Annotated in this window: 93 protein-coding genes (1 of these 93 running past the window's edge); 57 read left to right on the top strand and 36 right to left on the bottom strand. The window is 53.6% G+C overall.

The features are described from left to right. The 3 genes from HCZ99_RS06125 to HCZ99_RS06115 form a co-directional block, all read right to left on the bottom strand. A protein-coding gene (locus HCZ99_RS06125) for a sigma-54-dependent transcriptional regulator (protein WP_167446086.1) crosses the window boundary here: on the bottom strand, window positions 1–440 show its 5' end (the start). The gene continues 1039 nt to the left of window position 1, outside the view; only the first 440 of its 1479 coding nucleotides appear in the window; it begins with the start codon at window positions 438–440; its stop codon lies off the left edge, out of view. Window positions 441–449: 9 nt separating this feature from the next. After that, the gene (locus HCZ99_RS20875; RefSeq protein ID WP_167446085.1) at window positions 450–1913 is read right to left on the bottom strand and encodes an ATP-binding protein; all 1464 of its coding nucleotides are present in this window, start codon (window positions 1911–1913) and stop codon (window positions 450–452) included. Between the two features lie 110 nt (window positions 1914–2023). Continuing rightward, window positions 2024–3187: a hypothetical protein gene (locus tag HCZ99_RS06115; RefSeq protein ID WP_167446084.1), complete on the bottom strand. Its 1164-nt coding sequence runs from the start codon at window positions 3185–3187 to the stop codon at window positions 2024–2026. Window positions 3188–3419: 232 nt separating this feature from the next. Here HCZ99_RS06115 and HCZ99_RS06110 point away from each other — a divergent pair, with 232 nt between their 5' ends. The 3 genes from HCZ99_RS06110 (at window position 3420) to HCZ99_RS06100 (ending at window position 7694) form a co-directional block, all read left to right on the top strand. Next, window positions 3420–3935 (top strand): sigma-70 family RNA polymerase sigma factor, encoded by a 516-nt coding sequence (locus tag HCZ99_RS06110; RefSeq protein WP_254869486.1) that lies wholly within the window; start codon window positions 3420–3422, stop codon window positions 3933–3935. Then, window positions 3932–5083 carry a FecR family protein gene (locus HCZ99_RS06105; protein ID WP_167446083.1) on the top strand — a complete coding sequence of 384 codons (1152 nt, stop codon included), beginning with the start codon at window positions 3932–3934 and terminating at the stop codon, window positions 5081–5083. The genes HCZ99_RS06110 and HCZ99_RS06105 overlap by 4 nt, the downstream gene beginning before the upstream one ends. Window positions 5084–5276: 193 nt before the next feature. Beyond that, complete coding sequence (locus HCZ99_RS06100; protein WP_167446082.1) at window positions 5277–7694, top strand: TonB-dependent siderophore receptor; 2418 nt, start codon at window positions 5277–5279, stop codon at window positions 7692–7694. 271 nt (window positions 7695–7965) lie between these two features. On the opposite strand, the gene HCZ99_RS06095 is transcribed toward HCZ99_RS06100, so the two are convergent. Continuing rightward, window positions 7966–8625: a TetR/AcrR family transcriptional regulator gene (locus HCZ99_RS06095; protein ID WP_167446081.1), complete on the bottom strand. Its 660-nt coding sequence runs from the start codon at window positions 8623–8625 to the stop codon at window positions 7966–7968. A gap of 138 nt (window positions 8626–8763) precedes the next feature. On the opposite strand from HCZ99_RS06095, the gene HCZ99_RS06090 reads away from it, so the two are divergent. Continuing rightward, complete coding sequence (locus HCZ99_RS06090) at window positions 8764–9963, top strand: efflux RND transporter periplasmic adaptor subunit (RefSeq protein WP_167446080.1); 1200 nt, start codon at window positions 8764–8766, stop codon at window positions 9961–9963. A gap of 20 nt (window positions 9964–9983) precedes the next feature. Beyond that, window positions 9984–13166, top strand: coding sequence for an efflux RND transporter permease subunit (locus HCZ99_RS06085; protein ID WP_167446079.1), 3183 nt, complete (start codon window positions 9984–9986; stop codon window positions 13164–13166). A gap of 235 nt (window positions 13167–13401) precedes the next feature. Here HCZ99_RS06085 and HCZ99_RS06080 read toward each other — a convergent pair whose 3' ends face one another. Beyond that, entirely contained in the window at window positions 13402–15000 is a 1599-nt protein-coding gene (locus HCZ99_RS06080; protein ID WP_167446078.1) for an FGGY-family carbohydrate kinase, read from the bottom strand. Window positions 15001–15258: 258 nt separating this feature from the next. Between HCZ99_RS06080 and HCZ99_RS06075 the strand changes: the two genes are divergently transcribed. Beyond that, a complete protein-coding gene (locus HCZ99_RS06075) occupies window positions 15259–15969 on the top strand; it encodes an HAD family hydrolase (RefSeq protein ID WP_167446077.1) in 711 nt (236 codons plus the stop codon). A gap of 129 nt (window positions 15970–16098) precedes the next feature. On the opposite strand, the gene HCZ99_RS06070 is transcribed toward HCZ99_RS06075, so the two are convergent. Then, the gene (locus tag HCZ99_RS06070; RefSeq protein WP_167446076.1) at window positions 16099–16842 is read right to left on the bottom strand and encodes a FadR/GntR family transcriptional regulator; all 744 of its coding nucleotides are present in this window, start codon (window positions 16840–16842) and stop codon (window positions 16099–16101) included. Window positions 16843–17004: 162 nt separating this feature from the next. On the opposite strand from HCZ99_RS06070, the gene HCZ99_RS06065 reads away from it, so the two are divergent. The 3 genes from HCZ99_RS06065 to HCZ99_RS06055 all read left to right on the top strand — a co-directional run bounded on the left by HCZ99_RS06065 (window position 17005) and on the right by HCZ99_RS06055 (window position 19934). After that, window positions 17005–18027 carry an aldose 1-epimerase gene (locus tag HCZ99_RS06065; RefSeq protein WP_167446075.1) on the top strand — a complete coding sequence of 341 codons (1023 nt, stop codon included), beginning with the start codon at window positions 17005–17007 and terminating at the stop codon, window positions 18025–18027. Window positions 18028–18128: 101 nt separating this feature from the next. Next, the gene (locus HCZ99_RS06060; RefSeq protein WP_167446074.1) at window positions 18129–18845 is read left to right on the top strand and encodes a FadR/GntR family transcriptional regulator; all 717 of its coding nucleotides are present in this window, start codon (window positions 18129–18131) and stop codon (window positions 18843–18845) included. A 186-nt stretch (window positions 18846–19031) separates the two neighbouring features. Then, a complete protein-coding gene (locus HCZ99_RS06055; protein ID WP_254869485.1) occupies window positions 19032–19934 on the top strand; it encodes an SMP-30/gluconolactonase/LRE family protein in 903 nt (300 codons plus the stop codon). A 125-nt stretch (window positions 19935–20059) separates the two neighbouring features. Here the strand turns inward: HCZ99_RS06055 and HCZ99_RS06050 are convergent, their stop codons facing one another. Continuing rightward, a complete protein-coding gene (locus HCZ99_RS06050; RefSeq protein ID WP_167446073.1) occupies window positions 20060–20824 on the bottom strand; it encodes a 2-keto-4-pentenoate hydratase in 765 nt (254 codons plus the stop codon). 267 nt (window positions 20825–21091) lie between these two features. Here HCZ99_RS06050 and kdgD point away from each other — a divergent pair, with 267 nt between their 5' ends. The 5 genes from kdgD to HCZ99_RS06025 all read left to right on the top strand — a co-directional run bounded on the left by kdgD (window position 21092) and on the right by HCZ99_RS06025 (window position 26009). Next, the gene (gene kdgD / locus HCZ99_RS06045) at window positions 21092–22042 is read left to right on the top strand and encodes a 5-dehydro-4-deoxyglucarate dehydratase (RefSeq protein ID WP_254869484.1); all 951 of its coding nucleotides are present in this window, start codon (window positions 21092–21094) and stop codon (window positions 22040–22042) included. 206 nt (window positions 22043–22248) lie between these two features. Next, window positions 22249–23241 carry a TRAP transporter substrate-binding protein gene (locus HCZ99_RS06040; protein ID WP_167446072.1) on the top strand — a complete coding sequence of 331 codons (993 nt, stop codon included), beginning with the start codon at window positions 22249–22251 and terminating at the stop codon, window positions 23239–23241. 104 nt (window positions 23242–23345) lie between these two features. Beyond that, entirely contained in the window at window positions 23346–23891 is a 546-nt protein-coding gene (locus tag HCZ99_RS06035; protein ID WP_167446071.1) for a TRAP transporter small permease, read from the top strand. Continuing rightward, on the top strand, window positions 23891–25180 hold the full coding sequence (locus HCZ99_RS06030) for a TRAP transporter large permease (protein ID WP_167446070.1): 1290 nt from the start codon (window positions 23891–23893) through the stop codon (window positions 25178–25180). The genes HCZ99_RS06035 and HCZ99_RS06030 overlap by 1 nt, the downstream gene beginning before the upstream one ends. A 34-nt stretch (window positions 25181–25214) precedes the next feature. Next, window positions 25215–26009 (top strand): NAD-dependent epimerase/dehydratase family protein, encoded by a 795-nt coding sequence (locus tag HCZ99_RS06025; protein WP_167446069.1) that lies wholly within the window; start codon window positions 25215–25217, stop codon window positions 26007–26009. A gap of 80 nt (window positions 26010–26089) precedes the next feature. Here HCZ99_RS06025 and fhuB read toward each other — a convergent pair whose 3' ends face one another. Genes fhuB through HCZ99_RS06005 form a run of 4 tightly spaced genes read right to left on the bottom strand, consistent with a single transcriptional unit; the run spans window position 26090 to window position 30780 of the window. Further along, complete coding sequence (gene fhuB, locus HCZ99_RS06020) at window positions 26090–28111, bottom strand: Fe(3+)-hydroxamate ABC transporter permease FhuB (RefSeq protein WP_167446068.1); 2022 nt, start codon at window positions 28109–28111, stop codon at window positions 26090–26092. Further along, a complete protein-coding gene (locus HCZ99_RS06015; protein WP_254869483.1) occupies window positions 28108–29049 on the bottom strand; it encodes an ABC transporter substrate-binding protein in 942 nt (313 codons plus the stop codon). The genes fhuB and HCZ99_RS06015 overlap by 4 nt, the downstream gene beginning before the upstream one ends. Window positions 29050–29052: 3 nt before the next feature. Then, complete coding sequence (locus HCZ99_RS06010; protein ID WP_167446067.1) at window positions 29053–29994, bottom strand: iron-siderophore ABC transporter substrate-binding protein; 942 nt, start codon at window positions 29992–29994, stop codon at window positions 29053–29055. A gap of 9 nt (window positions 29995–30003) precedes the next feature. After that, entirely contained in the window at window positions 30004–30780 is a 777-nt protein-coding gene (locus HCZ99_RS06005; RefSeq protein ID WP_167446066.1) for an ABC transporter ATP-binding protein, read from the bottom strand. A gap of 296 nt (window positions 30781–31076) precedes the next feature. Between HCZ99_RS06005 and HCZ99_RS06000 the strand changes: the two genes are divergently transcribed. Then, window positions 31077–31979 carry an SMP-30/gluconolactonase/LRE family protein gene (locus tag HCZ99_RS06000; protein WP_167446065.1) on the top strand — a complete coding sequence of 301 codons (903 nt, stop codon included), beginning with the start codon at window positions 31077–31079 and terminating at the stop codon, window positions 31977–31979. A 75-nt stretch (window positions 31980–32054) separates the two neighbouring features. On the opposite strand, the gene HCZ99_RS05995 is transcribed toward HCZ99_RS06000, so the two are convergent. Continuing rightward, on the bottom strand, window positions 32055–33278 hold the full coding sequence (locus tag HCZ99_RS05995; RefSeq protein WP_167446064.1) for an ROK family transcriptional regulator: 1224 nt from the start codon (window positions 33276–33278) through the stop codon (window positions 32055–32057). A 118-nt stretch (window positions 33279–33396) separates the two neighbouring features. Here HCZ99_RS05995 and HCZ99_RS05990 point away from each other — a divergent pair, with 118 nt between their 5' ends. The 7 genes from HCZ99_RS05990 (at window position 33397) to HCZ99_RS05960 (ending at window position 47258) form a co-directional block, all read left to right on the top strand. After that, on the top strand, window positions 33397–34638 hold the full coding sequence (locus HCZ99_RS05990; RefSeq protein ID WP_175581425.1) for an extracellular solute-binding protein: 1242 nt from the start codon (window positions 33397–33399) through the stop codon (window positions 34636–34638). A 165-nt stretch (window positions 34639–34803) separates the two neighbouring features. Then, window positions 34804–35688 carry a carbohydrate ABC transporter permease gene (locus HCZ99_RS05985; protein ID WP_167446063.1) on the top strand — a complete coding sequence of 295 codons (885 nt, stop codon included), beginning with the start codon at window positions 34804–34806 and terminating at the stop codon, window positions 35686–35688. A gap of 2 nt (window positions 35689–35690) precedes the next feature. Further along, on the top strand, window positions 35691–36539 hold the full coding sequence (locus tag HCZ99_RS05980; RefSeq protein ID WP_167446062.1) for a carbohydrate ABC transporter permease: 849 nt from the start codon (window positions 35691–35693) through the stop codon (window positions 36537–36539). Further along, window positions 36536–37600, top strand: a complete 1065-nt coding sequence (locus HCZ99_RS05975) for a carbohydrate kinase family protein (protein ID WP_167446061.1) — start codon at window positions 36536–36538, stop codon at window positions 37598–37600. Before HCZ99_RS05980 ends, HCZ99_RS05975 begins: the two co-directional genes overlap by 4 nt. 1 nt (window position 37601) lies before the next feature. Next, complete coding sequence (locus HCZ99_RS05970) at window positions 37602–38693, top strand: ABC transporter ATP-binding protein (protein WP_167446060.1); 1092 nt, start codon at window positions 37602–37604, stop codon at window positions 38691–38693. A gap of 105 nt (window positions 38694–38798) precedes the next feature. Then, a complete protein-coding gene (locus tag HCZ99_RS05965) occupies window positions 38799–40364 on the top strand; it encodes a YbaY family lipoprotein (RefSeq protein ID WP_167446059.1) in 1566 nt (521 codons plus the stop codon). Window positions 40365–40679: 315 nt separating this feature from the next. Then, window positions 40680–47258 carry a tandem-95 repeat protein gene (locus HCZ99_RS05960; protein WP_167446058.1) on the top strand — a complete coding sequence of 2193 codons (6579 nt, stop codon included), beginning with the start codon at window positions 40680–40682 and terminating at the stop codon, window positions 47256–47258. Window positions 47259–47334: 76 nt separating this feature from the next. On the opposite strand, the gene HCZ99_RS05955 is transcribed toward HCZ99_RS05960, so the two are convergent. Continuing rightward, window positions 47335–47841, bottom strand: coding sequence for a GNAT family N-acetyltransferase (locus HCZ99_RS05955; protein WP_167446057.1), 507 nt, complete (start codon window positions 47839–47841; stop codon window positions 47335–47337). Window positions 47842–47865: 24 nt separating this feature from the next. Beyond that, a complete protein-coding gene (locus tag HCZ99_RS05950; RefSeq protein WP_167446056.1) occupies window positions 47866–48999 on the bottom strand; it encodes a type III PLP-dependent enzyme in 1134 nt (377 codons plus the stop codon). Window positions 49000–49576: 577 nt separating this feature from the next. Between HCZ99_RS05950 and HCZ99_RS05945 the strand changes: the two genes are divergently transcribed. Next, the gene (locus tag HCZ99_RS05945) at window positions 49577–50842 is read left to right on the top strand and encodes an SLC13 family permease (RefSeq protein ID WP_167446055.1); all 1266 of its coding nucleotides are present in this window, start codon (window positions 49577–49579) and stop codon (window positions 50840–50842) included. Window positions 50843–50861: 19 nt separating this feature from the next. Next, window positions 50862–51275, top strand: coding sequence for a DUF3830 family protein (locus HCZ99_RS05940; RefSeq protein WP_167446054.1), 414 nt, complete (start codon window positions 50862–50864; stop codon window positions 51273–51275). 96 nt (window positions 51276–51371) lie between these two features. On the opposite strand, the gene HCZ99_RS05935 is transcribed toward HCZ99_RS05940, so the two are convergent. Both HCZ99_RS05935 and HCZ99_RS05930 read right to left on the bottom strand, forming a co-directional pair. Further along, window positions 51372–52091 carry a response regulator transcription factor gene (locus HCZ99_RS05935; protein ID WP_167446053.1) on the bottom strand — a complete coding sequence of 240 codons (720 nt, stop codon included), beginning with the start codon at window positions 52089–52091 and terminating at the stop codon, window positions 51372–51374. Beyond that, a complete protein-coding gene (locus HCZ99_RS05930; protein ID WP_167446052.1) occupies window positions 52072–53277 on the bottom strand; it encodes a GAF domain-containing sensor histidine kinase in 1206 nt (401 codons plus the stop codon). The genes HCZ99_RS05935 and HCZ99_RS05930 overlap by 20 nt, the downstream gene beginning before the upstream one ends. 221 nt (window positions 53278–53498) lie before the next feature. On the opposite strand from HCZ99_RS05930, the gene HCZ99_RS05925 reads away from it, so the two are divergent. The 6 genes from HCZ99_RS05925 (at window position 53499) to HCZ99_RS05900 (ending at window position 59619) form a co-directional block, all read left to right on the top strand. Further along, window positions 53499–54512, top strand: coding sequence for an ABC transporter substrate-binding protein (locus HCZ99_RS05925; RefSeq protein WP_167446051.1), 1014 nt, complete (start codon window positions 53499–53501; stop codon window positions 54510–54512). A gap of 12 nt (window positions 54513–54524) precedes the next feature. Further along, on the top strand, window positions 54525–56003 hold the full coding sequence (locus HCZ99_RS05920; RefSeq protein WP_167446050.1) for a sugar ABC transporter ATP-binding protein: 1479 nt from the start codon (window positions 54525–54527) through the stop codon (window positions 56001–56003). After that, window positions 56000–56926, top strand: a complete 927-nt coding sequence (locus HCZ99_RS05915; protein ID WP_167446049.1) for an ABC transporter permease — start codon at window positions 56000–56002, stop codon at window positions 56924–56926. Before HCZ99_RS05920 ends, HCZ99_RS05915 begins: the two co-directional genes overlap by 4 nt. Next, entirely contained in the window at window positions 56923–57924 is a 1002-nt protein-coding gene (locus tag HCZ99_RS05910) for an ABC transporter permease (protein WP_217701463.1), read from the top strand. The genes HCZ99_RS05915 and HCZ99_RS05910 overlap by 4 nt, the downstream gene beginning before the upstream one ends. Continuing rightward, window positions 57921–58826 carry an SMP-30/gluconolactonase/LRE family protein gene (locus tag HCZ99_RS05905; protein ID WP_167446048.1) on the top strand — a complete coding sequence of 302 codons (906 nt, stop codon included), beginning with the start codon at window positions 57921–57923 and terminating at the stop codon, window positions 58824–58826. Before HCZ99_RS05910 ends, HCZ99_RS05905 begins: the two co-directional genes overlap by 4 nt. 199 nt (window positions 58827–59025) lie before the next feature. After that, the gene (locus tag HCZ99_RS05900) at window positions 59026–59619 is read left to right on the top strand and encodes a DedA family protein (RefSeq protein WP_167446047.1); all 594 of its coding nucleotides are present in this window, start codon (window positions 59026–59028) and stop codon (window positions 59617–59619) included. Between the two features lie 91 nt (window positions 59620–59710). On the opposite strand, the gene HCZ99_RS05895 is transcribed toward HCZ99_RS05900, so the two are convergent. Together HCZ99_RS05895 and HCZ99_RS05890 are read right to left on the bottom strand one after the other, a co-directional pair. Next, the gene (locus tag HCZ99_RS05895) at window positions 59711–61357 is read right to left on the bottom strand and encodes a U32 family peptidase C-terminal domain-containing protein (protein WP_167446046.1); all 1647 of its coding nucleotides are present in this window, start codon (window positions 61355–61357) and stop codon (window positions 59711–59713) included. Window positions 61358–61551: 194 nt separating this feature from the next. After that, complete coding sequence (locus HCZ99_RS05890) at window positions 61552–62334, bottom strand: DeoR/GlpR family DNA-binding transcription regulator (RefSeq protein ID WP_167446045.1); 783 nt, start codon at window positions 62332–62334, stop codon at window positions 61552–61554. An 88-nt stretch (window positions 62335–62422) separates the two neighbouring features. Between HCZ99_RS05890 and HCZ99_RS05885 the strand changes: the two genes are divergently transcribed. The 5 genes from HCZ99_RS05885 (at window position 62423) to HCZ99_RS05865 (ending at window position 67056) form a co-directional block, all read left to right on the top strand. After that, a complete protein-coding gene (locus HCZ99_RS05885; protein ID WP_254869482.1) occupies window positions 62423–63067 on the top strand; it encodes a TIGR00725 family protein in 645 nt (214 codons plus the stop codon). 171 nt (window positions 63068–63238) lie between these two features. Beyond that, on the top strand, window positions 63239–64024 hold the full coding sequence (locus HCZ99_RS05880) for an ABC transporter permease (protein WP_167446044.1): 786 nt from the start codon (window positions 63239–63241) through the stop codon (window positions 64022–64024). Next, window positions 64024–65067, top strand: coding sequence for an ABC transporter ATP-binding protein (locus HCZ99_RS05875; protein ID WP_167446043.1), 1044 nt, complete (start codon window positions 64024–64026; stop codon window positions 65065–65067). Before HCZ99_RS05880 ends, HCZ99_RS05875 begins: the two co-directional genes overlap by 1 nt. 19 nt (window positions 65068–65086) lie before the next feature. Next, complete coding sequence (locus tag HCZ99_RS05870) at window positions 65087–66157, top strand: extracellular solute-binding protein (RefSeq protein WP_167446042.1); 1071 nt, start codon at window positions 65087–65089, stop codon at window positions 66155–66157. Window positions 66158–66204: 47 nt separating this feature from the next. Then, entirely contained in the window at window positions 66205–67056 is an 852-nt protein-coding gene (locus HCZ99_RS05865; RefSeq protein ID WP_167446041.1) for an ABC transporter permease, read from the top strand. 111 nt (window positions 67057–67167) lie between these two features. On the opposite strand, the gene HCZ99_RS05860 is transcribed toward HCZ99_RS05865, so the two are convergent. After that, window positions 67168–68688: an alanine/glycine:cation symporter family protein gene (locus HCZ99_RS05860; RefSeq protein WP_175581424.1), complete on the bottom strand. Its 1521-nt coding sequence runs from the start codon at window positions 68686–68688 to the stop codon at window positions 67168–67170. 35 nt (window positions 68689–68723) lie between these two features. Next, on the bottom strand, window positions 68724–69158 hold the full coding sequence (locus HCZ99_RS05855; protein WP_167446040.1) for a universal stress protein: 435 nt from the start codon (window positions 69156–69158) through the stop codon (window positions 68724–68726). 817 nt (window positions 69159–69975) lie between these two features. Here HCZ99_RS05855 and HCZ99_RS05850 point away from each other — a divergent pair. Genes HCZ99_RS05850 through HCZ99_RS05840 form a run of 3 tightly spaced genes read left to right on the top strand, consistent with a single transcriptional unit; the run spans window position 69976 to window position 73954 of the window. Next, the gene (locus tag HCZ99_RS05850; protein ID WP_167446039.1) at window positions 69976–71340 is read left to right on the top strand and encodes an NAD(P)-dependent oxidoreductase; all 1365 of its coding nucleotides are present in this window, start codon (window positions 69976–69978) and stop codon (window positions 71338–71340) included. Window positions 71341–71363: 23 nt separating this feature from the next. Next, a complete protein-coding gene (gene preA / locus HCZ99_RS05845) occupies window positions 71364–72641 on the top strand; it encodes an NAD-dependent dihydropyrimidine dehydrogenase subunit PreA (RefSeq protein ID WP_167446038.1) in 1278 nt (425 codons plus the stop codon). Window positions 72642–72676: 35 nt separating this feature from the next. Continuing rightward, on the top strand, window positions 72677–73954 hold the full coding sequence (locus tag HCZ99_RS05840; protein ID WP_167446037.1) for a Zn-dependent hydrolase: 1278 nt from the start codon (window positions 72677–72679) through the stop codon (window positions 73952–73954). An 86-nt stretch (window positions 73955–74040) separates the two neighbouring features. On the opposite strand, the gene HCZ99_RS05835 is transcribed toward HCZ99_RS05840, so the two are convergent. The 3 genes from HCZ99_RS05835 to HCZ99_RS05825 all read right to left on the bottom strand — a co-directional run bounded on the left by HCZ99_RS05835 (window position 74041) and on the right by HCZ99_RS05825 (window position 77452). Further along, window positions 74041–75555: an alkaline phosphatase D family protein gene (locus HCZ99_RS05835; RefSeq protein WP_254869543.1), complete on the bottom strand. Its 1515-nt coding sequence runs from the start codon at window positions 75553–75555 to the stop codon at window positions 74041–74043. 129 nt (window positions 75556–75684) lie between these two features. Next, on the bottom strand, window positions 75685–76557 hold the full coding sequence (locus tag HCZ99_RS05830) for a substrate-binding periplasmic protein (protein ID WP_167446035.1): 873 nt from the start codon (window positions 76555–76557) through the stop codon (window positions 75685–75687). 217 nt (window positions 76558–76774) lie between these two features. Further along, a complete protein-coding gene (locus HCZ99_RS05825) occupies window positions 76775–77452 on the bottom strand; it encodes a TetR/AcrR family transcriptional regulator (RefSeq protein ID WP_167446034.1) in 678 nt (225 codons plus the stop codon). Between the two features lie 475 nt (window positions 77453–77927). Between HCZ99_RS05825 and HCZ99_RS05820 the strand changes: the two genes are divergently transcribed. The 7 genes from HCZ99_RS05820 to hydA all read left to right on the top strand — a co-directional run bounded on the left by HCZ99_RS05820 (window position 77928) and on the right by hydA (window position 86175). Then, on the top strand, window positions 77928–79259 hold the full coding sequence (locus tag HCZ99_RS05820; protein ID WP_167446033.1) for an aspartate aminotransferase family protein: 1332 nt from the start codon (window positions 77928–77930) through the stop codon (window positions 79257–79259). A 291-nt stretch (window positions 79260–79550) separates the two neighbouring features. Next, a complete protein-coding gene (locus HCZ99_RS05815) occupies window positions 79551–80387 on the top strand; it encodes a nitrilase-related carbon-nitrogen hydrolase (protein WP_254869481.1) in 837 nt (278 codons plus the stop codon). Window positions 80388–80610: 223 nt separating this feature from the next. Next, window positions 80611–81438, top strand: coding sequence for an ABC transporter ATP-binding protein (locus HCZ99_RS05810; protein ID WP_439654650.1), 828 nt, complete (start codon window positions 80611–80613; stop codon window positions 81436–81438). After that, a complete protein-coding gene (locus tag HCZ99_RS05805) occupies window positions 81428–82360 on the top strand; it encodes an ABC transporter permease (protein WP_167446031.1) in 933 nt (310 codons plus the stop codon). Before HCZ99_RS05810 ends, HCZ99_RS05805 begins: the two co-directional genes overlap by 11 nt. Beyond that, window positions 82357–83514 carry an ABC transporter permease gene (locus tag HCZ99_RS05800; protein ID WP_167446030.1) on the top strand — a complete coding sequence of 386 codons (1158 nt, stop codon included), beginning with the start codon at window positions 82357–82359 and terminating at the stop codon, window positions 83512–83514. The genes HCZ99_RS05805 and HCZ99_RS05800 overlap by 4 nt, the downstream gene beginning before the upstream one ends. Before the next feature lie 62 nt (window positions 83515–83576). After that, window positions 83577–84563 (top strand): ABC transporter substrate-binding protein, encoded by a 987-nt coding sequence (locus HCZ99_RS05795; RefSeq protein WP_167446029.1) that lies wholly within the window; start codon window positions 83577–83579, stop codon window positions 84561–84563. A 160-nt stretch (window positions 84564–84723) separates the two neighbouring features. Further along, entirely contained in the window at window positions 84724–86175 is a 1452-nt protein-coding gene (gene hydA, locus HCZ99_RS05790; protein WP_167446028.1) for a dihydropyrimidinase, read from the top strand. A 114-nt stretch (window positions 86176–86289) separates the two neighbouring features. Here the strand turns inward: hydA and HCZ99_RS05785 are convergent, their stop codons facing one another. Both HCZ99_RS05785 and HCZ99_RS05780 read right to left on the bottom strand, forming a co-directional pair. Further along, window positions 86290–86502 carry a tautomerase family protein gene (locus HCZ99_RS05785; protein ID WP_167446027.1) on the bottom strand — a complete coding sequence of 71 codons (213 nt, stop codon included), beginning with the start codon at window positions 86500–86502 and terminating at the stop codon, window positions 86290–86292. A gap of 123 nt (window positions 86503–86625) precedes the next feature. Then, window positions 86626–87366: an SDR family oxidoreductase gene (locus tag HCZ99_RS05780; protein WP_167446026.1), complete on the bottom strand. Its 741-nt coding sequence runs from the start codon at window positions 87364–87366 to the stop codon at window positions 86626–86628. Between the two features lie 129 nt (window positions 87367–87495). Here HCZ99_RS05780 and HCZ99_RS05775 point away from each other — a divergent pair, with 129 nt between their 5' ends. After that, the gene (locus HCZ99_RS05775) at window positions 87496–88398 is read left to right on the top strand and encodes a LysR family transcriptional regulator (protein WP_167446025.1); all 903 of its coding nucleotides are present in this window, start codon (window positions 87496–87498) and stop codon (window positions 88396–88398) included. 71 nt (window positions 88399–88469) lie between these two features. Here HCZ99_RS05775 and sugE read toward each other — a convergent pair whose 3' ends face one another. Continuing rightward, window positions 88470–88790, bottom strand: coding sequence for a quaternary ammonium compound efflux SMR transporter SugE (sugE, locus tag HCZ99_RS05770; protein WP_167446024.1), 321 nt, complete (start codon window positions 88788–88790; stop codon window positions 88470–88472). 194 nt (window positions 88791–88984) lie between these two features. On the opposite strand from sugE, the gene mobA reads away from it, so the two are divergent. From mobA to HCZ99_RS05755, 3 genes are all read left to right on the top strand, one after another. Continuing rightward, the gene (gene mobA / locus HCZ99_RS05765) at window positions 88985–89659 is read left to right on the top strand and encodes a molybdenum cofactor guanylyltransferase (RefSeq protein WP_167446023.1); all 675 of its coding nucleotides are present in this window, start codon (window positions 88985–88987) and stop codon (window positions 89657–89659) included. A 219-nt stretch (window positions 89660–89878) separates the two neighbouring features. Further along, window positions 89879–90805, top strand: coding sequence for an SPFH domain-containing protein (locus HCZ99_RS05760; protein ID WP_167446022.1), 927 nt, complete (start codon window positions 89879–89881; stop codon window positions 90803–90805). Window positions 90806–90826: 21 nt separating this feature from the next. Next, complete coding sequence (locus HCZ99_RS05755; protein WP_167446021.1) at window positions 90827–91297, top strand: NfeD family protein; 471 nt, start codon at window positions 90827–90829, stop codon at window positions 91295–91297. A 58-nt stretch (window positions 91298–91355) separates the two neighbouring features. Here HCZ99_RS05755 and HCZ99_RS05750 read toward each other — a convergent pair whose 3' ends face one another. From HCZ99_RS05750 to glpD, 8 genes are all read right to left on the bottom strand, one after another. Then, complete coding sequence (locus HCZ99_RS05750; protein ID WP_167446020.1) at window positions 91356–92207, bottom strand: sel1 repeat family protein; 852 nt, start codon at window positions 92205–92207, stop codon at window positions 91356–91358. Between the two features lie 110 nt (window positions 92208–92317). Further along, the gene (locus HCZ99_RS05745; RefSeq protein ID WP_167446019.1) at window positions 92318–94072 is read right to left on the bottom strand and encodes an ABC transporter substrate-binding protein; all 1755 of its coding nucleotides are present in this window, start codon (window positions 94070–94072) and stop codon (window positions 92318–92320) included. A gap of 134 nt (window positions 94073–94206) precedes the next feature. Further along, window positions 94207–94479, bottom strand: a complete 273-nt coding sequence (locus tag HCZ99_RS05740) for a DUF2160 domain-containing protein (RefSeq protein ID WP_167446018.1) — start codon at window positions 94477–94479, stop codon at window positions 94207–94209. 24 nt (window positions 94480–94503) lie between these two features. Beyond that, a complete protein-coding gene (locus tag HCZ99_RS05735; RefSeq protein ID WP_167446017.1) occupies window positions 94504–95307 on the bottom strand; it encodes a carbohydrate ABC transporter permease in 804 nt (267 codons plus the stop codon). A 1-nt stretch (window position 95308) separates the two neighbouring features. Next, the gene (locus HCZ99_RS05730) at window positions 95309–96181 is read right to left on the bottom strand and encodes a carbohydrate ABC transporter permease (protein ID WP_167446016.1); all 873 of its coding nucleotides are present in this window, start codon (window positions 96179–96181) and stop codon (window positions 95309–95311) included. A gap of 13 nt (window positions 96182–96194) precedes the next feature. Beyond that, window positions 96195–97289 carry an ABC transporter ATP-binding protein gene (locus tag HCZ99_RS05725; RefSeq protein ID WP_167446015.1) on the bottom strand — a complete coding sequence of 365 codons (1095 nt, stop codon included), beginning with the start codon at window positions 97287–97289 and terminating at the stop codon, window positions 96195–96197. A 15-nt stretch (window positions 97290–97304) separates the two neighbouring features. Next, complete coding sequence (locus HCZ99_RS05720; protein WP_167446014.1) at window positions 97305–98405, bottom strand: ABC transporter ATP-binding protein; 1101 nt, start codon at window positions 98403–98405, stop codon at window positions 97305–97307. After that, the gene (gene glpD, locus HCZ99_RS05715; protein WP_167446013.1) at window positions 98402–99952 is read right to left on the bottom strand and encodes a glycerol-3-phosphate dehydrogenase; all 1551 of its coding nucleotides are present in this window, start codon (window positions 99950–99952) and stop codon (window positions 98402–98404) included. The genes HCZ99_RS05720 and glpD overlap by 4 nt, the downstream gene beginning before the upstream one ends. A 541-nt stretch (window positions 99953–100493) precedes the next feature. Between glpD and HCZ99_RS05710 the strand changes: the two genes are divergently transcribed. Next, window positions 100494–101954 (top strand): NAD-dependent succinate-semialdehyde dehydrogenase, encoded by a 1461-nt coding sequence (locus tag HCZ99_RS05710; protein WP_167446012.1) that lies wholly within the window; start codon window positions 100494–100496, stop codon window positions 101952–101954. 126 nt (window positions 101955–102080) lie between these two features. Here the strand turns inward: HCZ99_RS05710 and HCZ99_RS05705 are convergent, their stop codons facing one another. Then, the gene (locus HCZ99_RS05705; protein ID WP_167446011.1) at window positions 102081–102617 is read right to left on the bottom strand and encodes a hypothetical protein; all 537 of its coding nucleotides are present in this window, start codon (window positions 102615–102617) and stop codon (window positions 102081–102083) included. A gap of 301 nt (window positions 102618–102918) precedes the next feature. On the opposite strand from HCZ99_RS05705, the gene glpK reads away from it, so the two are divergent. Beyond that, window positions 102919–104415 (top strand): glycerol kinase GlpK, encoded by a 1497-nt coding sequence (gene glpK, locus HCZ99_RS05700; RefSeq protein ID WP_167446010.1) that lies wholly within the window; start codon window positions 102919–102921, stop codon window positions 104413–104415. 176 nt (window positions 104416–104591) lie between these two features. After that, complete coding sequence (locus HCZ99_RS05695; protein WP_167446009.1) at window positions 104592–105533, top strand: AEC family transporter; 942 nt, start codon at window positions 104592–104594, stop codon at window positions 105531–105533. Between the two features lie 48 nt (window positions 105534–105581). On the opposite strand, the gene HCZ99_RS05690 is transcribed toward HCZ99_RS05695, so the two are convergent. Further along, window positions 105582–107702: a bi-domain-containing oxidoreductase gene (locus HCZ99_RS05690; protein ID WP_167446008.1), complete on the bottom strand. Its 2121-nt coding sequence runs from the start codon at window positions 107700–107702 to the stop codon at window positions 105582–105584. A 137-nt stretch (window positions 107703–107839) separates the two neighbouring features. Between HCZ99_RS05690 and HCZ99_RS05685 the strand changes: the two genes are divergently transcribed. The 5 genes from HCZ99_RS05685 (at window position 107840) to HCZ99_RS05665 (ending at window position 114786) form a co-directional block, all read left to right on the top strand. Then, window positions 107840–110272, top strand: a complete 2433-nt coding sequence (locus tag HCZ99_RS05685) for a glycosyltransferase (protein WP_167446007.1) — start codon at window positions 107840–107842, stop codon at window positions 110270–110272. A 237-nt stretch (window positions 110273–110509) separates the two neighbouring features. Further along, window positions 110510–111406: a dihydrodipicolinate synthase family protein gene (locus HCZ99_RS05680; protein ID WP_167446006.1), complete on the top strand. Its 897-nt coding sequence runs from the start codon at window positions 110510–110512 to the stop codon at window positions 111404–111406. A 191-nt stretch (window positions 111407–111597) separates the two neighbouring features. Next, window positions 111598–112881 carry an NAD(P)/FAD-dependent oxidoreductase gene (locus tag HCZ99_RS05675; RefSeq protein WP_167446005.1) on the top strand — a complete coding sequence of 428 codons (1284 nt, stop codon included), beginning with the start codon at window positions 111598–111600 and terminating at the stop codon, window positions 112879–112881. A 12-nt stretch (window positions 112882–112893) separates the two neighbouring features. Beyond that, complete coding sequence (locus HCZ99_RS05670; RefSeq protein WP_167446004.1) at window positions 112894–113895, top strand: 4-hydroxyproline epimerase; 1002 nt, start codon at window positions 112894–112896, stop codon at window positions 113893–113895. Between the two features lie 222 nt (window positions 113896–114117). After that, window positions 114118–114786, top strand: coding sequence for a GntR family transcriptional regulator (locus HCZ99_RS05665; RefSeq protein WP_167446003.1), 669 nt, complete (start codon window positions 114118–114120; stop codon window positions 114784–114786). The last annotated feature ends 557 nt before the right edge of the window (window positions 114787–115343 follow it).

Genomic DNA, 115343 nt, shown 5'->3' with positions numbered 1-115343 from the left:
CTGCCAAGGTAGCTATCGGGGTGATATTTACGGGCTTGGGAATTGGTGGTGTCTTCAATACGCTGGCTGGCCTTGGCCCCGCGACTGGCCGCGGCAATGGTCAGATCAAGTTTATGGTAATCAAGCGGCTTGGCCAGAAAATCAAGCGCGCCCAGTTCCAATGCCCGCTTCACATCATGTTTGGTGCCATAGCCCGACAGGAAAATCCATTCCGACTTGCAGTCGGCTTGCCGTGCTTCGGCCAGGAAATCCAAGCCATTGCCATCAGGCAGATTCATATCGGACAACACAATGGCCGGGCGATGCCCTATTTCAAGGATCAAACGGCGCGCATCGGCCAAGTTGGGCGATAAGGTAACTTGCCATCCTTCGCGTTCGAACCGGCGTTTAAGCTCGCTGCCCAAAAGTCTTTCATCTTCAATGATGGTCATTGAACGCATCGGTCGATCCTATTTGTTTGCCGGGGTGTGTGCCGGAATTATCACTTTGGTCAGTGCGCCGCCCTGTTGTGCGCGATCAATATAAATCTCGCCGCCAATTGCCTCAACCATGCGCTGAACAACCGAAAGCCCAAGCCCCGTGCCGCTGGGCTTATAGGTTCTAAACGGGCGAATGCCGCTTTCAAGTAATGCATCGGGGTATCCCGGGCCGGTATCGGTCACGATCAGGGTGACCGTATCGTCCGTGGTCGTTACCGTGACAGTGATCGTGGCGTCCTGATCTGCGATGGCCTCGGCCGAGTTTTTCAGAAGGTTTAGCAAAATTTGGCGTGTGGTATCGCGCGGTAATGACACAGTCGCGTCATGGATGTCTGAGGTCAGCGTAATGCTGTCGGGCAATCGATAGGCAAATAACCGCAAAATATCGCCAAACAACCGCTGGGTAGAGGTTTCAACCGGCACTTCATGATCGTGCGGGGCATGTGCCAACAGCGAGTTCAAAAGCCGGGTAACGCGATCAAGTTCCTCGGTAATCAGGGTGACGCGTTCTTGTTGCTCGGGATCGGAAAGTTCGACTTCCATATTATGCAGGGCGGCGGATATGCCCGAAATCGGATTGCGCAATTCGTGGGCGAGGCGGGCGGAAAATTCGCCAATCGCCGCCAGCTTTGCGCCATTTTCCAATTCCGCCTGTTGACGCAGCAAGGTTTCAGACGCGGTGCGAATTTGGCCTTCAAGATTGTCGGTGTGGTTTTGGGCCTCGGCCGCCAGATCGTTTAGGCGGCGCACCATTTCGTTATAGTGGGTGTAAAAAAGCGCGAAGGGATCGTTTTGCGGGGGGCTTTTGACCTCGGTAAACTGGGATGTGCCGACATTGTTCAAAAGTGCCGACAGGCGTTTTATCGACTGGAAAGACCGCTTGTTGATCCAGAACATCAAAATGATAAAGGCAAACGGGGTGATAACCAGCGCACTGGCCGCCACGGTGAATTCAGTTTGGGCTGAATTGCGGGCGTCTTTGATCGCGGCATGTTGCAGCCCACTTTCAAGTGCGACCACCTGGCGGGTCAAGGACAGGGCCTGCACCAGATCAATACGCGGCTGGGCCATGGGGGCTGTTAGGTATTGCTGGGCCAGTGCGACTTTCTTGGGGGTTGTCGGATCAAGGTTGCCGCCGTCTTGGATAACTTCATTAAGGGTATCGCGGACCTTGGCAATGGCCGGATCATCGGGCGAGATATCATGATCAAATGTGCTGGCCAGTATCTTGGTAATCGCAAGATCGGCTTGTTGCAGCATGTATATCTGATGGCCGGTTTCTTCGAGCGGGTGCAGGCTGTTGGCCGACCGCCACGCCGTATAGGCCAGAAATCCAAGCGAAAGGATCAGGACAATTGTTGCCAGCAATACCGAAAGCCGTAAGGGCTGCAACAGTGTTTTGCTGGCAGCAAATGGCGGCGTTGATCTTCCCACGGGTGGTGTCTTCCTTTTTTAACGGAGCAAAAGGCATCCAATCACCACGGCGGTGGACGCGATATATAGATCACGGGCAGACCCGCGCGCCTTAAAACCGCAGAAACGTTTTAACGGCCATCTGCTGTTTGAAATAAGGTCAGCCCATTGATAATCAACCGCCCATCGGCAAGTAATTCACCATCATATTCGGTCGTGCCTTGTGGGCCGGGACGCCCGGTTGCCAAACCGTTCACCGCATAGGGCACAAGTGCGCCAAGCAATGTTGGGCTTTCGGGGGTGCCCAGCAACGCAACCAGCTTATCCTGACCCAGCAATTTGAAATCAAAATCACCGGTAAAGCCATAACGGGCTGCCGTTTGCGCATAAAACTCGCCCGATCCAAGGGCTTCTAAGCCCCGTGCCTGGACATAAAACTCATCTACTTTGATCGGTGCGCCGTTTTGTTCGGCCTTTAGCCACAAGGCATCGCCGATCTGGCGGCGGGCAACGCGCGGTGCGGTCCCGGTCAGCATATCAATGATGCCTTTTTCAACGATCGGTTTGGCCTCGCTCCAGGGCAGGCCGTCGCTATGGCTTTTGACCCGTACGGTGCGCGGCTGGATCAAACTTGGCAGCCACAATCCATCATGGGCGTAATCAAGATGGGTTCCGCCGTTTTCGCCGGGATAAAGGGTGAGGTTGGCTGCCTTGGTGGCGCCGCGCTTTTCGCGGTTTGGGCCGGTCCATTCGGCATCTTGCCACGCAACGCGCGCCATTTCGGGCAACCATTGCAGAACAAGCCCGTTGATCAGCCAATGTTTGCGTGTGATCGGTTCATCCCCGATCAGAAAGTCGGCCGATGCATCAACGGTGACGGGCGCATTTTGGGCAATATCCCAACGGATATATCCACCGGCATTGCGCATCGTCAGATCGCGCTGATCGGATGTTGCCTCAGCCAGAACTTTGCCATGTTCTGGCAGCTTGATATCCAGATCGACCTGATTGGCCTGATCGGTATCGCGCACGGTGACGTTTACCCCATCAAGGGCAAGCGAACGCGGGGTGGCATAGCCGCTTAGATGCAGCGACACATTGTCATAAGTCAGGTCAACAGCCCCGTCCGGGGCGGCCTTGGCGCGGATCAGTTCGGCGGTCGCACCACTTTGCATCAGGATCGCATCAATGACGTTTCGCGCTTTTTCAGGGGTGATTGCCTGTGCGCCATTGCTCAGGCCAAAAACGACCAACGCACAATATCCAAGACCCATAAAACCGCGGCGCATCTGCATAAAGTACCCCTTAAACCTTTAATGATGACCGGCGTGGGCCATGTGACCCAAACCGTGCAGTTTTGACTATGCATCTTAATTTTGGTGAAGTTTAGGCAGTCAATATATGTAGGAATGCAAAGCTGTTGCGCAGGCGTTTTTAAAAGATATTGATAATCAGTCTTAACTTCGGTAAGCCTTTGCAGGCTGTCATGGTCGACAGTGCGTGTCTTGTCCAAAAGGAAGCTGCGGCTTGCCCGGAAATTCATCCTCTTTAACCTTGTTCATGCGCCAGCGCTCGGCACTTGTTAGCTATGCCAGCAGCATCATCGGCAACCGTGTTCAGGCCGAAGATCTGGTGCAAGAGGCATGGTTGCGCTTTGACGCGGCCTCGAACGGGCGCTTTTTAGACGACGCGACGGGGTATCTTTATCGGGTGGTGCGCAATCTGGCTCTTGATAGCAAACGCCGCGCCCAACGCGAAGGTGCGGTCAGCGGCGGGTTGGATTATGACGTTGCCATGGAAACATCGGCGTCGGACATCGCCGATCCGGAAACCGTGATCCTGTATAAAGATGACTATGCCAAGGTCATGCAGGCCATGGGCGAACTCCCTGAACGCACCCGAATTGCCTGCGAAATGCATCGCTTTGGCGGGGCAAAGTTGCGCGAAATTGCCGACTTTCTTGATATTTCTGTTCCCTTGGCCCACAAACTGGTCGCAGAAGGCATAGATCATTGCCGTCAACGGGTTGGGGGATGGCCATGACATCACAGATAAAAGATCCTGTCATGAAACAGGCCGCAGCGGACGCAACCGATTGGCTGATCCGACTGCAAGAAGACCCCGACAATGCCGATCTGAAAGTCCAGTTTGACGCTTGGTACGCGGGCAATAACACCAACCGCGATGCATGGCGTGCGACGCAAAAGGCATCTGCCTTGATGGCGCAGGTTGCGCCGTCCGCACACACAGCGACGGGCACGGCCGACTGGCAAGCGTTTCTGCGCGACCGTCGTGCACAGGAAAATTCCCCCGAACCCCATCAGGTTCCCGCGCATGAGGTTGCCAATGATTTGGCGGACACACCGAGTGACGGCGCGGATGGCAACGTTGTTGCCGCTGATGCGCGATTTGCCGAGCGTCGTGGTGATTTGCGATCACGTAACCGCGCCCGTCGGGCGAATGGTTCATGGCGGGCAATTGGGCTTGGCGCGTTTGCGGTTGCGGCCAGCCTTGTGGTTGCGATTGTCGGGCCCGAAATCAGCACGCGCCTTCGGGCCGATTACGTTACCGACACCGGCCAGATGACCACCATCACCTTGGCCGATAACAGCCAGGTTACGCTTGCGCCGGAAACTGCACTTCGTGTGACTTATGAGGCGGATGTGCGCGCCATTTCGCTTTTGACGGGCGAAGCCTTTTTTGAAGTGACCCCCGATGCCAGCCGCCCGTTTACCGTGGCGGCGCGCAACGTCAATGTCACTGTTCTTGGCACAGGGTTTGATGTTTCTGACGGGGCAGGGCAAACCCGGGTTGCCGTCGCGCATGGCTTGGTCCGGGTCGATAATGCAGATCATCTGACCACCCATTCCGAACGGCTTGAACCGGGGCAGAATGTGCGGGTTGATGACGCCGGGCAGGTGGTGCGCGGCACCGTGCCCACCGATCAGATCGCGTCGTGGCGTACCCGTCAATTGATCGCACAGGATCAGCCATTGGGCGATGTTGTTGATCGGTTGCGTCGGTATTTTAACGGGACTATCCTGATTACCGATGATGCCTTGGCAAAGCGGTCCGTGACCGGCGTATATCGCCTAAGTGATCCCGTCCCGGCCTTGCGCGCAATTGCCAAGGCGCAAAATGCCGTCGTGCGTGAAATCACCCCGTGGGTTTTGGTGGTCTCGCCATCCTGACCGGTTTTGGTTGGTGCATTTAATCCGACCTCAAAAATGTCCGTTTTCCGCGAATTTTTCAGAAAGTTCTGATTTTTCGAAAGTTTTTTTGAAAAACAGCGCTGCCCCATCGTTTTGTCTTCTATGCGCCACTGAGAAGCATTTGCATTCTCAAGTCGGTTCGGGCATATGACGTCAAACGGAGAACAGCCAGATGAAAATTGGGGAAGCAACAGCGATACGCCATCGGGGCCGCGCGGCAATGATTGCAAGCGCGCTTATGATGACGACGGCTTTGGTGCCGATCATGGGGGCGGGGGCCGCATGGGCACAGCAAACAAGCGATGCCAGCATTTTGGCGAAACACGCCTTTGATATCCCCGCACAGCCTTTAACCAGTGCGCTTGCGCAATTTGGTCTTCAGTCGGGATTGCAGGTAACGGTCGATGGTGCGCTTGCGCGCGGTTTGACCGGGCAGGCGGTGTCGGGGGCGTTGCCCTCTGACCGGGCGTTGGATCAGTTGTTGCGCGGTACGGGCCTGACCTATTCCGTTGCCGGGGATGACACCGTGGTGATCACGGCCCTTAACACCGGCAATGTGGATGCCACCACCACCGTTCTTGATCCGGTCCGGGTGGAGGCCAATGCGGGCGGCTATAGCGGGCCAAATGATGCCATCACCAACAGTTTCGTTGCCGGACGCACAACAACCGCGTCGAAAACCGATACGCCGATCTTGGATGATCCGACGTCTGTATCGGTGATCACCCAAAAGGAAATGGAAACGCGCAACGTTCAGGATATCTCACAGGCGGTGGGATATACATCGGGTGTAACTGTTTCGGAATATGGTTCGGACAACCGGTATGAATATGTCCGTATTCGTGGTTTTGGATCGCAATCGCTTGGCATGTACCGCGATGGTTTGCCGTCGCGCATTTATAACTTCGTTGGTGCGCGTCAGGAACCTTATGGCGTGCAGCAGATTGATGTGCTTAAGGGATCAACATCCAGCCTGTTTGGCTTAAATGGTCCGGGCGGGTTGGTTAACATGACGACCAAACGGCCCCAAGATGACTTCCACGCCGAAGTTTTCACAACCTTTGGCGAAGATCACCTGACCACCGGGACGGATTTTGGCGGCCCGATTGATGCCGATGGTAAATGGTCCTATCGCCTGACCGGGCTTTGGCAAGATGCGGAGCAAGAACAGGATTATTCGCAAGATGACCGCGTCTATATCGCGCCGGCTTTTACCTATAAGCCCAAAGACGGCACGGAACTAACGATCCTGACCAGTTATAACAATCGCGAAAGTGGCCTTGGCTATGGTTTCCCCATCGGGATTGAAACCAGCCGCAATGCCTTTTTCGGGGAGCCTGATTTTAACAATTACGACACCGAACAAACCGAAATCGGCTATCAGTTTTCCCACGATCTTTCCGATGCGCTGACCTTTCGCCAGAACGCACGCTATACCAAGCTGAACCTTGATTACGAGGCCATCTCGCTTGCTAACACAGCCCCGCTTGGCGACCGCACCGCCTTTGCTGTGTATGGGGAACAAGACCGGCTTAGCCTTGATAACCAACTGCAATATGACACCGCGTGGGAACAGTTTGACAGCAAAACGCTGGTCGGGGTTGATTTTAACCGTGACAAGAACCGCGAAAGGCGCTTTGACGGCAGCGCATCGCCGATTAATCCCTACAATCCGTCTTATTGCGGACGGTCTTGTATTGATCTGAATTTTACGTCTGACACGGAAATCACCCAGACAGCGTATGGTTTGTATGCGCAAGAACAGCTGACGATTGCCAATGACTGGATCGCGACCTTTGGCGGGCGGTATGATTATGTGCAGACCGATACGGATACGCTTTCAAGCAACACGCTTGACGAACGCGATGATCAGGAATTCACATCCCGTCTTGGCCTGACTTATAAAGTCACCGATGAAATGTCGGTCTACGGGAATTATTCCGAATCCTTCCAGCCGATCAATACCAGCTCGTCGATTACGCCGGGCGGCAGCAAGCCGCAAACGGGCACCCAATACGAAGTCGGGTTTAAATATCAGCCGACCAATATTGATGCGCTGTTTACCGCTGCTTTGTTTGACCTGACACAGGAAAACGTTTCGCAATATGACGGGGCGACCAATACGTATGTTCAGGTTGGGCGCATCAATACGCAGGGGCTTGAGCTGGAGGGTAAGATGTCACTAGGGGATCGTACCAACCTGACCGTTGCCTATAGCTATCTTGATGCCGAAATCGAAGATGATGCGATCCGATCAAATATCGGCAACCGTCCGGAACTTATTCCTGAACATACCGCATCGGCCTGGGTCGATTACACGATCCCGGAACATGGTGTGTTTGGTGATTTGACGTTGGGGGCTGGCGCGCGCTTTGTCGGGGCACGCTATAATAACAACGCAAATGGTGATTTGCTGGGATCGCATACCGTGTTTGATGCGGCGGTGAATTATGCCGTGACGGAAAACGTCAGTTTGGCGGTCAATGCGACCAACCTGTTTGACCGGGAATATGTCGCGTCCAACTCGTTCGGCAGCCGTTTCTATGGCGATGGCCGGACCGTTTTGGCAACCGTGAAATACACTTGGTAAGCGGCCTGACGTTAAAGGCCTAGCCGCAGACGTGCCAAAAGCCCGCGACAAATTTGCAAACATGAAAACGGGCGTCCCACATGGGCGACCGTTTTTGTGTTCGAGGTCACTTGGCGACACATAACGTCCGTCGTGGCGTCGTTGTCGGAATGCCTTGAAAAAAGGTGTGTTTGTTCGGAAAGGGCAGAATAACTGACAGGATGCTGTCAGGAGGGGCGCATTAGGATGCCCCCCATGCGTTCAACGAAGAAATTACGCGGTAACGGCGGTGTTAGTCCGTCGTGTTGCGGTAATTGTGGCTTGCGACACCACATAAGAAAACATCGACGGCGCGCAAAACGCGTTTTTCGATTTCCGCGTCACTATGTAACGTCGGGGGAACAACTTTAAGGACCTGCTTTTGCCAGTCACCAATGATCATGGAATGGAACAATTCGGCATGATGGTCCGGATCATCAATCACCAGATTGCCAAGATCGCGTTGACGTTTGAGGTAGTTGGTCAGGCGTGATCGGGTGGCATCTGGCCCCATATGCATGAAACTCTCAACCAAGGGTATAAAATGGTGACCTTCGGAAAATAGAATTTGCGTGAAGCGAACGGCTTCCTCGGTTAATATCTTTTTGGAGAGCCTGATGCCAAATTCGGTCAATGCCTCGCGCGGGGGGAGGTCGGATTCCAGCGAAATATGAAGTTCGGCGCAGAATTCAGTGCACCGTTCTTCCATGCTCGCCGCGAGCAAGCCATCTTTTCCGCCAAACGCGTCGTACAATGTGGTTCGGGAGCCACCGGAACGAGAAATAACGTCGTTAAGCGTAACGCCAGAGAATCCTTTTTCAAGCAGGAGTTCCCATGCCGCATCCATCATGGCGCGGCGGCGGGCAGAGCCCCTTGAGGTCTGAGTTTCGTGCTTTTCCAACGTTTCTTTCATCGTTTCCAAATCGTTTTTTATTGTCTCTTGATCGTGCAGCGCACAATGTGTACTGTACCGTACAGTATCTAGAAATGCAATGGCAAAGCACCAAGTGAGCTTTGTTGCCAGGACTTAGAAGGAATAAGCAATTTGTCCATGCGATCTTGTTTAAAATTTGCTGGCGTCGCAGCCCTTGCCATTATGGTAGCAGCCTGCAGCGAGCAAAGTGATGGCGACAAACAGCAAGCGGGTGCCCAGCAGCAGTCGCAAGCGACGCCGGTCAATGTTGTCACCGTTAACGCACAAAGCGTCGGGCTGATCGAAGAAATGCCCGGGCGTACTGTTGCGTTCCGTAAGGCGGATATCCGCCCGCAGGTCGATGGCATCATTAAGGAACGCAACTTTACCGAAGGCGCGTTTGTCGAAGCTGGTCAGCAGCTTTATATGATTGATCAGGATGTCTATCTGGCCAAAGTTGATGCCGCACAGGCAGAACTTTCGCGTCAGCGTGCCAACCTTGATCAGGCGGTAAAAAACCGCAAACGCTATGACCCGCTGGTAAAATCCCAGGCGGTCAGCCGTCAGACCTATGACGATGCCGTGTCGCAAGAAGCACAAGGCAAGGCCGCTGTTGCGTCCGCCCGTGCAGAGCTTGAACAGGCGCGTATCAATCTTGCCTACACAACTGTCACCGCCCCGATTTCCGGTCAGATCAGTTCATCTGATTATTCCGAAGGGGCGCTGGTCACAGCCAATCAAGCCGACAAGTTGACCACCATTACCCAGCTTGATCCGATTTATGTCGATGTGACTCAGGCCGGTGGCCGTTTGCTTGAACTCAAACACGCTGTGAAAACCGGTCGTGTACAGGGCATAGATGCCGATAACATCGAAGTTTCCCTGATCATTGACGCAACCGGCGAAGAATACCCCCACAAAGGGAAGCTGGAATTTTCCGACGTGACGGTGAATGAAACCACGGGCACCGTGCGGTTGCGCGCATCCTTCCCGAACCCGGATGGTACCTTGTTGCCGGGCATGTTTGTCCGCGGACAGGTCCGTCAGGGCCGTTTGGATAGTGCCTTTATGGTCCCGCAAAAAGCCGTGATGCGCCGCCCGGACGGGTCAGCATATGTGTTTGTTGCAGCGGACGGCAAAGTCGTTTCCAAGGATGTCGAGATCGAACGGTCCAAGGGCCAAGACTGGCTGGTTTCTGATGGGTTGAGCGATGGCGATCAAGTGATCGTCAGCAATATCCAAAAGATTGCCCCGGATGCGGATGTCGCGCCGGAACCGGTCGAAGAAGCGAACGCCGATAAGGCCAAAGCTGACACCGCCGAAAAAGCCGCCGAATAGGCCCAACAGGAACGTATTCAATGGCAAAATTCTTTATTGACCGCCCCGTATTCGCTTGGGTTATTGCCCTTGTGATTATGTTGGCGGGGGGACTTTCACTTTGGCAGTTGCCGGTGGAACAGTACCCGTCTATCGCGCCGCCATCTGTTGAGATTTCGGCAAACTATCCGGGTGCCTCGGCCGAGACAGTCGAAAACACGGTCACGCAGGTGATCGAGCAGCAGATGAACGGTATCGATTATCTGCGCTATATGTCTTCTAACTCGTCGGCCAATGGTCAGGCGTCGATCACGCTGACGTTTGAGCCCGAAGCCAATGCCGATATCGCGCAGGTTCAGGTTCAGAACAAACTGCAAGCGGCCATGTCGTCCTTGCCTGCCGAAGTGCAGCAGCAAGGTGTGACCGTGACCAAATCATCGGGGTCGTTCCTGATGGTGGTTGGTTTCGTGTCTGGCGATGGTTCGCTGACGGCAGAAGATCTGTCTGACTTCGTGGTGTCGTCGGTCGAAGATCCGCTGGCACGTGTGAATGGTGTTGGGTCGGTTCAGGTGTTTGGTGCGCAGCACGCAATGCGCATCTGGCTCGATCCGAACAAGATGGTTTCTTATAACCTGACGGTTTCCGATGTCAGTTCAGCGATCCAGGCACAGAATACCGAAGTCACCGCCGGTCAGATCGGTGGGGCACCATCGGTTCCGGGGCAACAGATCAACGCAACGATTACCGCACAAAGCAAACTTCAGACCGTTGATGAATTCTCCAACATTCTGCTGAAGGTCAATACCGATGGCTCGCAGGTGCGTCTTGGCGACGTGGCCCGCATTGAAATCGGTGGCGAAAGCTATTCTGTGGTCGCACGTTACAACGCGCAGGCCGCAACCGGTATTGGTATCAACCTTGCAACCGGTGCCAACGCGCTTGATACGGCAGAAGCTGTTAAGAACCGTTTGGCAGAACTTCAGCCGTTCTTCCCGGACGGTGTGGAAATTGTCTATCCGTATGACACCACGCCATTCGTCGAAGTTTCGATCACCGAAGTGGTTCACACCTTGTTTGAGGCCATTGTCCTCGTGTTCTTGGTGATGTTCCTGTTCCTGCAGAACTGGCGTGCAACCCTGATCCCGACGATCGCGGTGCCGGTGGTTCTTTTGGGGACGTTTGGCATTCTTGCTGCCTTTGGTTACTCGATTAACACCCTGACCATGTTCGCCATGGTTTTGGCCATCGGCCTTTTGGTTGATGATGCCATCGTTGTGGTCGAAAACGTCGAACGTGTGATGGAAGAAGACGGTCTTCCACCCCGCGAAGCAACCCGCAAATCCATGGGCCAAATTACCGGTGCCTTGATCGGTATTGCCTTGGTTCTGTCGGCGGTGTTTGTGCCGATGGCGTTCTTTGCCGGGTCTACGGGCGCGATTTATCGCCAATTCTCGATCACGATTGTGTCTGCGATGGCGCTTTCGGTTCTGGTGGCGATCGTGCTGACCCCGGCGTTGTGTGCCACCATGCTCAAGCCAACCCATACCGACCCGCTTAAAAAGAAGGGTCCGTTTGGCTGGTTTAACCGTGGCTTTGAACGCACCAACAAGTTCTATCAGGGCAGTGTTGACCATGTTGTGCATCGCAAATGGCGTTACCTGTTTGTCTATGTGATCATGGTGGGTGCCTTGGCGGCACTGATGTTCCGCCTGCCGGGCTCGTTCCTGCCAGAAGAAGATCAGGGCATCATGTTCTCGATGGTGCAGCTGCCTGCTGGCGCGTCACAGGAGCGCACGGTTAAGGTTCTGAAGAAGTTGGAAAAACACTTCATGGAGGCCGAAAAGGAAAATGTGGATGGTATCTTTACCGTCGCAGGTTTCTCCTTTGCCGGGAGCGGTCAGAACGCTGGTCTTGCCTTTGTGAACATGAAGGATTGGTCGGAACGTACGCGTCCTGATCAGACCGTCAGTGCGGTGATTGGGCGTGCCTATGGTGCGTTTGCCAAAATCCGCGAAGCAATGGTGTATGCCTTTGCCCCGCCAGCCATTGTTGAACTTGGCACGGCAAACGGCTTTGACTTGCAGCTTGTGGATCGCGGTGGCATTGGCCATGACGCATTGGTTGCCGCACGTAACCAGCTTCTGGGTATGGCCGCACAAGATCCGCGTGTTGTCGGTGTTCGTCCGAATGGCTTGAATGACACCCCGCAGTTCAAAATTGACATCGACCAGGAAAAGGCAAGTGCGCTTGGCGTTAGACTGGCAGATGTGAACCAAACCTTGGCTGCGGCGTGGGGGTCAAGCTACGTCAACGACTTCATCGAAAACGGCCGTATCAAAAAGGTCTATATGCAGTCAGATGCGGAATACCGCATGATGCCGAGCGACCTTAATTTCTGGTACGTCCGCAACACCCAAGGCGAAATGGTGCCGATCTCGGCCTTTACCAAAACCGATTGGACGTTTGGATCGCCGCGACTGGAACGCTTTAACGGGTTGTCGTCGCTGAACATTCAAGGGTCAAACGCCGAGGGCGTTGCATCCGGTGATGCGATGGCCGCGATGGAAGAAATGGTAAGCAAACTTCCAGACGGCATTGGTCTTGAATGGCAGGGTCTGTCTTACGAGGAACGTGAAGCCGGTGAACAGGGGCCAGCGCTTTATACGCTGTCCATGATTGTCGTCTTCTTGTGTCTGGCAGCGTTGTATGAAAGCTGGGCGATCCCGATTTCGGTGATGATGGTCGTGCCGCTGGGGGTTCTTGGTGCGGTGATTGCCGCCCATTTGCGGGGCCTTCCAGATGACGTCTATTTCCAGGTCGCGATCCTGACCACGATTGGTCTGTCAGCCAAGAACGCCATCCTGATTGTCGAGTTCGCTCGCGAACTTTACGACCAAGGCATGGGGCTTCTTGAGGCAACCATCGAGGCCGCCCGTCAACGTCTGCGTCCAATTGTCATGACGTCGATGGCCTTCACCCTTGGTGTTGTGCCGTTGGCAATCAGTAGCGGTGCTGGTGCAGCTGCACGTGTAGCTGTTGGTACCGGGGTGATTGGCGGGATGATCGCTGCAACCTTCCTTGCGATCTTCTTCGTGCCGTTGTTCTTTGCGTTGATCGTTGGGACCTTTGCCAAAAGCCGTTCAAAACGCGGTGATGTCAAAGCAGCCCACGAACACCCAGATGATCAGTCAAATGGTCAGGCGAAAGAACAGCCCAGCGAATGATAAAACAAACAAAGCCGGTCCGAAACCGGACCGGCTTTGATCGGCATCGTGCTCGTGACGGTGCAGATATTTAAATCTGCATGATCCCCCGACCCCGCCGTTGCGCGTGCGTAGAAAGGGCCGATGCGTTTGCATCGGCCCTTTTGTTTTGACCTTATCGCTATGTGTCGTCAAGCAGCTTTTGGCAGCGCGCAGGCGATCCGTATCGTGTTTTACGGCACAAAACCGCGTTTTTTTAAGGTTTGCTGACGGCGTCAAGGGCCTTGCGATGGGCGTGCATCATATGGAACACGGCATATCGACGGTCGTGATCTGCCTTGGCCGAGGTGTCTGGCGCATGCGATGTTTCCTTGCCAGCCATTTTGCGTGCGGCATTGGCAAGCCCGCCAGATCCGTTTGATGCATCAAGTGCACCCGCGGCCAGCATGGCCGATCCCAACAAAACAGGTTCTTCGCAATCAGACATCACAACCGTGCATCCGGTGATATCGGCATATAGTTTGACCAAAACCGCACTGGCGGTATGGCCGCCACTTAGATGAATGTGGGTGATGTCATATCCGGTATCGTTCAGGGCATCGATAATGTGGCGCGTGCCATAGGCAATCGCACAGGCCGTTGCCCAATACAGCTTCAAAAAGCTTTCTTCGCTTTGATCCAGTGTCAGACCCGAAATCACGCCAAGGGCCTCGGGATCGGCCAACGGGGATCGGTTGCCATGAAAATCAGGCAGCACATGCAGGCGCGGGGCCAGATCGGCTTTTTCCTGCATCATCGGCAGCAGTTTTTCACCGGCCAGTTTATGCGCATCCCGGCCCATCCCATGGGAAAACGGGTGCATGGCAACCACGTGATCAAGCAACGCCCCAGTTGCCGACTGACCCCCTTCGTTAAGCCAAAGTCCCGGGGCAATCGCGCCAAAATACGGACCCCAAACACCTTTGATAAAGCGCGGTTCAGATGACAGCGCCATGTGGCAGGTGGATGTGCCAGCAATCATCGCAAAATGCTGATCAAGGTTGCCATCAAGATATTCGCCCAAGGTGCCAAGCGCACCGGCATGGGCATCAATCAACCCAGCCCCCACCACACAATCGGTGGTCAGGCCAAGGTCAGCGGCCCCTTGTTCTGAAAGGGTGCCGATCAGATCGCCAACGGCGAGTGCCTTGGCATCAATTCCGGTTTTGGCGTTGAAATCTTCCAGTCCGATTTGCGACAGGAAATCACGATCCCACGGGTCATCTTGATGGGCAAGGTGGGTCCATTTACAGGTCAGCGAGCAGCAGGATCGTGCTGTATTGCCCGTCGCGCGGAAGGACAGGAAATCGGCCAGATCATAGGCCGCCCCCATCTTGTTCCAATGGTCCGGATGGTGGCGCTTCAACCACATTAATTTCGGTACTTCCATTTCCGGTGACATGGTGCCGCCGATATATTTCAGAACCTGCGCGCCGGTGGCGGTGCATTCCTCGGCTTCGCGTACGGCCCGGTGATCCATCCAGACAATCACATCCCAATTATCATCACCATCCGGTGTGACGCCCAGTGGCCGATTGTCCTGATCACGGATGACAAGCGAACAGGTGGCATCAAACCCGATGGCGGCAACTTGATCGGCGGGGGTACCTGATTGCGCCAAGGCATCACGCACCGATTGGCAAACCGATTGCCAGATGTTTTCGGAATCTTGTTCGACGAAATCGGGTTTGGGCCGGTTCATGGCAATCGGGTGGGCGGCACTGCCAAGCAGCGCGCCATTGGCGTCAAACACGCCCGCGCGCGCACTTCCGGTGCCGACATCCACGCCGATGAAAAAGGTGTTCTTGGGGCTCATGATTGTTTCTTCCTCCACTTTCGCCAACTGGTCTGGATCATGTCTGATCGCCGGGTGGTCTTTTAATTGGTGTTCTGGATGCTAAATTGATCAAAAGTTCACTGAATGGTCAAATACTCATTCTGATTGACGCTTAATCATCATATTCGATACGGTGATTTCCAGACCTTCACGTCATCAAGCCAGGTTCAACATGGCCATCCACAAAGCGCAGGAAATGCTGCTGGAACTGCCGTAGGAAATGATCGAGAAACTGTTTTGCCAGATACCATCCAAAAGCTGTTTGAAACCTGTGATATCGTCCTTTTCGACTGTGACGGCGTTCTTGTAAACAGCGAACCAATTTCGCTTGCGACGCTGGTTGATGTGCTGGACCATTTTGGCGCACCGCTAACATTGTCTGAGGTCGCGGCACGCTTTACCGGCCGATCAAGTGCCGCACCGATCGATCACATCCGTACGGTAACGGGCAGGGATGTGCGCGATCAATTCAAAGCTTACTACAATAATTTGCTGTTTGCGCGTTATGACCGCGAATTGACCAAGATTGATGGTCTCGATGGTGACAATGGCGTGTTGGCCGCCCTTCAAAAACGCGGCATTGCCTTTTGCATTTCATCAAGCAGTTCGCTTGATCGGCTGCAAAAGACCATGGAGGTCACCGGGCTTGGCCCGTGGTTCGCGGGGCGGATTTACAGTGCCGATTTCGTCGCCAATGGCAAACCGGCACCCGACCTGTTTTTATATGCCGCCGATCAGATGGGATACGCCCCAAAACAGGCCATTGTGATCGAGGATTCCGTTGCCGGCGTCACCGCCGCGGTGGCCGCGGGGATGAAATGCATCGGCTTTGTCGGCGGTGCCCATTACGACGGTGATCAAGACGGTGCGGCGGCGCGTTTGTACGACGCCGGGGCTGATCATGTGATAACGGATATGGCGGTGCTTTCGGCAGCGCTAAGCCTTTAACGGGGCAGGCGGCAGGCGGCTTAATTGCAACCGTAACCTAGACTCCGAACAGCCGCGGTTTATGCCCCTAACAACTTTCGCGATGCGCACAGCCCTTAGGTGAGGTGCCCACCAAAGGGGGCACAGAACTTAGCGTTCCGTCAGAAGTTTCTGATAGCGGGTTTGGCTTTTGCTCAGATGCGTGCGCATGGCTTTGCGTGCGCTGTCTTCATCGCGCGCGGCAATCGCATCATAGATACCCCGATGTTCGCCAAGGATCATTTGCAGATAGTTTTTTTGATCTTCGACTTCGGGCGGGCGGCGGCGCAATTGCGCACGCGGGATGGTTTTATCGCCAAGATGCTGCAAAAACTCGGCATAGCGGCGGTTGTTGGTGGCGGCTGCGATGGCACTATGAAATTCAAAATCGGCCAGTTCGGTCGCATCCCCACGTGTGGCGGCATCTTCCATCTTTTGCATGGCTTCATAGATTTTTGCCTGCTGGGCGGCGGAGCTTCGCGTGCAGGCAAGGCCGGCGGCCTCAATCTCGACCGCCATGCGCAGTTCAAGAACTTCCAAAACATCCGATATTTGCGCGTAATCGACGGCAAAGATCGATGCATCGCTATTGCGGGGCTCGGGCGACAGGACAAAAACACCAGCCCCTTGGCGCGGTTCAAGCAATCCATCGGCTTTCAGGGCGGCGATGGCCTCGCGGATGACCGTGCGGCTTACGCCAAATGTTTGGGTCAGGACCGGCTCGGTTGGCAATTTGCTGCCCGGTTCGCGCTGCCCGCTTTCGATTTCCTGGCGCAGGCTGGCGATGACCTTTTCGGTCAGCGAAACTTTGCGTGGTGTGTTTTTGGCCGCGGTTGACGCATTGGTCTTGTTCATGTTGCCTGTCCGGTAAATCCGGTATGATAAGTACCCGATATAAGGTGACTGCCCGACGATCGTCTTTATGACATGTGATCAGCGTTAGCATCTTGAAATAATCGAACGCCCATGGTGATGTAAAGTCATCATACGATTTTAAACAGAATAAAGGCATCTATCATGCCCAAAAAGGACGCGGCAGAATATCGTTGGAACAGTGGACCATTCCAGATCGGGATCGTTGCCAATGGTGGGGCGATATCGCGGATTGATTGGCTGCGCCCCGATGGCACTGGCACGATCAACCTTTTGCGTCCCGTGACTGCACAGGCCCTTGCGTCCGGCAATCCGTCGTCTTTGGGCTGCTTCCCGATGGTGCCGTTTGCCAATCGGTTGGCATTTGCGCAGTTTGAATTTGATGGCCGTCTTGTCAATGTCCCGGCCAATCGTCCGCCCAGCCCGCATGCGATCCATGGCTTTGGCCGGGGGGCGGTTTGGAAAATCGAACGGCCAACCGATGATACATTGCGCATCAACCACACCCACGATGATCCCGATACCGGGTTTTCCTATGCCGCGTGGCAGGAATTCAAAGTCACCCAGGACGATGTCACGATTGAAATCGGTGTGCAGCATATGGGCCGCGACCCGATGCCCTATGGGATTGGGCTTCATCCTTGGTTCCCGGCAACGCCGGATACATCGGTTTCGTTTGTTGCCAGTGATTGTTTTGCGACGGATGCGGATATGTTGCCGACCGCCCATACCGTTATTGACCTTGGTCGCGATTTTGCCGATGGCAAGCTGATCCGCCATCATCGCGGTCTTGATGTGCATTATGCCGGGTGGCAGGGCGAAGCAGACATGATTTGGGGCGATGCCGGGTATGGCTTGCATATGTCGGCAAGTGACAGCTTAGCGAACCTTCAGTTCTATATCCCTGAAGACGGTCAAACATTTTGTGTTGAGCCGGTTTCCCATGTCCCGAATGTGCATAATCACCCGGAGTTCAAGGATTTCGGTGACCTGACCGTGCTAGATCAAAATGACATCCTGACGGGCAGCATGACCTTAACCCCGCGCTTGATTGAACCGACCAATCAGGGCCTTGTTGCGCATGATGATATTGACGATGTGAATGGTGCGGAGGCCGAGGACGATATCTTGCGCGCGGACAAGCGCGATAGGTTATTGGTCGATTGATCTGGTAATCTGCGTGCAGCACCCTTTACCCGATTGTCATTTGCCGATAAAACTTACAAGTGGCATTTACAAGATAACAAGTTCAAAGGGTGGTGCGCGCCATGACCGGGTTTCAGCTGAAGCTTCAAAAACGCGAAAAACTGGCGGATCAGCTTTATGGTCAGATCCTAGAGCAGATTGTGTCCGGAAAGCTTGGCGAAGGGACAAAGCTGCCCTCGGAAAATGAGATTTGCGCATCCTTTGGCGTGTCGCGCCCTGTTGTCCGTGAAGCATTGCGCAAACTGCAATCGGATGGCTTGGTCTATGCCCGCCAAGGGGTGGGATCGTTTGTAAAACGCCGCCCCCCACAAGGGCTGATTGAGTTTGGCGGTGTCAGTGATGTTGCCGGGCTTTTGCGTTGCTTTGAAGCCCGCATCGCGATTGAAGGTGCGACGGCGCGCATGGCCGCCAATCGCGCCAGCCTGCGGCACCATCGCGATATCCAGAACGCGTTGAAAATGCTTGAAGACGGCATCGCGGCGGGCGATATCGCCGATAAGGCCGATCTGGATTTTCACATGGCGATTGCGCGTGCCAGCGGTAATGAAATCTTTGTCACCATCCTGACATCGCTGCATGACGTCATGAGCAAAAGCATGATCGTCGCCCTAAACATTACCCGCAGTGGATCGGCCGGGCGCGGGCAGAAAGTACTGACCGAACATCGCCAGATTTATGATGCGATTGTCAGCGGCGATGCCGACAGTGCGGAACTTCTGATGCGCTATCACCTGCATCAAGCCCGCCAGCGCGTCACCGACCACGCCCGCGATATGTAATCGGCGGATTGGGGGCCGAAATTCACCCGTGATGGCCCCAGATTGCCGCGCGGCAGATGGCTATTTCCGGTATGGTTCGGGGCCGACATCCGACCGTAAAAATTGTTAATTATGTTGACAAGTTTCGGCCACACCGGCAAACCGAAGAATAATCAAAGTGATATGATGAATTTTCGGAGGCAATAAATGTCGGATATGTCGGGCGGGCTCTATGAGCCGAAAGTTCTGCTAGATGAGACCTTCACACTGGGCGAATGCCCAAACTGGGATGCCCAGAATAACCGGCTTTATTGGACCGATATCCTCAATTGTCAGCTTCATGCGCTGGATGTTGCAACGGGTGCACGCAAAACATGGACGTTTGACAGCGAACTGGGGTGTTTTGGCCTGACCGATCAGGGACGCCTGATTGTCGCGCTTCGCAAAGACATCATCTATTTCGATCCCAATACGGATGCCCGGACCAAAATCGCCACGATTGATGATGGCATTAACAGCCGCACCAACGATGGCAAAATCGGCCCGGATGGTGCGTTCTGGGTCGGGACGATGGATGATGATGCCGATAAGCAACCTATCGCGTCGTTGTATCGCATCACCGCCGATGGCAAAATCGACGAGAAAGTCACAGGGTTTAAGATTTCCAACGGTTTGGCATGGTCCCCCGATGGTCGCAAAATGTACCATTCTGATTCCCGTGGCCCGTGGGTCAATCGGTGGGACTTTGATGTCGCAACCGGGGCAGTTTCCAATTGCCAACGCTACCTTGATCTGGATGATCGGTTGGGGCGGCCAGATGGTGGCGCGGTCGATGTTGAAGGCTGCTATTGGTCTGCGGGCGTGTCGGCGGGCAACCTGAACCGCTTTGCCCCGGATGGAAAGTTGCTGCTGTCGATCCCGATGCCCATGCCCAATCCGACCATGCCATGCTTTGGCGGTGAAGATATGAAAACCCTTTATGTCACCAGCCATCAGGAAAATTACAGCGCCGAAAAATGCGCGACCTTCCCCGATGCCGGTAAGCTCGTTTCCTTGCGCGTCGATGTGCCGGGCGTGCCTGTTCATCGCTTTGTTGAAGGTCGCCGCTAAGCCCGCGCACTTGCTTGCCGCAACGTGATCTATAAATCAAAAGGCCATGCAGACAATTCTGCATGGCCTTTTGCATATGGATAAGCGGTGTGTTGGGCCTGTCTCGGCCACGGGGCAGGGTGCAATCAGACCTTTTCGATCGTCGCTGTTACACTGCCCAACCCGTCAAAGATCGCTTCGATCTTGCCATGCGGGGTAATGGTTGGTGTGGCGCAGGCGCCGGTTGTCACAACGTCACCGGGCTTTAACGCAGCCCCGCGTTTGGCAAGGAAGTTCACAAGATACGCCAGGCCGATAAAGATTTCCGGCCATGCATTGGGATCGCTGTTGGTGGCCAGAACCGCGCCATCACTTTTGGTCGTGACGGTGCCACCGATAAAGATCAGGTTCCGCCAATTTTCAATTTGCTGCCCTAGCACAAAATACCCGGTGGAGTTCAGGTCGGCCAAGGTTTGGATCGGGTTTTGTTTTTCGTGGTAACGCCGGTCGGCAATCTCAATCGCCAAATGCATGCTTTGGATATGATCAAGGATGCTTTCGGGGGTGGCGCCTGATGGGGGCGTGCTTGCCATCACCACGGCAATTTCCGCCTCGATATTGGGGAAATGCAGGTCATTCGTCGTCAGATGCGCGCCGTCTTCTAAGATGCGACCATCCAGCAGCGGGCCAATCAGCGGACCGTCACTGCCGATCTTTTCCTGCGCGGCACGGGTTGCCACGGCAATCTTCCAGCCCGCCTGTTTGGCGCCGGTTCGTTTTAACGTGGCATCCTGAACGTCATAGGCCGCGTCAAAACTGTCGGGGGCAATGTCCGTTGGCAGGGGATCAATCAGGGTGTGGTCGGTAAAGGCGGCGGCAAGGATCCGGCTTGCCTCGGTGATGTTTGTCATGCCTTGCGGTCTCGTTGATTTTGGTGGTTTTGGTTTGCTTTGTTTGATGGGCGACCGTATCGGGAATCGGGGTCAAAGTCATCATACCAATTCCACCTAATCCCTAAATAATGCCAATAAAACAAAGTCATCATACCAAAGTTTAATGCCCAAAATTCCCAGAAAACCGCGAATTTTCACGCGAAAATGCGCCGCGCCTATCGGTTTTGTAATATGTTTGACAAAGTAATATTATGAATTTATAGAATCGTCTTAGATATTTTGCCGATGACAGAATTTAAGGGACGGTTGATGCATTATCTTGAAATGAAAAAGGCGATTGGCGCCGGGTTGTTATCTTTTCCGGTAACGCCCTTTGACGCGCAGGGCGCGCTTGATCTTTCGACCTATCGCAAACATGTCGGTTGGTTGTCGCAATTCCCGGCAACGGCCTTGTTTGCCGCCGGGGGCACCGGTGAATTCTTTTCGCTGACCCCAGATGAAGTCGTTCAAACCGTCCGTGCCGCCAAAGAAGTCGCTGGAACCACCCCGATCATTGCCGGATGTGGCTATGGCACCGCCATTGCGGTCGAGCTGGCGCAAGCGTGCGAAAAGGCCGGGGCCGACGGATTGCTGTTGTTGCCGCAATATCTGATCGGGGCGGAGCAAGAAGGTCTTTTTGCCCGGGTTAAGGCGGTTTGTGATGCGGTCGAGATCGGCGTGATTGTCTATAACCGCGATAATTCGATCATCTCGCCCGAAACGCTGTCAAAGCTGTGTGATGTTTGCCCGAACTTGGTTGGGTTTAAAGACGGCCATGGCAACATCGAAATGGTGACCAAGGTGTGCACCACCCTTGGGGATCGCCTGTCTTATATCGGCGGCATGCCAACGGCAGAAGTTTTTGCCAAGGCCTATAAGGCGGCGGGCATGACAACCTATTCATCGGCGATTTTCAATTTCCTGCCAACGCAGGCATTGGAATTTTATGATGCCCTGACGCGTGATGACCACGCGACCATGGATCGGATCACCACCGAATTCTTCTATCCGTATCTTGATATCCGCAACCGCGGAAAGGGCTATGCCGTTTCCATCGTCAAGGCGGGCATGCGCGTGATCGGCCGCGATACCGGCCCGGTACGAAGCCCGCTTACCGATTTGACCAAAGACGAAGACGCGATGTTGGCCGAGGTCATCGAAAATGCCTTTGGCCCGGGGGCGTTGCGCCCGCAATAACCTTTGCAATCCCGGCGGGTAGGCGTGCCGGGAAGCCTAAGATGTGATGAGGTCGGAAAAATCGGCACATCAAAGACCAGTTGTCAAAGAACCTTTTAGTTGTATTTACAAGTGACAATATGTAAGGTTTCCTGACAACAACAAGTTCCTATCAGGGAAAACAAGGCTTTATACGTAAGACGACAAAAAGTCACGGGAGGACTCCAATGAACACCTTTTTGAAAAATACCACCTTAACGCTTGCCGCTGCGGCGGTATCGGTTGCCTTGGCATCGGGCGCACAGGCCAGCGAATGGCGCGGCTGGAACATCCATCCGCCAGAATATCCGGTATCGACCGGCATGGAAGAATTTGCCAAGCTGATCAACGAAAAATCGGGTGGCGAACTTGAAGCCAAGGTTTACCACGGCGGCGTTTTGGGCGATCAGCCTGATGCGATCCAGCAGGTCCGCCTTGGTGGTTTGGACTGGGCTGTTTTCAACCTCGGCCCGCTGGGTGAAGTCGCCCCCGAAGCAAACGTTGTTTCGCTGCCTTTCATCTTCAAAAGCGTTGATTCCATGCACAAAGTCATGGACGGTCCCGCCGGTCAGCAGATCGCCGATGGTCTGAAAGAAGCCGGTCTTCAGCCGCTTGGTTGGTACGATTCTGGTGCGCGTTCGTTCTATAACTCCAAACACCCGATCAACACGCCAGCCGACCTTAAAGGCATGAAATTCCGCGTCATGAGCAACGATCTCTATGTTCAGATGGTCGCGGCCCTTGGCGGTAACGCTACCCCGATGGCCTATAGCGAAGTGTATCAGTCGCTGAAAACCGGTGTGATTGACGGGGCGGAAAACAACTATCCGTCTTATGACAGCTCCGGCCACTTTGAAGCGGCAAAATACTATTCCGTGACCCAGCACTTGATCCTGCCGGAATGCCTGTGCATCAACAAAGAACTTTATGACGGCCTGTCAGACGACGAAAAGAAAATCGTCCAAGAAGCCGCCGATGAATCGGTTAAAGTTCAGCGCGCTGCATGGGCCGACCGTGCCGAAAAATCCAAGGAAAAAGTCATCGCTGCTGGCATCGAAGTCAACGAAATCGCTGACAAAGACGCCTTCCAGAATGCAATGCAGCCGGTCTATGACGAGTTTTCCAAAGCAAACCCGGATCTGGCCGATCTGGTCAAAGCCATCCAGGATGCGCAGAAATAAACACATCATCTAAAACAGGGGCGGCGATCATTTCGTCGCCCTTCTTTGTGTTATTGTTTTTTGGTTTTTCTATTTCTGATTAATCACATTCTGGCGGCGCATACATGTTTTCCCGTTTCACCAAATTGATGGACCGTCTGGGCGGTGGCATTGCCGGGGTTTTAAACCTGATCGGCGGCTTGGCCCTTGTGGCGTTGATCCCAAGTTTTGCCTGGCTTGTTTTCGGGCGCTATGTGCTGAACGAAACGCCCACTTGGGTCGAACAATTTTCGCTTATCCTGATTGTCCTGATCACCTTTCCGGTGGCCGCCGCTGGCATGCGCGATAACAGCCACCTTGCGGTGTCGTTTTTTCGCGATGCCTTGCCGTCAAAAGTTGCCGCCGTCGTCGCGATGATCAGCTACGCCGCAATGGCGTGGTTTGGGTATTGGATGCTGATGGGCGGGATGGATTTGGTTGCCTTTAACTGGGGCAAACAAATGCCGATCATTCATATTTCTGATGGGTGGCGTTCTGTGCCAATGGCGGTGTGTGGGGCCGGGATCGCCTTTTACAGTGTGGTCAATATTCTCAAAATCATTGCGCGCTGGAACACCATTTCCAAAGCCAAATTTTACCACGACGATTTGCTAAATAAGGACGCTGACTAATGGGCATGACCATTCTTCTGGGCCTGTTTGCCATTGGTATTGTCATTGGCATGCCCGTTGCCGTTTCGCTTGGTATTGCGGCCCTTGGCGCCTTTTTCTACGAAGGTCTGCCAACCCTGATCGCTTTTCAGCGGGTCGGATCAGGCGTTAGTGCCTTTTCCCTTTTGGCGATCCCGTTCTTTATCTTTGCCGGTGAATTGATGCTTCATGGCGGGATTGCGAACCGGCTGGTGCAATTTGCCACAGCACTGGTCGGCAGTCGCCGGGGCGGTCTTGGCATTGTGAACGTGTTTTCATCCATGCTGTTTGGCGGTATTTCCGGGTCTGCGGTGGCTGATACATCTGCCCTTGGTTCGATCCTTATTCCGGTGATGAAAAAGGAAGGCTACCGGCCCGATTACGCGGTTAATGTCACGGTGACGTCATCCATCGCCGGGATCATGATCCCGCCCAGCCATAATATGATCCTGTATGCGGTGGCGGCTGGTGGCGGCATTTCGATTTCCAAGCTGTTTATGGCTGGTGTGGTGCCGGGCATTATCATGTGCTTGTTGCTTGGTCTGGCGACCTGGTTGGTGGCAATCAAGCATGGCTATCCGGCGGAACCATTTCCGGGGTGGGGTGTTGTGTGGCGGACCGCTGTGCGCGCACTTCCGGGGTTCTTTACCGCTGTGATCATCGTTGGTGGGGTGCTCAGTGGCGTGTTCACGGTGACGGAATCTGGTGCGATTGGTGTGGCCTACGCGCTGATCATTACCGGGCTTGTTTATCGGGAACTTAGTTGGGCGGGCTTTGTTGCCGCGGTCAAACAATCGGCCAAGACAACGTCGCTTGTGATGCTACTGGTGGGCTGTGCATCGGCCTATGGTTATATGCTGGCCTTTTACCGCGTGCCCGATGAATTGGCCATGGCGATCACATCGATTACCGACAACCCGATCATGGTGCTGTTGCTGATCAATGTCATGTTGCTGATTGCCGGTATGATCATGGATATGGCGGCCTTGATCCTGATTTGTACGCCGATCTTTTTGCCCTTGGCCGCCCAGTTTGGCATGGACCCGATCCAGTTTGGCATGGTGCTGATGATGAATTTGGGCCTTGGCCTGTGCACGCCGCCGGTGGGATCATGCTTGTTTGTCGGCTGTGCGATTGGCGGGGTGAGGATCGAACATGCGGTGCGCACGATCTGGCCGTTCTATTTGGCGATCCTGACAGCACTTCTTTTGACAACCTATATTCCCGCGGTCTCAATGACGCTGCCCAACCTTGTATTTGGCACCAATTGATCGCGGTTAAAGACGCATTTCAAAGAGGACGAAGATGAAACGTTTGTTGATTACCGGTGCCGCCGGCAACCTTGGTAAAATCTGCCGCGAAGGCCTTAAAGGCTATGCCGATGTTTTGCGCCTGTCGGACCTGTCGCCAATGGACCCAGCCGGTCCGAACGAAGAAGTCGTTCAGTGCGATCTTGCTGATCGGGCGGCTGTGCATGAACTGACCAAGGATGTGGATGGCATCATCCATCTTGGCGGTATTTCGGTTGAGGCCGCCTTTGATGATTTGCTGCAGGCCAACTTGCTGGGCACCTATAACCTCTATGAAGGGGCGCGTAATAACAACAAACCCCGCATCCTGTTTGCCAGCTCAAACCACGCAATCGGGTTTCACAAACGCACAACCAAACTTGATGACACTTCCGAACAGCGCCCCGATAGCCTCTATGGCGTGACCAAATGCTATGGCGAGGCACTGGCGAGTTATTATTACGACAAGTTCGATGTTGAAACCGTGTCGCTTCGCATTGGGTCCTGCTTTGAAAAGCCGCTGAACCGTCGGATGCTGTCCACCTGGATGAGCCCGCGTGACTTTGTCTCCCTGATGAAGGCGATATTTGATGCACCAATGACCGGCCATCTTGTGATGTATGGTGTGTCGAACAACACATCGACCTGGTGGAGCAACGACCACGCGTCCTTCTTGGGCTGGCAGCCACAAGACAGCTCTGAACAGTTCCGCGCTGAAATCGAAGCCGCGTCTGATCCCGAAGACCGGCACGACAGGGCCGTGATTTATCAAGGCGGGCCGTTTGCCGCCAATGGCCATTTCGAAGACTGATGTTTGGGTAACCCAACCAGAAACCGCATATCAAAAAGGCCCGCAATCGCGGGCCTTTTTCATTTTAATGCCTGGGCGTTTTAACGGTTGCGCACCGCCAAAATCAGGAAGTAACTCGTGCCGATCAAGGCGGCGATTAGGCCGGTTGGCAATTGCTGCGGATACAGCAGGTTTCTGGCCAGCCATTCGGCCACCATCATCACATTCACCCCGATTAACACTGCACCGAGTAAATGCCCCCCTGCAAGGCGGTATCCGGCAACCCGGGCCAGATGGGGCGCCATAAGGCCCACAAAGCTCAGCGGCCCGACCAAAAGGGTGGCGGCGGCGGCCAAAATAGCGGCCAGTAACATCATGGCAAACTGAAACACCGAAATGCCAAGCCCCAGCGACACCGCCTGATCCGTGCCCAGTGACGCCAATTCCAATGGGCGGCGCAGCGCAATGGCGGTGATCAACAGCACCGCGGTCACGGCGGCGACAATCATCACTTCATCCATATTGGTGAAATAGGTTGTCCCGGCCAGCCACGACATCAACATCGATGTTTGCGTGCCGCTGCGCGTTAGGACAATGCGCACAATCGCCCCCAAAATCGCGGTCAGGGCCAAGCCATTTAGCAACATGTAATGCGGCGCATGGGTGAATTTGCGACAAAGCGCCAGCAACACAATCAGCGACACCACGCCGCCAGCCGCCCCGATCACCATCAAATCGGCCCGCTGCCCAACCCCGAAAATCGCAAGTGCAATGATAATCGCAAGGGCGGTGGCTGAACTAACCCCTGTGATTTCCGGGCTGGCCAGCGGATTGCGCCCAACGCGTTGAATAAGCGTGCCAGACACCGCAAGGGCCGCACCACAAATCATCGCGGCAAAGGTGCGTTCCGCCCGGCCGGTTAGGACATCAAGGCTGCTATCCTGCCATGGTGTCGTCCATCCCAGAACGGCAAAGCCGGTGCCATCAAGCGATGTAAACAGCGAGAACACCACACCAACGATCAGCACAGCCATCAAAAGGAGGCTAAGGCCGGTTTTGGATATGATGTGCTGATCGTTTGGATGGTCGTTGCTTTGCGCGCCGGGCATAATCCGGGCTTTGCGCAGGATTAGAATGATGAACGGTGCGCCAAACAATGCGGTTGCCGCCCCGGTTGGCAACACATCCCCGCCCAGCCCGTTAAACTGGCGGACAATGAAATCAATCACCAACAGGGCCAACCCACCGGTCAGCACGGAATAGATCATTAAATCACGCGACCGCGTCAGCCCGGCAATGCGAAGGGCGGCGGGCACGGCCAAACCGACAAAGCCAATCATGCCGGCTGCTGAAATCACAGATGCAGTAATGAAAACGGCAAAGCCCAAAATCAACAGCCGCAAAACTGTGACTTTCGCCCCCAATGAATTGGCCGTGTCATCGCCAAGGGCCAGCAAATCAAGCGGGCGCGACAGGGCCAACACTGCAATCATGCCAATCACCACACGGGGCAGCACAAAAAGCGCTGCGTCCCAGCCGTTCTGGGCCAGATCACCGGCCCCCCACATAAAGACCGATTGCAAATATTGTTCGTTAAACAGCAGGAAAATCTGTGTACCTGATTGCAAAAGCAGGTTCACAATCATACCGGCCAGAATAAGCCAAAGGGTCGCATTGCCGCGCTTGGCCGCGATCAGGTAAACCGCCCCCAACGCAATCATGCCCCCGGCAAGGGCAAAGGCTTCTTGAAACAGTGCCAAGGACGCCGGTGCGATCAGGATGAAAACCGTCAGGGCAAATTCAACACCCGCCCCAACGCCAAGGGTGGTCGGCGATGCCAGCGGATTGCGCAACACGGTTTGGATTGCCGCCCCCGCAAGGGCCAAGCCCGCCCCGCATAAAAATGCCATCGAAAGCCGGGGCAGGGTGCTGTAATGAAATAAAAGCTGCTGAAAGTCGGTTTCATCGGGCGAAAACATCACCTGAGCGGCCATTCCGTTACTTAGAAACGGCCAAAAATCAACCAGCAAAACCCCAACACCACACACGCCAAGAACAGCCACCAGGATCAAGGGGATGTTTGCGGTGGTACGTGGCGTGGAAAGGCTGGCCTGCGTGCTCATTGTGTCGGACCGTTTTCAAGGCTTTTGGTCAGAAGTTCGGCAAAGCGAAGCCCCGATGGCACCCCGCCATAGCCCCAAACCACGGGCAATTCATATACCCGGTTGTTACGCACAAAATCCATGCTTTTCCAAAGTGGTGACGCCCATGTTTTTTGGCGCACGGTATCGGGGATCGGATTGGTATAGACCAGCGTGTTTTTGGCAAGCGGGGCCAGGATTTCCAACCCGCCGCGCGCAAAACCCCATTTTGATACCGGGCCGTCATAGGCAAGCGGCACATTCATCTGCTTCATGACCGATCCGGGCAGGGACGGGGATCCAAAAACCGCGATATTGGTCGGGGAATAGAAATTCGCCACGGCGATTTCCTGATCCGGGCCAAGCACGGCGCGAATACGGTCACCATATGCGGCAAGCTTGTCATCGACCTGCTTTAAATACGCTTCGCCTTCTTTTTCGCGCCCGGTGGCCTTGGCAATTTTGCGAAATGCGTCAGTCGCACTGTCAAAGGCAATATTGCCATCGGCATAGATCGAAAAAACCATGACCGGTGCGATGTCAGACAGTTTGTCATAGGCAATGTCCAGTTCCTGACTGATCAAAATCAGGTCGGGCTTTGCATTGCGCAGCGCCTCGATATTGGGGGCGGCACGCGCGCCAAGATCGACAAAGCTTTGCGGCAAGTCGGGTTTTCCAACCCATTTTTGATAATCTTGCGGATCGGCAATCGCCACTGGATCAAGTCCCAAGGCCAGAACGCTCTCGGCCAGTCCCCAATTGATCACAGCAACGCGCGTTGCCGCGGCGTCGAGGGTCACGGTGCCGCGGTCATCGTTAATCACAATCGGGGATGCTGTGGCAGAATGAATGCCAAGGCCAGAAATTGCTGATACAGCCGTCATCACCACGGCCAATACAAACAGGCGGAAAAACGTCATGAATTACGATCCGTTGGCTTGGGTCACAGCATCGGCCAGTTTTTCGGCAAAGCGCGCCGCCGAAAGAACCCCGCCAAAAGTCCAACTTGATGGGACTTCATAAACGTGGTTGTTGCGCGTAAATGGCAATGCTTTCCAAATACCGGATTCCAGCAACTTGGTACGCGTGGTGGGTGCGATGGGGGCGACATAGGCAAGTTGGACATCGCCCATTTTCGCCAGATCTGAAATATCCCCGTTATGGAATTCCCAGCCATTCACATCCCCGGTCCAGGCATCCTCAAACCCCATGCGGGCCAAGGTCGATCCAAACAGTGATGTTTTGCCGTGAATACGGAAATGTGCTTCGTCCAGAATACGCACCACGGCAAATTTGGCATCATCACCGACTGCTTTGCGAATGCGATCACCGGCTGCTTTAATGCGGGCATCGGCCGATGCAATGACGTCTTCGGCCTTATCAGATTTTCCGGTCAGCTCGCCCAGTTTACGCATCAAATCCTCAGCCCGGGCAAGAGCGGGTTTGTCAGATTCAATATTGTAAATCGAATACACCAGCGTCGGGGCAAAGGCCGACAATTTGTCATAGGCCATCGCAATTTCAGACCCGATCAGGATGGCGTCCGGCTTGGCTTCGCGAAGGGCTTCTAAGTTGGGTTCGCGGCGATTGCCAAGATCGGCAAAGGTATCGGGCAGTTTGGGTTCCACCACCCACATGCGATAGCCATCTGCTTCGGGGATTGCGACCGGTTCAACGCCAAGGGCCAGCAGGCTTTCGGTCAGCGACCAGTTCGATGCGGCAAAACGGGTCGGTGTTTGCGCGAATGTCGCTTTGCCCATTTCATGGGTAAAGGTTTGCGCGGACGCGGCCCCAAACCCAGCCGCTAACGTGCTTGCCGCCATCAGGAAACCAGCCGCAATGCGGCCCATCGACACAGATTTCATCGTTATATCCTATTTGACATAGCTGACGGAACGCGTGCTGCCGGGCACTGCGATGACGTCGATTTCAGTTTGGAAAATGTCGCGCAATGTTGCGCCGTCCATGAAGTGCGTGGCATCCCCCTGCCAGCAGGTCCGCCCGCCGCGCAGGGCCAGAATGTGATCGGCAAATCGCCCGACCATGTCGATGTCATGCAACACCGCAATCACGGTTAAGCCGATTTTGTCTTTCAGATCAGCCACCAATTGCAGAATGTCGCGCTGATGGCCAACATCCAAGGCCGATGTCGGTTCGTCGAGTAACAAGACCGGCGCATCTTGGGCTAACAACATCGACAGCCAAACGCGCTGGCGCTCCCCACCTGACAGGCTGGCGACCAAGCGGTCTTTGAATTCGGTGACGTGGGTCATATCCATCGCCCGATCGATTTGCGCGTGATCCTCGGCCCGGTATCGTCCAAACGCACCGCGCCAAGGATACCGGCCAAACGCCACCAATTCGCGCACACTTAAATGCGGCGGCACAACTGGGTTCTGCGGTAAATAGGCAACCTTGCGCGCAAAATCGCGTGTGCCGTGATCAGACAGCGGGGTGTGATCAAGGGCGATATCCCCCGATGCCGGTTTGTTTTTACGCGCCAGCAATTTCAAAAGCGTACTTTTACCCGATCCGTTATGGCCGACAATCGCGCTAAATGCGCCGGTCGGAAAGCTGACCGTGATGTCATCAAGCAGCGTCTTGGGATGTTTGCCATCACTTTGAAAGCTGACGTCTTTTAGATCGAACATATGCTGGAAACTCGCAAAATCGGAAATGGGATATGGCTGTTTATGATGAAGAATCAAAACAGCCCGCCCAATATGAGAATGCCTATCAATTACGTGACGTAATTGCAACCGAGTTGCGATTGCACTGCGTTAAAAGGGGCAAAATTCTAATCATCATACAAAATGACTTTTCAGAAATTCTCATTCCTAGTAGCAATATGGGGAGGCGATATTCGATCCTGTTGCCGTGCCTTTGGGCATGTGCTTTAGGCGATAAAACAAAGCGGAAAACCGCATCGAACGATCAGGGGAAAACCATGTCCGACGCAAAATTCGACGTAAAAACCGTCTTGCCAAATTTACGCTGCACCTTGGGCGAAGGCCCGCATTGGGATGCCAAGGATGGCATGCTGTATTGGGTCGATATTGTCGGGAAAACCGCCTATGCCCTGCGCCCGAGTGACGGCGGATCGCGCAGTTGGACGTTTGATCAGCCGGTTGCGGCGATTGTCCCGCGTGAAAATGACGGTTTGTTGGTGGCCTTGGCCGATGGCCTGGCATTTCTGGATGCCGAAAGTGGGGAAACGACCCCATTTGTTGCCCCGGATTCCGATCATGCGGGCAATCGATCCAATGAAAGCCGGGTTGATCCGGTGGGCCGGTTTTGGCACGGGACCATGCAAAACAATATCGGCCCCAACGGCGAAGATTTGCCGGTTACGGTTTCGACTGGCACGCTAAACCGGGTGAACGCGGATGGCGATGTCACACGGTTTGAATCTTATGTCGGGATTTCAAACACCCTGTTGTGGTCGGCAGATGGGACCAAGATGTTCTTTGGCGATACCATCAAAAATACGCTCAATGTCTATGACTTTGACATGAAAACCGGTGTGCCATCCAACCCACGTGAATTCTTTGGCCCGCAGGATCGCGGCAATATGGATGGCTCCGCGATGGATGCGGATGGCTATATCTGGAACGCGCGGTGGGGTGGGGGCTGCTTGATCCGGTTTAACCCGTCCGGCGCGGTGGACCGGATTATTGAATTGCCGGTCACGCAGCCAACCAGTTGCGTCTTTGGCGGGCCGGATATGAAAACGCTTTATATCACCTCGGCCGCGGTCGGGTTGGAAGATAACGGCAATCCGCTTGAAGGTGCGCTTTTGTCGATCCAGACCGACGTTGCGGGCCAGCCTTGCACACGTTTTGCCGGGTAAAAGCGACCTGCCGGGGAAAGCCGGGAAATTGTATGAGGATTACATATCCCGGTTTCCGCTTTATGTTTTGGGCACTTAAGATTTCGGACTGCGGATTTTCAGCATGTTCTGAAAATCAGGCACCATTTCCTGATAAATCGGCAAGGCTGCCGCACCCATGGCCGCAGAAAGGGTATTGCCCGCCCCGGCATGGATCGGCAATGCCTTACCCAGCGGGGTCCGGTTGCCGGTATGTTCAAGTTTGGAAATTTCCAACAATAATGCATCGCGGATTGGCGCAGGCAGCAAACCGCCCATGATCACCGCCTGCGGATCAAGCATACTGCCCAATATCTGAAGCGTGGTTGCCAAATGTGGTGCCGCACGTTTGATCCAGCGTGCCACGGGGGCATCGGATGGTGAAAGCTGGGCCAGTCGGCCAAGCGATGTGTCGTTCATCAGGCTTTCGCGCTCTGTTGCGTCAAATTCGGCATAAAGGGCCAGCAACGACACATAACATTCAAGGCACCCGCGGCGTCCGCAGGTGCATTCACGCCCGCCCGGCTCGACCGGAAGATGGCCAATTTCACCCGCCGCCCCATTGGCGCCATGAATGACATGACCGTCCATAAACAGCCCGGCTCCAAGCCCATAGCCGATAAAGATATAGACAAAATTATCGAGCGCCTTGGCATTGCCATACAGCTTTTCTGATACCGCGGCGGCATCTGCATCGTTTTCCACAAAAACCGGGCAGCCCGCCATTTCCGTCATGGCGGTGGCGATATCGAAATCTTCCCATCCCGGGGCAATGCCGGTGGGGCCTGCAATCCCAACCGGGCCTGGCATGGCAATGCCAATCCCGATATTGCGCGCCGGGTCCAGCCCGGCATCGGTAATGATTTGGTTTGTCGCATCGACCAAAAGTTCGATGGCGTGTTGCGGGTCAGGATGGTTGAACTGCCGACTAAGGCGGTGGCGTTCTTCGCCAAGCAAATTCACCAACACCGCATCAAATTGCGTCCCGCTAAGCTGAAACCCAATGGCATAGCCACCGTCTGGATTAAGCCGATAGGGGCGGGCGGGCTGTCCGCGTTTTTGGCGCACCGGTTCGCCCGCAAGCAAAAGACCAGAGTCTTCAAGCTCCGCCACCAGATTTGAAATCGTCTGGGCCGACAGGTTTGTAATCCGGGTAATGTCGGCACGCGACAGGCCATCGTTGCGCCGTACCGCATCAAGAACCGCACGCATATTGTGGTTCTTGGCGTGCAAAAGGTTGGTGCCCGTGACGCTTTTAGGGTGTTTTTTCATCTTGACCATTGCCGCCCATCTTATTTTGAATTATTAATTATATCAAATTGAATTAATAATAAAGCCTGCCTTGAAGCAGGTCTGTTGTTTCATCAAACATATCCTAGATATCAGGGAGATATGCACTATGAATATCAAGAATATCGTAACCGGTGCGGTTGCCATGGGGGTGCTTGCCGCGTCCGGGGCGGCACATGCCGATGTTACGCTTAATGCCCTGTTCATGGCACAAGCGGCCTATAGCGAAGAAAACATTCGCGACATGACCGCCCAGTTCGAGGCCGCCAATCCCGGCATTAAGGTCAATGCCGAACTGGTGCCCTACGAAGCCCTGCACGATAAAATCGTGCTGTCGCAAAGCGCAAACGGCTATGACGTTGTGTTGTATGACGTGGTTTGGCCGGCTGAATTCGCGCAGTATCAGCTGCTTGAAGATGTCAGCAGCCGCATTGACGACAAGACCCGTGCAGGCGTTCTTGATGGCGCATGGACCACGGTGAAATATGACGGCGCGTTTTATGGCATGCCGTGGATCGCCGATACCAAGTTCCTGTTCTATAACACCGAAATGCTTAAAGAAGCCGGTTTTGACGCGCCGCCCGCAACTTGGGAAGAGCTGAAAACACAGGCCAAGGCGATCAAGGATAAGGGCATTGTCGAATACCCGCTGGTCTGGTCGTGGTCGCAGTCCGAAGCCGCCATTTGTGATTACACCACCATCCTGTCTGGCATGGGCGGTCAGTTTCTTGATGCCGATGGCAAACCGGCCTTTAATTCGGGGGGCGGTTTAGACGCGCTTGAATATATGGTCAGCACCCTTGATGACGGGCTGACCAATCCAAATTCCCGCGAATATCTTGAAGAAGACGTACGTCGTGTATTCTCAAGCGGGCAGGCCGCGTTCGCGCTGAACTGGGGCTATATGTATAACCTTGCCAATGACCCGGCCGAAAGCCAGGTTGCCGGCAATGTTGGTATTGCACCCGCACCAGGTACGGACGGCGTTTCCAAAGCATCGGCTGTAAATGGTTCGATGGGGCTTGGGATCCCGACCAAAAGTGATCACAAGGAAGAAGCTTGGAAATATATCGAGTTCCTGACATCTGAAAAAGTTCAGGACAAATTTGCCAAGCTGAGCCTGCCGGTCTGGGAAGCATCCTATTCCAACCCGGACGTGATCAAAGGTCAGGAACCGTTTGTCGAAGCGGCCAAAACCAGCCTTGCCGTAATGGCACCGCGCCCGACCATGGCATCCTATCAGGAAGCATCCGCTGCCCTGCAAGAAGCCCTGCAGAATGCGATGCTGGGTGCAAGCACGCCCAAAGAAGCACTGGATGAAGCCGCCGAAACCATTTCGGACATGCAGTAACGACCAAAGCGTTCTTGGGGCCGTACGGTAAAACGAACGGCCCCAAGTCCTTTTGAGCTAGGGTCAGGACGCTGTGATTTTTCGGTGATCTTTTCGCGATTTCCCCTGCGTTTTCCACCCGATGTCGCATGTCCTGACCCCACTACCGGAGCCAAGTGCACCGCTATGATTTCCCAGCGTAAAACGGTGACGGCGTGGCTTTTGCTGACCCCGATGATTGTGATCATCCTAGGTGTCAGCGGATACCCGTTGATCAAAACAATTTATTACAGCCTGACCGGTGCCAAACTGATCGCGCCCGATCTGACAAGTGTTTGGGTCGGGTTGGATAACTATGTTCGTGCCTTGTCGTCGGGCAAGTTCCTTGAGGCGATCTGGCACACCACATATTTCGCGGTGATTTCGGTCGGGGCGGAAATGGTGATTGGTGTTCTGGTCGCACTTTTGCTGAACGAAGCCTTTGCCGGGCGTACCGTTTTGCGCGCCATGCTGATTTTGCCACTGGCCTTGCCGACCGTGGTGAATGCCATGATGTGGCGGCTGGTTTATAACCCCGATTTTGGCGCCTTGAATGCGCTTTTAGTGCAGATCGGCATGCTGGATGCTTATCGCTCATGGCTGGGGGACCCGGCAAGCGCACTTGATATGGTGATCTTGGCCGATGTGTGGAAAAACTTCCCGTTGGTGGCCCTGATTGCACTGGCCGCCCTTCAAACCGTTCCCAAAGATTTGTATGAGGCCGCCACTTTGGATGGGGCTGGTGTGTGGAACCGTTTTTGGCGCATCACCTTGCCCGCCATTATGGGGCCGCTCAGTGTGGCGCTTGTTTTGCGCACGATCGAGGCCTTTAAGGTGTTTGACATCATCTATGTCATGACGCGCGGTGGCCCGGCCAGCAGCACAAAAACCGTCAGTTTTTATGTCTATCAAGAAGCATTTGCCTATATGCGCGTTGGGTCGGGTGCGTCATATGCCTTGATCGTTGTCTTGATCAGTTCCTGCCTGATCGCAGGCTACATGTATCTGATCCGCAAACAGGGAGAGGTCTGATCATGCAGCCGTCTCTGACCAAGAAAATCTTTATTTATGTGGGCGCGGCTTTGCTCGCACTCGTGATTGCCGTGCCGGTCTTGTGGCTGTTTATCATGAGCATCAGTTCATCCACCCACCTGACCACCTTGCCGCTGCAATGGTGGCCCGATGCGCCGACACTTGAGAATTACAAAAGCCTGCTGGTCTATGCCGAAAACAGCCCGTCGGCCAGTTTCCTGTATGGCATTCGCAACAGCATCATCATTGCCTTTGCCGCGACTGCCGTTTCGATTGCGGCGGCCATCCCAGGGGCCTACAGCTTTTCACGTTTGCCCGGCCCACGGCGCAAGAACCTGCTGTTTGCGGTGATTGCGATCTTTATGTTGCCGCCGGTCGCGATTGTCTTGCCGCTTTACACGGTGATGAGCGCGCTTGGATTGCTTAACACGCATTTCGCGCTGATCATTGTTTATTGTTCGATCCTGTTGCCGTTTACGACGTGGCTTTTAAAAAGCAACTTCGACACCATTCCCGGCGACCTTGACGAAGCGCCAATTATTGATGGCGCCAACCGGTTGCAGGCGATTTGGTATGTAATTTTGCCAATTGCCCGTCCGGCGCTTGGGGCTGCGATCATGATGGCGGTGCTTTTGGCGTGGGACGAGTTTTTCTATGGCCTGTTATTTACCAATGACATCCGGGCCAAAACCATCACCGTTGCCATTGCCGATCTGGCGGCTGGACGCGTTGCCGATTACGGCCTGATTTCAGCAGCCGGTATTTTGGCCGCCGTGCCGCCCGTTGTGTTGGCGTTCTTTATGCAAAAGACCCTTGTTTCCGGGCTTGCCAGCGGGAGTGTCAAGGGATGAGCACCGTGTTGAAATTCAAATCCGGCCTGCGCCCCAACCCGCAACGCCCGATCATTTCGATTGGCACGATCAATGTCGATCAATTGATGGGCCCGGTTACCCATTGGCCCGATCCGGGCACAGAAACGGTTTATCCCGATTATGAAATGCGGGTGGGCGGTGGCCTTGGCAATTTTGGTGCCGCCCTTAAAGCGCTTGGTGCGCACCAGCATATGGTGGTCAATGTCGGTGATGATGCCATGGGCGATTGGCTGCAAGGTCAGTTCGGTGCCTTGGCCGATCACTGGCACAGAAGCCAGACCGTTACTTCCGTTACCATCGGTATGACCCATGCGGACAAAGAACGTACCTTCCTGTCAAACGAAGGCCACAGCTCGGTCTTTGATGCCGATATGGTGCGCGCGATGCTGCGCGGGATTAAGCTTGATGGGGCGATTGCGCTGGTGGTTGGGTCTTTCCTGATGCCGCGTCTTTTGCCTGATTGCGCCGATATCCTGGCCGAACTGCGCCAAGCTGGCGCGATTGTCGCCCTTGATACCGCATGGCCCACCGGCGGCTGGAGCAACGCGGTCCAAGCCCATCTTGAAAGCTGGCTTGGACATGTGGATGTGCTGTTGATCAATGATGCAGAGGCCGCGGGCATTCTTGGCATTTCGGTTGCCGATTTCGACGGTGATGTCGATGGGGCATTGGCCAGGATTGCCGACAAGCTGCATGACGATGCGATCATTGTGATTAAACGCGGTGCGTCTGGTGCGACGGCCTTTTCCCATGGCGCAATCACCCATGTACCGGTGCCCGAACATGTGGATGTTGTCGATACGGTCGGGGCGGGCGATTGCTTTAACGCCGGGTTCTTGATGGCGTTGCAACAAAATGCCGATCTTGAAAACGCCCTTCGGGCTGGAATTGACGTCGCCGGAAAGGCGATCGCAAGCCAACCGCGCCGATATCCCGAACTTTCCGATCTTCGCACCGATGTTGCCGCCACCTTGGCCGGTGGCAAAAACACGCCAGTACAAATGCATACGCAAACCTTCGACCAAGTGGAGAACAGCTAAAATGTCATCGGTATCTTTGTTTAACGTGACCAAGGCATTTGGCGAGGCCAACATCATCAAGGGTGTTGATCTTAAGGTCGAAGACGGCGAATTGGTTGTGTTTGTCGGGCCATCGGGCTGTGGCAAATCAACGCTGTTGCGCATGATCTCCGGGCTTGAAGAAATCACAGCCGGTGAAATTCATCTCGGCGATAAGCGGGTTGATCCCCTGCCAGCATCGGATCGCGATATTGCCATGGTGTTTCAATCCTATGCGCTTTATCCGCATATGACGGTGGCGGAAAATATTGGTTTCCCCCTTAAAATGGCGGGATGGTCAAAGGCCGATATCGCAACCAAAATCCGCGAAATCGGCGAAGTGTTGCAGCTTTTGCCACTGTTTGATCGCACCCCAAAACAGCTTTCGGGTGGGCAACGCCAACGTGTGGCGATTGGCCGGGCTTTGGCCCGTGATCCCAAGATCATTTTGCTTGATGAACCGTTATCGAACCTTGATGCCGCCCTTCGCGTTGATATGCGCATGGAACTGGCCCGCCTGCACCGGCAATTGTCCGCCACCATGATTTACGTCACCCATGATCAGGTCGAAGCCATGACCATGGCGGATCGGATCGTCGTTCTGCGTGATGGCATTGTCGAACAGGTTGGATCGCCACTGGATTTGTATTTGGCCCCGGTAAATCAGTTTGTGGCGGGCTTTATCGGATCGCCGAAAATGAACTTCTGGCCAGCGCAAACCGATGATGCTGGTCGTGTCATCATGCCGACCGGGCAGGCGGTTTTGATCGATGATGGCTGTGCGCCAAACCAATCGGTGACGGTTGGTGCACGGCCCGAACATCTGGTTTTATGCGATAGCGCGGCGGACGCGGCGCTTACGGGCACGGTTCTGTCGGTTGAACATTTGGGCTCAGATACCTTTGTGCAGCTTCATTGCGGCATCGGCGCGCCCGATCAGATTGACATCAATGTTCGGCTTGCCGGGATTGTGCGGGTATCGATTGGCGATCAGCTGTCTTTGACCAATGCGGATGCCAATGCATGGCATTTGTTTGGCCAAGACGGCAAAAGGATGAATAAGATCGCCATCTGATTGCGGTTTTGCCTATTTTTGGCCTTGGTTTCAGGTATATTTGGCGGCACGATCAACAGACGTACCATAAACGTCGCCTTAAAATACGAGCAAACCGGGGCCTTAATGACACGATTTTCTTCTCTATGGGGATCGGTTCGGACGATCTGCGCCATTGGCATGGTTATGCTAATGGCGGGATGTGCGATCCTGCAATCTAATACGACCAAGGTTACCGGCACGGTAACCTACCGCGAACGCATTGCGTTGGCACCTGACAGCAACGATCTGGTTTTACGGATTTTGGATGTTTCGCGCGCCGATGCACCGGCAACGGTAATCGCGTCCCTGACAACACAGGTCGCTAGCCCGCCAATGTCCTTTAGCCTGCCTTATGATCCCGCCAAGATCGAGGCAAACCACACCTATGTGATCGAAGCATCGATTATCAATCAGAATGGCGATCGCGTTTTTCGCAGTGATCAGGCCTATCCGGTCATTACCAAAAATGCGCCAAGCAATGTCGATATTCTGGTCAAGCCCGTGGCGCGTCCGATGTCCGATGGCGCACGCAAATCCGATGGATCGGACGTGTCCCGCGATGTTGCGGCGATTGAACGCCGCCTTGGCGATTTGCGCATGATTCCGGGCCAATATCGCGACGGCGATAACAAGGTCAAATACAAGGCCTATGTCACCACCGATGACGAGCCGGTCTTTGTCAAAGAACACCGTGATCTTGGCGACTATGGCAAGGCGGATGTGAAATTCTATTATCGCAATGGCAAGCTTCTGCGCTTTGTCGAACAGGCTGAACGCACCAATTTTGGTGGCACATCGCCGCAAAACGTTCTGCGCTATCGGGTTGAACTTGATTTTGCCATGGGGCGTTTTTCCGAAGGCAGCAAAACCGTCAACGGCCAACCGAGCGAAGCCGACGAGCATGAAATCAGCGCCGCACTGGCACAAAGCAAGGTGGCCCTTTCGCGTATCGACGCCAAGCTGAGTGAAAACAGCGCAATGCCCCTTGCCGGGCCGCAGGTTTTTGTTTGCGAAGACAAGGGGCGGTTTTCGGTACGCTTTGATGCGCAGGCCGATACGGCTGTTGTCGAGTTTTTGGGCCGCGAACCGATGGTGTTAAAGCAAAAACGCACGGCATCGGGCTATCAATACGCCAATGATCAATATGATTTGCGTGGCAAAGGCCAAGAACTCACCTTGAAAACCCCGATGGGTTCGACCCGGTGTGCGGTATCAGCCGATCCAATTTCGCTGGCCTTGGCACCGGGCGATTTTCCGTTGGTAACAACCGGGGACCTAAAGGTCGCAAACGGCGACGTTTGGACGCGGGACTTTGATGATATCTGGCCTGCGATCACGGTCTGTCTGGCGGAAAATACCGGTGATTTTACATCTGTCCTCAAAGCAGCGCCGACCGATCACGGCATGGTCAAAGTCCGCACAATCAATGGCACCGGCGGGCGCTATGATTGCCTTGCCCCGACAGATGGCATGGGCACAGCCCATACCGAAATGGTCGAGGCGACGACAAACATTTTGCCGGGCGAAAACACCGTTCGCTTCACCCCGGCCAATGGTGCCTATCCAAGCGGTGAATGCTTTAAACACGAGCGTCTTGAAAAAGACGGCGTCTTTATCGGGTGGTTGTCGCACAATCGCTGCACAAGCTAGCGAACGCTGTGACGCCCATCAATGACAACGCAAAAGCCCCGCAGCACTGCTGCGGGGCTTTTGCGATCTGGAGCGTTTGTTTGTACCCGTCTGAATACAAGCAAAAAATTGGTTGAAAACTGTTAATTATAGCTATCTTTTTAATTTTATCAAAATGTATCACTAAACTTTAAAGTGTGCGATGGCTGTTTAATGCGTGACATACTTCGCAATGTTCGTATTAATAATGTCCATTAAATTCAGATAGGTAGCGGCTTCCGTTTGGGGTGTTGCAACTTGCATTCATAAATTAGTGGCGCTTCAGGGGGGACTGTCATGGCAGATCAACAGAACGATAACATCGATGCAACTGCGGTTTGGGGGGCTGGTTCTGATACCGGTAAGATTAACGAACTCGCAGATGGTGCCGCGGGGGAAACACAAAATACTCATGCGTCTGCTGGGGTGATTTCATTTGATGATACGGTTCTGGAGCATTCGCACAGCCTTTCGTTTGTTGAGCCGACTTCATCTCTGGGAACATTTACCGCTTTTATTCTAGATCCGGCAAACGGTGATGGAAATGGAAGTGCACTTTGGCAATATCACGTTAACGACGCTGCGATTGAGTATTTAGGGGCCGGAGAAAGTATCACCGAAACTTATGTGATGGTTCTTACCGATGACAATGGCGCGGAGATATCCAAGGAGGTCACCGTCACAATAACCGGGAAAAACGATGCGCCAGAGATTGTGGTTTCGTCGCCCGGCGCCATGATCAGCGAACTTGCCGATGGCGACGCGGGCGAGGGAGCGACTGAGCATGCCGCTGGCGGGACTGTCGAATTCTCTGATCTTGATCTGAGTGACGATCACACTGTGTCGGTTGAGACGCCTTCTGACCATAGGGGTATTTTGACAGCAACGCTGGCCGCCAACGGCACCGGTGTCATTGAGTGGAACTATGTCGTTTCTGACGGTGCACTGGATGACCTTTCTGAAGGCGAAACGCTGGTCGAAACCTTTGAAGTCAGTATTGATGACGGCCATGGTGGGGTTACGACGACAACTGTCGATATCACTTTAACTGGCGCCGGGGATGCGACGGCGGCTTGGGGCGCTGGCGTAGATGTTGGAACGATTAACGAATTGGTAGATGGAGCTCCAGGAGAAGCGCAAAACACACATGGGGCTTATGGAGGGATTTCATTTTCTGATACAGTCATAGAGCACTCCCACAGCATTTCGGTTATAGAGCCTGCTTCATCTCTGGGAACATTTACGGCTTTTGTTTTAGATCCGGCAAACGGTGATGGAAGTGGAACTGCACTTTGGCAGTATTACGTAAATGATGCTGCGATTGAGTATTTAGGGGTAGGAGAAAGCATTACAGAAACCTATGTGATGGTCCTTGCCGATAACGAAGGGTCGGAGGTCTCTAAAGAAGTAACCGTTACGATAACTGGTAAAAATGATGCGCCAGAGATTTTGGTGTCATCGCCAGGTGCCGTTATAAGTGAGCTTGCCGATGGTGATGCGGCTGAAGGAACGACAGAGCACACAGCAGATGGAACCGTCGAATTTTCTGATCTTGATCTGAGTGATGATCACACTGTTTCGGTTACCGCACCTTCAGGCCAAAAGGGCGTACTGACCGCAACACTTGCGCAAGCTGCGACGGACGGTAATACAGGCGTTGTTGAGTGGAACTATAGCGTTTCTGACGGTGCACTGGAGCAGCTTGCCAAAGGCGAAACGCTGGTGGAGAGCTTTGAAATCAGCATTGATGACGGTCATGGTGGAGTAGCGATAACAACTGTTGATGTTACTCTGACCGGGACCAATGATGCGCCCGAGATTTCGGCGTCGCCGTCCGGCGCCTTCATAAGCGAACTTGCCGAGGGCGATCTTAGCGAGGGAGTGACCGAACATACTGCAGAAGGTACTATCGAATTTTCTGATCTTGATCTGAGTGACAGTCACACTGTTTCGGTTGCCTCGCCTTCTGGCTATAAGGGCGCTCTGACAGCAACGCTAGTCCGGGACTCGATAGGCGGTAACACGGGCATCATAGAATGGAACTATGTCGTTTCTGACGGCGCACTGGATAGTCTTGCAGAAGGCGAAACGGTGGTCGAGAGTTTTGATGTCAGCATTGATGATGGCCATGGCGGGGTGACGACGACAACTGTAGATGTCACACTGAAGGGTACAAATGATGCGCCAGTAATTAATGGCGTTGTTGTTGCGGGTGGTGACGAAGACCAAGCGACTGTCACAGTCGATCTCCTTTCAAATGCATCAGATGTTGATGGCGATGCATTGAGTGTTGAGAATGTCGTTGTGAACGTATCTGACGGCCGTGCGCTGAATTATTCTATTGATCCTCAAACGGGGGCTTTTGTTTTAGACCCTGGCCAGTTTAATGATCTTGCCGATGGCGAGAGCGTTACCATTGACGTCGATTATTGGGTTTCGGATAGCAGGGTTTCTGTTGGGGCATCTGCGACTGTAACGATTGAGGGACGTAACGATGCGCCAGCAGCCGTAGCTGATGTCGTGACAGTCACCGAAGATGTCACGACAGCCCCGGTGACAGGTAATGTTCTTGATAATGACACGGACGCCGATAGCGATACGCTGCAGGTTGTTTCAGTAAACGGCGAAGCGCAGCTTATCGGGCAGGCGATCGTCGGAACATATGGCAGCCTTCTGTTAAATTCCGATGGCACCTACGTGTACCAAATTGATAACGCCAGTGCCGCGGTACAGGCGCTTTCAACAGGGCAAATTGTGGTTGAAAGCTTCACTTATACCATTAGTGATGGCCACGGTGGCGTATCTCAGTCCACATTTGATGTCACAGTTCAGGGGACCAATGATGCGCCCGTCGTTGGCGATGTCGATTTTGGGTCGATTAACGAAGATACCAGCCGGACATTCACTGCCCAAGAGCTTTTGAGCAATAGTAGTGATGTCGATGGTGACCCGTTAAGCATTACATCGGTTTCGGTCGATCCGCAATTTGGCGTAATTATGGATAACGGCGATGGCAGCTGGACATTCTTGCCCGCAACTGATTTCCATGGTGATAACGTCGAAATTAGCTTTGTGGCATCGGATGGGGAGTTCGAAGATAGCGGCATTGTCACCATTGATATTGCCTCGGTCAACGATGCGCCGGTTGCAGAGAATGACAGCTTTGTTGTTGAGGTCAACGGCACGAACATATTCAATCTTTTGGCGAATGACAGTGATGTTGATGGTGACGCGATAGCGGTGACGTCATCCTCCTACGTTACGGCACAGGGTGTTACAGTAGAAGTCAACGCGGATGGCAGTTTCAGCTATAAAGCACCAGAAGGTTTTAACGGTACTGACAGCTTTACCTATGAGATCAGCGATGGCCAAGGAGGGACATCTTCTGCGGTCGCTTCCATCGAGGTTGACAATCGCCCAGATGTTTATGGTGGTCGTATCGTTCTTTCTGCAGCCGGTACCGTTGAGCATAAGCTTCACGGTATTGACGTTGATGGTGATGCGCTGAGCTTCGAGCTTGTCGATGGTCCTGCGAACGGCAGTGTGACGATAAATGCGGATGGAACATATAGCTTCACTGCAAATGAAGGTTACGTTGGGGAAGATAGTTTTACCTATCGTGTGACCGACGAACATGGGTTGAGTCGAGAAGCTATGATGTCGGTCCGGATCGGTGTGTATGGAATTGACGCAATCATTGCTGACTTGGGGGATGCTCTCCAGACAGACGGAGCCGGGCAGATAGGTCAATTGCGCAGAACTTCGGGCGGTACAGATTGGAATGCCGGTGCATATTCTTCAGAAAGCTTTGTCGGAGCTGGTTCGTTATATCTCGTCGCTACTGAGACAGACTCCAATCGAATGGTTGGGCTTTCTTCTTCGGCTAAAGATTCGAGCTATGCCTCAATTGAATACGCGCTTTATCCCGGTGGGGACGGTGTTCTGCACTTATACGAGAGCGGCGCCTATTTAGGTGGGCTTGGAGGTTACTATCAGACAGGCGATGTTTTTTCTGTTGAACGCGATGCTGAGGGAATAGTGAGGTACAGCAAGAATGGTACTGTCTTTTACACCAGTACCGTTCTTGCAGATCCAACTATTCCACTTTTCGCCGATGTCTCAATCAATAATACAGGCACGACGATTGGTGAGGTGACACTTAGTGTCGATGACAGTCCCGAAATACCTGTCAGTTGGGTGGCAGATGACAACGTAGCTATCGATCCCCTGGGTGACGATAGTTCAACCGACTATGCAGATATTGACGGAACCCAAGGCAACGATGTTCTCGAGGGAACGGCTTTGGAGGACACTTTGAGAGGTGCTTCGGGCGATGATCTTCTAAAAGGCCTCGGCGGAGATGACATGATCGACGGTGGAGAAGGTTATGATCAGGCTGTTTTCTCCGGTATTTTGTCTGATTATGCGATTGAGGATAATGGCGACGGTTCTCTGACAATTCGGGACCTTAACGCGTCTGATGGTGATGACGGTTCAGATGTCGTCAACAGTGTTGAAGAGCTTGTTTTTGCGGATGGGACTTACACAGTTGACGAGAGCAACCACGGACCTACCGCTGCGGGAGGTCGCATCGTGCTTACTAAAGCCGGTACCGTTGAGCATAAGCTGCACGGTGTTGACGTTGATGGTGATGCGCTAAGCTTCGAGCTTGTCGATGGTCCTGCGAACGGCAGTGTGACGATAAACGCAGATGGAACATATAGCTTTACTGCAAATGAAGGTTACGTTGGGGAAGATAGTTTCACCTATCGGGTGACCGACGAACATGGGCTAAGTCGTGAAGGTATGGTCTCGGTGGATGTCGGGAATTATAGCGATCTCGGCGATACTCTAACTAAAACCGGAGGCGGATCGGCTTGGAATGCAGGAGCGTCTTCAACTGAGAACTTTGTCGGCGCAGGTATTCTAAGTGTCGTTGCGACAGAAACGGATAGTGATGTCATCATCGGCCTGTCTTCGTCAGTTGGCGATGCTAGTTATACCTCAATTGAATATGGACTTTATCTTCTGCCGAACGGTTTACTTCGTGTCTGTGAGAATGGGTTTGGTGTGGGCGCGGTTGGTCGCTACGAAACGGGGGATATTCTTTCGGTTGGTCGCAACGAAAGCGGTAATGTCACGTACAGCAAAAATGGTGAAATATTCTATACCAGCCAGGTGCTTTCCGATACCGAGGCGCCGCTATTTGTCGATGCATCTTTTTATCAGGAAGGAGCGACGGTTGGCGATGTGACACTAGCGATAGGAGATAGCGAGCCCTCTCAAATTAATTGGGTGCCGGACGCCAATGTTACCGTGTCTGGCACTCCTGTGTTGGATGGAACGCAAGGCAATGATGTATTGGAAGCCGGTACTCGATCGTCAACCTTAAATGCAGGGGCGGGAGATGACATCCTCAAAAGTGGGGCAGGAAATGATACTCTGCTTGGCGGGAATGGTGATGACCAAGCGGTCTTTTCGGGTAATCTATCCGACTATGCGATTGAGGATAATGGCGACGGTTCTCTTACGGTACGTGACCTTAATGCATCAGATGGCGATGACGGTTCAGATATAGTCAGCGGCGTTGAAGAGCTTGTCTTTGCGGATGGGACTTACACAGTTGATGAGAGCTACCATGGTCCGAGTGCTGAAGGGGGCCGTATCGTGCTGTCTGAGGCAGGCACGGTTGAGCATAAGCTTCATGGGCTTGACGTTGATGGCGACGGGCTGAACTTTGAGCTTGTCGACGGCCCTGCGAATGGCAGTGTGACGATTAATGCGGATGGCACATACAGCTTTACGGCGAATGAGGGCTATGCCGGAGAAGACAGCTTTAGCTATCGAGTAACCGATGAGCATGGACTAAGCCAGACGGCAATCATGGATGTGTCGGTTGGTATTGTAACGGGCGATCTGACAAAGACGTCGGTAGTGGATGAGTGGGAAACTGTATCTTCATCTCAGACTTTTAATGGGGCAGGTGCTTTAACTTTCGTTGTTACAGATTCGCCTATGATGATCGGTTTTTCAGACGCCGAGATAACCAATGATATGTTTAATTACGGTTTCAGAGTTCTACATAACCCGCCGCTTAACCAGCTTGCTGCTGTAGATGAGGGTACCTATTACGGTATCCCTGACCGTATCGTAGGTGCCTATGAGTTTGGGGATGTTCTCAGTGTCGAACGTTTGGAAACAGGGGCTGTCGTTTACAAGCAGAATGGCAATATCCTTTACACTTCTGAATATGTTTCTGACATCAGTAAACCAATAACCGTGAATGCTTACTTGGCTTTGGGAGGAACTACGATAGGCGAGGTAACGTTTGTTCCCAGTGAGGGCGAAGAGCAGTCCGTCGATTGGATCGCGAACGCCTCCTTAGAGGGGAGTGTGACGGAGGAAGGGACTTCGGGGAATGATGTAATCTCTGGAGGTGGTTTGTCGGATACTTTGACAGGCTCAGGCGGGGATGATTTGCTCTCTGGCGGTGAGGGTGCCGATACTTTTGTGTTCGGTGTTGATGATGGTGCAGATCAAATTACTGATGCGGATCATGACGATGTTATCGAAATCAAGTCCGGTCTTGAGGCGGAAGACATATGGCTGTTCAAAGAAAATGATGACCTTGTTGTTCAGCTTTTAGGATCTGATGATCGCCTGACCGTTGCCGACTGGTTTGATGGGACAGGTCAACATCAAGTTGATCATATTGAATTGGGTAATGGGGCGTCTTTGGCTGGCGGCAATGTTCAATCGCTTGTCGATGCCATGTCTGTGTTTGGTGTAGAGGATGTCAGCACAGATAGCATTGATCAAACGAGTGCTGATTATAACAACCTTCAGGTCGTTATTGCGTCGAATTGGCAAAGCTAGGCAAAATTACATGCAAGAAACAAAAGCCCCGCAGCACTGCTACGGGGCTTTTTGATTTGGGTGATTGCGATGGGGCTTAATGGGCCATCGCACCACTGGCAACCAAAAGGCCGGTTGCGCCGGTAAGGGCATCACCATTGCCAATATTGATGCCAAGAAACCGGTGGCGGTCAAAGTGGCCGGGCATCAAAAGACCGTTGGCCGGATCGGCGGTAAAGCCGAACCGGGCGTAATAATCCGGGTCACCGACCAAAAGGACGGATGTGTGGCCCGACGTTTGCGCCGCATTGAGCGCCGCATGCATCAAACCGGCCCCAACACCCGACCCGTTATAGGTTTTTTCAACCGCAAGCGGCCCCAGCAACAGCGCAGATCCTCCGTTGCCCGCCGTGACATTCCATAACCGAACCGTGCCGATCATGTGGTTGCCGTCAAAGGCAACAAAGGCCAGCCCATCCGCCGGGCGCCGATTGCGCCGGAGGACTTCGGACGATTTGGTAAAACGGGCCGGGCCCATGACGCGATCCAGCAGCATTTCACGTGCGACGTGGTCAAACTGCCCTTCGCGATCAATCGTGATCATTGTCCTATCGTTCCCAAAAAGGGGTCAGATAATATAGGACGCCAACGGCGCAAAGCCGTTAAACGCAACCGATGCATAGGTGGTGGTGTATGCGCCAGTGGCCTCAATCAGGACCTCGTCACCGATGGTCAAGGCAATCGGCAAGTCATAGGGTTTCTTTTCATACATCACATCGGCGGAATCACAGGTCGGACCGGCCAAAACGCACGGGGCAACATCGCCACCATCATGGATGGTCGTGATCGGATAGCGAATGGCTTCGTCCATGGTTTCGGCAAGGCCGCCGAATTTACCGATATCAAGGTAAACCCAACGCACCGGATCATCGGCATGTTTGCGTGAAATCAGAACCACTTCGGCTTTGATCACGCCCGCATCGCCAACCATGCCACGGCCCGGTTCGATGATGGTTTCGGGCATATGATTGCCAAAATGGGTGTGAAGGGCATCGACAATCGCGGTGCCATAGGCCTCGGTTTTTGGGATGTCGCGCAGATAGCGGGTCGGGAATCCGCCCCCCATATTGACCATGCGCAGAACAATGCCCTTATCGGCCAAGGTGCGGAAAATCATCGATGCTTCGGCAAGGGCGGTGTCCCAGGCATCAAGGTTGCATTGCTGCGATCCGACATGGAACGATACGCCATACGCATCAAGGCCCATGTGATGGGCATGTTCAAGCACCTCAAGCGCCATGTCCGGTGCGCAGCCAAATTTGCGCGACAGCGGCCATTCGGCACCTTCGCCATTGGTCAGAATGCGGCAGAACACGCGCGATGCCGGGGCAACGCGGGCGATTTTTTCGACTTCTTCGACGCAATCAACTGCAAACAGACGCACACCCAGTTGATAGGCGCGTGCAATGTCGCGTTCTTTTTTGATGGTATTACCAAATGAAATGCGTTCAGCCGACGCACCTGCGGTCATCGCCATTTCGATTTCGGCGACAGACGCGGTGTCAAAATTGCTGCCAAGATTGGCAAGAAGGCTTAAAACTTCGGGTGCCGGGTTTGCTTTGACCGCATAGAAAATGCGTGAGTCAGGCAGGGCACGGGTAAAGGTTTCGTAATTGCGCTGAATAACGTCAAGATCGACAACAAGGCACGGGCCTTCTGGTCGGTTCTGCGCCAAAAAATCAATAATACGCTGCGTTGCCATTGGGGCGTTCTCCCATTCCACAATATGGCAGCTGCAGACACCTGATGCGTTAAGGCGCGGTGGAGGCGCAAAACGCGGACTACCTGCATGCTGATAAGTTCCGGTGCCTACCGGAACTTGCGAAGTCTGCCTCGCTATGGATCGGGATTTCCCGTCCGCACGTGGGCAATGATGGTGTGCCTCTTTAGTGTCGGTGGATTTGGACAGCCACCTGAGACCAAAAAAGCCCTACACCGTCGTTGCTTTAAGTAAGTCCTACAGGGTTCTCCGAGCGGGACCACCACAGGCACGTGCGACTTTGGGCAAGTCGCGATTTACGCCCGTTCTAACCTTTGCGCAAGTGAAATTTTCACCCGATTTGTCATGAAACAATCGCAGGATCGACGAAGAACCGATGCCGCAACGCAAAAAGTGGCTCGAATGGCCGTGTTTTGGCACGTCGCACGCCGACCCAACGTATTTTGGTATGGGGCATTGCAATTTGTGCATGAATGCAAAGCCAATTGACCGGCTTAAATCCGCACGGTAGCCATAACAAAAGCCGCGCGCATCGCCGTGGTCATTTAGGGAAAATTGCATGAACTGGCTGATCGCAGTCGTCTTTATCGGGGTGTATATCGGCATGGCGCTGGGGCGTTGGCCAGGGCTTGCGATTAACCGTACCGGCATTGCCGTGATTGGGGCCGTAACCCTTTTGCTCAGCGGGGCGATTACCGGCGACGGTGCATTGGGGGCAATCGATTTTGCCACCCTTTCGGTTTTGCTGACTTTGATGGTGTTGTCCTCGCAATATGCCGCCAGCGGGTTCTTTGACTGGATTGGCCATCGCATCACCCATCTTGGCGGCGGGCCGCGTGGTTTATTGGCCGGGGTGATCGCGGTTTGTGGCGTGCTGTCGGCGGTGATGACCAATGACGTCGTGGTGTGGGCGGTGACACCGATTTTGATTTCCGGGGTATTGGCGCGCGGACTTGATCCAAAACCGTTTGTGATTGCCGCGGCCTGTGCGGCCAATGCCGGATCGGCCGCGACCCTGATTGGCAATCCACAGAATTTGATGATTGCCGAATTTGGCCATCTTGATTTCGCCGGGTTCCTTTTGGTGTGCGGTGTGCCCGCCATCATCGCATTGGGCGTGGTTTACGGCGTGATCGTCAAAAGCCCTATGATGCGGGCGGGTGTGGTAACGAACATGGCGCAGGGCGGGGCTGCCGCCTCAGCATCAATCTCGGCGTCAGCGTTAACATCCGCGTCTGAGCCTGCCTCAACGATTGATAAACCGATTCTCATTAAGGCCCTGATCGCGACCGTTGCGGTGATTGGCATTTTCATCTTTGTCGAAGACCGAGCACTTTGGTCGCTTTTGGTGGTGGCGGTACTGCTGTTAAGTCGCCGTTTGACCACGGATCAGGTTTTGGGCCGGGTCGACTGGCATTTACTGGCGCTGTTTGTCGGGTTGTTTATTGTAACCGGCGCCATGTCGCAGGATGAGGTGCTGGCAAAGCTGTTTCATGATGTTTTGGTTTCTGTGCAGATCAATCATCCTGCGGTGTTGGCGGGCGTGTCGCTTTTGGGATCGAACACGATTGGCAATGTGCCGTTGGTGATGATGTTGCTGTCTTTGGGCCCGGAATGGAGCGAAACACTGTTGCATGGCTTGGCGGTGTTTAGCACATTGTCAGGCAATTTCCTGATCGTCGGATCGGTTGCCAATATTATCGCGGTCGAACAGGCCCACAAAGCCGGAACGGTGATTTCATTTGCCGATTATGCCCGGCTTGGCATCCCGATTACAGTGATCAGTCTGGGACTGGCATTGGGCTGGATGACGCTTATTTCGTAAGTTTTTCATAGGACTAACAATGACCAAGATTAAAATCACCGCTGGCCCGTTCAGTTTTGACGGCGTGCTTGAAACCCAAAAGGCGCCGGAAACCTGCAAGGCGTTTATGGATCGCATGCCATTTGAAAGCAAAGCCGTCCATGTCCGATGGAGCGGCGAAGGTGTTTGGATGCCGCTTGGTGATTATCAGTTTGGCGTTGGCTATGAAAACCACACCAGCTATCCCGCACCGGGGCAAATCATCCTGTATCCCGGTGGCATCAGCGAAACCGAAATCCTGCTGGCCTATGGCGGGGTACATTTCGCGTCCAAAGTCGGCCAGCTTGCCGGCAACCATTTCATCACCGTGACCAGCAATCTTGATGATCTGGAAAAGCTCGGCAAGATGACGCTGTGGGAAGGGGCGCAGCCGATCCGGTTTGAGGTGGCTTAGACCGATTAAGATGCTTGGCGGGTGTCCGAAACATCGGCACCGCCAGTGCCAATCGTCAAAGATCGCGCAGGAAGGTGGCAGATGGGATGCCCGTGATTACGCCTGATTAAGCCAACTGCGCAGTTCTTTTTCCGCGGCCACCAATCCTTCGCGGTTGATAATTTTGCGCGCTATTGCGCTTGAAACCGCACGGGCGCGTTTATTGAGTGCAATGCCCTGTTCGTTTTGATCAAGGGCCTCGACATCCAGCTTGCTATAGAGCGACAGCAGGCGGTTTTGCACGGTGCGAAGCGATAGTTTGCGACGCGTTGCGATGGCCTTGTCGGGCAGGCCAAGGGCGATATCAATCAAGATAATATATTCAAATTCGGTCAGGGTGTTGCGCGACCGCATTTGTTGGTTTTGGATTTGATGCACTTCGCGGTCGACAACAATTTGGCCTTCGATCAAGACTGATCGCAGGGCGAGATGCATACGGTCCTGTGTCGCGGTTTTAAGCACATAGCCATAGGCCGCCTGATGCGGGACGATATGGGCAATCCCGCGGAGATAGGCCTCGTCCGAATAGTTTGACCAAAACAAAATACGGGTGTCGGGCCGGGCCGCCCAGATGGTGCGCGCGGCATCAATGCCATTATGTTCCTTCATGCGCAAATCCATGACAATCGCCTTGGTTTCGTGCTGGCGGGCCAGAATTTCGGCCTCTTTACCGTCGCGCGCAATCAGGATTTCATTAAGCTCCGGCAGGGCATTTTCGACAATTTCCTTGAGGAAATCGGCGTGCATTTTGTCGTCTTCAACCAGCAATATCTTCATGTTCGGCGCTTTCGGCTTCTTGTGTTGAGTTGGGCAATGTGACGGTGACGCGTGTGCCGTTCTCGGTATTATGGTCAAACGTCGCGCCAATCAGCTGGGCCCGCGTTTTCATATGCGCCAGACCACTGCCGGTTTTGTGTGTTTTGACCTGAAACTGGCCATTGTCGGTAATCTCGATCGTCAGATCCCCATCGGCATTCTTAAACGCCAGGGCCGAGATATAGCTTGCCCCGGAATGGCGCACGGCATTGTTGATGGCTTCTTGGCAGATGCGAAAAACCGCAATTCGGGTGGTGTCAGGCAGCGCATCCACGCAGCCACCTGTTTGGTCTTCGACCTTAAAGCTTTGTGTGTCGTCACAGCTGACCGCCCGTTCCATGTGGGTCAGAACCGCATGCTGAAAGCCAAAAAGTTCAAGAATGGTCGGGATGGATGTATCGATTATGTCGCGCAAATCCTGGATCATGTTTTGGATTTGCTGTTGCAGGCGGTGGTGCTGCGTCTTTGTAATGCCTGGGCGAATATCGCGTGCGATCCGGGTTAAATCCGCCAAGGTTTGATCATGTAAATCCATACCAATTCGTTGACGTTCGGCCTCTAACGCGTCAGTCAGGCTCAGCGCGCCCAGCCGTAATCCTTCTTCGCGGGCCAGAATGCGGGCGCGCACGACGGCCTCGGCATTGGCCTTTTCATTGGCGCGCAGCGCATAAAAATAAGGGGCCAGCATATCGGCCAAAATGCGGATTTGTTCGACATGGCGCTCGGAATAGAAATCTTCTTTTTTTGACGAACAATTTAACGACCCGACAACTTCGCCCAAAACCTTCATGGCGACATTCACCCGGCTGCGCAGCTCGTGATGCAGGATCGGCGCGCTTTCGGCACCCGGGAAAACATAGCGGTCGTCGGTTAACGCATTGCCGGTCAAAAGATGGTCGGTATGGCCCAGCAAAATATCGCGCACCGGCGATTGGCAGACCAGCGTGCGTGATGTGCTCCAGGTGGTTTTCATCCCGACTTCATAGGATGTGTTCCAGCGTGGATCGGTATCAATCAGGCAGATATCAAGGTGATCAAATTCAATGATTTTGTCGATTTCCGCCTTCACTGATCCCAATGCAGAATGGATATTTAGGTTTCCCGCCAGCAAATTTGAAATGCGCAGGTAATGGGCAAGGTCCGACATTTTGTTTCCTCCGTCGGGCATCATATTGCGACATGTATGACCTGTCTTGCGGGAACCCGCAACATGGGTGGGTGTTCCCGCAATATTGATGCGGTCTATGCCCTTTACAGTTTAAGATCGATCATCAACACTCGCATTTGTAATTAATAATACAAATTAAAATGCCGTTTAAAGCGGTGTCATCACATCATGACGGGGCCAAGCCGCGTCAGGGAGGAAAAATGAACTTCAAATCAATGCTTCTCGGCGCTATCGCCGGGACGGTCGTCCTTGTATCTGGTCAAGCCATGGCTGATACGTCTGGTAAAACCATCGCACTTTCAAACAACTACGCGGGCAATTCCTGGCGCCAGGCCATGCTGGAAAGCTGGGGCAAGGTTGCCTATCAGGCCGTTCAGGATGGTGTCGTCGCTGGTGCAGACGCCTTTACCACATCAGAAAATCAGGCGACCGAACAGGCCGCCCAAATTCAGAACATGATCCTGCAAGGGTATGACGCGATTGTTCTGAATGCCGCATCCCCGACCGCCATTAATGGTGCAGTCAAAGAAGCCTGCGATGCCGGTATTATCGTGGTGTCGTTTGACGGTATCGTCACCGAACCATGCGCATGGCGCATCGCGGTTGATTTCAAACAGATGGGCCGCGATCAGGTTAAATATCTTGAACAACGCTATCCCGACGGCGGAAACCTTTTGGAAATCCGTGGTCTTGCCGGCGTGTTTGTCGATGATGAAATCAGTGCCGGTATCCACGAACAGGTCGAAAGCACCAAGTTTGACATCGTCGGTTCCGTCCATGGCGATTGGGCACAGGACGTTGCCCAAAAGGCGGTTGCCGGTATTTTGCCAAGCCTTCCAGAAGTCAAAGCAATCGTGACTCAGGGTGGGGATGGTTATGGCGCGGCACAGGCGTTTGAGGCGGCTGGCCGTCCGACCCCGACCATCATCATGGGCAATCGTCGTGATGAGCTGCAGTGGTGGAAAGAACAAAAAGACGCCAACGGTTATGAAACCACGTCGCTTTCGATTGCACCGGGTGTCAGCACCCTTGGTTTCTGGGTCGCCCAGCAGATTTTGGATGGCAAAGAAGTCCCCAAAGATCTGACCGTACCGTTCTTGCGTGTTGATCAGGATACACTTGAGGAAATCCTGGCTGAAACGCCGGTTGGCTCGGTTGCCAATGTTGAATATGCGTTGGAAGACGCACAAAAACTGATCCAATCGGCGAAGTAAGGCGATTTGATCATGGTGGAAAACCAGAATGTGATCGGCACCGAGGAGGTGCCGATCATTACGCTTGGCGATGCCGGGGTATCTTTTGGTCCGGTTCAGGCGCTTAAGGGCGCGTGTCTTTCGATCATGGCCGGTGAATGTATTGGTGTGGTTGGGCATAATGGCGCGGGCAAATCGACCTTGGTCAACGTGATCAATGGTCGTTTGACACCCACCAGCGGCGATGTCAGCTATGACGGTGCCCAAAGCGTTGCCGATTTCCGCAACGCCCAAAGAGCCAGAGAAAGCGGCATCCGAAGCGTTTTTCAGGAACTCTCGCTTTGTCCGAACCTGACGGTTTTGGAAAATTATCGTATCCCGTATCGCAATATGCCGATCAAGGGATGGCGCAAAAATGCCGCTTCTGCGGTGTTGGCATCACTGGATGCTGTTTTCCCCGATCACGGTATTGATCCCTATAGCGTGGTGGCCGATCTTCCGATTGCCGATCGGCAGATGGTCGAAATCGCCATTGCCTTTGCCCGGCGCGATATTGATGCGCGTTTGGTGATTTTGGATGAGCCGACCTCGTCCCTTGATGGGGCGATTGCCGATCAGTTGCTGGCCTATATCAAGAAATTCTGCGCCAGTGGCGGATCGATCATTTTCATTTCCCATATGATGGGCGAAATTTTTGATGTCGCCAGCCGCATCGTTGTTTTGAAAGACGGCACGATCATTGAAAATGACGCCGCCCAAAACTTTACCCGCGATGGTTTGGTTGATGCGATGGGCCATGTTGCCCCCGATGATCAGACACGCGGCGCTGACACCAAAAGACGCGACTTTGGCGACGAAGTTCTGCGCATGGAAAATGGCCTGAATGCCTGTCAGGGCGAAGTTGTCGGCTTGGCCGGGTTGGCCGGCCACGGGCAAGCAGAAGCCTTGGCGAAATGTTTCCTTGAACGGACATCGGACTGGTCCGCATCGCGCAACCCGGCAGTTGTTTTTGTCGCCGGGGATCGCAGCCGCGATGGCGTAATGCCGCTGTGGTCGATCATGCGGAACCTGACCTTGCAAACCTTGGTGGAGTTCAGCCGAACCTTCCTTGTGGATCGTAAGGCCGAACAAAACATCGCGCGCACATGGCACGAAAAAATCGGCATTAAGACAGATGATCTGAACAATCCGATTTTGTCCCTGTCGGGCGGCAATCAGCAAAAAGTTCTGTTTTCGCGCGCCTTGGCGTCGTCTGCCCCGATTGTGATCATGGATGATCCGATGCGTGGTGTGGATGTTGGTACCAAAAAGGAAGTCTATCGCATGATCCGCAGCGAAGCGGAAAAGGGTCGGACCTTCCTGTGGTATTCCACCGAAACCGACGAAATTCTTGAATGTGACCGCGTCTTTGTGTTCCGCGACAGCGAAATTACCGCCGAACTAAAGGGTGACGAGATCACCGAAGAAAACATGCTGCGCGCATCGTTTGAAATGCAGGAGGCAGGTGAATGAACCGCGACCATTTGCGCATTTTGCTGCCGGTTTTGTCCTTGGGCATTCTATTGGCAGCGGTCTTTTATATGCAGCCCCGCGCCATGAGCTATTTCGGGCTGAACCTGCTGTTTAATCTGGCGGTGCCGGTTGCCTTGGCGACCATCGCCCAGATGATGATTTTGATGGTCAATGACATTGATTTGTCCATCGGTACGTTCGTTAGTTTCTGTGCCTGTGTCACCGCGACATTCGTTCAAACCGATCCGTTGATTGGCTATGGCATCCTGTTTGCCGCGATCCTGGTTTATGCCGGGATGGGCGCAATCATTTACGCACGCGGCTTGCCGGCAATTGTCGTGACATTGGGCATGTCGTTTTTCTGGTCGGGGATGGCGGTGCTTGTTTTGCCGTCACCGGGCGGAAGTGCGCCTGATTGGTTGCGCACATTGATGACGGCGAAAACACCGTTTTTGCCCGTGGCGATTATTGCGCCCATTGTGATTGCGGTGGTGATGCATTACTTCATCAAAAGGTCATCGCTTGGCGTGTTGTTGCGCGGTGTTGGTGGCAATGAACAGGCGATTGAACGATCCGGCTGGTCGGTCATGGGGCTTAAGGCGTTTGCTTATGGCGTTGCCGCGCTGTTTTGTGTGCTGTCGGGCATGGCGCTGGTTGGGTTGGCAACATCGGCCGATGCCAATATCGCCTTGCGCTATACCTTGCTGTCGATTGCCGGTGTGATTTTGGGCGGTGGCGAGTTCACCGGCGGGCGCGTATCGCCGATTGGTGCGGTTATTGGCGCGCTGACCCTGACACTGGCGGCAAGCTTCCTGTCGTTCTTGCATCTGTCGCCTGATTGGCAAATCGGCGCGCAGGGCGCGATCCTGATCATTGTTTTGGCTGTGCGTCTTGTCTTTACCCGGCGCGAGGCACTGATATGAATATGAACTCAAACAACACACGCGTCGAAAATCCAAAACGCGGTGCATCGCATTTGCTGGGCGTCTTTTCCCGTAAACCTTGGATTTGGGCCTTTTTGGCGGCGGGTGCTACCTATTTGGCAACCCTTGTGGTGGTTTCGACCAGTGCCGGGGCCGGATCATTGCTTTATGCCGCGCTGACATTTGCGTCCTTCTCGATCATTGTCGGGGTTGGGCAGATGTTTGTCGTGACCTTGGGCCCAGGCAATGTTGATCTTTCGATCCCGGCGACCATGACATTGGCGGCGACCTTGTCGCTTAAATTCATGGCGTCTGATCCGACGATGATTGTGCCGGGGCTTTTGATTGCGATTGGGGTGGGGCTTGCCTGTGGCTTGTTTAACTTTGCGCTGATTATGTTGCTGCGCATTCCACCGATCATTGCGACCTTGTCGGCATCCTTCCTGTTTCAGTCACTGGCGATTTGGTCGAACCGCGGTCTTCGGATTAAACCGCCGGCATCCTTGGCCGATTTTGCCACGGGCGGCACATTTGGCCTGCCCAATGCGGCGTGGGTTGCCTTGCTGGTATCGGTCCTTGCGTGGTGTGTTTTGGAAAAAACGATTGCCGGGCGTTGGATTTCGGCCTCTGGGCAAAATACCCGTGCGGCACGCCTTGGCGGTGTGCCGGTGAATGCGGTGCGGTTTGGTGTTTATGTCGGCTGTGCGGTTTTGGCCGGGCTTGCGGGCTTTGTTCTTGCCAGTTTCTCGGGCGGGGCGAACCTTAATATGGGCACGGAATATATGCTGATGTCGATTGCCGTTGTGGTGATTGGGGGCTCGTCGATTGCGGGGGGCAATTCCAATGTTCCCGGCATTTGGGGGGCGGCATTGTTCATGTTCCTGATTGTTTCGATGCTTAATTCCTATGGGCTTGGTGCGGGTGTCCGCTTGATGCTGACCGGGTTGATTATCGTGTCGGTGGTTGTGTTGGCCAGTAAGCGGGGGCGCAAAGTATGATGGAACCCTATGAAATTGCAGATACGCGTTTTCGTGATCTGATCCTTGGCAATGTTGCCTTGCGCAAAATTTCGTCCGGGCATCTTTGGACCGAAGGCCCGGTGTGGTTTCCCGCCCATCAGTGTCTGTTGTTTTCTGATATTCCCAATCAGAAAATCTATCGTTGGATGTGTGACGGGACGGTCAATGTGTTCCGTGAAAATTCCAACTTTGCCAACGGCAATACGCGGGATCGCAACGGACGCCTGATTACCTGTCAGCACGGCACGCGGTCTGTGACCCGGACCGAACATAATGGCGACGTCACAACGCTTGCCGATCGGTTCGATGGCAAACGTTTGAATGCGCCCAATGATGTTGTGGTCAAATCCGATGGCACGGTTTGGTTTTCCGATCCGACATATGGAATTTTGTCTGATTACGAGGGCTTTAAATCCCCCCCGGAACAGGCCCATCGCAGTGTATTTTTCCTTAATCCCGATACCGGCGAACTGACCCAGGTCGCAACCGATTTTACCCAGCCAAATGGCTTGGCGTTCTCGGTTGATGAAAAGCTTCTTTATGTTGCGGAATCTGGGGCCAGCCACGATGACACTGTGCCTGCCGTCATTCGGGTTTATGATGTTGGCGGTGATAACATGCTTCAAAACGGGCGCGACTTTGCCACGGTTGATCAAGGCCTGCCCGATGGGTTCCGGGTTGATCGTCATGGTAATGTGTGGACATCGGCCAAGGATGGCGTGCATTGCTTTGACGCTACGGGCAAATTATTGGGTAAAATCCTTGTACCGGAAACCGTTTCAAACCTGACATTTGGCGGGGCGCGCGGCAATGAATTGCTGATTACCGCCACCACCAGTGTCTATGCCATCCACGTTAATAGCGCATCGGCGATTGGCTAGGTTGCGTTGAATTTGGGCGGCAGGGCGGTTGTTTTTAATCGCTCTGCCGTACCTGCCGCGATCTTATGCGGTTTGTGGTGCAGGGCTTTGATTTGGCAGGGCCCATAAGCATGCGCAACAGTGTGAAGAATCACACTCGCCTGTGTCGGCCAATTGACTTAGAACACGTGTACTCTTTTACGCAGATAGGCGGTTTGACGTGTTCGAGACGATTAATCTTTGGGTTCAGGACCATCAAAGCCTGGTCTATATGCTTATTTTCACCTATTGCGTCAGCAAAAGCAGCATCCTGCCGATATTTGCCGGGATGTTGGTCGCGTCTGAAAGCTTGCTTCCCGTGCCGTCGCTGATCGCGATGATTTCAGGCGGGCTTGTTGGCGATGCTTTACGTTTTGGCATCGCGTGGAAATATGGCGATGCCATCGTGGCAAAGCTTCCAAAGTCGCTTGCGGTCTGGATGAACAAGACCCTGCGCCTGTTTGAATATTACGGGATCGCCTACATTATGCTGTGCCGCTATCCCCATGGGGTGCGCTCATTCGGCGTTTTCCCGGTCGGGATGAGTTCGATGTCGTTTTTGCGGTTCCTGCCGCTAAGCATCGCATCGGTTCTTCTTTGGGTCGCGGTCTATTTCGGCCTGGGCTATAGCTTGGGGGCGGGCATGTCCGAACTTGTTGAACATAACATGGCGTTGCTTAGCCCGGTTTTGCTGATTGTGTTTTTGGCACTTGGTTGGTTTGCGCTGCGCCGGATTGATAAGCTTGAAGAACAGGCTGAAAAAGCAATCAAATAGACCCGCTGATACCAATCCAAATCCTCAAACAAAAACGGCAGCCATCATCTGGCTGCCGTTTGTATTTTAAGTCGGTAAACGCCTGATCGGCTTATTCCGCCGCAATCGTTTTGCCGTCTTTTTCAAGCATCTCGCCCTGCTTACGTTTGGCAAGAATTTCACGCGCCTTGGCATAGCTTGGATCATGCCAGAAAATCAGGCAGCCATTACAGCCGCGTCCACAGCACCCCTTGGTGCCGACCCGCGGGGTGCGGAAGGAACGGTCTTTGTGGCGTTCATCAAGGGCGGTCTGAAGCGCTTCGCGTTTCGCGTCATAGCGCTCTTCGTTGCCTTTGCCCATTTCGATTTTTTGACCTTCTTGGTCAAGTTTCATGCGCTGCCATTCGTCTTCGGTCAGCGCCTTTTCCTTACGGACAATGGTCATCGGCGGGAAGGCGGTGCGCAGATATTCGCGGTCTTCAAGTTCCATCAAATCAAACGGAATACGCACAAGTGGCTTATTGCCCGCATGCACCGCTTCGCCGACCTTGCCGGTTTTGGCATCGATGAATTCATACATGCGGATAAACACGGTTTTGCGGCCGCGCGGCGGGACGATTTCGATCACGTCCCCGGCCAGCATGCGGTTTTTGACCGACATGATAAACGCATCATCTTCGACTGCTTCGATCTGCCCGGCAAATTCCCAATCGGACACATTGTTTGATGTGTCATAGCCGTGGGCATAATTGGTCAGGCGACCTTCGTGGAATGCCAGGGTATAGCCCCGGTTTGGAATGGTCGACAGTTCCTTCATATAGGTTTCTGGCGACCAGTTTTCCGGATCTTCGTACCAGTCATCAATCGCCATGCGGTACGCACGTGCGACCAAACCGGCGTAATAGGCACTTTTGCCGCGCCCTTCGACCTTCAGGCTATCGACCCCGATTTTCAGGTAGTCTTCAAGTTTCGGCATGATGCACAGATCGCGCGAATTCAGGATGTACGAGCCACGCTCGTCTTCCTGAATTTCCATCAGCTCGCCCGGACGCATTTCTTCTTCAAGGAAGAAATCAAACATCTCAAGGTTTTCTTCGGTCAGGTTCAGTTCCTTGACCGTGCCGTCCTTAAGCTTCATGTGGACTTTGTATCTCCAGCGGCATGAATTGGCACATGCCCCCTGATTGGCACCACGTTCGGACATAAAGTTCGACAGCAAGCAACGCCCGGAATAGGTCATGCACATGGAGCCATGCACGAATGCTTCGATCTTGATGTCTGGGCATTTCGCGCGGATTTCGGTCAGTTCCTCATAGGAAACTTCACGGCCCAGCACGACAAGCTTGGCCCCGATGCTTTGCCAGAATTTGACCGACTGCCAGGAACAGACATTGGCCTGTGTCGATACATGAAGATCAAGCTCCGGCGCATGTTCGCGGACAAACATGAACACGCCCGGATCCGCCACGATCAACCCGTCTGGGTTCACTTTGCGGACCGTATCAACATATTCAGGCAGTTTATCGATGTCTTTGTTGTGCGAAAATAGGTTCAGCGTCAGGTAAACGCGCACACCATGTTCGTGGGCAAAGTCGATGCCTTCAACCACGTCTTCAAGCGACATCTGGCTTTTCACCCGAAGCGATAAGTCCGGCGTGCCCATATAAACGGCATCCGCACCGTACAATACGGCAACTTTCAGCTTTTCGAGCGAGCCTGCGGGCATCAGCAATTCGGAACGGCGCGGTTGAACACTCATCACTTGCGGGTCTTTTCTATTGGTCGTCTGCGGGAAAACAATGTGTTCGATCTCTCATCGAACATGGCGGGCTTCATACCATGAAGTCGCTTTGTTGCCGATTAAAATCGCATATTTGCCGCCCTTTGCATAGGTGCCGCCGTGATCAGCAGCCATGCCCGGCCTGCAAGGCGCGGCATTGGTGGCGTAAGTCCTTATTGTGCAACAAGGATATCGCCGCCACCATCGGTCCAGGCACTTCTAAAGGCTTCTTCCGGGGCTCGGTCTGTGACCAGAAGATGGAACGCGCTTGCCTCGTTAATACGAAGGAACGCTTTGCGCGTGAACTTTGCGTGGTCTGCAATCAGGATGTTCTTTTGGGCCGTGCGGGTGGCGGCGGTTTTGACCGCGACTTTTTGCATGTCATGATCAAGCGGGGCGCTATGTTGGTCAAAGCCCGAACAGCCGACAATTGCGAAATCAAGCGCAAAGCGTCGAACTGCCTTATCCGTATCGGGACCAACCAATGACCCGTCATTGCCATGCACCGTGCCGCCAATAACATGAATTTCTGAATGCGACTGTGCTGACACAATGGACGCGCACAAAAGGCTATTTGTGACAATGCGTAAATTGCGGTGGTTGCCCAGTGCGCGGGCGACGGCTTCGGCGGTTGTGCCAACATCAAGGAAGATGGCCGCACCATTGGGGATCAGTTTTGCGGTTTTTTCGCCAATAAGCTGCTTGCCCTCGGCGGCGAGTTGGTTTTTCTGCTCGTGGCCGAGACGTACCATGTTGTTGGGCAGTCCTGCGCCCCCGTGGAAACGCTGCAAAAGACCCTGTTTGCTCAGATCGATAATGTCGCGGCGTACGGTTTGGGTTGAAACATCAAACTTCTCTGCCAGCGCTTCAAGTGTCGCAAACCCTTGGTCGCGAACAATATGCACGATGTCGCGTTGGCGTGCGGTCAGTTCTGATTGCTGTTCTGATGGGGTCATTCCAAACTGCCTTAAATCTTTCTCTGGAATTTTATTTGTAAACTATATTACACACTTGGCGATTGTTTTTTTGTGAAAGGACGCAACGTTGCAACAGCTTTATATTGATCTCCAAAAAAATCAACTTTGTCGCGGCAATGAAACCTTTGATCCATGGATGTTGTCATGGGGCGTATCTGGCGCCGCGGCAACAGAGGTTAAGGACGGTTCTTCTGATCGTAAAAATGTTACCCCCGAAGAAGCCATGGTTTGGTTGTTTGCAACCCAAAAGGTGCGTCAGGTGCCGGTTGCTGTAATCGGCGCAAAGGAAGCCAGTGCAGAAGAGTGCGAGATGGCCGAAGATCTGGGCCGTAAACTGGGTGAAGTTGGTTATGCGCTTCTGACTGGTGGCCGGTCCGGGGTCATGGAGGCCGCTTCACGCGGTGCTTCGGAGGCGGGCGGTATCGTCATGGGGCTTCTGCCTGACGGTGAATGGGAAACCGCAAATCCATATGTCACCATCCCGCTGGCAAGCGGAATCGGCCCAACCCGAAACTCGATCATTGCGCGCGCAGCACGGGTTCTTGTGGCTGTTGGTGGCGGGTTTGGCACGATCACGGAAATGGCCTATGGGCTGCATTATGACCGTCCGGTTTTTGCCTTGCCAAGTGCGCCGGAAGTTCAGGGTGTTCCGCGTTTTCAAGATGTTGACAGTGTGATGGCCGAGGTCGCTGTGGCGTTTCTGGGGGAGTGATTTCGCGTGCAGCGCGGTGCGTAGATGCTGTGCCCTCAAATGTAATAAAACTTACATTGGTGTAAATTTTGGAAGTCTGTAAATTGACGCCAACGAACAAGCCGTCGGGCCATATGGTCAGTCGGGCTTTGGAAATCACCAAGGATACGGTTTTATGATGGAACCAGTTTTATGGGGTTAACAACGTTTCTTTACAGCGTTTATCTGTTGGCCCCGATCGCGCTTTTGCTGGTGGGCTCATTTGGGGCGACGTGGACAAATACGCTGCTGCCAACCGGATTTACTTTTGATTGGTATGCAACGGTTGCCGAGGATCCCAGTTTTCGACGGGCGTTTTTGACCAGCCTTGAGGTTGTTGCCGCGACATGTGTGATCAATGTTCTATTGGGGGTGCCGTTTGCTTATGCGGTGTTTTCAGCGGCAAATCGCGGCGTTCGTCTGGCGGCGCGCATTTTCACCCTGCTTCCGGTGGCTGTGCCTGAGCTGGTCCTTGGTTTTGGCTTTATCATTGTGTTTTCCAGTGACGTGTTGCCATGGCTTGGCTCGACATGGCTGTTGATTTGTGCGCATTGCGTGCTGACTTTGCCTTATCTGGTTGGCACGTTGCTGACCGATATGGATCGCCTGGGCATTTCTGAAATGGAAAAGGTCGCCGAAACACTGAGTGCCGGTTTCTGGCGGCGGTTCATTGATATTGTTTTGCCGTCCATTCGGTACAGCCTGCTGTCAGGTTTGATGATGGTGTCCGCGATTTCAATCGGCGAATTTCAAATTTCCAATCTGATCTCTGGCTTCTTGTCGCGGACATATCCGGTTGTTTTGTTGCAGGCCTTTTATGGTGCAACCGGGCTTGCCTGTGCAGCGACAGTTATTCTTATCGTCTTGGCTCTGTTGGCAGCTGGTGGCGGTGCATTCGGTGCGCGTTTGACACGAATGCGTCAAAAGGTACGTGTATAATGATTCGTTTTGATAATGTTGCCTATCGTTACGGCGATGGCGAAGGTGGTATTTCCAACGTGAACCTTCGCGTTGAAAAGGGCGAGTTGCTTGCCGTTATTGGTCCGTCAGGATCGGGTAAAAGCACGTTGTTAAAACTGCTCGCCGGGTTCATGGAGCCGCAATCGGGCAGCATCTGGATTGATGGCAAAGATGTCAGCGGGGTGGCGGCGCGCCACCGTGATTTGGGCATTGTCTTTCAATCCTATGCCCTGTTCCCGCATATGACTGTGCTTGAAAACGTTGCTTATCCGCTGCGTCTGCGTGGTGTTGATCGGGCCGAACGGGCGGAGCGTGCGATAAAGGCGCTTGGCGAAGTCGGCTTGTCTTCGGCGGCGGATCGGTTGCCTGCAACCTTGTCTGGTGGGCAGCAACAACGTGTCGCCCTGGCGCGAGCGCTTGTTTACCAACCAAAGGCCTTATTGCTTGATGAACCGCTTTCCGCCCTTGATGCGTCGTTGCGCACCGAAATGCGTGACTTGATCACCCATGTTCAGCGCACCGCACAAATTGCCACCATTCATGTGACCCACGATCAGGAAGAAGCCCTGTCGATGGCAGATCGTATTGCGGTGGTTCATCGCGGTGAGATCTTGCAAGTCGCATCGCCAAAGGACCTTTATGACAAGCCGTTTAATGCCACGGTGGCCGCATTTGTTGGCAAGGCCAATCTTTGGGTTGGGGATGTTGTTTCATCAGCATGTGTTCGCACCGAATTTGGTGACATCACCTGCGATGCCAGCGATTGGGTCGCCGGCGACCGGGTCAATGTCATGGTCCGGCCAGAGGCGATCATACCGCTGACTGGCGACCAAAACCCCAAACACGCCGCGAATTGTTTTGATGGCACGCTGGTGCAAGACAGGTTTTTGGGGGCTGTGCGCCGCTATGACTTGTCAATTGCGGGCAGTGTCATCACCGGTGAAACCGGGGATCGCGGTTCACTTTCACGTATTTCCATTCCTTCCGACAGCGTCCGACTTCTTCCCTTGCAGGACGATTAACTCACCAGGAGAACGACCAATGGCGTTTAAGATCAAGGCAGCAGTGGTTGCCGCACTTTCCATGTTGCCCATCACGGCACACGCATTTGACGGGCCGGAATTGTATGACGGCGAAAAAGCCCTTTACGAACAGGCCAAAGAAGAAGGTCTGGTTGTTTCGTTTGATACCGGGCCAACTTGGGCGAACTGGGCTGCGCAGTTCAAAAACTTCAAAAAGCGCTATCCGGGTGTTGAGATGGTCTATAACGATCTTGGATCGGCTGCGACCGTTGTGGCCCTTGATAAATCGCGCAATCGCCCACAGGCCGATACCGCGTATTATTTCGCCGGTTCTGCCCTTGATGCTGTTGATCGGGATGTTGTTGCGCCGTTTGAACCGGTCAATTTTGATAAACTTCCGTCAGAACTGCGCGATGAAGCAGGTAAATGGTTCACCATTCACAAACTTGATGTTGCCTTTCTGGTCAACAAAAAGCTGGTCAAAAATACCCCGCAAAGCTGGGCGGATTTGTTGAAGCCTGAATACAAGAATTCGGTTGTCTATCTTGATCCGCGTTCCACCGGGCAGGGTCAGGTTGTTGTCTTTGCCGCGGCCTTTGGCAATGGCGGCAGTATGGATGACGTTAAACCGGGTATCGAGTATTTGGCCAAACTGCACAAATCTGAAAACGTTCTTCGGACCATGGGCACCACGCCCTATGCGCAGTTCCTTAAAGGCGAAATCCCGATCTGGGTCGGGTATGAAAATGATGGCCTGAAAGCGAAATACAAAGACGGCATGGGCGACGACATTGATGTTGTCATCCCCAAAGAAGCATCTGCGGCGGCCCCTTATGCCATCAGCATGGTCAAAGATGCACCGAACCCGTCGGCCGCCAAACTTTGGCTTAACTACATCATGACCGAAGAAGGTCAGGTGACCTTTGCCGAAGGCTATGTGCGCCCGTCAGTTCCGGGGATCAAGCTGCCAGCAGATGTCGCTGAAAAAATGCCTGATGCCCCACAGATCAAGCCGCTTGATATCGTTAAGGCAACCAAGCTTAAAGCTGAAATCGACAGTGGTTGGTCCAAGGCTGTTCTTGGGCAGTAATCTATCCCTGCATCTCTTGCAGGTCCTGACACCGGAGATCGGATAACATGATAGGACTTCCTAAACGGGCGCTGATTTGGCTTGCTTTGCCGGCAACGGTGTTCCTGTTCGCATTCTTTATCCTGCCTCTGATCTTTGTTGCAGCGGACTCTTTTTCGGGTGGCGGCTCTGCCTATGGCAGGGTCGTCTCCGATCCGGTTTTTTGGGCCGGGTTAAAGGGCAGCTTTGTCATTGGTCTTGCCGCGCCGTTGTTTTCGCTGGTGGTCGGTTACTTTGTGTCTTTGCATCTGGCGAGCAAATCTGAACGCATACGCACATTGCTGATGTTTGGCATTTCTTTGCCGCTGACATTTTCAGGTTTGATCGTGGCCTATGGGTTTATCCTGACATTTGGCCGGGCAGGTTTTGTGACAAGCTTGCTGGCCGAGATCGGTGCAGATCCAGCCGTTATTGGCGGCTTTATTTTCTCGCCGCTTGGTCTTGGTTTCACCTATTCCTATTATCTTATTCCGCGCGTGGTCATGGTGTTGTTGCCCCCACTTGTGAATTTCGATTATGCCCAGATTAACGCGGCAAAATCGATGGGGGCATCTGGTTTTCGTGCGCATCTCGATATTTTGCTGCCGCAACTTATTCCCGGCTTTATTTCTGCATTTTGTCTGACATCTGCGGTGGCTTTTGGTGCGTATGGCACCGCACTGGCCCTCGTCGGAACCCAGGTCAATATTTTGCCTTTGGTGCTGTATTCTAAGATATCGGAAACCGGAAGTGACCTTCCGGCAGCATCGGCCATTTCGGTTATTTTGATGGCGATTTGTATCTTGATCACTGCGCTGGCCGAGACGGTTTCGGCCCGCAAGTCTCGCACGACATCGCGTCGAAAAGTAATTGTCGCGTAATGCACAATTCCAGATGGTTGGCCGTTGCGGCGGCCTCTGTCATGAAAGTCAAACACCCCTGACACAGTTGCAGGGGTGTTTGTGCTTTTATCTTGGCGATCATCAATAGGGCTATTTGACTTTTCTGATCTCGCCGCGGTCGATTTTATCCCAATATTGGCTGATTTCCGCGCGCACCACCGGCATCAGGAAATACAGGCCAATGATGTTGGGGATCGCCATGGCAAAGATCATGGAATCGGAAAAATCAATCACCGGGCCAAGGTTCATCGACGCCCCAAGGATCACACACAAGCAGAAGAACAGTTTGAAAACGATCTCCTTGCCTGTCCCTTCGCCGACCAAATAGGTCCAGGCTTTCAGCCCGTAATACGACCATGACAACATGGTGGAAAAGGCAAACAGCACAACCGCCAAGGCCAGCACCAGCGGGAACCACGTAAAGGCTGATGCAAAGGCGGCTGATGTCAACTCAACCCCGGTCAGGCCGGAATTAAGTTCGCCACTGATGGTAATGACAAGGGCGGTCATGGTGCAGATCACCACCGTATCAATGAACGGTTCCAAAAGGGCGACATACCCCTCTGTCACCGGTTCTTTGGTCCGAACGGCGGCATGGGCGATGGCGGCCGAGCCAATGCCCGCTTCGTTGGAAAAGGCCGCACGTTTAAAGCCCTGAATAAGCGCACCGATCATGCCACCGGCAACGCCCGCACCGGTAAAGGCACCAACGAAAATTTGGGCAAAGGCATCCCCGACCATGGTGATGTTGCTGATGATAATGATCATCCCGGCGGTGACATAAATCACCGCCATCAAGGGCACGATTTTCTCGGTAACCTTGGCGATGGATTTAATGCCGCCAATAATCACCACGCCGACAATGATTGCCATCACCAGACCAAATAACCAGCCCGATCCGGCAAGCACGCTTTGCGGCCCGCCGGTGACATTGACGATCTGCTGAAAGGCTTGATTGGATTGGAACATGTTGCCGCCACCAACGGCCCCACCAATACAACAAACCGAAAAGACAACGGCCAGAACCTTGCCAATGCCGGGTTTGCCCTTGGCGGCCAATCCCTTGGACAGGTAATACATTGGCCCACCAGATACCCGGCCATCGGCATATTCATTACGGTATTTAACGCCCAGCGTACATTCGGTGAATTTTGATGCCATGCCAAGCAACCCGGCCAAGATCATCCAAAATGTTGCACCCGGCCCGCCAATCGAAACCGCCACGGCCACACCGGCAATATTACCAAGCCCGACCGTCCCCGAAAGGGCGGTGGCAAGGGCCTGAAAGTGCGATACTTCGCCGGCATCTTCGGGATGGGAATAATCCCCTTTGACCAAGGCGATGGCGTGACTGAATTTGCGAAACTGCACAAACCCGAAATAAAGCGTAAAGATGGTTGCGGCCACGACCAACCAGCCAACAATAAGCGGAAAGTCCGTCCCTGCCACTGGGACCGAATAGAACATGAAGCCGGCGATGACGTTTGAAACGGGGGCGACGACTTGATTGATTTTCTCGTCTAGGGTGACTTCCTGCGCGGTGGCGACATGTGGCAGGACAGCCGATGCGAATGCAACGGTGCTTGCCGCTGCTGTCTTTTTCCAGAACATGAAGTTTCTCCGGTTTGTCTTGTAAGGGGATCGCCTTATGGAACGACCGTGACCGGAACAGGCGATGCCTGGACCAATGTCAGGGGCAAACTGCCCAGCAACCGCGCACCCAGCGCAGAGCCGCCCTTTCGGCCAAGAATGATCTGCGATGCGTTTTTGTCTTTCGCGATTGCACAGATCAGCTCGCCGGAATGGCCGTATCGGACCTCCGACGTCACCGGAACTTTCAGTTTCGCGAGAGCCTCCAGCGCAGGCTTGAGCGTTTCCTCTGCCCGCGACAATTCTTCTGTTCGGCGTTGATGTCTTTCTTCCAGTTCCTTTGTTGAAAGGAAGCTGTATGGCGACCATTCCAGAACAAAAACCAGATGCACGGCACAGCCAATCGCGGCTGCCCGTTCCCCGGCGAATTCTGCTGCACGCTGTGCGGCATCTGTTCCGTCATAGCCTACAAGGATCGGCTGTTCGGTCATGTGCTTCTCCTGATCTGAGATAAAATTGTCAGGTAGTTCTCCCCGGCACGTGATGCGAAAAGGATATCTTTGCACCGTGTCGCGATGGTTCGTGGCGGCGGCACGACGGACCCGTCGATAAAGTTTTGCCCACCACCAGTTGAATGCGACACGAAATGAAGGTTACATGAAAATGAATCATTTTCGCTAAAAAGTTGATTTAGGATTGTTTATTGGTTGTTTTTGATTGAGCGATGGGGATGGGAAAAAGGGCTAAATACCTCGGTCAGAATGATATGTGCGTCCGATAAAGTTTCGCGCCGTCGCCGCTCGCCAATCGCGTGCTACCGCGTCACATCTTTTCAATGAATGTTTAATCTGGGGTTGTTTTGTTGCCAGGGCGTTTGGTCCGGGGCAGGGGGCCGTTATGGCGACATGTGCGATTTCTGCTGCTTTGGTCGCGGTTTAATAGCGGTTTTTGACCTTAACGCGTTTGGTGAATTTTTAATCTTGACCAAGTGATCAGGATTGGACATGCTGTTTCCGTCAGAGAGAGGCATCTGTACGCGTACTCAACCGGGGATAAACCCGAAAACATAAAGACGCGGCAGATCAAAATACTGGGAAACAATCCGGCATAAGCCGGATGGATACGCCAAGAATGTTCGTACAAATAGACCATCAGGTGGTCGGGCCCGCCCGTCCGCACACGCCACAAATGTATCTTGATTCCATCGTGCGGGATCGGATTTGGCGTTTGGTTTAACTGTCGTGCATTCTTGTTTTGTCTCTCGCTGACGTCAGGAGAGGACGCCTTTTAGGCAGGGAGACAAAACACATGACCAACTTGCAGGCCAAGCAAGCACCCAAACCCGCCAAAGCCCACGGCATCGGCCATAACGATGCCCATGATGACGGGTTTTCCGATCTGCATCCGGCTTATTCCAGCTTACAGGCGATGGCAGAGAGCAATCGCTGCCTGTATTGCTATGACGCGCCATGTGTCACCGCATGCCCGACATCGATTGATATTCCAAGTTTCATCCGCAAAATCAGCACCGGCAACCCGGATGGGGCGGCAAAAACCATTTTGTCGGCCAACATCATGGGCGGCACCTGTGCCCGGGCCTGCCCGACAGAAGTTCTGTGTGAACAGGCCTGTGTTCGCAACGTTGCCGAAGACACCGCCGTTGAAATCGGAAGCCTGCAACGCTTTGCCGTTGATCATTTAATGGACCGCGATTTGCCCCATCCGTTCAAACGCGCTGAGGCAACCGGCAAGAAAATTGCGGTCGTTGGTGCTGGGCCCGCTGGTCTTTCCTGTGCGCACCGTGCGGCGATGCTGGGTCATGACGTGACCGTGTTCGAAGCCAAGGCAAAGCCGGGGGGCCTAAACGAATACGGTTTGGCCGCCTATAAAATGACCAATGATTTTGCCCAGCGCGAAGTGGAATTTTTGCTGGGGATCGGCGGCATTCGCATTGAATACGGCAAGGCCCTTGGCCGCGATATCAGCATCGCGTCGTTAAAAGAATCCCATGATGCGGTGTTTGTTGGTGTTGGTCTTGGATCAACCAATAATCTTGGCCTGAAGGGCGAAGAATTCCCCGGTGTTGATGATGCCATCACCTTTATCGAACAGCTGCGCCAGACAGAACCAAAATCGGAAATGCCTGTTGGCGATAACGTCATCGTCATTGGCGGCGGCAATACCGCCATTGATGCCGCGGTTCAGGCCAAGCGCCTTGGGGCGTCGGAAGTGACCCTTGTTTATCGTCGGGGACCGGAAAACATGTCCGCGACCGAGTTTGAACAGGATCTGGCCAAAACCAACGGTGTTGTTGTGCGCTATTGGGCCAAGCCGGTTGCGATCAAAACCAATGGCAAACTTCAAGGCATGTCGTTTGAAAAAACCGCCCTTGATGACAGTGGTAAATTGGTCGGCACCGGCGAAACATTTGATGTTCACGCCGATCAGATTTTGAAAGCCATCGGACAAAAAATCAAAACCGATGACCTTGCCGGGATGGAGATTACCGGCGGCAAAATCATTGTTGATGACACCTATCAAACGACCGCGCCCGGCGTCTTTGCCGGTGGGGATTGCATCAAAAGTGGCGAAGACCTGACGGTTCAGTCGGTCGAGGATGGCAAACAAGCCGCCATCGCCATCGATGCCTTTTTGAAAACCGCCACCGCTTAAGCGCCAGCACAGGGAGAGAGAACATGGCTGATCTAAGTTGCAAAATCGCTGGGATCGATTCATTAAACCCGTTCTGGCTGGCCTCTGCACCGCCAACGGATAAGAAATATAACGTTGTCCGCGCCTTTGAAGCAGGCTGGGGCGGGGTGGTCTGGAAGACGCTTGGCATTGATCCGCCCGTGATCAACGTGTCGTCACGTTATGGCGCGCACCATGATCAGAACCGCCGTCTTTTGGGCATCAATAATATCGAACTGATTTCCGACCGGCCTTTGGCGGTCAACCTTCAGGAAATCCGCGAATGCCGTAAAGAATACCCTGATCATGTCATCATCGGATCGATGATGGCCCCCATCGAAGAACGCGCATGGAAAGACCTGGCCCAGCAAATCGCCGAAAGCGGTGTGCATGGCATTGAACTTAACCTTGGCTGCCCGCACGGTATGTGTGAACGCGGCATGGGGTCGGCCATCGGGCAGGTGCCGGAAATGGTCGAACAGGTCACCCGCTGGGTTAAGGATGCGGTTGATATTCCGGTCTTCACCAAGCTGACCCCAAATATCACCAACATCCTATGGTCGGCCGAGGCCGCCTATAAAGGTGGGGCGGATGCGGTATCGTTGATTAACACCGTTAACTCCATCGTGTCGGTCGATATCGATAACATGGTTCCCGAACCGGTTGTCGATGGCAAAGGAACCCACGGCGGGTATTGCGGGTCGGCGGTTAAGCCGATTGCCCTTAACATGGTGGCTGAAATCGCCCGTACGCCGGAAACCAAGAACCTTGAAATTTCGGGCATTGGTGGCATCACCACCTGGAAAGATGCGGTGGAATTCATGGCGCTGGGATCAAACGCGGTTCAGGTTTGCACGGCTGCGATGATCTATGGTTTCCGGGTTGTTGACGACCTGATTGATGGCATGAGCCAGTGGATGGACGACAAGGGATATACCAGTGTCGAACAGTTCACCCGTGCAGCCGTCCCACAGGTTGCCGATTGGAACGAGCTTAACATGAATTTCGATACTAAGGCGGTGATCAACACCGACAGCTGTATCGAATGTGGCCGCTGCCATATCGCATGCGAAGATACATCCCATCAGGCGATCACCATGACCGACAAGCCGGAAGGCGGGCGCGTGTTTGAAGTCGTCGACGAGGAATGCGTTGGCTGTAACCTTTGCTATCACATTTGCCCGGTCCCCGATTGCATCACCATGGAGCCGGTCAAAACCGACAAGCCACCAATGACCTGGCCCGAACATCCGCTTAATCCCATGCGCATGGCAGCGGAATAAACCATCAGCGCCACCCAGCAAGAAGGACTTAATTTATGACCGTTCAACCAAGTGTACGTAACCTGTCGATCAATGGGGATCGGCTTTGGGACAGCCTGATGGAAATGGCCAAGATCGGCAAAACGGCCAAAGACGGTGTCTGCCGTTTGGCCCTGACCGATCTTGACCGTGAAAGCCGGGATCTGTTCATCAAATGGTGCGAAGCCGAAGGATGTTCGATCCGTGTCGATCAGATGGGCAATATCTTTGCCCGTCGCGAAGGCAAAAATCCTGATCTGCCGCCGGTTGTCATGGGCAGCCACCTTGATAGCCAGCCGACAGGCGGGAAATATGATGGTGTTTATGGCGTTCTGACCGGTCTTGAAGTGATCAGAACCCTGAATGAAGCCAAATACGAAACCGAAGCCCCGCTTGAAGTCGTGTGTTGGACCAACGAAGAAGGATCGCGTTTCGCCCCGGCGATGGTGTCATCGGGTGTCTTTGCCAAGGTGTTTGACCTTGATTACGGCCATTCGCGCGCCGATGTCGATGGCAAAACCATGGGCGAAGAACTTAAACGCATCGGCTATTTGGGCCCGGACGAACCGACCATTGATGCCCACCCAATGGGCGCGTATTTCGAAGCCCACATCGAACAAGGCCCGATCCTTGAAGACGAAGGCAAGGATGTTGGTATCGTCACCGACGCCCAAGGCCAGCGTTGGTATGAAATCAAATTCACCGGTGTCGAAGCCCACGCAGGCCCGACCCCGATGAAAACCCGCAAAGACGCCCTTTTGGGTGCGTCACGGGTGGTTGAGTTGGTCAATAAAATCGGTCTGGATCGCTCGCCCTTGGCGTGTGCGACGGTGGGCATGATGCAAATTCATCCCAATTCACGCAACGTGATCCCAGGCGAAGTGTTCTTTACGGTCGATTTCCGTCATCCCGATGACGCGGTTCTGGCCGATATGGACAAGGCCCTTCGCGAAGGGGTGGAGAAAATTGCAAAGGACATCGGCCTTGAAACCGAGTTTGAGCAGATTTTCTATTACGCACCGGTACCGTTCGATCCATCCTGTGTCGATGCCGTGCGCAAGGGGGCCGAACTTGGCGGGTTCTCAGCGCGTGAAATCGTTTCAGGGGCCGGGCATGATGCGTGTTATCTGGCGAAAGTCTGCCCAACTGCGATGATCTTTATCCCCTGTGTTGATGGCATTTCGCACAACGAAATCGAAGAAGTCCACAAACATTGGTCCGATGCCGGTGGGCAGGTTCTGCTAACAGCGGTTCTGTCCAAGGCGGATGAAACCGTAATGGCAAAATCCGACTGACCGATTGACGGTTTGATATGAAAACCGGTGGCGATGTTTATTGCCATCGTTTGCGGGCGGGCCAATGATGTGGCCCGCCCGTTTTATTATCGAATGCCCATGGGGTTTTGGACGGGATGAACAACCTTGGTAAACGGTTCGTCCTGATGTTCGGCGATCCAATGCGCCCAATAGCGCGGATGATCGGCGTTCTTGTCGGGTTCAAGGCTTAGGAAATTGCGCGCACCGACAAATTTGGTGTCAGTGCCGGGGAATGTCCCCATCCGGGATATGATCGCCGGATCGATTTCCTTTTCAGTATCCAAAAGATGGGTCAGGGCAAACAGCACCATTTTTCCCGGGGCCGGGTGGACAATGGCCGATGAAATCAGCTGATTAATCACCCGTGTCGGCCCGTTATATTCCGCCCGGTTGTTTTCAAGCATCCCAAAGGCGGCCACATGAACATCGCCCGACAGAATGGTAACCCGAATGCCATTTTCCTGAATTTTGAACAGGCGGTGGACCATGCGGTTGCGTTCGCCTTTATGGCTTCGGCTGCTCCAATGATCTTGCAGATCGTCTTCAAGTTCCTGTTGCCCCGGTACAGCCCCCAGAAAGGCTTCAAGCACGTTGAAATCGGGATAGACCACCGGGATGCTCGACATCACGAACAAATGGTCGATACCGCGAAGGCCTGAAAGCCACGCATATATCTTGTCCCAGTGATCGTTGGACAATACTTGTCTTTGGGTGCGTTCGGATCGCATATCAACGGAAACGATGGCTGTTTTGCCGACCACATGCCCGATTGAAAAACCGTGATCAGGGGCCAGATAGAATGCGGGCTTTTCCGTTTCGGGCGACAGGTGTTGCTGAAACACGCCAAAGGCATGTTTGGCAATCGCTCCGATCCCCTGAAACACGTCGCAATTTTGCCGTTCCGCCGGATACGAGCCCCAACCATCGAAAATGTCATGGTCATCCCACATCGAAATCGCGGGCACGGTTGCCATCATGAGGGCGACTTCGGGTTGGTCCCAACGTTCGGTGTAAAGATCGAAATAGAACTTTTCGACCTGGCTTTGCATTTGTTTGGTAAAGGTCGCCTTGTTGGCCTTGGCATTGGGCAGCTTGTTCCATGCTTTAATGCTTGAAACGACTTCCCAAATGGAATCTGCATAGACCTGATCACCACCCAAAAGCATCAGATGATAGGGCGTTTGATCATGGTGTGCTGCCATTTCAATCCACATCTGGTTTTTCACCGCAACGCCCTTCATGACTTTTTGCGATGAAAAGCCATTGCACGATGCATAGGCCATAAACGGCGCTTCTCCGCGTGCGGGCAGGGCAATGTCAAAATAGGTCTGATCAAACGGGCTATAGGTCAGCGTGGTTGGGGTATCGGCAAGCGGGGCGTCAAAGGCAAAGCAATAAGCCGCATTTCGGCCAAGCTGCCAAAGAAGTGTGGGCTGGGCCGCGGGCACATGAACGTCGCCGGCAAAGTGGATGTCTCCGGGCGCACCATCTTGCGTTACCACTAAGGCACTTAGTTTCCAGCGGTTTTCGTCCGCGTCATAACCGCGAAATGAAAGTACCGGCCCCATTAAAATTTTCATCGCCACGATTTCCCCTTGTTCGACGGATGATTTGCTGTCGTTAAACGCGCCGATACCTAATACAGAATGTGCGGCACGTCATGGGGCTTTTTGGTCGCCAATCGGGATGTTTAAGCAGTTGGCGGTGGCTTAGCTGTTATCGGCTTGGGTTTCATTCTTGATGTTTTCATGGATACCGCCCAGATGGCGCATGGTCCATTGTTCAATCTCGCCTTCTTCGTTTAGTTTTTCGATCAGAAGGTTGATGTTCTCTACATGGCGCGCGCACGGACTTTTGCGTGAAAACATAAGGGCGACCTCGTTGCTTACCAGCGGTGGTTCAATCGCGATCACCTCGCCCTGCAGGTTGTCTTTATAGATGTTGGCAAGCCCGTCGTATCGTCCCAGCATGACGTAATCGGCCCGACCATTTTTCAACACATCAAAAATGCGGTTTCCAGTCGGGGAATAGATCATGTCCAACCGTTGCTGGGCATAGGTATCCACATAATCGCCGTAACTGCCGCCCTGTGGGCGCGCGCCGCGCAGCCCAATCAGGTCATGGATCCCGGTCATCCGAAATAGGTTTTTGCGGTATTGGAAAACCATCACATCGTCATGGGCAAACGGCGCGCTATAGGCGTGAACGATACTGCGTTTTTGTGTGAAATATGCACCGGCAATAACGTCAAGTTCACCGTTTTCCAACATCTGAATGGATCGCGTCCACGGGATATCTAGCAAAACTTCAAGCGCGATCCCGTGTTGTTGCCCATAAGCACGCAATATATCGATGCCAAGACCCGAAGGGACGCCATCGCTGTTGGTGTAAGTGATCGGTTCCCAACCATCGGCCCCACCGATCCGCATTTTGGTACAGCCCTGTATGCCAAGCGCAGGATTGATTTTACTTTGAAGGTCGTCGGCATCTGCGCTGCTGATGAAAATACTGCTGAGCAAACCAGCAAAAAGAGCAGCGATAAGAAAGCCGGCGGAGCTTTTATATTTTTGTGTGCACGCCATCTTTCGCCTCGATAGAGGTTATATCAGTGTCCGTTGTTTCAAATTTGCATTAGACGTAAAGATAACAACTATCCATTGGTGGGGGATTCCCAGAAATGGCGAAGATTGGCGCTTTTTGCTATGATGGGCCGCACCCAATTTTGATTTTGGGTGTGGGAGGCATGCCATTGCTTTGGTCAGATAAGGCAACTCGGGTGGTGCTAACCGCGATGGATGATTATCCCAGCCCGACACCCTTTAGGATGATCCGCACGACATTCTCCTTGGCCTCGGCAAACTGGGCGTCGGAAAGGGCCTGATCATTGTTGAAAATTTCGATCTGGCGGCCAAAGTCGGCGTAATGCTGGGTGGTGGCAAAAATCATATACATCAGGGAATAGGGCTCAACCGCGTCCATCTTGCCTTCCTTGATCCAGCCGCGCATGACGACAACGCGGCTATCAAGCCAGTCTTTGACCGTGGTTGAAATATACTCGGACGAAAATTTTGCCCCACGGATGATTTCATGCGCCCAAAGCCGCGATCCATCTGGCCGTGCGCGCGATAAATCCATTTTGGATTCAATATATCCGCGCAGGATCACCGCCGGGTCGGCACTGTTATCAAATGTCGCGGCGGCTTCAAGCCAGTGATCACAAACATCTTCCATGATCCGGCGATACAGGGCCTCTTTGGTGTTGAAATAATAGTGCACATTGGCCTTGGGCACATTGGCGACTTCGGCAATCTGGGCGGTGGTCGCCCCCTTGAATCCGTAATCGGCAAAAACCTTCTCGGCGGCGGCAAGAATTTGTTCTTCGTTTTCTTGGCGAATAGCAGCCTTATGAGCCCCGTTTTGTGCCGGTTTTCCGGCGTTTTTGCTGTCCTGTTTAGAAGCGTTTTTAAGTGGGGTCATTCAAGCTCTCTGATTTGTGTCATTTATCTTGACCGTTTGGTCAGGTTAAAATAACCTCTACCTAGAATATGCAAAAGAAACTTTTTAATGCGCGTTATGTTTTGGGAAAACCCAAAATATCTTCCAGAGTCGATTTTGTCCGAAATATCGAACAGCGACGATGAAAGATAAACAGAAAAAAGACGCCATAAATAAAAAACAGGGTCGCTTTAATGACATTTGACGGTCGAAAATTCGAAACAATTCCCCCGTGGTGTTAAAGCTCTAGTGCATGGGCCTGTCCCATGCTAACGATTTTTACCTGTCCGCTTGGCGGGCAGTCCCAAATCTAAGGTGTTCGACATATCGGTCACTGCACTGATCGTAGACCGAATGAAGAACGCGTATTTGGATCAAAAAAGTCAGGTTTCGCCCGTGGCCCCGTGTGCCCGGTCGATATCAGGGAAGCAATGCGAAAAGGTACGGGAGACCTTTTATGACAGCCACCACGAAAATTAGCCGCCCGAACGATCTTTCGGCTTTCTGGATGCCGTTCACAGCCAACCGCCAGTTCAAACAGACCCCACGTATGTTGGTCTCGGCTGATGGCATGTATTACCAGACCGATGACAACCGCCAGATCCTTGATGGGACCGCGGGTCTTTGGTGCTGTAACGCCGGGCACAAACGCCCGAGGATCGTCGAAGCAGTCAAAGCACAAATGGACGAGCTGGATTATGCGCCAGCCTTCCAAATGGGCCATCCCAAGGCGTTTGAGCTTGCCAATCGTTTGGCACAGCTGATGCCGGGGAACCTTAACCATGTGTTCTATACCAACTCTGGTTCTGAATCGGTTGAGACCGCCCTTAAAATCGCCCTTGCCTATCACCGTGCCCGTGGCGATGGCCAGCGTACCCGTTTGATCGGTCGTGAACGCGGTTATCACGGCGTGAACTTTGGCGGCATTTCGGTTGGCGGTATTTCCGGCAATCGTAAAACGTTTGGCCAGATGTTGGGCGGTGTTGACCATATGCGTCATACCTATCTGCCTGACGAAAATGGTGTCACGCGCGGCATGCCGGAACATGGCGCCTTTTTGGCCGATGATCTTGAACGCATTTGCGCCCTGCATGATCCGTCAACCATTGCGGCGGTGATTGTTGAACCGGTTGCTGGCTCCACCGGCGTTTTGATCCCGCCAAAGGGGTATCTCGAACGTTTGCGTGAAATTTGCACCAAGCACGGCATCTTGTTGATCTTTGATGAAGTCATCACTGGTTTTGGTCGCCTTGGCGCGCCGTTTGCCGTCGATTACTTTGGCGTTCAACCTGATCTGGTGACAACCGCCAAGGGCCTGACCAACGGCACCATCCCGATGGGCGCTGTGTTTGCCACCGATGACATTCATGATGCCTTCATGACCGGCCCGGAAAATATGATCGAGCTGTTCCATGGTTACACCTATTCGGGCAACCCGGTTGCCTGTGCGGCGGCCATGGCCACCCTTGAGACCTATGAAGAAGAAGGTCTGTATGAAAAGGGCAAGGAGCTTGGCCAATATTGGGAAGATGCGGTTCACAGCCTGATTGACCTGCCATTGGTCAAGGATATCCGAAACCTTGGCCTGATCGGTGCGATTGAGCTTGAAGGGATCGAAGGTTTCCCGACCAAGCGTGCATTCAACGCGTTCTTGAAGGCATTTGAAAAAGGCATCCTGATCCGCACGACCGGGGATATCATTGCCCTGTCGCCGCCGCTGATCCTTGAAAAATCACATATTGATCAGCTGTTTGGCACCTTGCGCGACGTGCTCAAAGAAATCGACTAAGTCGGTTCCAATTTATGTCCCTTGCCCAGATCGGGCAGGGGACGTTTGACCAAATCCGTTGTTCGGTTTGCATAAAAACAAACGCAGATCGCAATAGCGGGGGGAAACATCTGTTTCGCGATTTTTCTGATCGCGTCCCACCTGGGAAAAGACCCGCATAAAACAAAACAGGGTCTTTGGGGCGCGCTTGGACATAAGTCCATAGATCGGCAAAAGCCGGCAAAAGGACATTAAAAATATCAGATCAAGGAGGTATCTCGGATGTCAAAGCTGAGAGGTGGGCTGATTCAAATGAGTCTCAAAGGCTCGACGGATCAGACACCAGAAGAAATCCGCCAAGCCATGATCGACGCCCACCTGCCTTATATCGAAGAGGCGGGGAAAAAAGGTGTGCAGGTCCTGTGCTTTCAGGAGGTTTTCACCCAACCCTATTTCTGTCCAAGCCAAGACAAGAAATGGTATGCGGCGGCGGAAAAAATCCCCGATGGCCCGACAACCCAACTGATGTGCGAGTTGGCGGCCCAATACAAAATGGTGATCGTTGTTCCGATCTACGAGGAAGACATTACCGGGGTTTATTACAATACCGCTGCGGTGATTGACGCCGATGGGACCTATCTTGGCAAGTACCGCAAAACCCACATTCCCCATGTTGCCGGTTTCTGGGAAAAGTTCTTTTTCAAACCGGGGGCCTCAAACTGGCCGGTGTTTGAAACCCAATATTGCAAGCTTGGCGTTTACATTTGTTATGACCGCCACTTCCCCGAAGGATGGCGCGCACTTGCGTTAAACGGTGCGGAATATATCGTTAATCCATCTGCCACCGTGGCCGGGGTTTCGGAATATATCTGGAAACTTGAACAGCCGGCATCCGCGGTTGCCAATGGCTGCTTTATTGGCGCGATCAACCGTGTTGGGGTCGAGAAACCCTGGGATATTGGCGAATTTTACGGCCAAAGCTATTTCGTCAATCCACGCGGCGAAATCGAGGCCCAAGCATCACGCGATCAGGACGAGCTTCTGGTCCATGACATGGATATGTCGATGGTGCGTGAAATCCGCAATAACTGGCAATTCTTCCGCGATCGTCGCCCGTCAACTTACACACGTCTGACGGACGGCGACTAATATCATACGGCCGGCGTTCGGGTTTTGCCCGTTCGCCGTTTTGCTTTGACCGACATTTGGGGCAATGACCCCACACTTCCGGCAATGACCGGGCCAACGCCAATGATGCGTTGTGACAATCGTCGGCAAGGTTCAGGGCAACGTCCCTGAGGGAGGCTTCCATCGAATGTGCCAAAAGAGACTCTTTTGGTTCTGAGAGAGACATACGATCAGGGGATACCCCATGACGCTTAAGCAAGTTGTCGATAACGTTGCTGAGATGCCCGCATCGAAAAAGGCCGTTGTCGATGTCAAAGATTTGTCGCTGACTTTTCAAACGACCGATGGCCCGGTTTACGCGCTATCAGAGGTCAATCTTACGATTGAAGAAGGCGATTTCGTTTCCTTTATTGGCCCGTCTGGCTGTGGCAAAACAACGCTGTTGCGCGTGATTGCCGATCTTGAAAAGGCCACCGGCGGCGAGATTTCCATAAACGGCGTCTCACCCGAGGATGCCCGCCAAGCACGTGCGTATGGCTATGTGTTTCAGGCACCCGCCTTGTTGCCGTGGCGTTCCATTGAAAGCAACGTGACCCTGCCGCTTGAAATCATGGACTTGTCCAAGGAAGAGCGGATCAAACGGGCACATGACGCGCTAAAACTTGTGGAACTGAACGGGTTTGAAAAGAAATTCCCATGGCAACTTTCCGGCGGGATGCAGCAACGCGCATCTATTGCCCGTGCGCTGTCATTTGATGCCGATTTGCTGTTGATGGATGAGCCGTTTGGCGCACTCGATGAAATCGTGCGCGATCATTTGAATGAACAGCTTTTGAAATTGTGGGCACGGACCAACAAAACGGTCGCCTTTGTCACCCACTCCATCCCAGAGGCGGTCTATCTTTCGAGCAAAATCGTTGTGATGTCCCCACGTCCGGGGCGGATCATTGATGTGATCGAAACCAAGTTCCCCAAGGATCGCACACTCGATATCCGCGAAACACCGGAATTCCTTGAAATCGCCCATCGCGTACGCGAAGGACTACGCGCGGGGCACAGCAATGACGAGTAACACCGCAAGTCTTACCACCGGGTCCCTTGCCGGACCGTCACTTTGGACGCGCATGATGTCTGGTCATGCGGGGCCGGTTTCCGTCATTCTGCTTGGCTTTATTGTGTTGTGGTATATCGGCGCTGTTTTCATGAACGCCCCGACCCAGATCGACCGTTATAACCGGGCTGATCAAACTTGGACCACAAGCCAACTGATCGAAGATACATGGTCGCAGGAACGCCCGATCCTGCCCGCACCGCATCAAGTCATCGCGGAAATGTATCAAACCATCTTTGCCACCAAGATCACGTCAAAACGGTCCTTGGTTTACCATAGCTGGGTCACGCTTTCCTCGACCTTGCTTGGCTTTGGCATTGGCACGTTGCTCGGCATTATTTTGGCGGTTGGCATTGTTCATGTCATGACGCTGGAAAAAAGCCTGATGCCGTGGGTGATTTCATCGCAAACCATCCCGATCCTTGCCATCGCCCCCATGGTCATCGTTGTTCTGGGCGCGATTGGCATCAAGGGACTGGTGCCAAAGGCGATCATTTCGACCTATCTTTGTTTCTTCCCGGTCACGATCAGCATGGTCAAGGGGCTACGATCCCCACAGGTGATCCAGCTTGATCTGATGCGGACCTATAACGCCTCAAAATGGCAGACCTTCTGGCAGCTCCGCCTGCCTTCGGCCATGCCGTATTTGTTCGCCAGCCTTAAGGTCGCGATTGCGATTAGTTTGGTCGGCGCGATCATTGGCGAATTGCCAACCGGCGCGCAGGCCGGATTGGGGGCGCGTTTGCTGGCCGGGTCCTATTATGGGCAAACCATTCAAATCTGGTCGGCGCTTTTCACCGCGGCCTTTTTGGCCGCCATCATGGTGGTGATTGTCGGGTGGTGTGAACGCCGCGTTCTGGCCCGCATGGGGGTTGGCGCATGACACAGGTAAAATTGGATAAGTTCTGTTTGGTTGCGGCGGTGGCCGCCCTGTTGGCGTTGATCTTCCCGCTGGCGGGTGTTGATGGCGATACCGGTAAACAGGTTGCCTTTGTTGGCGATATTCCGGGGCTTGCCATTGCCATGGCGCTGTGCGTGATCGCCGGGGCCGCCTTCACATGGATTGGCGTTCGGACCATATTTCATGCGGGCATTTTACTAGCCGTGGTCATCTTTGGCGGCTGGCAGGCGGTGGATGCGCTGTATGAATACGGCGTTGCGGGCTATGCCGGTCTTGGTTTTTGGCTGTTTATCATTTCGCTTTGGGCATTTGTCTGGCGCGCGATTGATGTGATTGCCAATTACCACAGCCTTGAAACCGTCAAACAGCAATCGGCCAACATCCTTGTGCCGGTGGCCTTTGGGGTTTGGTTGCTGTTTGTCTGGGAAGTTGTCGTATCGGGCTTTGGCGTGCCGCAGGTGTTGCTGCCGCCACCCAGCATGATCGGCGAACGTTTTGTATCCTCGATGGATACGATGGCGGCTGATTTTTATCAGACCTTTGTGAAGGCCGCACTTAGTGGCTATGTCATGGGCTGTGGATCGGCGTTTTTGGTTGCGATTGCTGTCGACCGTGTGCCGTTCTTAAAACGTGGTCTTTTGCCGCTGGGCAACATGGTTTCGGCCTTGCCGATCATTGGCGTCGCGCCAATCATGGTGATGTGGTTTGGCTTTGACTGGCAATCAAAGGCCGCGGTCATTGTGATCATGACGTTTTTCCCGATGCTGGTGAATACCGTGACCGGGTTGAATGCGGCTGGAAAGCTCGAAAAGGATCTGATGGCGACCTATGCGTCGGGCTATTGGTCGACCCTGTTTCGGTTACGGCTGCCCGCGGCCATGCCGTTTGTTTTCAACGCACTTAAAATCAATTCCACGCTTGCGCTGATTGGCGCAATCGTCGCCGAATTTTTCGGCACCCCGATTGTTGGTATGGGCTTTCGCATCTCGACTGAGGTGGGCCGCATGAATATCGACATGGTTTGGGCGGAAATCGCACTGGCGGCCCTTGCGGGGACCGCCTTCTACGGGGCTGTGGCGTATGTTGAACGAAAAGCAACGTCTTGGCATCCGTCTTTTAGGGTACGTCGCCATTAAAGGCACAATCAAAGACGACCCACCGGGAGGACTTGACGATAACCTTGAGGAGACATCGACGAATGAAGAAATTATTTGCGACTGCACTAGGGTTAAGTTTCGGTTTGGCATCATGGTCGGCCATGGCGGCAGATGATGTGACCTTGCAACTGAAATGGGTCACGCAGGCACAGTTTGCCGGCTATTACGTTGCACTTGATAAAGGCTATTACGAAGACGCCGATTTGAACGTGACCATCAATCCGGGCGGCCCGGATGTGGCCCCGCCGCAGGTGATTGCAGGCGGTGGTGCAGATGTGATTATCGACTGGATGCCATCGGCCTTGGCATCACGCGAAAAGGGCGTGCCGCTGGTCAATATCGCACAGCCCTTTGCCAAATCGGGCATGATGCTGACCTGCTTAAAGGAAACCGGTGTTGAAAGCCCCGATGATTTCCCGGGCCGGACCCTTGGCGTTTGGTTCTTTGGCAATGAATATCCGTTCCTCAGCTGGATGTCGAAACTGGGCATTCCGACCGATGGCAGCGACAAGGGTGTGACGGTCCTTAAACAGGGCTTTAACGTTGATCCGCTGATCCAAAAACAGGCCGATTGCATTTCGACCATGACCTATAACGAATACTGGCAGGTGATTGATGCCGGTATTCCCGCCGATGACCTGAAAGTCTTCAAATACGAAGACCAAGGTGTCGCAACGCTTGAAGACGGTCTTTATGTCCTTGAAGACAACCTCAAAGACCCGGCGTTCGTCGATAAAATGGCACGGTTTGTTGATGCCAGCATGAAAGGCTGGATGTGGGCCAAAGAAAACCCGGAAGAAGCCGCGATGATCGTTCTTGATAACGACATGACCGGTGCCCAGACCGAAAAACACCAAGTCCGCATGATGACCGAAATCGGCAAACTGCTTGGCGATAGTGCCGCCTTGGACGAAGCCGCCTATCAGCGGACCGTCGACAGCCTGCTTTCTGGTGGTTCCGATCCGGTGATCACCAAAAAACCGGAAGGGGCCTGGACCCACGCCGTGACCGATAAATCGACCATGTAATTGGTCGTTTACCGTTGATTTTATCTGTCCGGCGGGATGCGTTTCGCCGGACAGATGATCCCTTAAAGATGATTTTCGTGATGCCCTGACACCGTTGGGGAAATAGGGCGGAATGCCGGGTCCCCCGTTCTTTCCGCAAGAGACAGACAAGGAGCCACCCATGTCCATGGTTATTCGTGGCGGAACCATTGTTACCGCTGATCTGACATACAAATCTGACATTCTGATTGAAGATGGCAAGATTGCCGCGATCGGAGACAACCTGACCGGGGACAAGGTAATCGATGCCGATGGCTGCTACGTGATGCCCGGCGGGATTGATCCGCACACCCATATGGAAATGCCCTTTATGGGCACCTATTCCGAAGACGATTTTGAAAGCGGCACAAAGGCCGCGGTTGCCGGTGGCACGACCATGGTGGTCGATTTCTGTTTGCCCGCTCCGGAACAGTCCCTGCTTGAAGCGCTTCAGGCGTGGGACAACAAATCATCCAAAGCCGTTTGCGATTATTCCTTCCACATGGCGATCACGTGGTGGGGCGAACAGGTCTTTGACGAAATGAAAACCATCGTCGAAGAAAAAGGCATCAACACCTTTAAGCACTTCATGGCTTATAAGGGCGCGTTGATGGTTGATGATGATGAAATGTTTGCATCCTTCTCGCGCTGTTCGGAATTGGGGGCCATGCCCTTGGTCCATGCCGAAAACGGTGACGTGGTCGCGACCTTGCAGCAAAAACTTCTGGCCGAGGGCAATAACGGCCCCGAAGCGCATGCCTATTCCCGCCCGGTCGATGTCGAGGGCGAGGCGTGTAACCGTGCTATCATGATTGCCGATATGGCCAATGTGCCGCTTTATATCGTGCATGTATCGTGTGAACCAGCACACGAAGCCATTCGCCGCGCTCGCCAAAACGGCAAACGCGTGTTTGGCGAACCGCTGATCCAGCATCTTGTGCTTGATGACAGCGAATATAAAAATCCCGATTGGGATCATGCCGCACGGCGCGTTATGTCGCCCCCGTTCCGCAGCAAAGAACACCAGAACGGGCTTTGGAATGGATTGGCATCGGGCAGCTTGCAAGTGGTTGCGACCGATCACTGTGCGTTCTCGACCGAACAAAAACGTATGGGTGTCGGTGATTTCACCAAAATCCCGAACGGCACAGGCGGCCTTGAAGACCGCATGCCGCTGCTTTGGACCTATGGGGTCAATACCGGTCGTTTGACCATGAATGAATTCGTTGCGGCGACCTCGACCAATATCGCCAAGATTTTGAACATCTATCCGCGCAAGGGTGCGATCCTTGTCGGGGCGGATGCCGATCTTGTGGTGTGGGATCCCAAAGCATCGAAAACCATCACCGCCAAGCATCAGCAATCCTCGATTGATTACAACGTGTTTGAAGGCCTCGAAGTCACCGGTCTTCCGCGCTACACCATCAGCCGGGGCCGCATCGCCGCCGAAGAAGGCGTCGTTCTTGCCAAATGCGGTGATGGCGAATTCATCCGTCGCGATGCCTATCCGGCGGTGAACAAAGCCCTTTCCAAATGGAAAGAGCTGACCTCGCCGCGCAAAGTCGAACGCAAAGGCATTCCTGCCGGCGTGTAATCGACCGCGATATGAAATGACAAGCGGGGCAGCCATTGGCTGCCCCGTTCGCGTTTCGGGCCATCTTTCATCGGGGTGGGGAAGGCGGTCAAAAGGGGCCTGAAAGCGTTTACCTTATTCGGCGGCGCGATATTCTTCTGGCAGAATAAACACTTCATCTGCCCGTCCATATCCACCGTCGAGGACTTCCTCAATCAGGACCATGGTGTGCGGGCGGGCTGCTTCTGAGAAATACTGAACCAGCATGTCCGTTGTTTTGTGGATGATCTCTTCTTTCTGGGCTTTGCTCAGGGCATTTTGCGGGGTTTTAATGTTTACGAATGGCATTTTGATGCCTCCTGTAAGTGGGGTTGGGGTCTAAAATTTGGATGAAAATTTCTGGGAAAACGGTCTTTGATCACGGGGCAGGGCTGTGCGGTTGCCGGTGCCGGTGCTCGGTATGGGGACGTGTTAGACAACGCCCCCGTTGGCCCGGATGGTTTGCCCATTGATCCAGCCGCCTTGTTCTGAGGCCAGGAAACTGACCACATGTGCGATGTCGTCGGGTTCCCCCAGACGTTTGAATGGGTTCATCGCCGCAATGTTGGCAACGAGCTCATCGCTTTTGCCAGACAGAAAAAACGCGGTGTTGACGGGGCCGGGGGCAACGGCGTTGACGGTAATGCCGCGCGATCCCAGTTCTTTTGCCAGAATATGCGTCAGGGCCTCGACCGCGGCCTTGGTTGCGGCATAGACGCCGTAATGGGGTTGATACAGGCCGACGACACTTGATGAAAAGCTGATGATACGTCCGCCATCGCGCAATTGGTTGGCGGCGGCCCGCATGCCCCGAAAGACACCACCAAGATTGACGGCAACCTGTTTTTCGAACGTGGCGTCATCGGTGTCGGCAATGGCGCCCCCCGTCATGATACCGGCATTGTTGACCAGAACATCAACCCCGCCAAATGCGGATTTGGCCGCGTCAAACAGCTGCGCAACCCCGTCACGGGATGCGACATCGGCGGCAACGGCGCGCGCAGTACCACCGGCATCGGTGATTTCAGATACAAGCTTTTCGGCCGCCTCAGCACTGCTGTTGTAATTGACGATCACGGCGAACCCATCCCGTGCCAGTTTCCGCGCCAGGTCCGCGCCAATCCCACGGGATGCGCCGGTAATGATTGCTGTCTTTTGGGGGTGGTTGCTCATTTCGAGAACTCCTTTGCTTCATGCTAATTTCCGCACAGGGCGGTCATTGATGTTGGCAAAGGTAGTCGGAGCGTATAATCAGAACAATAATATGAATTTTGACATCACTATTCGGGTATGGTGAACAAAATGGATCGTCTTGATCGTATGTCGTTATTTGTCCGGATCGTCGAACGCCGAAGTTTTTCGGATGCGGCGGCGGATTTGGGGTTAGCGCGCTCTACCGCGACAGAGGCCATTAAGGTGCTTGAACGTGACCTTGGTGTGCGGTTGCTTGAACGCACAACGCGCCACGTCACCCCGACCCTTGATGGGCAGGAATATTATCAACGCTGTTTGTCGATCTTGGCTGACGTTGACGAAGCACAGGGACTGTTTCGTGATCCGTCACCGTCTGGGGTGCTTCGCATTGATGCGCATGGGCATTTAACCCGCACGTTTTTGTTGCCGCACCTGCCAGAATTTCTTGAACGCTATCCGGACTTAAACATTCATTTTGGCCAAACGGATCGGTTTGTGGATTTGGTGCGCGAAGGCGTTGATTGCGCCATCCGGGCGGGCGCGTTGACCGATAGCAGCATGATCATGCGCCATCTGGGCGAGATTGACGAAGTCACCATCGCCAGTGCCGAATACGTCGAAAAATTTGGCCGACCCGCAACCTTGGATGACCTTGATGGGCATCGCATGGTCGGTTTTGTATCCTCCCGCACGGGGGAGGCCATGCCGCTGGAATTTCAGGTCGGCCGTGATGTGAAATACGTTAACTTGCCCAGCAAAGTCACGGCCAATAATTCAAATACCGTTGCCGAACTGGCCCGTTTAGGGTTTGGGATCATGCAAGCACCGCGCTATCATTTCGCGGATGCATTGGCACGCGGAACGTTGGTCGAGCTGTTACCCGATCATCCGCCCGTACCCATCCCGCTTTCGGCGGTTTATCCGCAAAACCGCCATATCAGTCGGCGGTTACGCGTGTTCCTTGATTGGGTCACCGAAATCTTTGCCGCCGCCAATTTGCAGGGGCGCTAGTATTATGGGCATCACCGTCGTCACCGGCATCTTGCGCATTGCGGATTGTCCGATGGCGCGACGCCCAAAGGTCAGCTTGGGCTAAACAATTTAAGCATCACGATACCCGACAGGATCAAACAAATCGCGACCAAGCGCCCGATATTGGCGGGCTCATTCAGGACCATGATGCCAAAAATAACCGCACCCACGGCGCCAATCCCGGTCCAGATGGCATAAGCCGTGCCAAGTGGGATTGACCGCATGGCGATGCTTAGTAACCAGAAACTGCCGGCAATGGTGACAACCGTGAAAATGCTGGGGATCGGTTTGGTGAAGCCTTCGGAATAGCGCAGCCCACAGGCCCAGCAAATTTCAAGCAGTCCGGCGATAAATAATGCAATCCAGGCCATATGCGACCTCCTTTTAAAAAGGGGCCGTCCCCTGATGGCATGCGCCGGTTTCCGGTCGTCCGGAAGGGCGTGACGTTTTTACCAACGTCGTGGTTGTACTGATTAAATTTATAAGCGACAAAGAACCAACAGGCAATTGCCCGCACCGCATCATGGCTGTGCCAAATTGTCATTAATCAGAACGGCTTGGCCCAATGACCCCATCATCGCCCCGCGCCCCAGATACCAAAGACGCCAAACACCGCACATCGTCCACCCGATCAAATGTCGCGGCCCTTATTTTGGCAGGCGGCGAAGGACGGCGTATGGGCGGCAATAAGCCGTTTCGCGAAGTAGCGGGTAAAACATTGCTGGCGCGCGTTATCGAAACCGCACAAGCGCAATGCGATCACGTGATGATTTCCTCAAACGAAGATGCCGGGGTCTTTGCCGATTACGGCCTGCCGGTGGTGGGGGATCAACCCAAGCCGGGGCAGGGGCCGTTGGGCGGCATTTGCGGGGGGCTTTGGGCATTGCCCGATGGCATTGACTGGCTTGTGACCTTTCCGGTCGATTGCCCGATTGTGCCGGGCAACATGGTCGGTGCGCTGTTGAACGCGGCGCAAGAGGCCAATGTTAACGCCGCCTTTGCCCGATACGCTGAACGCGATCACTATCTTTCAAGCATCTGGCACCGCGATGGGGCTGCTGTCATCAACCATCAGATTGGCGATGATAACCGGCGTGTTGGCGCGGCCTTGCGCGCGATGGATGCGGTGACTGTCACTTTTACCGAAAGCTTTGCCAATTTGGGCGGTGAAATTACCCCCTTTACCAACGTCAATACGCCCGACGATTTACGCGCACTTGATCAATTTTTGTCGAAATAGACGTTGGGCAAAAAGGGCCGGAAAACGCCGGTTTTGGGCGCTTTTATTAGATGTTATCGCATTTACGCATGCACACAAACTGCTTGCATAATAAATGCAGGTCGTCCTTATGATCCTGACTGTTTGGTTTAAACAGTATCGTTTAAGTCATTTTTTGAATAAAATTGGCTTTCTAGGCGGCGTTTACTCGTCCCTTACCTGAAATACTAAGGTCTTCATATGTATTCGACTTTTGAAATATTCTCGCTCGCCTTTGTTGTGCTGGCGATCGTCCTGACCTTCATGAGCGTCAAGATCGTGCCGCAAGGCTACGAAGTCACCGTTGAAAGACTGGGGCGCTATCTGCGCACGCTTGATCCGGGCATGCATGTTTTGATTCCGATTATTGATCGTCTCGGACGCCGCATGAGCCTGATGGAACGCGTTCTCGACATTCCAAGTCAGGAAGTCATTTCCAAGGATAACGCCTCTGTTGCGGTGGATGGTGTTGTCTTTATCCGGGTGACCAACACCAAGGATGCGGCTTACAAAGTCCAGGAGCTTGATTACGCGGTGCAGAATTTGGCAATGACCAATTTGCGTAGCGTTCTTGGCTCGATGGAACTCGACGAGATGCTGTCGAACCGCGAAAAAATCAGCCTGCTTTTGCTCGCGGTGCTTGATGAAGCCACCAGCGATTGGGGTGTGAAAATCACCCGGGTCGAGATCAAGGACGTGAACCCGCCCGAAGATCTGACCGACGCCATGAACCGCCAGATGAAGGCCGAACGTGAAAAACGTGCGCTTATTCTTGAGGCGGACGGCGAACGCGAAGCAAACATCAAACGCGCCGAAGGCGAAAAATCGGCTGCGATTTTGGCCGCAGAAGGCCGTATGTCTGCTGCTGAACTGGATGCGCAGGCCCGTGAACGTACCGCCGAGGCAGAAGCCAAAGCAACCGAAACGGTGTCCAAGGCGATCCGCGAAGGTGACGTTCAGGCCATCAACTACTTTGTTGCGCAAAAATATGTTGAATCGCTTGGTCAAATCGCGTCAAGCCCGAACAGCAAGCTTGTCTTTATGCCGCTTGATGCATCGGGTGTTGTTGGATCGATCGGTGGTGTCACCGAATTGATCAAAACGATTTCGCAAACCGACAAAAGCTAATCTGACCCTGGGATCGCTGCCATGGAATTGTTTTCGCAACTCGTTATAGAGTTTTGGCATTGGTGGATTTTGGCCTGCCTGATGCTCGTGCTGGAAATGGTGCTGCCCGGCATCATTTTCTTATGGCTATCGGTTGCGGCAGCGGTCGTTGGGTTCGTTGTTCTGCTGGTGCCCGATTTGGCGATTGAACTGCAACTGATCGCGTTTGGCGTGTTTAGTGTGCTGTCATTCGTGATCGGGCGCCGGTTCTTTCGCCCCAACCTGTCGGGGGCATCCGACGAAGACGTCAGCAGCACACGGTCCTCCTTGGTTGGTAAAACAACCGTACTAACGGAAAAAACCACCAATGGCCGCGTGCGCCAAAGTGTCTATGGATCAAGCTGGGTTCTAAAATCCAACCACGACCTCGCCAAGGGCCAAAAAGTCCGGGTGTCTGGGATCGAAGGCAGCATGTTGCTGATTGAACCGGTAACAGCTGACACCGAAAGCTAAGCAGGTTTTGATCAAATTAAAGGCCCCGGTCCTGATGGATTGGGGCCTTTTTTATGTGTCACTCAACCGCACAAGCGCGCCACGGTGTCCATGGCTGATATCCGTCAAAGAACCGGGCCAAGAATTGATCGACCCGTTCGCGGTTGGCCGCGCGGTCTTTGGGTTCCAAATCTTTGTCATATTGGCCGCAATTCTTTTCGACCGCATCGCCGATGGTTTTCCAATCGACGTCTTCGTTATGGCCGGGAAGGCCGGTGGCAATCGCGCACCATCCAACGGCCTCTGCTGTATCGCCAAGGGTTTTGGCTTCTTCGGCAAGGTAGGCGGCAGCGCGCATTTCACCATGTTCGGCTGCTTGGCGCAGGTACTGGTAGCGCGCGGTATCGCTTTTGGTGAAACGGTTTGCCAAAAGGGTCGCAGCCCGCGGATCGCCCGCATCCCATGCGTGGGTCAAATATTGCTTGGCCGCATCCGCCTTACCCTGATCAAGCGCATCAAGGGCCAGCCACAGCATGGCTTGCGTTTGGTCTTGATCGGCGGCTTGTTGATACAGGGTGCGGATCACATCATCGGGCGCGTCACTGGCTTCAAGTTTGCGTGCCATGACAATGCTGGCATCCGGGTTCTTGTTGCCCGCAGACGCCTTCATCATTTTCCATCCGCCATCTTCATTGGCCGCAACGCCAGCCCCATTGATCATTTGGCACGATAAAAGGTACTGCGCGGTGGCATTGCCCTGATCGGCAAGTGGGGTAAAGATGGATGCCGATTTTTCGAAATCACCATGGCGATAGGCCGCAACACCATCATCAAGAACCGATGATGCTTGTGCGTGGCCAACGCACGAAAGCGATAGCGCCAGCATATAGGGTGCTGGTGATTTGGAAAAACGGGCAATCAGGCTTTTCATGAAATTCTGTCTAACGTCTTTGGTGTCTTGTGCCCGAAAAAGGGCGAGGTGGGCGATGGGCCGGGACGGCCGGGGATGAAAAACACCCCCGGCACCCCCAGTGTGAGCCCTTAGTTCTTCTGGGCTTCACGCCATTCCGCGATCAGATCGTCATATTTAACGGTCTCACCCTGCGGTTTTTCGTTTTCCAGTGCCGGTTTCGGCGCACCGGGCTGGTCGAACCAGTATTGTGCGTCACGCTCTTCGTTAAGCTTCGGCGCACATTCGCCGCCAATGCCAGCACGTTCCAAACGCTGCATCACACGGTCCATTGCAGTTGCAAGGTTATCCATTGCTTCCTGCGGGGTCCGTTCGCCGGTGACAGCTTCGGCAACGTTCTGCCACCAAAGCTGTGCCAGTTTCGGATAATCCGGCACGTTGGTCCCGGTTGGTGACCACTGAACACGGGCTGGCGAACGATAAAATTCAACCAAGCCGCCCCAGTTTGGTGCGATGTCGGTCATGGCCTGGGTGTCCAGATCAGACTGACGGATCGGTGTCAGGCCCGTAAGGGTCTTTTTCAGCGATACCGATTTCGACGTCGTGAACTGGGCATAAAGCCATGCAGCTTTGCGGCGCTCAAGCGGGGTGGACTTCATCAGCGTCCAGGAACCCACATCCTGATAACCAAGCTTCATGCCTTCTTCCCAATACGGGCCATGCGGGGACGGGGCCATACGCCATTTCGGCGTGCCATCGTCATTCACAACCGGCGTTCCTTTTTTCGCCATATCGGCGGTAAAGGCCGTGTACCAGAAGATTTGCTGGGCGATGTTGCCCTGTGCCGGGATCGGACCTGCTTCGCCAAAGGTCATGCCTGCTGCTTCTGGCGGGGCATATGCTTTGAGCCAATCAATGTATTTGGTCAGGGCATAAACCGCTGCCGGGCCGTTTGTCGCACCACCACGGGTCACGCTTGAACCTGCAGGCGCACAGCCTTCAACACGGATACCCCATTCGTCAACCGGAAGGCCGTTCGGGATGCCCTTGTCGCCAGCACCAGCCATCGACAGCCACGCATCGGTAAAGCGCCAACCCAATGATGGGTCTTTTTTACCGTAATCCATGTGACCGTAAACTTTGGTCCCGTCGATTTCCTTCACATCATTGGTGAAGAATTCGGCGATGTCTTCATAGGCAGACCAGTTGACCGGCACACCAAGATCATAGCCGTATTTGTCTTTGAACTGCTTTTGCAGGTCTTCGCGCTGGAACCAGTCATACCGGAACCAATAAAGGTTCGCGAACTGCTGATCAGGCAGCTGATAAAGCTTGCCATCCGGGCCGGTGGTAAAGGACAGCCCGATAAAGTCATCAAGATCAAGCGTTGGCGACGTTACATCGGCCCCTTCGCCTGCCATGAAATCGGTCAGCGGCACAACCGCGTCATACCGCGAATGGGTACCGATCAAATCCGAGTCATTGATATAAGCGTCATAGATGTTGCGGTTTGACTGCATTTGGGTTTGCAGCTTCTCGATCACATCGCCTTCGCCAATCAGATCATGGGTCAGGTTGATCCCGGTAATTTCCGAAAACGCCTTTGCCAGAACTTTTGACTCGTATTCGTGGGTGGTGATGGTTTCGGACACCACGTTGATGTCCATACCCCGGAACGGTTCAGCGGCCTTGATGAACCATTCAAGTTCGGCCATCTGTTCATCTTTGCTTAGGCTGGACGGCTGAAACTCGCTGTCGATCCAGTTTTTCGCAGCGTCGGTATATTGGTCTGCGGATGCTGGATTTGCCAACACTGCAAGACCAAGGGCGACGGCAACGGCACTGCCTTTTATGACGGCAGAGGATCCTTTAACTTTAACGATCATGTCGTTTCTCCCTGATCGTCTTCCTTTTTCGCACCCGGTAAAACCGGTCCGCAACAGTGGGGGAAGACGGATGCCCGCTGTCGTGAATAGGTTGGGTTTGGCAACGGGTAGGACGTGCTGCCAAACCCGTTTTGTTACCCCCAGCGCATCACAATGATGAGCCAGAAAAGCGCAATAATTGATGCAATCCAAAGGGCGGCATCGGTAAACGCCATCCATCCCAAATGAATGTATGCCGCACCAAGTAGACTGATAAAAAGTCGGTCGCCGCGTGTGGTCGTCAGCGGCAAGAAACCGCGACGTGGCACTGTGGGCGAAACCGTCTGCCAAATTCCCATCCCGATCAGCATCAGGATAATGCAGCTGAAAAAGACTGCCGTAATCGGGGTCCAGGCCATCCAAGACATGTTGTTATTCCTCCTGCTTTCCGATTACACGCGACCCATCGCGAAACCTTTGGCGATGTAGTTTCGAACAAACCAAATCACCAAGGCCCCCGGTACGATGGTCAAAACACCCGCGGCGGCCAAAACCCCCCAATCAAGCCCAGATGCCGAAACGGTACGGGTCATGGTGGCAACAATCGGCTTTGCATCGACCGATGTCAGGGTCCGGGCCAGCAGCAATTCCACCCAACTAAACATAAAGCAGAAGAACGCCGTCACCCCGATCCCGGAACGGATCAGCGGAATGAAAATCGTGCCAAAGAAGCGCGGGAACGAGTAGCCGTCGATATAGGCGGTTTCATCGATTTCTTTGGGAATGCCCGACATGAACCCTTCAAGGATCCACACCGCAAGCGGCACGTTAAACAGGCAGTGCGCAAGGGCCACAGCAATATGGGTGTCAAACAGACCGACACTCGAATAAAGCTGGAAAAACGGCAGCAAGAACACAGCCGGCGGTGCCATGCGGTTGGTCAAAAGCCAAAAGAACAGATGCTTGTCACCGACAAAGTTAAACCGCGAAAAGGCATATGCCGCGGGCAGGGCGACCAACAAGGAAATCACCACGTTGATCGCAACATAGATCATCGAATTGATATAGCCCGAATACCATGCCGGATCGGTCAGGATGGTGGCATAGTTTGCCCACGTCGGATTGTCCGGGAACAAGGTCATGGCACCCAGGATTTCCGTATTGGTCTTGATCGACATGTTGAACAGCCAATAGATCGGCAGCAACAGGAACAGAATATAGACAAGAAGTGCGATATGACGTTTTTGGAACCGCATTTTATTGTTCCTCCCGCTTTCCGGCGTTCATCACGACGGTATAGAAAACCCAGCAAACCAACAGAATGATCAGGAAGTAAATCAGCGAGAATGCCGCCGCCGGACCAAGGTCGAACTGACCCACTGCAATGGTGACCAAAAACTGGCTGAGGAACGTGGTGGCTGTGCCCGGCCCGCCGCCGGTCAACACGAACGGCTCGGTATAGATCATGAAGCTGTCCATAAAGCGCAGCAGCACACCGATCACCAAAACCGACTGCATTTTGGGCAATTGGATGAACCGGAAAACCGCCCAGTTCGATGCGCCATCAATCTTGGCTGCCTGATAATAGGCATCCGGGATCGACCGCAAACCGGCATAGCACAGCAGAACAATCAAGCTGGTCCAGTGCCACACATCCATCACCAGAACCGTGATCCACGCATCCATTGGGTTTTGGGCGTAGTTGTAATCAATCCCCAGCATATTGATGACATAGCCACCAAGACCAATGTCGGCCCGGCCGAAAATCTGCCAAATCGTGCCAACCACGTTCCATGGAATAAGCAGCGGCAAGGCCAAAAGAACCATCGATGCCGAAACACCCCAGCCCTTACGCGGCAGGGTCAAGGCAACCGCAATGCCCAGCGGCACTTCGATCAAAAGAACGCTTAGGGTATAGATGATTTGGCGGATCAGCGCGTCATGCAGGCGGCGATCGGCCAAGACTTGTTCAAACCATTCGGTGCCGACAAAGAACCGCGTTTGCGGATCAAAGATGTCCTGCACGGAATAGTTCACAACCGTCATCAGCGGAATGATGGCGCTGATGGCGACGATAAAGAAGACCGGCAGAACGAGGAACCAGGCCTTGTTGTTGGTAATTTTGTTCATTTCCCCATTCCCCTCACGCGACCAACTGACTGTCGGCGTAAAGCTTGGTCCATTCTGGCGCGAACCGCAGCACACCGGACTGGCCGGTGATTTGGGTGTCTTCGCCAAGTTTGACCTTGATGTCGGATGATCCAAACCGGGTGGTTGCGATTTTGAACTGGCCCAGGTCTTCGACCTTGGTGATGTTGACCGGAACGCCGTTATCGCTGCTGACCCCGTCGCCGGTTTCAAGTTTCAGGAATTCGGGACGAATACCCAGTTCGATCTTGCCGGTTTGCTTGGCAACCGCATCCAAATGACGATCCGAAAGGGCAATGCGTTGCCCGTCAATCCAGGCCGCACCATCATCGATCTTGCAATCCATGATGTTCATGCCGGGGCTTCCGATGAAATACCCGACAAAGGTATGGGCCGGATTTTCAAACAATTCTTGCGGCGTACCCAACTGCACAACCTTGCCGCCATACATGACAACAACCTTGTCGGCAAAGGTCAGGGCTTCGACCTGATCGTGCGTGACATAGACCATGGTCGGGCGCAGCTTATTGTGGATTTCCTTCAATTTGCGGCGCAGGACCCATTTCAGATGCGGGTCAATCACGGTCAGCGGTTCATCAAACAGGATCGCCGATACGTCATCGCGCACCAAACCACGGCCCAGCGAAATGGTCTGCTTTTCATCCGCCCCCAAACCGCGTGCTTTTTGTTTCAGCTTACCGCTAAGATCAAGCATCCCGGCAATTTCGCGCACCCGTTCGTCAACCCGTTTGGAATCAACGCCGCGGTTGCGCAGTGGAAAGGCAAGGTTTTCATAAACCGTCATGGTGTCGTAAATGACGGGGAACTGGAAAACCTGCGCGATATTGCGTTCTTCCGGCGCCAGTTTGGTGACGTCTTTGCCATCAAACAGAACCTGTCCCTCGGACGGGGTCAAAAGACCGGAAATGATGTTGAGCAATGTGGTCTTGCCACAACCCGACGGGCCAAGCAGGGCATAGGCCCCGCCATCTTCCCACACATGTTCCATCCGCCGCAGGGCGTAATCCTCGTCCGATTTCGGATCGGGAAAGTATGAATGCGCAAGGCTTTTAAGATCGATACGTGCCATTTTAATTCTCCAACCTCAGGCGGCCTTGCCGTTTTGAATTTCACTGGGCGGGGCTGCCACAAGGCGATCATTGGCGTCATAGGCAAACAGACGTTTTGGATCGATATAGAAGGTGGCGACCTCGCCAAGCCGCGGGTTGTGGACACCTTCTTCTTGGATTACCCAAGACACATCGTTGAAGTGAACGTGAACAAAGGTTTCCGACCCGGTGATTTCGGCCAGTTCGACTTCGCCCTGCATTGCGATGCTTTGATCGTCTTCGGGCTGAACCGACAAGTGATTGGCGCGCACCCCAACGGTGTAATCCCCCGGTTTCAGGCCGGACAAATGACCCGCCAAGGGCACGCTTTGCCCGCTGGCCAAGCAAAGCGCGTTATCGCGGACTTCTGCCTTCACCAGATTGATCGGCGGATCGGAAAAGATCAGGCCGGTCTGCACATGGGCCGGGTTATGATAAACTTCGGTGGTCGGGCCAAACTGGGTCACGCGGCCTTCATGCATGACGGCACATTTACCGCCCAACAACAGCGCTTCCATCGGTTCGGTCGTAGCGTACACAACAATGGTGTCGCGCTTGGCCAACAGGTTGGGAATTTCTTCACGCAACTCTTCGCGCAGCTTGTAATCAAGGTTCACCAGCGGCTCATCAAGCAACAGCAAAGTGCAATCCTTGACCATGGCGCGCGCCATGGCGGTACGCTGCTGCTGCCCGCCCGATAATTCTTGCGGCAGGCGATCAAGCAGATGTTCGATATGCATCAACTCGGCGGTTTCGCGCACGCGGCTTTCGATTTCGCCCTTGGCAACGCCCTGCAACTTCAGCGGCGATGCGATGTTGTCATAGACATTCATCGACGGATAATTGATGAACTGCTGATAGACCATCGCGACATTGCGCTTTTGAACCGCCATGCCGGTCACATCGACATTGTTGGCATAGATACGCCCACTGGTCGGCGGCTCAAGCCCGGCCATCATCCGCATCAGGGTCGTTTTGCCTGCCAAAGTCCGCCCCAAAAGGACGTTAAAGGACCCTGGCTCCAGCGTCATCGACACATCGTCGATGTGAGTCTCCCCACCCACTGTCTTGGTAATATTTTCAAGCGTAAGGGTCATGTTCCACTATATCCTTCGCCCGCTTTCACGGTGTTTTTTGATTTCAGTTCGGTGTTAAACCATTGGGAAATGGCATCGCGTGTTTCATCCGATACGTGCAGGCCCAATTTTGACCGGCGCCACAACGCATCTTCGACTGTGCAGACCCATTCGTGATCGACCAGATGGCGCAATTCACATTCGTAAACGTCATCGCCCAAATGCTGACCAAGCCCGCCTAGGTCAGATGCATTTCCGATCATTTGATTGGTAAGTGTGCCGTAGTTTTGAACGTAACGGTAGAGTTGAGCGTGCGGAATCCACGGAAACTTCTGCTGCATCGCGGCAAAATACGGCTCGAAATCGCCGTTTGGCATATCCCCACCCGGCAACGGTCTTTCGGCCGTCCAGCGGGTGTCATCAACGCCAAGTAGCGGGCAAATCTTGCTCATGGCGGATTCAGCAAGCTTGCGATAGGTGGTGATTTTGCCGCCATAAATGTTCAAAAGCGGTGCAGCATTTTCGCGGTCATCGCCCTTGTCGATTTCAAGGACATAATCGCGGGTAACTTGGGACGCGTCCTCGCTGCCATCGCCATAAAGCGGACGGACCCCGGAATAGGCCCAAACCACATCACTTGGCGCGATCTTCTTTTCGAAATAGCTGTTGCTCAGTTCGCACAAATATTTGGTTTCTTCATCGCTGATCGCGACCTTGGCCGGATCGCCTTTGTAATCGCGGTCCGTGGTGCCAATCAGGGTAAAGTCCTGCTCATAGGGGATGGCAAAAACAATCCGCCCATCCGGGTTTTGGAAGATATAGCAATATTCATGGTCAAACAGTTTGGGCACCACGATATGGCTGCCCTGAACCATGCGGATGCCTTGTTTCTTTTTGGTTTCGACCCGGTTTTCCAAAAGTTCGGCACACCATGGCCCGGCGGCATTGACCAGCGACCGTGCGGTGATGGTCTGTTCGCCGTTTTCGTTTTTAACGGTGACTTTCCAAAGATCACCGTCGCGCTTGGCCGACACACATTCGGTGCGCGTAACGATATCAGCGCCCAAATCACGCGCACTCATGGCGTTTAGCACTACAAGACGGGCATCCTGTACCCAGCAATCGGAATAGACAAATGCCTGATCCATGCCGTCGATCAACGGCTTGCCCGCCGGGTGGTTGGAAAGTTTGATGCCTTCTGATCCCGGCAGTTTTTCACGCCCGCCAAGATGGTCATACAAAAACAAACCAAGGCGGATCATCCATGCCGGGCGCAGGCCCTTAACATGGGGCAGAACAAACCGAAGCGGCCAGATGATGTGTGGGGCAGCGCGCATCAAAACTTCGCGTTCAATCAACGCTTCGCGCACCAGCCGGAATTCATAATGTTCAAGATATCGCAGGCCGCCGTGGATCAGCTTTGTGCTGGCCGACGAGGTTGCGCTGGCAAGGTCGTTCTTTTCACACAAAAAGACACGAAGCCCGCGGCCCGCCGCATCCCGTGCGATGCCCGTACCATTAATGCCGCCGCCGATAATGGCGACGTCGTATGTTTCTGAACTGAGCAACCGCTGCCTCCCTGGTGCCCTGACTTGTGACAGATGTTCTCAACTGTCGTTCTTTGTTGTCATAGACGTTACGAACGGCCCAAAATAATTGCAAGCGAAAATAAATAGGCATTTGAATTTTCGATAACGAAATTAATCAATCAATCTCTAGTCGATTGTATTTCAACATTATTTTTTATCCCGCCCCCTATCCAAGGTTTCAGGCGGCGGGGCGGTGGGACGGCAAAGCCGCCGGTTTACGCGTTAGAATCGGTTGAAAATGAAAAATAGAACATGGGGCATATCGCCGGGATGGGGGCGGATAGGTGTCTGATATATGCGCGTCGGGAACAGGTCATATTGGCGGGCTTGCCGCACATTCTGCCAAAGCAGGATGCTTTACGACGATCTGATGCAATCTTGTTGCAAAGCGTTGTTTTATCGCTGTTTACGATTGCCAAGGGATAAATATCCCGCAAAGATGTGGCATCTTTACCGGAGCAGACTAGATGAAGGCTATCGCATTTTGTCACTCCCAATGAAAAATACCGGAGGCACTAAAATGGTTTCGCTTAAGGACCCGTCACTCTTTACCCAAAAGGCATATGTTGGTGGCGAATGGATTGACGCCCCTGACGGGAAAACAGAACAAGTTACCAATCCCTCGACCGGGGATGTGATCGGCACCGTGCCGGTTCTTGGCCGTGATGTGGTTGCCGACGCAATCAATGCTGCCGAAAAGGCGCAGAAGCTTTGGAAAAAGCGCACCGCCAAGGAACGCGGCGCCATTTTGATGAAATGGTACGACCTGATGATGGAAAATCAGGACGATCTCGCGACCTTGATGACCGCTGAGCAGGGCAAACCCTTTGCCGAGGCCAAAGGCGAAATTGCTTATGGTTCCTCGTTCCTGCAATGGTTCGCCGAAGAAGGCAAACGCGTTTATGGCGATGTCATTCCGACCTTTGCCGAAGGCCGCCGTGTCATGGTTCTTAAGGAACCTGTTGGTGTTTGTGCCGCGATTACCCCGTGGAACTTCCCGACCGCAATGATCACGCGTAAAGCTGGCCCGGCACTGGCCGTTGGCTGTGCGATGGTTGTCAAACCAGCCATGGAAACCCCGTATTCCGCCCTTGCCATGGCGGTTCTGGCCGAACGTGCTGGTCTTCCTAAAGGCTTGCTGTCAATCGTGACCGGTGATGCGGCTGAAATCGGTGCGGAAATGACCGAAAATGGCAAAGTCCGTAAGCTGACCTTTACCGGTTCAACCGCGGTTGGCCGTTTGCTGATGCGTCAATGTGCCGATACGGTTAAGAAAATCAGTCTTGAGCTTGGCGGTAACGCACCGTTCATCGTCTGCGAAGATGCCGATCTGGATGCCGCGGTCGACGGGGCAATTGCCTCGAAATATCGCAATGCGGGTCAGACCTGTGTTTGTGCGAACCGCCTGTTCGTTCATGACAAAGTCTATGACGAGTTTGCTGAAAAATACTCTGCCAAAGTTGCCAAAATGCAGGTCGGTGACGGCTTTGAGGATGGCACGGTGATTGGTCCGCTGATCAACGAAAAAGCCATCCAGAAAGTCGAAAAGCAGGTCGAAGATGCCGTGTCCAAAGGGGGCCGTATCCTGACCGGTGGCAAGCGTCATGAAAAAGGCGGCTCGTTCTTCCAGCCGACCGTAATTGCCGATGCCAACCGCGATATGACGGTCTTCCGCGAGGAAACCTTTGGTCCGATGGCACCGCTCATTCGTTTCCACACCGATGACGAAGTCCTTGAACTGGCCAATGACACCGAGTTCGGCTTGGCCTCTTACTTCTATTCACGCGATATCTCGCGCATTTGGAAGCTGGCCGAGGGCCTCGAAAGTGGTCTGGTTGGCGTCAATGTCGGCGTTATGGCCACCGAAGTCGCACCGTTTGGTGGTTTCAAACAGTCCGGTATTGGCCGCGAAGGATCGAAATACGGGGTCGAAGACTACCTCGAAGTCAAATATGTCTGCATGGGCGGCGTTGACGAATAATTTCGGATCTTTGGCGACCTGTCAGGTTGCTCTGACTTGGCCAAATATGACCTAGCAAAAAGGGGCGCTGCAAACCGCAGCGCCCCTTTTTCGTGTCCCAACAGCTCAGACGTTCGGGGCAATCCCCTAGATGATCTGATTGTCTTTGTTGTCTTTGGCGTGTTTGGCATTCTTGTCGTCATCGCCAACGATGGATTGCGATGATCCGGCGGGCAATTCCGATTGCAGCTCGGTAAAGACATCAAACATGCGCGGGTTAAAGGCAATCTGTGCCTGCATCTTATCGCGCCGTTCGCGTTCGTTTTCCGGGGTGCTCATTTCCGATTTTGCCAAGGCATTGCCATTAAGCTTCTGCTCAATCGCATCTGAAATGGCTTTTTCGATGGCTTGGCGTTCAGTCGCGCCCATCTTCGCCAGCTTTTCTTCATCCAGCCCCATGCTTTGCAAAATCTTCTCGCGCATTTCTTTGATTTTGCGCTCTTCGATTTCTTTGACATAGGTGGTGAAGCCATGCTCGCGGATATAGGCGAGATCGGCATTTTCTTCCTTGTCTTTTTCCGGAAGCGGCTGGCTGTTTGATGCGACCGTTTGGGCCTTCGCAACCGTGTTTTTGGCGCTATTGGCGACGTTGGTCACATTCATCATTGTGTCGTACAATCCCATACGAACCCTCCATAGGAAAAAACTACCGCGAACAATTAAGCTGTTGAATTAACTATGCAAAACGCATGCCGCGATAAACCCGGCAGTTTTGTCACCCAGGTACGGGTCAAAAAACGGTCTTTAAAACAAGGTGTTGCAAGAAATCTTGTCAAAATTTTCGAAAACGAATTGTTTTTTGTGCGAATTTTTCCCTAAATAGGGTCATAAAACCGACGGTCACGTTTTCAACACGGGCCGGAACGCATGATTTCATGCACGATAATACGGTGGGAAAACCTGCCGGCTCGGGAGGAAAACAAACATGACCGATACGCGTTACATTCTGGCGATTGATCAGGGCACGACCAGTTCACGGGCAATTGTCTTTGATGAAAATGGCCGATCTGTTTCCGTCGCACAGCAGGAATTCCCACAACATTTCCCCAACAATGGCTGGGTCGAACATGACCCGGAAGATTTGTGGAACACGGTGGTTGCTGTCTGCAAAGAGGCCCTTGGTCGGGTTGATATCAAGCAGGTGGCCGCAATCGGCATCACCAATCAACGTGAAACGACCGTGGTCTGGGATCGCAAAACCGGCAAGGCGATCTATAACGCGATTGTCTGGCAGGACCGCCGCACAGCCCCGTTGTGTCATGATTTGAAAAAATCCAATCCGTCACTGGAAAAGGATGTTAATGCGCGTTCAGGCCTTTTGATTGATCCGTATTTTTCCGCGACCAAGGTGGCGTGGATCTTGGATCATGTGTCGGGCGCGCGTGCCCGGGCCGATCAGGGCGATTTGGCGTTTGGGACGGTCGATAGTTTCCTTTTGTGGCGCTTGACCGGTGGCAAGTCGCACGCAACCGATGCCACCAATGCCGCACGGACCAACCTGTTTAACATCCGCGAAAATGACTGGGATGATGATCTGTGTGACATCTTCCGCGTGCCGCGCAATATGTTGCCTGATGTGCGCGATTGTGCGGCTGATTTTGGCATGGTCGATGCCGATCTGTTTGGCCGCGAAATCCCAGTTCTTGGTATGGCCGGTGACCAGCAGGCAGCCGCCTTTGGTCAGTGCTGTTTTGAACCGGGCGCTATCAAAAGTACCTATGGGACCGGCTGTTTCGTGATCCTCAATACCGGGGACGAAGCCATTACATCGCAGCATCGCCTTTTGACCACCGTCGGTTATCGGTTAAACGGCAAAACAAGCTACGCCATCGAAGGTGCGATTTTCGTTGCGGGGGCGGCGGTGCAATGGCTGCGCGATGGTTTGGGTATCATCAAATCAGCCGCTGAAACCGAAGGCCTTGCAAAATCACTGGACGGCAATCGCGGGGTTTATCTGGTGCCGGCCTTTACCGGGCTTGGCGCACCTTATTGGGATCCCGATGCGCGTGGGGCGATTTTTGGCCTGACGCGTGATACCGGCCCGCGTGAATTTGTCCGTGCGGCCCTTGAAAGTGTTTGTTACCAGACATTTGATCTGTTCGAAGCCATGGCGGCAGACGGTGTTTCGCCAAAAGCGGTGCGGGTTGATGGCGGCATGGTCAGCAATGACTGGATGTGTCAGATGCTGGCCGACGTTTTGGGCATTGATGTTGAGCGCCCGGAAGTTACAGAAACAACCGCCCTTGGTGCGGCTTATCTTGCCGGGCTTCAGGCGGGCATTTACCGCGACCTTGATCATATTTCCCAGAAATGGCACCTCGACGCCAGTTACCGCCCGTCATTGGAGCCGCGCCATCGTGCCCAATTGCTTGCAGGTTGGAAAGATGCGGTGGGCCGTGTGCAAACCGATCAGGACAGCTGATACCAGCGGGGCGGATTGATTGCGCGTTACCCCTGACGCACTTTTCCGTCGCAGGGGGCTGGTAAGTATCGACAATGCTTAGTATTCTTTGTGGGCGGTACCGATGGTGCCGTCCTTTCTTTTGCGGGTAGGGGCCCGTTCATCACGCACAGTGCAGTTATCACGCCGGGGGCAACATGCTTGATCTGATCGTCGGAAAAGTCGGTCCTGTTTTTTTGACGATCTTGGCCGGTTTCTTGCTGACCCATGTAAAGATCATCTCCCGCGAAGGCATTCCGTTCCTGGCCAAAATCGCGATGAATGTCTTTATCCCGGCGATGTTGTTTCAGACACTGTCGCAATCAGACATCAGTGCGCATTTCGATTTGCGCCTTTGGGGCAGCTATTATACCGGCGTGCTTTTGAACTTTGCGCTGGTGTTTATGGCCGCACGTTTGTGGCTTAAGGCCAAAACGGACGAGGCCGCTGTGACCGCAATGGGCGGGGTGTTTTCCAACATTGTTCTGTTGGGCATTCCGTTTGTTCAGGCCGTTTACGGCGAAGAGGGGCTGGTGCCGCTTTTGGTCGTGTTGTCGATCCATCCGCTGACCCTTCTTGGCCTTACCATCCTGATCGTCGAAGGCACGCGTGGTGGCGATGGTCATTGGTTGCCCAATGTGATGCGCAGTGTGTTTCGCGTCATGCGCAATCCGATCATCATTGCGATTGTGACCGGTGTTTTGGCGTCTCTTATTAATCTGCCGGTCCCTGAAATGATCGACGGTACGCTGGAACGGTTCCGAACCGCCGGGCCAACGATTGCATTGTTGTTGGTCGGCGCCGGCCTTTATGGCCAGTCGGTGCGCGGTAATTTAAGTGCAAGTTTGCTATGTACCGTGGCGAAAATGTTTGTTCAGCCGATCTTGGTCTTTTCGGTCGCCCATTTCATTTTCGATCTGCCGATGCTGTGGCTGACCATTGTCACACTGGTCGCGGCCCTGCCATCGGGGGCCAATGTTGCGGTTGTTGCGGGCAATTATAATGTCTGTGTTGATCGCTCCGCCACCACTATCCTGATCACAACCAGCATCAGTATGCTGACCTTGCCGCTGATCGTGCTTTATGCCGGGGCGCAGTAAATTTCCAGTTTGATGCGCATATTCGGCTGTTGATCGGCGGCGTAAGTGCTACCGATTTGCCGCCATCAAAATGCGCTCCATCAAGCTGATTTCATCGCCAAGTGTTGGCGTGTCGGCTGCTGGTCTGCCGTTTTGAATGGCGGTGACAAAGCTGCTGATTGCGTTTTTCTGCCCCTTGTCCTTGGTCAGCCAGCTTCGCATGACCCGTTTGCCATTGACCTTTAAGTCGCGCCAATCGTGCAAGGTCGCGCCAAATCCGGGGGCGGAAACCTCAAGGATTTCCTTGGGCTCATGCCGGTTTGCGCGGAGATAACTGACTTCCCCAATTGACCCGTCGGCAAACGCAATCTGCCAAATGCTATCGCCCACTTTTAGATCCAACCACCGGCAGGTGATTTCGGTAATGGCGGCACCGACTAAATAGCTCAGCAGGTCGATGAAATGGCTGATTTCGCCAATGGTTTGTCCACCCTGCTGTGATTGGCCCAGCCAATGATCAGGGGCGACGGGAGTGAACCGAACGCGGTACTGAAATTGCTTTGCCTGTGCCGGCAGAAATGTCCGAATCTTTTGGCTCATCGGGGCATAACGCCGATTATGGCCGATCATGAAGATCGATGACTGCGTCGCGACATAGGGGCGCAAAAGATCAAGCTCGTCGTGGTGAATGGCCATCGGCTTTTCCAACCAGACATGCTTGCCCGACGCCAAGGCCAGCTGCGCCAATTCGGCGTGGCTGTTATGGCGGGTTGCGATGATCACGCTGTTAATATCGGTATTGTCAAAGATGTCTTGGGCGTTCGAGCAGGATATGGCCCCATCAAATTTTTGCGCCAAGGCCAAGGCAGATAGCCCACTTTCAGACGCGCAGGCCCGAACCGATATGTCGGGGTGCTTGCCGATGATCGGCGTCAAAACCCCACCCAGATAATTCCCCGTCCCAATCAGGCCGAGTGTGATGGTGTTGGTACCTTTGGGTTCTGCAGTGGTTGCGGTTTTTTCGGTCTGGGGTATGCTTTTATCTGTCGGTTTTGCTGTGTTATTGGCTGCGCGGCTCAGGTTCTCGTTTTGCGAAAAATGCACAAGTGTCGCCAGATCATCGCTTTTGGCACCTTTTTCAAAGTGCTCGGCAATCGCATCAAACGCAATTTCCCTTGTTACAAGGGGCAGGGGATCAAGCCGACCATCTTGCATCAAGGCAAGGGCGGCTTGCATATAACGTTTCACGGTCCAGCGCACATACCCCGCAGGATAATCTTGGCCGTCTTGTTCATATGTCGGGTCATAGCGACCGGGGCCATATGATCGCACCTGACGTATGTCGATTTCCTTTCGATATAGCGCTTCGCGTGTGCCCTGTGGCGCAACGTCGCCAACGCAAACAATGGTCCCGCGATCCCGGCACAGCTTCGCGGCCGCATCAATCAAGTCGTGGTTCCCTTGGGCGCTTGCGCAAATATAGACGGTATCAAACTGATTGTTCGGTGCGTTTTGTGCCGCGTCATAGGTCGTATTGGCGCCGCTGGTTTGTGCGATCTCGCGACGGTCGGTGTTGGGTTCAATGACATCTATGATGGCCCCTGCTGCCAGCGCGGTTTGTAAAACCAACTGACCAATCAACCCGGCCCCGATAATGGCAACGCGGTTGCCAATGTCGGTGTCCCCTTGGCGCAGGGCATGGAGTGCCAGAGCATAAAGGGTGGTGAACGCGGCTTTTTCGTCGCTGACGGTTTTTGGAATTGGGCAGGCAAAGTGTTTCGGGACCACATTCCACTGGGCGTGATTGGCGTGGTTCATGCCGCCAATCGCCACCCGTTGCCCGCATGCGATATCGATGACGCCGTCCCCGATGGCCTCGACAACGCCTGTACCGCAATATCCCATGGGCAAGGGGCGACCAAGACGGTTTTGAACACGGGAAAAGGTTTGCAGGGCACCATCGGATCGCAATGATTTAAGGGTCAATGCGACAAGGTCAGGGCGTTGCCACGCCTTTTGAAACAGCGATGCCGTGGCTTGATGGGCTTGGGTGAATTCTGTGCCGGGACTAATGACAGTTGCCGATGTGCGGACCAAAACCGAATGGGGTTTCAGTGACGGTATGGGGCAATCGGCCAACATGATCTTGCGCGCACCGGGAAACCGCAACAGAGCCTTCATCACCGTCATGCCATACCTTTCGAGGTCCTGGTTGAATATTTGTCTGTTGATTAAACCATATGCGTCACATGTGCGTCGATCAGTGATTGACGAAGCATTGGTAGCGGTTTAGCAAGACGGCAGACCTCAATTTGGAACTGTTCACGATGCAACAATCTGTCCCAACGCGGCATTGGCGCGACACCGTGCTTAGCGTTGCTGCCATCCTGTTTGGCATTTCCGCCCCTTTGTTTTTCTTTGGGCGCGCGGCCGTCGGGATTGGCTTGGTATTGTCACTAATTCTGGCAGTGGTAAGTGGCAATAATGGCCAAGCATGGCGACAATTGCGCCGCGATTTGACATCGCCGCTGGGCCTTGTTGTCATGCTCGTTTTTATCTGTTGGTTGCCGTCCGTGATCGGAACAATTAATCCAGAAAAATCTTGGGGCACATGGTTTGCGCGCTTGGCGATGATCGGTGGGGTTTGGTACCTGATGCGTTTGATTGCGCCTAAGGCCCGGTATGCTTGGAATACGCTGATTTGGTCAACTCTTACGGTGATGGGCTACTGCGTTTTGGCGTCATTCACCTCGGCCGATATTCTCAGCCTAAACGCAATGCTTGATCCGGAACGCCATGTCGACATCACCCGGCGCTTAAAGCCAACTGGCAGCTTTTTCATGTTCGCGACCATCTTGTTCGCCGCGGATTTGTTTGACCGCAAAGGGTGGGCGAAACTGCTACCGCTTCTCGGGATTGTCGCCTTCTTCTATATTATTGAGGTTTCTGGTGCGCGTGCTAATACGGCTGGTACGCTTGCGGCATTTGCCGCGGTTGTTGTTGCCGCTTGGTTCGTCTTGGAAAACCGCTTGGTGAAAATAGTCCTTCTTATTGCGACGGTTTTCAGTGTGGTAGGTATTCTGTTTTGGTTGTCATCCATTACAACGCAGTGGGCTAATACGGGTACTTTTACACCCTATCTCCCAACCGGTATCGTGGATGCCCATCGGCAGCTTATTTGGCAATTCGCTTATAGCCACGTGTTTGATCATCCGCTGACTGGTTGGGGAATTAATGCCGCTCCTTGGATACCAGGTGCTGATGGCATGGTTGAAGGATTTAGTCAGGCGGTTCTACCGGGGCATCCCCATAGCTGGTTTATGGAAATCTGGTTAGAAACCGGCTTGGTCGGATTGCTACCCGTTGTTTTTTTGGTTGTTTGGTGTGCCGTAGTGAGTTTGCGCGCAATCTTTAAGGAAGGTTTGCAGATTGCTGCTCCCATTTTGGCAATTCTTGCTGCTTACTGGTTCTCTGGGCTTTTTAACTATTCCTTTTGGTCCACTTGGTGGTTTGGTGTTTTCGTCATCACATTGGCGATTGCGGTTATGCGCCGTGACGCATTGTTGCGCGAAACCGCTCCAAAATCCCGGCGCAAAACCTTGATCGTTGTTGGCGAAGATTGGTCATTTGTTTCGCACCGGATTGGGCTTGCGCGGGCTGCACTGGTGCGCGGTGACGAGGTTGTCGTGGCTTGCAATACCGGTGATGCGGCAGATGGTCTGCGAAAAGAAGGTTTTCGTGTGGTCGACGTGCCGATCGCGCGCGGCGGCTTAAGCCCGTTTAAATCCCTAAAAACTGTAAAGGCGCTGGCGTGCCTTATTCGTCGCGAGCAACCCGATATCATTATCAATGTCGCAATTCAGTGCGTTGTGCTTTCGGCTTTCGCTGGGCTTTTGGTTGGCGCGAAGCGATCCGTTAATATGATTATCGGACTTGGCTTTTTATTTGTGTCAAACAGCGCCAAGGCCCGCATTGTGCGGCATATTGTGTTGCTGATTTTACGCGTTTATGCTCGGTGTCCGTCAATTCACGTCATCGTGCAAAACAGCGATGACCTTGCCTGGTTAAAGGGGCTCGGTTTTAAGGACCAACGTCTTAACCTGATCCGTGGGTCAGGTGTGGATATCTCGGCATTTACGCCCGATACCCAAAAATCAGAAAATCCAGCCACGCCCAAAACCGCTATTTTCGTTGCCAGAATGCTGTGGTCAAAGGGCCTTGCCGAATTGATCGAAGCCGCCCGAATTCTAAAATCGCGCAATTGCAATTATCGCATTGTGTTGGTTGGCGATGCCGATCCTGCCAATCCCGATAGCGCATCAGAAAATGACTTGGCGAAATGGCAGCAAGAAGGCTTGGTCGAATGGCTTGGCAAGCGGCGCGACATTGCGCAATTGCTGCGTCAAGCTGATCTGGCTGTGTTGCCATCGTGGCGCGAGGGGCTTCCGAAATCCTTATTGGAAGCGGGCGCATGCGGACTTGCAATGGTTGCAACCGATGTGCCGGGATGTCGTGAAATCGTCCACCATCAGGAAAATGGCCTTCTGGTGCCGTTGCGCGATGCGGATGCGCTTGCCAACGCCATCGAACAGTTGATGGAAGATGACGCAACCCGTCTGGCATATGGCAAAGCCGCTCGGGATTTGGTCGAACGTGAACTTTGTGATCGCGTCATTATCGCCAGCACTTTGGCTTTTGCCACTGGCGATGCATCCGACGATCCTGTGCGCACGGTGCCGTTTGCTTCCGCGTTGGTGTGACCATTCATTTCGCACACCTGTGTGAGGGATGAAGCGATCCACGCAATATTCTCTTAAAGGTCCCGGTGTCGGGGCCTTTTTATTTGGGTGGAATTGTTTTGCCTGAAAATCCCGTTGCGAGATCAAACGTAATTTTGTATACAATATACATAGGTTAAGCATATGCCCGATTTTGGGACATGAATATGGAATGCGGGCACCGTAAAAAGTGCGCGCTGTATCAGGAGGTTTCTTTCCATGCAGGTAAATTGGACTGGCGTTTTCCCCGCCGTTGCCACTCAGATGAACGAAGACGGCTCGATTGATTTCGATATGACCGCTGAGCAGATCGAATCCCTGATCACGGCCGGCGTTGATGGCTTGGTCATGTTGGGTTCGGTCGGAGAAAACACCGCCCTTGAAGCAGACGAGAAAATCGCTGTGCTTAAGCTTGCGGTGGAAGTCACCAAGGGTCGCATTCCGGTCCTGTCTGGCGTTGCTGAAAACTCGACCCGTGCAGCCATTCGCTATGTTCAAACCTGCGAAGAACTGGGTGCTGATGGCCTGATGTTGCTGCCGGGCATGGTTTATACCGCCGATCCGCGCGAAAACATTGAACATTTCCGTACCGTTGCAGGCGCGACCAAGCTGCCGATCATGATCTATAATAACCCGGGCGCGTATCGCATCGATATCAAGCCAGAAGAATTCAATCAGCTGGCTGACGTTGAAAATCTGGTCGCTATTAAGGAAAGCTCAGGCGATCCGCGGCGTATTACCGACATTTATAATGCCTGCGGCGATCGCTTTGTTCTGTTCTGCGGCATGGATGACCTTGTCATGGAAACCCAGGTACTTGGTGCCGTTGGCTGGATTTCCGGCTTTACCGATGCCTTCCCAAAGGAATCTGTCGCATTGTGGAAACTGCTATCTGAAGGCAAATACAAAGAAGCCCTTCCGATTTATCGCTGGTTCACCCCGATTCTGCATATGGATGTCCATGCCAAGCTGGTTCAGTACATCAAACTTGCCCAGGAAATGACCGGTGTTGGCAAAGCCTACGTGCGCGCACCGCGTCTGCCGCTGGTGGGGGCTGAGCTTGAGTCCATCAAGGCAACCATCCAAAAAGCCATCGATACCCGCCCGAGCCTTTAACGTTTCGGGCAATCGTGCACGCTGTCGCTCGGGTACATAATCGGGCGACTGCCTTGGTTGTGACATCAACCAATTGCATTACGATTGCAAATAATGAAACAGTGAACGCCGCAACGCTATGGTGTCGGGTCGTTCACTGTGACCTTGTAGGCGACACCAAATAAAAACACCCCATCAGGCGAGGCCCCCAAATGCCCCAATCAAGCACAGCATCCAAAAAGCCAAATGCCGCCGGTCAAAAGGCGCTCGTCATTGGGGCCGGGATTGTTGGTGTCAATGTTGCCTTGGCGCTTCAGGATAAGGGCTATGACGTTACGATTGTTGATCGTGGCGAACCGGGCATGGGCGCATCCTTTGGCAATGCGGGCGGGATTGCGGTGACCGAATGTGCGCCAATCGCCATGCCCGGAATTTTGTCAAACGTTCCCGGCTGGCTGATGGATCCGCTTGGCCCGCTTTCGGTGCGTTGGCGTTATCTGCCAAAAATGCTGCCGTGGCTTGCGCGCTTTTTGGCCGCAAGTTCCAAAACCCGGGTCGAACAAATCGCGACCGAACTGGCCGCACTCCTTCATCGCGCATGGGATGATTATGACCCCATGATCGCCAAGGCCGGTCTTGCCGACGCCGTGTTTAAAAAGGAAGGGGCGCTTGCGGTCTACCGGACCGATGCGTCGCGTCGCAAAGACGATTACGGAATTGATCTGCGGCGGCGCAATGGCATTAACATTCGCGATGTCAGCCGTTCTGAAATCCGCGATCTTGAACCTGATCTGGCACCGATCTTTGCTTGCGGCGTCATGGAAGAAGACTGGGGCCGCGTGCTTGATCCCTATAAAATCGTCATGGGCCTGTTTAAATTGTTTACCGATCGCGGTGGTAAGTTCGAAACCGGCGAGGTCACAGACTTCGTCTATCGCGATGGCAAACCGCGGGCAGCAATCACGACATCGGGCGACAATATCACCTTTGATACGGTGGTGGTGGCCTGCGGTGCATGGTCCAAAACACTGTCCAAACGTTTGGGCTCACCTGTGCCGCTTGATACGGAACGCGGCTATAACACTACGGTGCCTTATCACGGGGCATCGCTATCGCGCATGGTGATTTGTGCTGATGACAGCTTTGTCATGACGCCGATGGAAATGGGCATTCGCGTTGGCGGGGCCGTGGAACTGGGTGGTTTGGTTGCGTCCCCAAATTATGATCGCGCCAAGGCGCTGTTTGCCAAGGGCCAGCAAGTCCTGCCCAAATTGAACCCCGAAGGCGGCACAGAATGGATGGGCTTTCGCCCTTCAATGCCGGACTCAAAACCGGTCATTTCCAAAAGCCCCAATCACCAGAACGTCTTTTTCGCCTTTGGCCACGGCCATCTTGGCCTGACATTGGCGGCCACCACCGGACGTCTGATCTCTGACCTTATGAGCGGGGCCGAAACCCCGGTCAATATGACCCCTTATCGTATCAACCGTTTCTAAAAGGCCCCACCCATGGCGAAAGACAGCTTCTTTTGTATTGATGGTCATACTTGCGGCAATCCGGTGCGTCTGGTTGCCGGCGGCGGGCCAAAGCTCAATGGTGCGACCATGCTTGAAAAGCGTGCGCATTTTTTGGCGGAATATGACTGGATCCGCACCGGCCTGATGTTTGAGCCACGCGGGCATGATGTGATGTCCGGATCGATTTTATATGAACCGACATCTGATGACTTTGATGTTGCCGTGCTGTTTATCGAAACATCCGGCTGTCTTCCGATGTGTGGGCACGGCACCATCGGCACGGTGACCATGGCAATTGAAGAAGGTCTGGTGAAACCCAAAACACCCGGGCGCTTGCGTCTGGAAACACCGGCCGGGCTGGTCATTGCCGATTATCGTCAGGTTGGCGACTATGTTGAATCGGTCAAGCTCACCAACGTTCCGTCGTTTCTCTATAAAACCGATATCGCGGTTGATTGTCCTGATCTGGGGCCGATCAAGGTTGATGTTGCTTATGGCGGCAATTTCTATGCGATTGTCGAGGCTCAGGAAAATTACCGCGATTTATCTGACTTTACCGCGGGCGATCTGCAACGCATCAGCCCGGAACTGCGTCGGCGCTTAAATGCGCAAAACGATTTCGTGCATCCATTGCATCCCGATATTAAGGGGCTGTCGCACATCCAATGGACCGGCAAACCAACCCAGCCCGACAGCACGCACCGCAATGCCGTGTTTTATGGCGATAAGGGAATTGATCGATCGCCCTGTGGCACCGGATCCTCGGCGCGCTTGGCCCAGCTTGTCGCCAAGGGGCAGTGGGACCCGGCCCATGAACTGGTCCATGAAAGCATCATCGGATCACAATTTAGGATCAGCGTGGTCGAGCAAACCAAAGTCGGTGATTTTGATGCGGTGGTGCCGGGCATCGAAGGTTGGGCGCGCAAGCACGGCTATAACACCATCTTTATTGATGACCGTGATCCCTATAAGCACGGCTTCGTCGTGACCTGATCGGTAGATGTGCGCGTCTACATATATATGTGCATCAACAAACGTCCCCGTATGCGCCCTTTGTTGAATTGGCGGTAGGGGGTGAATTATACATTATTCAATTGTATTGCACCGCGCTGGGCGGCTGGGTATGAGTATGCCAAACCAAACATATAAGTTTCGATCCGACACATTATTTGCCCCGGCTGTGATGGCGCGGGCGCCCATAATAAAAGAACTGACATGACCGCATCACCGCGATTTACCCGCCGCACCATTACTGATCAGGTGACCGAAGACCTTCGGGCCCGTATTCTGGCGGGGGATTTTCCGGCGGGCTTCCAATTGCGTCAGGATGCGATTGCCGGGGAATATAATGTGTCGCGCATTCCGGTCCGCGAAGCTTTGCAACGTCTCGACGCCGAAGGACTGGTGTCGTTTCAACCTCATAAGGGGGCAATTGTCGCGCAATTGTCGCTCGATGAAATCGAAGAATTGTTCGAAGTACGCAAATTGCTCGAATGCGAATTGCTGCGCCATGCCATCCCGCGCATGACCCCGGCTGATTTGAAATCGGTCGAAGATATCTTGATGGTTTATGACGAATCCTTCCGGGCCGGGGATGTTGGAAAGTGGGGGGAGCTTAACCGTGAATTCCATGATCGCCTGTATCAGCCCTCCAATCGCCCCAAGACGCTCGAAATCATTCGCATGATTGGCAATAACACCGTCCGCTTTGCCCAGGCGCAGTTGGCCCTGTCAGGTGAAACTGATCGGGCGGAACGCGAACATCACCAGATTTTCGAAGCCTGCAAAGCCGGGAATGTTGATGAGGCCGTCGGCCTGTTGGCCGCCCACATTGAAAACTCTGCCAAAAGCCTGATGAATTGCCTGCGCACTGCGCGCCAATAAACATCTCTATGTAATGTGTGCCCAAACCACCGGGCAGCGTACCGTGCTTGTTGGGCTGATTCGCAACAGCGCATCCTTGCGACATTAATCGGTGCAATCAGATCCGTTTGACCGGTGTCGGGCATGGCAGGCGAAGGCTTTTCCGCTTTCCGCTTTCCGCTTTCCGTCTTCACCTTGGCTTTATGACGTCCGTATGGCGCCTAACCGGACCCGCTTTTTCAAAATCTGATTCTTTTTTGATCCGATTCTGGTCGGTGGCCGTATCTTTTTCTGATTAATTTGCAGTGTTGCGGGAACATCTTAGGGCCCAATACGTTTGCGAAATCACAGACAGATTATCCATAGGGCAGAACTTCCTAACCGGACCCCACTTGCGGGTCACAAAGGACAAGCCTATATGTCTCTTCGCGCAAAGATTTTGCGTAAGGGCATTTCTGTCTCTTTTTTACAAAAAGGTGTTTGACAGTTTAAGGGGCTGGGCCTATAACCCGCCTCCACCGACGCAGTGCGGCGCCAACGAGACGGCGACGCGGGGCGGGCGGTTTTGGGCTTCGGTC

Source organism: Thalassospira lucentensis (genome assembly GCF_011806425.1).
Taxonomy (GTDB): domain Bacteria; phylum Pseudomonadota; class Alphaproteobacteria; order Rhodospirillales; family Thalassospiraceae; genus Thalassospira; species Thalassospira lucentensis_B.
The sequence above is the reverse complement of the archived record's forward strand: the minus strand, read 5'-3'. Positions and strand labels throughout refer to the sequence as shown.

Excerpts from the sequence above, each read along its gene's own strand:
- HCZ99_RS06115 (WP_167446084.1), bottom strand. The coding sequence starts at position 3,187 with ATGCAGATGCGCCGCGGTTTTATGGGTCTTGGATATTGTGCGTTGGTC.
- HCZ99_RS06105 (WP_167446083.1), top strand. The coding sequence starts at position 3,932 with ATGACATCACAGATAAAAGATCCTGTCATGAAACAGGCCGCAGCGGAC.
- HCZ99_RS06100 (WP_167446082.1), top strand. The coding sequence starts at position 5,277 with ATGAAAATTGGGGAAGCAACAGCGATACGCCATCGGGGCCGCGCGGCA.
- HCZ99_RS06095 (WP_167446081.1), bottom strand. The coding sequence starts at position 8,625 with ATGAAAGAAACGTTGGAAAAGCACGAAACTCAGACCTCAAGGGGCTCT.
- HCZ99_RS06090 (WP_167446080.1), top strand. The coding sequence starts at position 8,764 with ATGCGATCTTGTTTAAAATTTGCTGGCGTCGCAGCCCTTGCCATTATG.
- HCZ99_RS06085 (WP_167446079.1), top strand. The coding sequence starts at position 9,984 with ATGGCAAAATTCTTTATTGACCGCCCCGTATTCGCTTGGGTTATTGCC.
- HCZ99_RS06080 (WP_167446078.1), bottom strand. The coding sequence starts at position 15,000 with ATGAGCCCCAAGAACACCTTTTTCATCGGCGTGGATGTCGGCACCGGA.
- HCZ99_RS06070 (WP_167446076.1), bottom strand. The coding sequence starts at position 16,842 with ATGAACAAGACCAATGCGTCAACCGCGGCCAAAAACACACCACGCAAA.
- HCZ99_RS06065 (WP_167446075.1), top strand. The coding sequence starts at position 17,005 with ATGCCCAAAAAGGACGCGGCAGAATATCGTTGGAACAGTGGACCATTC.
- HCZ99_RS06060 (WP_167446074.1), top strand. The coding sequence starts at position 18,129 with ATGACCGGGTTTCAGCTGAAGCTTCAAAAACGCGAAAAACTGGCGGAT.
- HCZ99_RS06055 (WP_254869485.1), top strand. The coding sequence starts at position 19,032 with ATGTCGGATATGTCGGGCGGGCTCTATGAGCCGAAAGTTCTGCTAGAT.
- HCZ99_RS06050 (WP_167446073.1), bottom strand. The coding sequence starts at position 20,824 with ATGACAAACATCACCGAGGCAAGCCGGATCCTTGCCGCCGCCTTTACC.
- kdgD (WP_254869484.1), top strand. The coding sequence starts at position 21,092 with ATGACAGAATTTAAGGGACGGTTGATGCATTATCTTGAAATGAAAAAG.
- HCZ99_RS06040 (WP_167446072.1), top strand. The coding sequence starts at position 22,249 with ATGAACACCTTTTTGAAAAATACCACCTTAACGCTTGCCGCTGCGGCG.
- HCZ99_RS06035 (WP_167446071.1), top strand. The coding sequence starts at position 23,346 with ATGTTTTCCCGTTTCACCAAATTGATGGACCGTCTGGGCGGTGGCATT.
- HCZ99_RS06030 (WP_167446070.1), top strand. The coding sequence starts at position 23,891 with ATGGGCATGACCATTCTTCTGGGCCTGTTTGCCATTGGTATTGTCATT.
- HCZ99_RS06025 (WP_167446069.1), top strand. The coding sequence starts at position 25,215 with ATGAAACGTTTGTTGATTACCGGTGCCGCCGGCAACCTTGGTAAAATC.
- fhuB (WP_167446068.1), bottom strand. The coding sequence starts at position 28,111 with ATGAGCACGCAGGCCAGCCTTTCCACGCCACGTACCACCGCAAACATC.
- HCZ99_RS06015 (WP_254869483.1), bottom strand. The coding sequence starts at position 29,049 with ATGACGTTTTTCCGCCTGTTTGTATTGGCCGTGGTGATGACGGCTGTA.
- HCZ99_RS06010 (WP_167446067.1), bottom strand. The coding sequence starts at position 29,994 with ATGAAATCTGTGTCGATGGGCCGCATTGCGGCTGGTTTCCTGATGGCG.
- HCZ99_RS06005 (WP_167446066.1), bottom strand. The coding sequence starts at position 30,780 with ATGTTCGATCTAAAAGACGTCAGCTTTCAAAGTGATGGCAAACATCCC.
- HCZ99_RS06000 (WP_167446065.1), top strand. The coding sequence starts at position 31,077 with ATGTCCGACGCAAAATTCGACGTAAAAACCGTCTTGCCAAATTTACGC.
- HCZ99_RS05995 (WP_167446064.1), bottom strand. The coding sequence starts at position 33,278 with ATGGTCAAGATGAAAAAACACCCTAAAAGCGTCACGGGCACCAACCTT.
- HCZ99_RS05990 (WP_175581425.1), top strand. The coding sequence starts at position 33,397 with ATGAATATCAAGAATATCGTAACCGGTGCGGTTGCCATGGGGGTGCTT.
- HCZ99_RS05985 (WP_167446063.1), top strand. The coding sequence starts at position 34,804 with ATGATTTCCCAGCGTAAAACGGTGACGGCGTGGCTTTTGCTGACCCCG.
- HCZ99_RS05980 (WP_167446062.1), top strand. The coding sequence starts at position 35,691 with ATGCAGCCGTCTCTGACCAAGAAAATCTTTATTTATGTGGGCGCGGCT.
- HCZ99_RS05975 (WP_167446061.1), top strand. The coding sequence starts at position 36,536 with ATGAGCACCGTGTTGAAATTCAAATCCGGCCTGCGCCCCAACCCGCAA.
- HCZ99_RS05970 (WP_167446060.1), top strand. The coding sequence starts at position 37,602 with ATGTCATCGGTATCTTTGTTTAACGTGACCAAGGCATTTGGCGAGGCC.
- HCZ99_RS05965 (WP_167446059.1), top strand. The coding sequence starts at position 38,799 with ATGACACGATTTTCTTCTCTATGGGGATCGGTTCGGACGATCTGCGCC.
- HCZ99_RS05960 (WP_167446058.1), top strand. The coding sequence starts at position 40,680 with ATGGCAGATCAACAGAACGATAACATCGATGCAACTGCGGTTTGGGGG.
- HCZ99_RS05955 (WP_167446057.1), bottom strand. The coding sequence starts at position 47,841 with ATGATCACGATTGATCGCGAAGGGCAGTTTGACCACGTCGCACGTGAA.
- HCZ99_RS05950 (WP_167446056.1), bottom strand. The coding sequence starts at position 48,999 with ATGGCAACGCAGCGTATTATTGATTTTTTGGCGCAGAACCGACCAGAA.
- HCZ99_RS05945 (WP_167446055.1), top strand. The coding sequence starts at position 49,577 with ATGAACTGGCTGATCGCAGTCGTCTTTATCGGGGTGTATATCGGCATG.
- HCZ99_RS05940 (WP_167446054.1), top strand. The coding sequence starts at position 50,862 with ATGACCAAGATTAAAATCACCGCTGGCCCGTTCAGTTTTGACGGCGTG.
- HCZ99_RS05935 (WP_167446053.1), bottom strand. The coding sequence starts at position 52,091 with ATGAAGATATTGCTGGTTGAAGACGACAAAATGCACGCCGATTTCCTC.
- HCZ99_RS05930 (WP_167446052.1), bottom strand. The coding sequence starts at position 53,277 with ATGTCGGACCTTGCCCATTACCTGCGCATTTCAAATTTGCTGGCGGGA.
- HCZ99_RS05925 (WP_167446051.1), top strand. The coding sequence starts at position 53,499 with ATGAACTTCAAATCAATGCTTCTCGGCGCTATCGCCGGGACGGTCGTC.
- HCZ99_RS05920 (WP_167446050.1), top strand. The coding sequence starts at position 54,525 with ATGGTGGAAAACCAGAATGTGATCGGCACCGAGGAGGTGCCGATCATT.
- HCZ99_RS05915 (WP_167446049.1), top strand. The coding sequence starts at position 56,000 with ATGAACCGCGACCATTTGCGCATTTTGCTGCCGGTTTTGTCCTTGGGC.
- HCZ99_RS05910 (WP_217701463.1), top strand. The coding sequence starts at position 56,923 with ATGAATATGAACTCAAACAACACACGCGTCGAAAATCCAAAACGCGGT.
- HCZ99_RS05905 (WP_167446048.1), top strand. The coding sequence starts at position 57,921 with ATGATGGAACCCTATGAAATTGCAGATACGCGTTTTCGTGATCTGATC.
- HCZ99_RS05895 (WP_167446046.1), bottom strand. The coding sequence starts at position 61,357 with ATGAGTGTTCAACCGCGCCGTTCCGAATTGCTGATGCCCGCAGGCTCG.
- HCZ99_RS05890 (WP_167446045.1), bottom strand. The coding sequence starts at position 62,334 with ATGACCCCATCAGAACAGCAATCAGAACTGACCGCACGCCAACGCGAC.
- HCZ99_RS05880 (WP_167446044.1), top strand. The coding sequence starts at position 63,239 with ATGGGGTTAACAACGTTTCTTTACAGCGTTTATCTGTTGGCCCCGATC.
- HCZ99_RS05875 (WP_167446043.1), top strand. The coding sequence starts at position 64,024 with ATGATTCGTTTTGATAATGTTGCCTATCGTTACGGCGATGGCGAAGGT.
- HCZ99_RS05870 (WP_167446042.1), top strand. The coding sequence starts at position 65,087 with ATGGCGTTTAAGATCAAGGCAGCAGTGGTTGCCGCACTTTCCATGTTG.
- HCZ99_RS05865 (WP_167446041.1), top strand. The coding sequence starts at position 66,205 with ATGATAGGACTTCCTAAACGGGCGCTGATTTGGCTTGCTTTGCCGGCA.
- HCZ99_RS05860 (WP_175581424.1), bottom strand. The coding sequence starts at position 68,688 with ATGTTCTGGAAAAAGACAGCAGCGGCAAGCACCGTTGCATTCGCATCG.
- HCZ99_RS05855 (WP_167446040.1), bottom strand. The coding sequence starts at position 69,158 with ATGACCGAACAGCCGATCCTTGTAGGCTATGACGGAACAGATGCCGCA.
- HCZ99_RS05850 (WP_167446039.1), top strand. The coding sequence starts at position 69,976 with ATGACCAACTTGCAGGCCAAGCAAGCACCCAAACCCGCCAAAGCCCAC.
- preA (WP_167446038.1), top strand. The coding sequence starts at position 71,364 with ATGGCTGATCTAAGTTGCAAAATCGCTGGGATCGATTCATTAAACCCG.
- HCZ99_RS05840 (WP_167446037.1), top strand. The coding sequence starts at position 72,677 with ATGACCGTTCAACCAAGTGTACGTAACCTGTCGATCAATGGGGATCGG.
- HCZ99_RS05835 (WP_254869543.1), bottom strand. The coding sequence starts at position 75,555 with ATGAAAATTTTAATGGGGCCGGTACTTTCATTTCGCGGTTATGACGCG.
- HCZ99_RS05830 (WP_167446035.1), bottom strand. The coding sequence starts at position 76,557 with ATGGCGTGCACACAAAAATATAAAAGCTCCGCCGGCTTTCTTATCGCT.
- HCZ99_RS05825 (WP_167446034.1), bottom strand. The coding sequence starts at position 77,452 with ATGACCCCACTTAAAAACGCTTCTAAACAGGACAGCAAAAACGCCGGA.
- HCZ99_RS05820 (WP_167446033.1), top strand. The coding sequence starts at position 77,928 with ATGACAGCCACCACGAAAATTAGCCGCCCGAACGATCTTTCGGCTTTC.
- HCZ99_RS05815 (WP_254869481.1), top strand. The coding sequence starts at position 79,551 with ATGAGTCTCAAAGGCTCGACGGATCAGACACCAGAAGAAATCCGCCAA.
- HCZ99_RS05810 (WP_439654650.1), top strand. The coding sequence starts at position 80,611 with ATGACGCTTAAGCAAGTTGTCGATAACGTTGCTGAGATGCCCGCATCG.
- HCZ99_RS05805 (WP_167446031.1), top strand. The coding sequence starts at position 81,428 with ATGACGAGTAACACCGCAAGTCTTACCACCGGGTCCCTTGCCGGACCG.
- HCZ99_RS05800 (WP_167446030.1), top strand. The coding sequence starts at position 82,357 with ATGACACAGGTAAAATTGGATAAGTTCTGTTTGGTTGCGGCGGTGGCC.
- HCZ99_RS05795 (WP_167446029.1), top strand. The coding sequence starts at position 83,577 with ATGAAGAAATTATTTGCGACTGCACTAGGGTTAAGTTTCGGTTTGGCA.
- hydA (WP_167446028.1), top strand. The coding sequence starts at position 84,724 with ATGTCCATGGTTATTCGTGGCGGAACCATTGTTACCGCTGATCTGACA.
- HCZ99_RS05785 (WP_167446027.1), bottom strand. The coding sequence starts at position 86,502 with ATGCCATTCGTAAACATTAAAACCCCGCAAAATGCCCTGAGCAAAGCC.
- HCZ99_RS05780 (WP_167446026.1), bottom strand. The coding sequence starts at position 87,366 with ATGAGCAACCACCCCCAAAAGACAGCAATCATTACCGGCGCATCCCGT.
- HCZ99_RS05775 (WP_167446025.1), top strand. The coding sequence starts at position 87,496 with ATGGATCGTCTTGATCGTATGTCGTTATTTGTCCGGATCGTCGAACGC.
- sugE (WP_167446024.1), bottom strand. The coding sequence starts at position 88,790 with ATGGCCTGGATTGCATTATTTATCGCCGGACTGCTTGAAATTTGCTGG.
- mobA (WP_167446023.1), top strand. The coding sequence starts at position 88,985 with ATGACCCCATCATCGCCCCGCGCCCCAGATACCAAAGACGCCAAACAC.
- HCZ99_RS05760 (WP_167446022.1), top strand. The coding sequence starts at position 89,879 with ATGTATTCGACTTTTGAAATATTCTCGCTCGCCTTTGTTGTGCTGGCG.
- HCZ99_RS05755 (WP_167446021.1), top strand. The coding sequence starts at position 90,827 with ATGGAATTGTTTTCGCAACTCGTTATAGAGTTTTGGCATTGGTGGATT.
- HCZ99_RS05750 (WP_167446020.1), bottom strand. The coding sequence starts at position 92,207 with ATGAAAAGCCTGATTGCCCGTTTTTCCAAATCACCAGCACCCTATATG.
- HCZ99_RS05745 (WP_167446019.1), bottom strand. The coding sequence starts at position 94,072 with ATGATCGTTAAAGTTAAAGGATCCTCTGCCGTCATAAAAGGCAGTGCC.
- HCZ99_RS05740 (WP_167446018.1), bottom strand. The coding sequence starts at position 94,479 with ATGTCTTGGATGGCCTGGACCCCGATTACGGCAGTCTTTTTCAGCTGC.
- HCZ99_RS05735 (WP_167446017.1), bottom strand. The coding sequence starts at position 95,307 with ATGCGGTTCCAAAAACGTCATATCGCACTTCTTGTCTATATTCTGTTC.
- HCZ99_RS05730 (WP_167446016.1), bottom strand. The coding sequence starts at position 96,181 with ATGAACAAAATTACCAACAACAAGGCCTGGTTCCTCGTTCTGCCGGTC.
- HCZ99_RS05725 (WP_167446015.1), bottom strand. The coding sequence starts at position 97,289 with ATGGCACGTATCGATCTTAAAAGCCTTGCGCATTCATACTTTCCCGAT.
- HCZ99_RS05720 (WP_167446014.1), bottom strand. The coding sequence starts at position 98,405 with ATGACCCTTACGCTTGAAAATATTACCAAGACAGTGGGTGGGGAGACT.
- HCZ99_RS05710 (WP_167446012.1), top strand. The coding sequence starts at position 100,494 with ATGGTTTCGCTTAAGGACCCGTCACTCTTTACCCAAAAGGCATATGTT.
- HCZ99_RS05705 (WP_167446011.1), bottom strand. The coding sequence starts at position 102,617 with ATGGGATTGTACGACACAATGATGAATGTGACCAACGTCGCCAATAGC.
- glpK (WP_167446010.1), top strand. The coding sequence starts at position 102,919 with ATGACCGATACGCGTTACATTCTGGCGATTGATCAGGGCACGACCAGT.
- HCZ99_RS05695 (WP_167446009.1), top strand. The coding sequence starts at position 104,592 with ATGCTTGATCTGATCGTCGGAAAAGTCGGTCCTGTTTTTTTGACGATC.
- HCZ99_RS05690 (WP_167446008.1), bottom strand. The coding sequence starts at position 107,702 with ATGACGGTGATGAAGGCTCTGTTGCGGTTTCCCGGTGCGCGCAAGATC.
- HCZ99_RS05685 (WP_167446007.1), top strand. The coding sequence starts at position 107,840 with ATGCAACAATCTGTCCCAACGCGGCATTGGCGCGACACCGTGCTTAGC.
- HCZ99_RS05680 (WP_167446006.1), top strand. The coding sequence starts at position 110,510 with ATGCAGGTAAATTGGACTGGCGTTTTCCCCGCCGTTGCCACTCAGATG.
- HCZ99_RS05675 (WP_167446005.1), top strand. The coding sequence starts at position 111,598 with ATGCCCCAATCAAGCACAGCATCCAAAAAGCCAAATGCCGCCGGTCAA.
- HCZ99_RS05670 (WP_167446004.1), top strand. The coding sequence starts at position 112,894 with ATGGCGAAAGACAGCTTCTTTTGTATTGATGGTCATACTTGCGGCAAT.
- HCZ99_RS05665 (WP_167446003.1), top strand. The coding sequence starts at position 114,118 with ATGACCGCATCACCGCGATTTACCCGCCGCACCATTACTGATCAGGTG.